The 113838-nt window shown below is 64.6% G+C and carries 96 protein-coding genes and 4 pseudogenes (1 of these 100 only partly in view); 39 read left to right on the top strand and 61 right to left on the bottom strand.

Annotation, left to right across the window (positions count from 1 at the left end):
* From ACIPZB_RS14505 to ACIPZB_RS14540, 8 genes and pseudogenes are all read right to left on the bottom strand, one after another.
* Positions 1–272, bottom strand: a pseudogene (locus ACIPZB_RS14505) (type VI secretion system tip protein VgrG); the annotation flags it as partial.
* A 212-nt stretch (positions 273–484) separates the two neighbouring features.
* Positions 485–1291 (bottom strand): CpsD/CapB family tyrosine-protein kinase, encoded by an 807-nt coding sequence (locus ACIPZB_RS14510; RefSeq protein WP_400640953.1) that lies wholly within the window; start codon positions 1289–1291, stop codon positions 485–487.
* 11 nt (positions 1292–1302) lie between these two features.
* A complete protein-coding gene (locus tag ACIPZB_RS14515) occupies positions 1303–2871 on the bottom strand; it encodes a GumC family protein (protein ID WP_400640955.1) in 1569 nt (522 codons plus the stop codon).
* Between the two features lie 21 nt (positions 2872–2892).
* Positions 2893–3963: a hypothetical protein gene (locus ACIPZB_RS14520; RefSeq protein ID WP_400641523.1), complete on the bottom strand. Its 1071-nt coding sequence runs from the start codon at positions 3961–3963 to the stop codon at positions 2893–2895.
* 70 nt (positions 3964–4033) lie between these two features.
* The gene (locus tag ACIPZB_RS14525; protein ID WP_400640956.1) at positions 4034–4591 is read right to left on the bottom strand and encodes a polysaccharide biosynthesis/export family protein; all 558 of its coding nucleotides are present in this window, start codon (positions 4589–4591) and stop codon (positions 4034–4036) included.
* A 309-nt stretch (positions 4592–4900) separates the two neighbouring features.
* A complete protein-coding gene (gene eppA, locus ACIPZB_RS14530; RefSeq protein ID WP_400640958.1) occupies positions 4901–5077 on the bottom strand; it encodes an EPS-associated small membrane protein EppA in 177 nt (58 codons plus the stop codon).
* 335 nt (positions 5078–5412) lie between these two features.
* On the bottom strand, positions 5413–6531 hold the full coding sequence (locus ACIPZB_RS14535) for a glycosyltransferase 61 family protein (protein ID WP_400640959.1): 1119 nt from the start codon (positions 6529–6531) through the stop codon (positions 5413–5415).
* A gap of 69 nt (positions 6532–6600) precedes the next feature.
* Positions 6601–7755 carry a hypothetical protein gene (locus ACIPZB_RS14540; RefSeq protein WP_400640961.1) on the bottom strand — a complete coding sequence of 385 codons (1155 nt, stop codon included), beginning with the start codon at positions 7753–7755 and terminating at the stop codon, positions 6601–6603.
* 313 nt (positions 7756–8068) lie between these two features.
* On the opposite strand from ACIPZB_RS14540, the gene ACIPZB_RS14545 reads away from it, so the two are divergent.
* Entirely contained in the window at positions 8069–11674 is a 3606-nt protein-coding gene (locus ACIPZB_RS14545) for a dermonecrotic toxin domain-containing protein (protein WP_400640963.1), read from the top strand.
* A gap of 4 nt (positions 11675–11678) precedes the next feature.
* Here the strand turns inward: ACIPZB_RS14545 and ACIPZB_RS14550 are convergent, their stop codons facing one another.
* Positions 11679–13283: a putative bifunctional diguanylate cyclase/phosphodiesterase gene (locus ACIPZB_RS14550; protein WP_400640964.1), complete on the bottom strand. Its 1605-nt coding sequence runs from the start codon at positions 13281–13283 to the stop codon at positions 11679–11681.
* Positions 13284–13421: 138 nt separating this feature from the next.
* On the opposite strand from ACIPZB_RS14550, the gene ACIPZB_RS14555 reads away from it, so the two are divergent.
* The 3 genes from ACIPZB_RS14555 to ACIPZB_RS14565 all read left to right on the top strand — a co-directional run bounded on the left by ACIPZB_RS14555 (position 13422) and on the right by ACIPZB_RS14565 (position 16886).
* Positions 13422–15041, top strand: a complete 1620-nt coding sequence (locus ACIPZB_RS14555) for an NADP-dependent glyceraldehyde-3-phosphate dehydrogenase (protein WP_008091671.1) — start codon at positions 13422–13424, stop codon at positions 15039–15041.
* Between the two features lie 123 nt (positions 15042–15164).
* Positions 15165–15635, top strand: a complete 471-nt coding sequence (locus ACIPZB_RS14560) for a VOC family protein (protein ID WP_008091673.1) — start codon at positions 15165–15167, stop codon at positions 15633–15635.
* Positions 15636–15698: 63 nt separating this feature from the next.
* Positions 15699–16886: a hypothetical protein gene (locus ACIPZB_RS14565; protein WP_400640966.1), complete on the top strand. Its 1188-nt coding sequence runs from the start codon at positions 15699–15701 to the stop codon at positions 16884–16886.
* 130 nt (positions 16887–17016) lie between these two features.
* On the opposite strand, the gene ilvA is transcribed toward ACIPZB_RS14565, so the two are convergent.
* Positions 17017–18579, bottom strand: a complete 1563-nt coding sequence (gene ilvA / locus ACIPZB_RS14570) for a threonine ammonia-lyase, biosynthetic (protein ID WP_400640968.1) — start codon at positions 18577–18579, stop codon at positions 17017–17019.
* A 183-nt stretch (positions 18580–18762) separates the two neighbouring features.
* The gene (locus ACIPZB_RS14575) at positions 18763–19194 is read right to left on the bottom strand and encodes a PACE efflux transporter (RefSeq protein WP_400640970.1); all 432 of its coding nucleotides are present in this window, start codon (positions 19192–19194) and stop codon (positions 18763–18765) included.
* 196 nt (positions 19195–19390) lie between these two features.
* Between ACIPZB_RS14575 and wecB the strand changes: the two genes are divergently transcribed.
* The 5 genes from wecB to ACIPZB_RS14600 all read left to right on the top strand — a co-directional run bounded on the left by wecB (position 19391) and on the right by ACIPZB_RS14600 (position 27788).
* On the top strand, positions 19391–20545 hold the full coding sequence (wecB, locus tag ACIPZB_RS14580; RefSeq protein ID WP_400640972.1) for a non-hydrolyzing UDP-N-acetylglucosamine 2-epimerase: 1155 nt from the start codon (positions 19391–19393) through the stop codon (positions 20543–20545).
* Positions 20542–22716, top strand: coding sequence for a cyclic di-3',5'-guanylate-activated glycosyltransferase NrfB (gene nrfB / locus ACIPZB_RS14585; RefSeq protein ID WP_400640974.1), 2175 nt, complete (start codon positions 20542–20544; stop codon positions 22714–22716). The genes wecB and nrfB overlap by 4 nt, the downstream gene beginning before the upstream one ends.
* Positions 22713–25715: a phage receptor gene (locus tag ACIPZB_RS14590; protein WP_400640976.1), complete on the top strand. Its 3003-nt coding sequence runs from the start codon at positions 22713–22715 to the stop codon at positions 25713–25715. Before nrfB ends, ACIPZB_RS14590 begins: the two co-directional genes overlap by 4 nt.
* Positions 25715–26554, top strand: a complete 840-nt coding sequence (locus ACIPZB_RS14595) for a DUF4434 family protein (RefSeq protein WP_400640978.1) — start codon at positions 25715–25717, stop codon at positions 26552–26554. Before ACIPZB_RS14590 ends, ACIPZB_RS14595 begins: the two co-directional genes overlap by 1 nt.
* 142 nt (positions 26555–26696) lie before the next feature.
* Entirely contained in the window at positions 26697–27788 is a 1092-nt protein-coding gene (locus tag ACIPZB_RS14600; RefSeq protein ID WP_400640979.1) for a GGDEF domain-containing protein, read from the top strand.
* A 113-nt stretch (positions 27789–27901) separates the two neighbouring features.
* On the opposite strand, the gene ACIPZB_RS14605 is transcribed toward ACIPZB_RS14600, so the two are convergent.
* The gene (locus ACIPZB_RS14605) at positions 27902–29203 is read right to left on the bottom strand and encodes an ATP-binding protein (RefSeq protein WP_400640981.1); all 1302 of its coding nucleotides are present in this window, start codon (positions 29201–29203) and stop codon (positions 27902–27904) included.
* A 4-nt stretch (positions 29204–29207) separates the two neighbouring features.
* Complete coding sequence (locus tag ACIPZB_RS14610; protein ID WP_400640982.1) at positions 29208–29909, bottom strand: response regulator; 702 nt, start codon at positions 29907–29909, stop codon at positions 29208–29210.
* 215 nt (positions 29910–30124) lie between these two features.
* Here ACIPZB_RS14610 and ACIPZB_RS14615 point away from each other — a divergent pair, with 215 nt between their 5' ends.
* The 3 genes from ACIPZB_RS14615 to mobA are packed head-to-tail and all read left to right on the top strand — an operon-like array spanning position 30125 to position 35070.
* Entirely contained in the window at positions 30125–31300 is a 1176-nt protein-coding gene (locus tag ACIPZB_RS14615; RefSeq protein WP_400640984.1) for an efflux RND transporter periplasmic adaptor subunit, read from the top strand.
* Between the two features lie 11 nt (positions 31301–31311).
* Positions 31312–34434, top strand: a complete 3123-nt coding sequence (locus ACIPZB_RS14620) for a multidrug efflux RND transporter permease subunit (protein ID WP_400640986.1) — start codon at positions 31312–31314, stop codon at positions 34432–34434.
* Between the two features lie 60 nt (positions 34435–34494).
* The gene (gene mobA, locus ACIPZB_RS14625; RefSeq protein WP_400640988.1) at positions 34495–35070 is read left to right on the top strand and encodes a molybdenum cofactor guanylyltransferase MobA; all 576 of its coding nucleotides are present in this window, start codon (positions 34495–34497) and stop codon (positions 35068–35070) included.
* A 111-nt stretch (positions 35071–35181) separates the two neighbouring features.
* On the opposite strand, the gene ACIPZB_RS14630 is transcribed toward mobA, so the two are convergent.
* The 5 genes from ACIPZB_RS14630 to peaA all read right to left on the bottom strand — a co-directional run bounded on the left by ACIPZB_RS14630 (position 35182) and on the right by peaA (position 41521).
* Positions 35182–36855 carry a fatty acid CoA ligase family protein gene (locus tag ACIPZB_RS14630; protein ID WP_400640989.1) on the bottom strand — a complete coding sequence of 558 codons (1674 nt, stop codon included), beginning with the start codon at positions 36853–36855 and terminating at the stop codon, positions 35182–35184.
* A 140-nt stretch (positions 36856–36995) separates the two neighbouring features.
* Complete coding sequence (gene peaD, locus ACIPZB_RS14635; RefSeq protein WP_400640991.1) at positions 36996–38117, bottom strand: quinohemoprotein amine dehydrogenase subunit beta; 1122 nt, start codon at positions 38115–38117, stop codon at positions 36996–36998.
* 32 nt (positions 38118–38149) lie between these two features.
* Positions 38150–38473 (bottom strand): quinohemoprotein amine dehydrogenase subunit gamma, encoded by a 324-nt coding sequence (gene qhpC / locus ACIPZB_RS14640; RefSeq protein ID WP_176517541.1) that lies wholly within the window; start codon positions 38471–38473, stop codon positions 38150–38152.
* A 1-nt stretch (position 38474) separates the two neighbouring features.
* Positions 38475–39905, bottom strand: coding sequence for a quinohemoprotein amine dehydrogenase maturation protein (peaB, locus tag ACIPZB_RS14645; RefSeq protein ID WP_008091710.1), 1431 nt, complete (start codon positions 39903–39905; stop codon positions 38475–38477).
* Positions 39906–39955: 50 nt separating this feature from the next.
* Complete coding sequence (peaA, locus tag ACIPZB_RS14650) at positions 39956–41521, bottom strand: quinohemoprotein amine dehydrogenase subunit alpha (RefSeq protein ID WP_400640993.1); 1566 nt, start codon at positions 41519–41521, stop codon at positions 39956–39958.
* Positions 41522–42013: 492 nt separating this feature from the next.
* Here peaA and ACIPZB_RS14655 point away from each other — a divergent pair, with 492 nt between their 5' ends.
* Positions 42014–43507 (top strand): aldehyde dehydrogenase family protein, encoded by a 1494-nt coding sequence (locus ACIPZB_RS14655; protein WP_400640995.1) that lies wholly within the window; start codon positions 42014–42016, stop codon positions 43505–43507.
* Between the two features lie 129 nt (positions 43508–43636).
* Here ACIPZB_RS14655 and ACIPZB_RS14660 read toward each other — a convergent pair whose 3' ends face one another.
* Genes ACIPZB_RS14660 through ACIPZB_RS14675 form a run of 4 tightly spaced genes read right to left on the bottom strand, consistent with a single transcriptional unit; the run spans position 43637 to position 49237 of the window.
* Positions 43637–44929 (bottom strand): NAD(P)/FAD-dependent oxidoreductase, encoded by a 1293-nt coding sequence (locus ACIPZB_RS14660; protein ID WP_400640997.1) that lies wholly within the window; start codon positions 44927–44929, stop codon positions 43637–43639.
* On the bottom strand, positions 44922–45599 hold the full coding sequence (locus ACIPZB_RS14665; protein ID WP_400640999.1) for a peptidase S8 and S53 subtilisin kexin sedolisin: 678 nt from the start codon (positions 45597–45599) through the stop codon (positions 44922–44924). The genes ACIPZB_RS14660 and ACIPZB_RS14665 overlap by 8 nt, the downstream gene beginning before the upstream one ends.
* Positions 45589–47322, bottom strand: coding sequence for an ABC transporter ATP-binding protein (locus ACIPZB_RS14670; RefSeq protein WP_400641001.1), 1734 nt, complete (start codon positions 47320–47322; stop codon positions 45589–45591). The genes ACIPZB_RS14665 and ACIPZB_RS14670 overlap by 11 nt, the downstream gene beginning before the upstream one ends.
* 1 nt (position 47323) lies before the next feature.
* Positions 47324–49237, bottom strand: a complete 1914-nt coding sequence (locus ACIPZB_RS14675) for a sigma-54-dependent Fis family transcriptional regulator (RefSeq protein ID WP_400641003.1) — start codon at positions 49235–49237, stop codon at positions 47324–47326.
* Positions 49238–49681: 444 nt separating this feature from the next.
* On the opposite strand from ACIPZB_RS14675, the gene ACIPZB_RS14680 reads away from it, so the two are divergent.
* From ACIPZB_RS14680 to ACIPZB_RS14705, 6 genes are all read left to right on the top strand, one after another.
* Positions 49682–51010: a hypothetical protein gene (locus ACIPZB_RS14680; protein WP_008097354.1), complete on the top strand. Its 1329-nt coding sequence runs from the start codon at positions 49682–49684 to the stop codon at positions 51008–51010.
* A 32-nt stretch (positions 51011–51042) separates the two neighbouring features.
* Positions 51043–53271 carry an Ig-like domain-containing protein gene (locus ACIPZB_RS14685; RefSeq protein WP_400641006.1) on the top strand — a complete coding sequence of 743 codons (2229 nt, stop codon included), beginning with the start codon at positions 51043–51045 and terminating at the stop codon, positions 53269–53271.
* A gap of 16 nt (positions 53272–53287) precedes the next feature.
* Positions 53288–53758 (top strand): curlin, encoded by a 471-nt coding sequence (locus ACIPZB_RS14690; RefSeq protein ID WP_400641008.1) that lies wholly within the window; start codon positions 53288–53290, stop codon positions 53756–53758.
* A 16-nt stretch (positions 53759–53774) separates the two neighbouring features.
* On the top strand, positions 53775–55220 hold the full coding sequence (locus ACIPZB_RS14695) for a curlin (RefSeq protein WP_400641009.1): 1446 nt from the start codon (positions 53775–53777) through the stop codon (positions 55218–55220).
* Between the two features lie 207 nt (positions 55221–55427).
* Positions 55428–56072, top strand: coding sequence for a DNA oxidative demethylase AlkB (alkB, locus tag ACIPZB_RS14700; protein WP_400641011.1), 645 nt, complete (start codon positions 55428–55430; stop codon positions 56070–56072).
* A 225-nt stretch (positions 56073–56297) separates the two neighbouring features.
* The gene (locus ACIPZB_RS14705) at positions 56298–57497 is read left to right on the top strand and encodes an alpha/beta fold hydrolase (RefSeq protein ID WP_400641013.1); all 1200 of its coding nucleotides are present in this window, start codon (positions 56298–56300) and stop codon (positions 57495–57497) included.
* Positions 57498–57602: 105 nt separating this feature from the next.
* On the opposite strand, the gene ACIPZB_RS14710 is transcribed toward ACIPZB_RS14705, so the two are convergent.
* The 19 genes from ACIPZB_RS14710 to mnxG form a co-directional block, all read right to left on the bottom strand.
* Positions 57603–58451, bottom strand: coding sequence for a CsgG/HfaB family protein (locus ACIPZB_RS14710; RefSeq protein ID WP_400641015.1), 849 nt, complete (start codon positions 58449–58451; stop codon positions 57603–57605).
* 34 nt (positions 58452–58485) lie between these two features.
* Positions 58486–58899 carry a curli assembly protein CsgF gene (locus ACIPZB_RS14715; RefSeq protein ID WP_008101122.1) on the bottom strand — a complete coding sequence of 138 codons (414 nt, stop codon included), beginning with the start codon at positions 58897–58899 and terminating at the stop codon, positions 58486–58488.
* On the bottom strand, positions 58896–59303 hold the full coding sequence (gene csgE, locus ACIPZB_RS14720) for a curli production assembly/transport protein CsgE (RefSeq protein ID WP_400641017.1): 408 nt from the start codon (positions 59301–59303) through the stop codon (positions 58896–58898). Before csgE ends, ACIPZB_RS14715 begins: the two co-directional genes overlap by 4 nt.
* Positions 59300–59827, bottom strand: coding sequence for a type II secretion system protein (locus tag ACIPZB_RS14725; protein ID WP_400641019.1), 528 nt, complete (start codon positions 59825–59827; stop codon positions 59300–59302). Before ACIPZB_RS14725 ends, csgE begins: the two co-directional genes overlap by 4 nt.
* Entirely contained in the window at positions 59802–60176 is a 375-nt protein-coding gene (locus ACIPZB_RS14730) for a type II secretion system protein (protein ID WP_016394785.1), read from the bottom strand. Before ACIPZB_RS14730 ends, ACIPZB_RS14725 begins: the two co-directional genes overlap by 26 nt.
* 5 nt (positions 60177–60181) lie before the next feature.
* Positions 60182–60655, bottom strand: coding sequence for a type II secretion system protein (locus ACIPZB_RS14735; protein WP_400641021.1), 474 nt, complete (start codon positions 60653–60655; stop codon positions 60182–60184).
* Positions 60652–62526: a secretin N-terminal domain-containing protein gene (locus ACIPZB_RS14740; protein WP_400641023.1), complete on the bottom strand. Its 1875-nt coding sequence runs from the start codon at positions 62524–62526 to the stop codon at positions 60652–60654. The genes ACIPZB_RS14735 and ACIPZB_RS14740 overlap by 4 nt, the downstream gene beginning before the upstream one ends.
* Complete coding sequence (locus ACIPZB_RS14745) at positions 62523–63023, bottom strand: hypothetical protein (RefSeq protein ID WP_400641024.1); 501 nt, start codon at positions 63021–63023, stop codon at positions 62523–62525. The genes ACIPZB_RS14740 and ACIPZB_RS14745 overlap by 4 nt, the downstream gene beginning before the upstream one ends.
* Positions 63023–63586, bottom strand: a complete 564-nt coding sequence (gene pilO, locus ACIPZB_RS14750) for a type 4a pilus biogenesis protein PilO (protein ID WP_400641026.1) — start codon at positions 63584–63586, stop codon at positions 63023–63025. The genes ACIPZB_RS14745 and pilO overlap by 1 nt, the downstream gene beginning before the upstream one ends.
* Positions 63573–64115, bottom strand: coding sequence for a PilN domain-containing protein (locus tag ACIPZB_RS14755; protein WP_008090712.1), 543 nt, complete (start codon positions 64113–64115; stop codon positions 63573–63575). The genes pilO and ACIPZB_RS14755 overlap by 14 nt, the downstream gene beginning before the upstream one ends.
* Position 64116: 1 nt before the next feature.
* Positions 64117–64899 (bottom strand): hypothetical protein, encoded by a 783-nt coding sequence (locus tag ACIPZB_RS14760; protein ID WP_400641028.1) that lies wholly within the window; start codon positions 64897–64899, stop codon positions 64117–64119.
* Positions 64880–66556: a GspE/PulE family protein gene (locus ACIPZB_RS14765; protein ID WP_081502500.1), complete on the bottom strand. Its 1677-nt coding sequence runs from the start codon at positions 66554–66556 to the stop codon at positions 64880–64882. Before ACIPZB_RS14765 ends, ACIPZB_RS14760 begins: the two co-directional genes overlap by 20 nt.
* A gap of 170 nt (positions 66557–66726) precedes the next feature.
* Entirely contained in the window at positions 66727–67260 is a 534-nt protein-coding gene (locus tag ACIPZB_RS14770; RefSeq protein WP_400641030.1) for a response regulator, read from the bottom strand.
* Positions 67261–67497: 237 nt separating this feature from the next.
* Entirely contained in the window at positions 67498–68139 is a 642-nt protein-coding gene (locus ACIPZB_RS14775) for a SurA N-terminal domain-containing protein (protein ID WP_400641032.1), read from the bottom strand.
* A gap of 12 nt (positions 68140–68151) precedes the next feature.
* Positions 68152–69678, bottom strand: a complete 1527-nt coding sequence (locus ACIPZB_RS14780; RefSeq protein WP_400641034.1) for an ABC transporter substrate-binding protein — start codon at positions 69676–69678, stop codon at positions 68152–68154.
* A gap of 80 nt (positions 69679–69758) precedes the next feature.
* Positions 69759–70424, bottom strand: coding sequence for an SCO family protein (locus ACIPZB_RS14785; protein WP_400641035.1), 666 nt, complete (start codon positions 70422–70424; stop codon positions 69759–69761).
* Positions 70421–71080 carry an SCO family protein gene (locus ACIPZB_RS14790; protein WP_008091390.1) on the bottom strand — a complete coding sequence of 220 codons (660 nt, stop codon included), beginning with the start codon at positions 71078–71080 and terminating at the stop codon, positions 70421–70423. The genes ACIPZB_RS14785 and ACIPZB_RS14790 overlap by 4 nt, the downstream gene beginning before the upstream one ends.
* On the bottom strand, positions 71077–73065 hold the full coding sequence (locus ACIPZB_RS14795) for a cytochrome D1 domain-containing protein (RefSeq protein ID WP_400641037.1): 1989 nt from the start codon (positions 73063–73065) through the stop codon (positions 71077–71079). The genes ACIPZB_RS14790 and ACIPZB_RS14795 overlap by 4 nt, the downstream gene beginning before the upstream one ends.
* Positions 73066–73077: 12 nt before the next feature.
* Positions 73078–78948 (bottom strand): manganese-oxidizing multicopper oxidase MnxG, encoded by a 5871-nt coding sequence (mnxG, locus tag ACIPZB_RS14800; protein ID WP_400641039.1) that lies wholly within the window; start codon positions 78946–78948, stop codon positions 73078–73080.
* Between the two features lie 299 nt (positions 78949–79247).
* Between mnxG and ACIPZB_RS14805 the strand changes: the two genes are divergently transcribed.
* Together ACIPZB_RS14805 and ACIPZB_RS14810 are read left to right on the top strand one after the other, a co-directional pair.
* The gene (locus tag ACIPZB_RS14805) at positions 79248–79535 is read left to right on the top strand and encodes a hypothetical protein (protein WP_400641041.1); all 288 of its coding nucleotides are present in this window, start codon (positions 79248–79250) and stop codon (positions 79533–79535) included.
* Between the two features lie 84 nt (positions 79536–79619).
* Positions 79620–80234, top strand: a complete 615-nt coding sequence (locus ACIPZB_RS14810; protein WP_400641043.1) for a Yip1 family protein — start codon at positions 79620–79622, stop codon at positions 80232–80234.
* A gap of 19 nt (positions 80235–80253) precedes the next feature.
* On the opposite strand, the gene ACIPZB_RS14815 is transcribed toward ACIPZB_RS14810, so the two are convergent.
* On the bottom strand, positions 80254–80514 hold the full coding sequence (locus tag ACIPZB_RS14815; protein WP_043273069.1) for a DUF1652 domain-containing protein: 261 nt from the start codon (positions 80512–80514) through the stop codon (positions 80254–80256).
* A gap of 334 nt (positions 80515–80848) precedes the next feature.
* Here ACIPZB_RS14815 and ACIPZB_RS14820 point away from each other — a divergent pair, with 334 nt between their 5' ends.
* On the top strand, positions 80849–81076 hold the full coding sequence (locus ACIPZB_RS14820) for a DUF6555 family protein (RefSeq protein WP_400641525.1): 228 nt from the start codon (positions 80849–80851) through the stop codon (positions 81074–81076).
* Here ACIPZB_RS14820 and ACIPZB_RS14825 read toward each other — a convergent pair.
* The 4 genes from ACIPZB_RS14825 to ACIPZB_RS14840 all read right to left on the bottom strand — a co-directional run bounded on the left by ACIPZB_RS14825 (position 81045) and on the right by ACIPZB_RS14840 (position 84469).
* Positions 81045–81974, bottom strand: a complete 930-nt coding sequence (locus ACIPZB_RS14825) for a DNA-3-methyladenine glycosylase family protein (protein WP_400641044.1) — start codon at positions 81972–81974, stop codon at positions 81045–81047. The genes ACIPZB_RS14820 and ACIPZB_RS14825 overlap by 32 nt on opposite strands.
* Positions 81975–81981: 7 nt before the next feature.
* Positions 81982–82845 (bottom strand): pirin family protein, encoded by an 864-nt coding sequence (locus tag ACIPZB_RS14830; protein WP_400641045.1) that lies wholly within the window; start codon positions 82843–82845, stop codon positions 81982–81984.
* A 100-nt stretch (positions 82846–82945) separates the two neighbouring features.
* On the bottom strand, positions 82946–83818 hold the full coding sequence (locus tag ACIPZB_RS14835) for an alpha/beta fold hydrolase (RefSeq protein ID WP_400641047.1): 873 nt from the start codon (positions 83816–83818) through the stop codon (positions 82946–82948).
* 24 nt (positions 83819–83842) lie between these two features.
* On the bottom strand, positions 83843–84469 hold the full coding sequence (locus tag ACIPZB_RS14840; RefSeq protein ID WP_400641049.1) for a LysE family translocator: 627 nt from the start codon (positions 84467–84469) through the stop codon (positions 83843–83845).
* Positions 84470–84593: 124 nt separating this feature from the next.
* Between ACIPZB_RS14840 and ACIPZB_RS14845 the strand changes: the two genes are divergently transcribed.
* Positions 84594–85073, top strand: coding sequence for a GNAT family N-acetyltransferase (locus tag ACIPZB_RS14845; protein WP_400641050.1), 480 nt, complete (start codon positions 84594–84596; stop codon positions 85071–85073).
* Positions 85074–85138: 65 nt separating this feature from the next.
* On the opposite strand, the gene ACIPZB_RS14850 is transcribed toward ACIPZB_RS14845, so the two are convergent.
* The 4 genes from ACIPZB_RS14850 to ACIPZB_RS14865 form a co-directional block, all read right to left on the bottom strand.
* The gene (locus ACIPZB_RS14850) at positions 85139–85876 is read right to left on the bottom strand and encodes a DUF2063 domain-containing protein (RefSeq protein WP_400641052.1); all 738 of its coding nucleotides are present in this window, start codon (positions 85874–85876) and stop codon (positions 85139–85141) included.
* A complete protein-coding gene (locus tag ACIPZB_RS14855; protein ID WP_400641053.1) occupies positions 85869–86714 on the bottom strand; it encodes a DUF692 domain-containing protein in 846 nt (281 codons plus the stop codon). Before ACIPZB_RS14855 ends, ACIPZB_RS14850 begins: the two co-directional genes overlap by 8 nt.
* 63 nt (positions 86715–86777) lie before the next feature.
* Positions 86778–87242 (bottom strand): hypothetical protein, encoded by a 465-nt coding sequence (locus ACIPZB_RS14860; protein WP_400641055.1) that lies wholly within the window; start codon positions 87240–87242, stop codon positions 86778–86780.
* A gap of 181 nt (positions 87243–87423) precedes the next feature.
* Positions 87424–88200 carry an IclR family transcriptional regulator gene (locus tag ACIPZB_RS14865; RefSeq protein ID WP_400641057.1) on the bottom strand — a complete coding sequence of 259 codons (777 nt, stop codon included), beginning with the start codon at positions 88198–88200 and terminating at the stop codon, positions 87424–87426.
* 123 nt (positions 88201–88323) lie between these two features.
* On the opposite strand from ACIPZB_RS14865, the gene ACIPZB_RS14870 reads away from it, so the two are divergent.
* Entirely contained in the window at positions 88324–89748 is a 1425-nt protein-coding gene (locus tag ACIPZB_RS14870; protein WP_400641059.1) for an amidase, read from the top strand.
* A gap of 95 nt (positions 89749–89843) precedes the next feature.
* Positions 89844–91145: an MFS transporter gene (locus tag ACIPZB_RS14875; protein ID WP_400641527.1), complete on the top strand. Its 1302-nt coding sequence runs from the start codon at positions 89844–89846 to the stop codon at positions 91143–91145.
* Positions 91146–91199: 54 nt separating this feature from the next.
* On the opposite strand, the gene ACIPZB_RS14880 is transcribed toward ACIPZB_RS14875, so the two are convergent.
* Positions 91200–91964 (bottom strand): hypothetical protein, encoded by a 765-nt coding sequence (locus tag ACIPZB_RS14880; RefSeq protein WP_400641061.1) that lies wholly within the window; start codon positions 91962–91964, stop codon positions 91200–91202.
* A 156-nt stretch (positions 91965–92120) separates the two neighbouring features.
* Here ACIPZB_RS14880 and ACIPZB_RS14885 point away from each other — a divergent pair, with 156 nt between their 5' ends.
* The 3 genes from ACIPZB_RS14885 (at position 92121) to ACIPZB_RS14895 (ending at position 95351) form a co-directional block, all read left to right on the top strand.
* Positions 92121–92972 (top strand): diguanylate cyclase domain-containing protein, encoded by an 852-nt coding sequence (locus ACIPZB_RS14885; protein ID WP_400641063.1) that lies wholly within the window; start codon positions 92121–92123, stop codon positions 92970–92972.
* Between the two features lie 344 nt (positions 92973–93316).
* Complete coding sequence (locus ACIPZB_RS14890; protein WP_400641065.1) at positions 93317–93700, top strand: tautomerase family protein; 384 nt, start codon at positions 93317–93319, stop codon at positions 93698–93700.
* Between the two features lie 85 nt (positions 93701–93785).
* Positions 93786–95351 carry a diguanylate cyclase gene (locus ACIPZB_RS14895; RefSeq protein ID WP_400641066.1) on the top strand — a complete coding sequence of 522 codons (1566 nt, stop codon included), beginning with the start codon at positions 93786–93788 and terminating at the stop codon, positions 95349–95351.
* Positions 95352–95354: 3 nt separating this feature from the next.
* Here the strand turns inward: ACIPZB_RS14895 and ACIPZB_RS14900 are convergent, their stop codons facing one another.
* Both ACIPZB_RS14900 and ACIPZB_RS14905 read right to left on the bottom strand, forming a co-directional pair.
* Positions 95355–95765 carry a tetratricopeptide repeat protein gene (locus tag ACIPZB_RS14900; RefSeq protein ID WP_400641068.1) on the bottom strand — a complete coding sequence of 137 codons (411 nt, stop codon included), beginning with the start codon at positions 95763–95765 and terminating at the stop codon, positions 95355–95357.
* A 90-nt stretch (positions 95766–95855) separates the two neighbouring features.
* A complete protein-coding gene (locus tag ACIPZB_RS14905) occupies positions 95856–96017 on the bottom strand; it encodes a DUF2986 domain-containing protein (RefSeq protein ID WP_008091426.1) in 162 nt (53 codons plus the stop codon).
* Between the two features lie 70 nt (positions 96018–96087).
* Here ACIPZB_RS14905 and ACIPZB_RS14910 point away from each other — a divergent pair, with 70 nt between their 5' ends.
* The 3 genes and pseudogenes from ACIPZB_RS14910 to ACIPZB_RS14920 form a co-directional block, all read left to right on the top strand.
* Positions 96088–96702: a DNA-3-methyladenine glycosylase family protein gene (locus ACIPZB_RS14910; protein ID WP_400641070.1), complete on the top strand. Its 615-nt coding sequence runs from the start codon at positions 96088–96090 to the stop codon at positions 96700–96702.
* Positions 96703–96782: 80 nt separating this feature from the next.
* Positions 96783–97859, top strand: coding sequence for a bifunctional DNA-binding transcriptional regulator/O6-methylguanine-DNA methyltransferase Ada (ada, locus tag ACIPZB_RS14915; RefSeq protein ID WP_400641072.1), 1077 nt, complete (start codon positions 96783–96785; stop codon positions 97857–97859).
* Positions 97860–97870: 11 nt separating this feature from the next.
* A pseudogene (locus ACIPZB_RS14920) lies at positions 97871–98128 on the top strand (metal-binding protein); the annotation flags it as partial.
* A 174-nt stretch (positions 98129–98302) separates the two neighbouring features.
* On the opposite strand, the gene ACIPZB_RS14925 reads toward ACIPZB_RS14920, so the two are convergent.
* Complete coding sequence (locus ACIPZB_RS14925; RefSeq protein WP_400641074.1) at positions 98303–99457, bottom strand: MFS transporter; 1155 nt, start codon at positions 99455–99457, stop codon at positions 98303–98305.
* A 352-nt stretch (positions 99458–99809) separates the two neighbouring features.
* Here ACIPZB_RS14925 and ACIPZB_RS14930 point away from each other — a divergent pair, with 352 nt between their 5' ends.
* Complete coding sequence (locus ACIPZB_RS14930; RefSeq protein ID WP_400641076.1) at positions 99810–101027, top strand: amidohydrolase family protein; 1218 nt, start codon at positions 99810–99812, stop codon at positions 101025–101027.
* A 31-nt stretch (positions 101028–101058) separates the two neighbouring features.
* Here ACIPZB_RS14930 and ACIPZB_RS14935 read toward each other — a convergent pair whose 3' ends face one another.
* From ACIPZB_RS14935 to ACIPZB_RS14950, 4 genes are all read right to left on the bottom strand, one after another.
* Positions 101059–101937 carry a LysR substrate-binding domain-containing protein gene (locus ACIPZB_RS14935; RefSeq protein WP_400641078.1) on the bottom strand — a complete coding sequence of 293 codons (879 nt, stop codon included), beginning with the start codon at positions 101935–101937 and terminating at the stop codon, positions 101059–101061.
* Positions 101938–101940: 3 nt separating this feature from the next.
* Positions 101941–102579, bottom strand: coding sequence for a LysE family translocator (locus ACIPZB_RS14940; protein WP_400641529.1), 639 nt, complete (start codon positions 102577–102579; stop codon positions 101941–101943).
* Positions 102580–102657: 78 nt separating this feature from the next.
* The gene (locus ACIPZB_RS14945) at positions 102658–103296 is read right to left on the bottom strand and encodes a dihydrofolate reductase family protein (RefSeq protein ID WP_400641079.1); all 639 of its coding nucleotides are present in this window, start codon (positions 103294–103296) and stop codon (positions 102658–102660) included.
* Between the two features lie 112 nt (positions 103297–103408).
* A complete protein-coding gene (locus ACIPZB_RS14950; protein WP_400641081.1) occupies positions 103409–104140 on the bottom strand; it encodes an SDR family oxidoreductase in 732 nt (243 codons plus the stop codon).
* 122 nt (positions 104141–104262) lie between these two features.
* On the opposite strand from ACIPZB_RS14950, the gene ACIPZB_RS14955 reads away from it, so the two are divergent.
* The 6 genes and pseudogenes from ACIPZB_RS14955 (at position 104263) to ACIPZB_RS14980 (ending at position 108409) form a co-directional block, all read left to right on the top strand.
* Positions 104263–105060, top strand: a complete 798-nt coding sequence (locus ACIPZB_RS14955; protein ID WP_400641083.1) for a LysR family transcriptional regulator — start codon at positions 104263–104265, stop codon at positions 105058–105060.
* Positions 105061–105121: 61 nt separating this feature from the next.
* Positions 105122–105544, top strand: coding sequence for a nuclear transport factor 2 family protein (locus ACIPZB_RS14960; RefSeq protein ID WP_400641085.1), 423 nt, complete (start codon positions 105122–105124; stop codon positions 105542–105544).
* A pseudogene (locus tag ACIPZB_RS14965) lies at positions 105541–106125 on the top strand (SDR family NAD(P)-dependent oxidoreductase); the annotation flags it as partial. The gene ACIPZB_RS14960 and the pseudogene ACIPZB_RS14965, both read left to right, overlap by 4 nt.
* A pseudogene (locus tag ACIPZB_RS14970) lies at positions 106125–106526 on the top strand (class I SAM-dependent methyltransferase); the annotation flags it as partial. The pseudogenes ACIPZB_RS14965 and ACIPZB_RS14970, both read left to right, overlap by 1 nt.
* A gap of 2 nt (positions 106527–106528) precedes the next feature.
* On the top strand, positions 106529–107017 hold the full coding sequence (locus tag ACIPZB_RS14975; protein WP_400641087.1) for a DUF2878 domain-containing protein: 489 nt from the start codon (positions 106529–106531) through the stop codon (positions 107015–107017).
* A gap of 243 nt (positions 107018–107260) precedes the next feature.
* Complete coding sequence (locus ACIPZB_RS14980; RefSeq protein WP_400641089.1) at positions 107261–108409, top strand: aminotransferase class V-fold PLP-dependent enzyme; 1149 nt, start codon at positions 107261–107263, stop codon at positions 108407–108409.
* 168 nt (positions 108410–108577) lie between these two features.
* On the opposite strand, the gene ACIPZB_RS14985 is transcribed toward ACIPZB_RS14980, so the two are convergent.
* Positions 108578–110959 (bottom strand): TonB-dependent siderophore receptor, encoded by a 2382-nt coding sequence (locus ACIPZB_RS14985; RefSeq protein WP_400641091.1) that lies wholly within the window; start codon positions 110957–110959, stop codon positions 108578–108580.
* Positions 110960–111323: 364 nt separating this feature from the next.
* Positions 111324–112292: a FecR family protein gene (locus ACIPZB_RS14990; protein ID WP_400641093.1), complete on the bottom strand. Its 969-nt coding sequence runs from the start codon at positions 112290–112292 to the stop codon at positions 111324–111326.
* A 362-nt stretch (positions 112293–112654) separates the two neighbouring features.
* Here ACIPZB_RS14990 and ACIPZB_RS14995 point away from each other — a divergent pair, with 362 nt between their 5' ends.
* Positions 112655–113173, top strand: coding sequence for an RNA polymerase factor sigma-70 (locus tag ACIPZB_RS14995; protein WP_400641095.1), 519 nt, complete (start codon positions 112655–112657; stop codon positions 113171–113173).
* Positions 113174–113443: 270 nt separating this feature from the next.
* Here ACIPZB_RS14995 and ACIPZB_RS15000 read toward each other — a convergent pair whose 3' ends face one another.
* Positions 113444–113838, bottom strand: partial view of a PepSY-associated TM helix domain-containing protein gene (locus tag ACIPZB_RS15000; protein ID WP_400641097.1) — the final stretch only. Its footprint extends 739 nt past the window's final position; the window shows 395 of its 1134 coding nt (coding positions 740–1134); its start codon lies beyond the right edge, outside the window — the gene reads right to left on this strand; it ends in the stop codon at positions 113444–113446.

Below are 113838 nucleotides of genomic sequence, written 5' to 3' on the forward strand. Positions count from 1 at the left end.
GTGATCACGCCATGCAGCGTGCGCAGGGGTTTGGCCGGAGGAATGTTGAAGCCAGGCAGAGACGGCTGGGCGGGGCCGTGCAGGCTGAAGGTGGCACCCTTGCCGAGCAGGCGCTCGGCGGCGATGTCCTGTACGGCGCAGGTAAACGTCACCGTGTAGCAGAACGGGTGACTAAGCCCCTCTTCGCCTTTGAAGATCAGGACGTCGAGTTTGGCTTCAAGGCCGGTGACGTCCAGTTTGTGCCGGCTGTGATCAAAGAAGGGCTGCGCCATTTTTCGGAACTCCACTGCTGTGAAGTTCCGAACCTTGGAGCACAATTCTCAGGGAGGATACCCTTCCCGACGAATATAGACGCTTCCTACATACGGCTGGAATTTGTCCTACAGAAAACTTACCTAGAATGAAATATCGAGTACCGCAAAGCCGGTCGTATTCAACACCCGGTATCACTTTGAGCGGTTAGGGTTGACGCACCGCATCTGCATCAATAGTAAGTCCGCAACGGCTCATCCGCCTTGTTCAACACCGCCCCAACCAGGTTCGCGTTCGCCAGGTGATACAGGCAATCTTCGATATCCTTCTTGCTGTTCATGCCGTTGGCCACCACCAGCAACACGCAATCGAACTTCGGCAGCACGGTGATCGCATCATCTGAGCTCAGCAGCGGCGGCAGGTCGAAAATGCAGATGCGCGAATCGTAACGGTCGCGCAGCTCGGTGATCAGGCTGTCCACCTTGGGCGAGGACAGCATCTCGGTCGACATCGGGATCGGCTCGCGGGTCGGCAGCACCACGAAGCGTGGCAGCGTCGGGTTGACCAGCACTTCTTCGAGCCAGGCCTTGCCGCTGAGCACCTCGTTGAGCGCCTTGTCCATCGGCAGGCCCAGGCTGCTGCCCACCCGCGGCCGGCGCAGGTCGAAGTCCACCAGCAAGGCGGTCTTGGTGGTGTGGTGGGCAATGCTCATGGCCAGGTTCACCGCCAGTACGGTCTTGCCGGCCTCGGGCGTCGGCGAGGTGATCGCCAGGGTCCGCCAACCGTTCTCGTCCATGGCTTTGAGCACTTGCGTGCGCAACAGGTCGATGGCCCCGCTCATGTTCGAATTCTTGTTGTACGACACGATCCGATTGCGCTCCAGGTGCTCCGCACGCAGCGGTACCACTTTGGTCTGCACGTAGTCGAACTGGCCCAGGGGTTCGGGCTTGTCCGCCAGCAGCGGCGCTTTCGGTGTTTCTATGGGTGTAGGGGAAATCTGGTGAAGGTTCTTTCCAATAGCCGGCGTAATTCTGTCCATTGCTGAGTTCCCTATTCAAACCGCGCCATAGCTTTAAACAGCAGGACGTCCAACGGCATGTAGAACACATGGACGACCACCAGAAGCATAGCCACCAGAACCAAGCCGGCGACGATCATCACCATCAGCCATTTTCGCCGCTTGGCCTTGTCGGCCTGGGTAGCGATGTACGGCACAGCCACCAGCACCCGCTTGCCCAGCACGCTTTCCAGTGCACCGACGCCGCGCACCCGCTGGTTGAGCATCTCCAGCAACATCACCAGCCCACCGCCCACCGCCGGTGCCAGCACCAGGCCCAGGGCAACGATTTTCTTGCGGTTGGGTTTGATCGGTTTTTCCGGCATCAACGGCGGCTCCAGCAGCACGAAACGCTCGGCCTTGTTTTCCTGCTCCAGGCTTTCGGTGATCTTCGCGCCCATTTCCTTGTTGCGAATTTCTTCATACTTCTTGCGTGCGTTGTCGTGGTCGCGCATCAGGGTAATCAGACCGCGCTCCACTTGCGGCGCCTCAAGAATGTCTGCCTCGTAGCCTTCCATCTTGGTGATCAGCTGGCGCTTCTGTTCAGCCAACGAGGCGATGCGCGATTGCGCCGCTGCCATCTTGGTCCGCACCCGGGCCGCATCGAGGTTCATCGACGCTGCGGCAGCGATGCCCTTTTCACCCGAGGCTTTGAGCAGATCGATCTTGCGCTTGACCGCTTGCACGTCCGGGTGCGCTTCCTTGTACTTGGTCAGCAGCCGGGCGTACTCGGCCTTGAGGCTGGGCAGGTCCTGCGCCTGGTCGACCGTTGCCGACCTGCCATTGGCAGCCGGGGTGCTCGCCCCGGCATTGGCGGCGGACAGTTCCAGCTCCAGGTAACGCAGTTCTTCCTGGGCCGATTTGTAATCGCGGTCGACTTCGCGAAACTCCAGCTCCGAACGCGACAGCATGCTCATGCGCAGTTGCTGGTTTTCCGGCAAGGCATTGGCGTGGGCTTGCTTGAAGTCAGCCAGTTGGTTTTCCAGGTCGGCCAGCTCGGCGCCCAGCTTGTTCGCTTCCTGGGACAGGAACTCGGTGGTCTCGGTGGCCCGTTCGGTGCGTTGCTTGATGTTTTCGTTGAGGAACAGGGTCACCAACTCGTCGGCCACTTCCTTGGCGACTTCCGGGCGCTTGTCCTCGTACGACACGGTGAAGGCCACGGTAGCCTCGCCTCGCCCCTTGATGAAGGTGCTGAGCGTGGCCACCACGATCGCATTGCGCATCTGTTCGATCTTGTCGGTTTCGCTGAACTGGCGCCCCTTGTCGGCGAACAGGTTGTACTTGTCGATGATCCGCAGCAGGTTCTCGCGGGTCATGACGCGTTGGCGAATGACCTCGATACGCTCATCGGCAAAGCTGTTGTTGCCCGCCGACACCAGGTCTGGCGAGATCTGCTGCGACTCCACCAGGACAGTGCCGGTCGACTGGTAGATGGGCGGCACACTGAGCGCGACGCCCACGGTCGCTGCCAGCACGACTACGATGCTCACCCCCAGCAACAAGGCACGGTCCTTGATGATGGCGATGTAATCTTTGAGGGAAAGCTCGTACTCGGATTTCATAAGTGGCCGCCCTTGCAAAAGTCAGATGTCGGGATATCGGTAAGTCAGCGTCATTCCAACGATCGTTGCTTCAGCATTTGGCAAGCCATCTTGCTGACGCTCTTTGTACATCAACGAAAACCGCATGTCCCAGGCCCGCGAGAGTTCCCGGCTGGCCCAGACGCTGTAAGTCTGCAAGGTATTGGGCGTTTCCCCCTTGGCGTCCTGCCAGGAGGCATCGACGCCCAACCGGCTGGTTTCGGTGACCAGGTAGCTCCAGCCACCGCGCACCATGTCCAGCTCGGCGAAACCGCCCTCGGCACTGGCGACGGTGCTGCGCTCGGCGCTCAGGCTGGCCTCGGCACGCGAGCCACGGTAGAACAGCGACATCCCACCCTCACCGCGGCGCCCGCCGCCGGAGCCGCTGGTTTTATTGACGCCGGCGTGCATCGCGCCTTCGAAGCGCTCGGAAAACTGGTGCTTGATGCCAATACTCGGCACATAACTATTGCTGGCGAGGGCCGTAGTGGTGTCCTGCGGCTCATAACGCCGGGCTTCGAAACCGCTGATGATGTCGGTGCGCTCGCTCCAGGCATAGGTCCAGCTCGAGTAGTTGGAGTATTCGTCGTAGCCGGTCAGGGTATCGATGTCGTAGCGGGCGTGGTTGTACCGGGCTTCGTTGGCCAGGGTGCTGCGCTCGGTGACCGTGCTGCTCCAGTTGGCTGTCAGCGAGGACATCTTCTGGGTGCCGTCGGTGGTCACCACGCCGGTATCGAGTACCGTACCGGACAGCGTCGAGCTCTCGTTGTACTGCGCCAGCAGACCGAAACCGCCGGTTTCGGTCTGGCGTTGCCAGCCCAGGCTCAGGTTGGGGTCTTCGCGGTCGTCGACGATCGAACGGTCGGATGAGCGCAGCAGATGCATCCCCATGCCCAGACGCAGCTGGTCGCGGTCAAACTGACCGGTCAGGTTGTAGTCAGGTGCAATGATGGTACGCGTCACACCTTTCTCCTCGGACGTCAGGAGCAACGGGTTACTGTCGTACTCGACAGTCGTGGGAACCACAACTGAGGACTGCCAAATGGCGGCATTAACCACCCCCGCGAACGGCATCATCATGATTGCCGCCGCCATACGCTTCGGTCGAAAAATAGGCACTAGAAATTCTTAATTATTAGAAGAGTCAAGGTACGACCAGCGTATCGCCAGCCTGGAGTTGGAAGTTGGTGGACATGTCACGCCCGGAAACCAGATCCTTGTAGCGCACTGGCAGTACCTTTTGTGAAGGGCCGCTGCCGCGGATCACCTTGATGGCACTTTCGTCGGCGAATTTGTCCATTCCACCCGACATGCTCAAGGCCTGCAGCACCGCGGTAGGGCCTGCCATCGGCACCGGGCCGGGCTTGATCACTTTGCCTTGTACGTAAACCAGGTTGCCGGCAGTGCCGGTGACGACAACGCTGACGTTCGGGTCGGCGAGATAGGGTTTCAAGCCGTCGGTGACCTTCTTGGCCACCGCGGTCACATCGAGGCCGGCCACATCGATCCGACCCGCCAGGGGGAAGGTGATACTGCCATCGGGGAGGACAACAGTTTCCTGGCGCAAGGTGTCTTCCTGCCAGACCGAGACCAACACTTTGTCGCCGGGGCTGAGCAGGTACGACGCACCTTGGTCATTGGCAACACTCGCGCCAGACCAAGCGCACAGAACGCAGAGCATGGAAATCAGCAAACGCGCCATGAGGGATCCCTCCGGCCAAACGGCCCAGGTTAAGAGCACTGAATGAGAACAACCGCAAACCTCTCGCTCCACTGCGCAGCGTGAAACCCGCTGCGCTGGCCTGCCAATCCTGGAGGCCCTTTACCGCGATGCCGCTTTGCCTGCCTCTGCCACCACTCGCCTCAGGCGCTGGCTAGTGGAATATAGCAATGGTTGGAAAATTGACAAGTGGACGCCAGCTCTACCCCCCTAAGAACGGTACTTCAGCGTCAACTTGCTGGCATCACGGTAAAATCAAGCAAACTTAGTTGAATGAACAGGGGTACAACTTTAAATCTTCTTTCTATTGGCTACTGCCACGAAACCAATGACGGCAAAGGCAAAAAGCCAACCCGCCGTCGTTAAAGGAACAACGTTCGACTGGTTCATGTAGGAATCAGCTGCTCGTGCCGCACCACTCAATAACACCAACAAAAAGATCGATTTGATGAACAAAGTCGAGCGCATGTTCCCCTCCTGAAAGAGGACAATTATCGTTGATTGGTTTGAAGATTTGACTGCTGGTGATTGGAGCTTATGGGCACAATGACACTACGTCAATGATCCGACACCATAATAAAAATCAATGGACCAGCCTGTGCCTCGTCAATTTACCGCCATGCAGAAAATGCAGTGCAGATCGAGCTGTAAAGAGCGACAGCAAGTCTTTGATATCCAGAACTATTGCTTGTTTCATGGTTCCGTTTCAGAGGCTTGTCAAATACGCCTTGAGCAGCCCTTGAGCAGCGATCAAGTGTTTCATCAGCGAGAACAGGTGCGAATCGTTGCGTTTACCACCCTGCTTATGACGGAAAAAGGTCGAGGGTCCGTTCGACTTCGTCGATGTCGACGGTAAAACCATCCCCTTGGGGCTGACCGACGACAAAGCCAAAGTGCTGGCCATCACGGTCCGTCAGGTATTTGTAATAGCTGACGAAGCGGTTCGGTGGCTGCAGCACCAGGAGATTGCCGCCGGTTTGCAGCACATTGACGCCATGGACCAATTGGCTGCCCTCCACCCCGATCACCGTCCTCGCCCCCGCGCAGGCAGCCACGATGGTCGGCACATCCGATTTCATCGGGTCGATCACGCGAAAACCGCGATGCTTGCGCAGGTGTTCGGCAAGTTCCAGCTCATTGCGCAGCAAGCGCAGGTCACCGTCGCTGCCCCGCAGGATGAACACCCCTGGGTGCGGCGCTGCATCCACGTGCGACAACAGTTTGTCGCCCATGGCACGGTAGCGTTGATGCCTGCTGCGGTTGTTGCTCACATCATCGAACAGCACCAGTTCATGGAAGAAGGCACTGCGCAAACGCAACGGTTGCATGCCTAGCCACTGCTCGTAAGCCGGACCCTGGGTGAACAGGGGGTAGCGTGCCGAAGGCGCGGTGGTCACAGGTACCCCCTCGTTGCAGGCCAAGGCATAGGTTGGACAGTCTTCCATCAGCCAAGTGCCAAACCAGGTATTGCCATTTTGCGTGCAATAGGCGGCGCCTCGGTCTATTTCATGCTCCACGACGATGCGCGGAAAGGTGCTGGGCTTGAGCGACAGCCAATGGCTGGCATTGCCTTTGTACAGGGCGCCATCGATCAGCCAGACGTCCTTGAGCAAGTAGCCGCGGGTCGGCCCCTGCTCCGCGCGAATACCGCCTTCCATGGTGCGTATCGGGTGCACGTAGGGATAGAAACGCTTGGCCTCCCAACCGGTGACCCGCTCCAGCTGGTTGGGCAGGTAGAGGGCCGGCGGCGAACACGTCATTTCACCGGGTGCGACATCCCAGGTTCTTTCAGCGAGGCTTTTAAGATCGATATCCGCTTGGCGTGCCAGGCGCTTGCGCGCCATGTGCCGGTAGGCCGCCAATGTCCAGGCATGGCCACTGGCAACCGGATAATCACTGAGTTTCGAGATATCGCTTTGCATGACGCGGCCTCCACGGGTGACGGGTCAAGGATCTGGCGCAAAGGGTCTGTTACCGGCCCTGCAGGGTGCTCAGCTGGAAGACACCCGCTCCATCAGGGGCGGTGAGTGGAAGGTGGCATAGCGTGCGCGCAAGGTTTCCAGGAACGACTCTCCTGCACTTTTGGCGCCATAGAGATAGATCTTGTGGAGCCCGCCAAAGACCATTTCGTGATAACGGCTGGCCACTTCTTCATCCGTGGTGCCTTCGGGCAAGCCCAGATGCAATGTCAGCTTGTTGCCCTCCATGGCGAACAAGGGCGTGTCCCACAGAAATTGCGCGGTGCCGTTTCGGGGCAAGCGCACGAACAGGTAGGCGTGATTGCCCAGGGAATCGACATCGCCCCCACGGCGGCGCTTCCATTTGAGCAAGCCATCATCGGGCCGTGCCAGGCAAAGGCCTATGTCGTAGTAGTCATAACCGTGTTCCAGGGCCCATTCCAGGGCCATGAACGTGGTGATGGAGTTGACCTCGCGCAAGCGCTTGGCATCGGAAAACACCGCTTCGCAGTAACCGAAACGCAAGGTGCTCCAGTAGCGCTTGCCGCCGCGGGTGATCTCGCAGCCCAGGTGACAGGCCACCACTTCGCCGTTCAGGGTGATCAGGTCGAGCCGGCCCACGCCCTTGGCCAACCTGAACACCTCCTCGGTGGCGAATTGCGCGGCATGGATGCCCTGCCGTGCAGTGGCGTAGGGCCGCAACAGGTCGCGGTCGGCCATGGCGATTTCAGCATCGTCAACGGTCTGGCGCATCTGGTACAGCGGCCGGTTCTTGCGAATGCTGCGGCGCAGCTCGCTGTCGTAGCGCCCGGTGATGTCGTCCAGCGAGCGCCCCAGCGGTACCACTGCGCTCAGGTAATGGGGCACCGACAGCGCACCGGCGGTGGGCACTTCGCTCACCACCACCACATGGTTTTGCGCCGCGGGCGCCTCGGGGTCCGTCACCTCCCCGGCATCTCGCGGTGCCTTGCCGCCGATCAGCAGCTTGGCCATTTCACGCTGCTGCTTCCTGCCGATGTAGAGGATTTCATAAGGGCTGGTCTGCTGCAGCCTGAAGCGGGCGATCTCCCACCGCCAGAAACAGGCACGACCGAGCATGTCCCGTAACATGCTTGAAACGGTTCTAATCTCGTAACGCAGGGAGGGCGAGATGAGTTTGCGGGCTACTGCCACCAAATGCGCTTTCATTCTTTTTTGACGTCCTTTGTATATTTCAACTGGTGGTATCGCAAAAGACTATGATGGATTTTAGAAACGGCCACATAACTTACTGATTAATCAATAACATTTAACCGTTGTCGCCCTAACATTCAGTAACAATTTAAGATGCAAGCGCGCGGGTTGGCAAGCGGCATTTTGCTAGCACCCGGCCTTGTTTTATGACGTCAAACATACCGACGCGTGCGCTTTGTCCATTCATTTATTCAATTGATAACTATCTACTGCGCCTGAGGCACGACTTCAGGGCTTCCTGCCCGTCCATATCAGCAGGAGCCATGCCATGTCCTCGCTCAATCCGCATCATCACTTGATCGCCGAACAACTGCCTTCCTGGTCTACCCATGCCAACGTCGAACAATGGCGCGCACTGCGCGAAAGTCTGCTGCCCGAACAAGGCCACGCCGATACGCAAGCGCCCTGGTTCGCCAATGCCCTCCCCGACTTGCGCGAGGCCGTGCTTGCCAGCCAGCTGCGGCTGCATCGCGCTCAGCAGGCCTTGGCCGTTACGCTCAAGGATCTGCGCAACCTCGCAGAGTTCGCCGAAAGCCTGCTCATGCATACCTTGCAGACTCGACACGGGCTATCCGCACCCCCGCGTACCACCGAACTGGTGCGGGTCCGGCACTTCTTCACGTACGGTACTTATGTCACCGAACACACGACGGTGAGCCTGCTCGAAGCAGCCCTGCACAATTTCGAGTACGGAGCCGAGTTCGGTCGCGACAGCGCGTTGGCGCTGGCGGGGAATGCGCAATTTACCCCCACCACCGTGGTCGGCCAGACCACCCTGGGTGACAGTGACACATGGGTCGATATCGACTTGCCTTCAGAAACGGTCACTATCGAACCGCTTGACCTGCCCCCCGAGGTGTTCGCCAGCACCTGCCGGCAGCTGGATATTGGCCAGCGCTATCAGGAACACCTGCAGGCATGCTTCGACACCCATTCGGACACCGTGAGCACCGCGTTTATCGACGTTCAGCGCGAGCAGCTGCAACTGGCAGCAGACCTGGCCTTCATGCGTCACGATATCGACGGCATGGCACGGGATGTCATCGCCACGTTGGCAGCTGAAGGCCCAGTGCGTTGCTGGCAGCCCATATTGTTCGATATTGCGCTGCATGAAGTGCTGGTCGTCGACGACGGGCGCGGTGGACTGCTGTTCTACTGCCCGGGCAGCGAGCGAAGCCTGTTGCACTTCAGCGGCGTTACGCCCCTTCGCCAGCATCTGGCCGAATGGCTGTTGCAACCCGCCACTCGAAGCGCATTCCTGCGCTATGTCGCCAGGGCACAGCACTATCGTTTACTCGACCTGCTGCAGCAGAACACGGATGGCGACACCCTCGACCTGCACCTGAGCCTGACGACGCTCGATTCACCGCTGTTCCCCTGGCGCTATGCCGAGCATGTCCGACGCCTGAAGGCTGAAGCCGCACTGCTGGCAGTCCCCACCGCTCAGGTGGACGAGCAGGCCCGCCAGCGTCGCGTTGCCCAGTGGCTGAGCCTGGGCATGGACACCCTGATGCTCGCCGGCTTCTTTATCCCTGGCCTGGGTACCTGCATGACAGCGGTCATGGTGTGCCAACTGCTGGGTGAGGTCTTCGAAGGATACGAGGCATGGAGCATCGGCGATCGCCATCTGGCCTTGCAGCACCTGGAATCCGTAGGCCTCAACCTCGCGCTGGTTGGCGGCTTGCACGCGGCCGGCCAGGTACTGCCCAAATTGTTCAGCAGCCCATTGATGGAAAAACTGAACCCGGTGGAGCTGGCAGATGGCAGCAAGCGCCTCTGGGAGGCGGACCTCTCGCGTTATGCAAGCGCCGTCCAGCTCCCCGCGGAGCTTGCAGCCGACAGCACGGGCCAGTTTCTGCAGGGCGGCTCACGGTTCATCCGCATGGAGAATGAGCTGTACCAGGTGCGTCTGGACGAAAAGACGCTGCGCTGGCGCATCGTCCACCCAGACAACCCGAAGGCCTACCAGCCGCTGCTCGAACACAATGGCCAAGGTGCCTGGCGCGAAGAACACGAAGTGCCACAGGCCTGGTCTGACAGCCAGGCCGTGCGGCGCCTGGGGTTGGATACGGGCGCACTGGATGACACCGGGCTAGGACATGCGTTGATCATCAGCGGCGTTGATCGCGGAAAGTTGCAGGCCGTCCACCTGGCGGGGGCCGCCACGCCCCCCTTGCTGACCGAAACCTTGCAGCGCCTGGCGTTGGCCAAGCGCCTGCCGGAGCTCTCGGCTGCACAACGAGAGAGCCTGCAATCGCCGTTGACGGCGCTGGCTGAAACCGGGCATGAGCGTGCGCTGGCCAGAGCCCTGGAGGGCCTGTATGAGCCCGGCCTGGGAAGTGTCGACAGCGATCGCTTGCTGCTTGCCTGTATCCAACGGCTGGGCGAATGGCCCAGTGAGTTTCACCTGGAGATTCGCGCCGCCAGCCCTGGCGGCGAGTTGCTCGTCAGTTTCGGCCCCCCCCAGGCCAGCCAGCGTGCCGTGCTGCTCAAATCGAATCAGGGGTATGAAGTATATGGGGGCGAACGCCCCGCAGCCGGCCCCTTGTTCACTGACCGCTACCGGGCGCTGTACGCCGCTGTACCGCCTGCGCTCAGGCAACAATGGGGCGAAGTCGACGCGCTGCGCGAACGTGTACAGCAATTGGCTGGTGCCGAGCGTTCGAGCTGGCCCTCTCGCCTGTGGGGGCCGACGGCCAACCGTACGACGCCGCGCCTCAGGCTGCTCGGCGGCGCTCCGCTGGATCCGATACCGCCACCTTCACCGTTTTTCAATGATTCGGTGCCAGCACGCCTGCGCAGGCTTTACCCGGCCATCACACCGGAACAAGTCGATCAGCTGCGCAGTGACTGGCAACGCGCCATGCGCTCGCCGGAGCTTGAACTGGGGATACGCGAAACCGCTTTGCAGCAATTGCGTACTTACCTGGAGCAGTGGGCGGCCGGCGTGGCGCGTCGACAACGTGCCAGTACCGCCCTGCTCAACAGTTGGCGGTACAACTCGATTCTGCGCCTGCCCAATGGCGATCTGATCCCTAACCTGGACCTGGCGGGCCTCGAACTGGAAAACCTCGATCTGGCCACACTGCCCATGCCCAACGGCCTGGAACATGTGGTCGAGCTGGACCTTGGCGGCAACTCGCCCTTGAGCGAGTTGCCAGCGCATTGGTTCGAGCGCTTGCCCAACCTGCGTCGGCTGATCCTGGGTCGTTGCGGCTTCGAGCGGCTGCCACAGGTTCCCGGTGCCTACCAATTGACCTGGCTGGACATGGAGGGCAACCGCCTCACATGGGATGCCCAGGCGCAGGCGACACTGGAACAGATGAGCTCACTGCAGGTGCTGGACTTGTCACTGAACCGGCTGAGCAATGCACCCGACATGACACGGATGACCACGATCAGGTCGTTGTTCATGGTTGAGTGCGGCCTTATGGACCTGCCAAGGGGGTTGGAGCATTTCACCTCCCCCAGGGTCATCGATCTGTCGGACAACCATTTCGTGCGACTGCCCGCAGGGTTCGTGTTGCCCCCCGCGACCGCCAATGCCCTGAGCTTGGAGAGCGATACGCTGGGCCTGCCAATCCGCGAACAGATCGAAGACTACTATCAGCTCCACGGCACCGATCTACTGGTTTCGGATTTCGAATACGAGCCATTGCTACTGGAAGCGAGCACCGACCAGCTGCAGCTGTGGTCGCGCGTACCGCTGCACTACCGCCGTGAATTGCGCCTGCTGATCGATGACGTTGCCGAGGATGACGATGTCGCTGCCAGCCATCAGGCGATCTGGTCAGCGCTCCAGCGCATGGATGAAGACGCCGAATTCAGGGATCGCGCGCTGGCCACGTCGGCCTCGCTGTTGCTGGATCTCTGAAGGCTCATGCGCCGGCCTGGCGGCCCTGCTCGCGGCGGGCTGCCAGCCAGCGCGCCAGGTCCGCCGCCGGCATCGGCCGGGCCAGCAGGTATCCCTGCCCCTGGTCGCAGCCAGCGTTGCGCAGGAAGTCGTACTGTTCCTGCGTTTCGATACCTTCAGCGGTAATGCGAAAGCCCAGCGCATGGCCCAGGTCGATGATCGCCCTGGCGACTGCCACGGCATCGTCGTCGTGGGGCAGGTCCTTGATGAAGGCGCGGTCGATCTTCAGGTGGTCGATCGGCAGCGCCCGTAGATAGGCCAGGGAAGAATACCCTGTGCCGAAGTCGTCCACCGCCGTGGTCACGCCCATGGCCTGCAACTGGGCCAGCACCGCACAGGCCTGTTGCTGGCTCTCCATCAGCAGGCTTTCGGTAATTTCCACCTCCAGCAGGTTCGGCGGCAGGTCATGGCGCTCCAGGGCCTGGGCCAGGCTTGAGACATAGTCGCTGCGCTCGATCTGCAGCGCCGCCACGTTGATCGCCATCGGCCCCGGCACCCGGTCCTGGCTGCGCCAGGCGGCCATCTGCGCGCAGGCCAGTTCCAGCACCCGCTCGCCCAAGGGAATGATCAGGCCGGTGCGCTCGGCCAGCGGGATGAAATCGGCAGGCGACACCAGGCCATGGGTCGGGTCGCGCCAACGTAGCAGCGCTTCCACGCCCTCCAGGCAGCCACTGAACAGGTCGACCTTGGGTTGGTACCACAACTCGAACTCGTTCGCCTGCAAGGCCCGGCGCAAGTTGCGCTCCAGGTCCAGGCGCTGCTGCAGGCGCGCAGTCATGTCGGCATGGTACGGGCGCCAGGCGTTGCGCCCGCTTTCCTTGGCGGCATACATGGCGGTGTCGGCGTGACGCAGCAGGCTGCCGACGTCGGCCCCGTGTTGCGGGCACCAGGCCAGGCCGATGCTGCCGGTGACCAGCGCGGCGTTGCCGTTGAGGTCGAACGGCCGCTGCAGGCAGCGCAGCAGGTGGGCCAGCTGGTGGCTGATCTGGCCTTGGGTGCCGCGCAGCATGAACACGAACTCGTCGCCGCCCAGGCGGCATACCCGGTCGGAGGTATCGAGCTCTTGCAGGAAGCGCGCGGTGGCTTGCTGTAACAGCAGGTCGCCCATGGCGTGGCCGAGGCTGTCGTTGACCTGCTTGAAACCATCGATGTCCAGCAGCAACACGGCCAGGCCATCGCCCTTGAGGACCGCCTCGGCCAGCTGCTGCTGGAACAGCACCCGGTTCGGCAGGCCGGTGATGGTGTCGTAATGGGCCAACCGCTCCAGCTGCGCCTGGGAGCGGCGCAGTTCGCGGTTGCGCTGCTGCAGCTGGCGTTGCTTGCGGTGGGTCTGGTTGATGAACAGACAGGTCAGGCCCGTGCAGGCCAGGGCGAACCAGAACACGGGCGAGACGAACAGACCGGCCTGCAATCCGTCCTCGTGTCGCTGTACGGCCTGCTGCCCCAGCCATGCCGATGCACCGACGCCGGCCACGGCGAAACCCGCCGGCAACCAGCGGCAAAAGGCTTGGCGCAGCGTGCCGGCGGTCGGCTTCTGCTCTTCTGGAGAGGGGGAGTTGGACGGGATCATAAGCCTGCGAACGCGGTCGATTGCTTCTGTATCGGCGCACGTCCGGCAATGTTGAGCCAGACTGGTATTTTTCTTTGGCCAGGTGCATGCTCGAAGCTGAAGCGATTCACCTACCTAGACTTGCGAGGTGCGGCACCCATGGATCCCCTGCTCGATTCGCTGTTTCCCAGCCCAGACGACATCCCCGAGGCGTGGCACCTGGGCGAACCCCTGGAGCAACGCGATTACCTGGTCAACGGTGAACTCAGGCGCTGGGACGGCCCGCTGGCCACGGTGCGCAGCCCGGTGTGGCTCAAGCAGGCCGACGGCGAACGCCAGGTCATCCTCGGCAGCGCCCCGCTGCTCGACGCCGACACAGCCCTGACCGCCCTCGACGCCGCCGTGCAGGCCTACGACAAGGGCCGCGGCAGCTGGCCGAACATGCGCGTGGCCGAACGCATCCAGCATGTGGAAAACTTCCTTGCGCGGATGCGCGAACAACGCACGGCGGTGGTCAAGCTGCTGATGTGGGAGATCGGCAAGAACCTCAAGGACTCGGAAAAGGAATTCGACCGCACCTGCGACTACATTGTCGACACCATCAACGCGCTCAAGGACCTCGACCGCCGCTCCAGCCGTTTCGAGCTCGAACAAGGCACCCTCGGCCAGATCCGCCGGGCGCCGCTGGGCGTGGCGCTGTGCATGGGGCCCTACAACTATCCCTTGAACGAAACCTTCACCACGTTGATCCCGGCGCTGATCATGGGCAACACGGTGGTGTTCAAGCCGGCCAAGTTCGGCGTGCTGCTGATCCGCCCGCTGCTCGAAGCCTTCCGCGACAGCTTCCCGCCGGGGGTGATCAATGTCATTTATGGCCGAGGCCGGGAAACGGTCAGCGCCTTGATGGCCAGCGGCAAGGTCGACGTCTTCGCCTTCATCGGCACGCACAAGGCCGCCAGCGACCTGAAAAAGCTCCACCCTCGCCCGCACCGCCTGCGTGCGGCCCTGGGCCTGGATGCCAAGAACCCCGGCATCGTGTTGCCCCAGGTCGACCTGGACAACGCGGTCGAAGAAGCCGTGACCGGCGCGCTGTCGTTCAATGGCCAGCGCTGCACGGCGTTGAAGATCCTGTTCGTCCACGAGGACGTGGTCGAGGCCTTCCTCGACAAGTTCCAGCGCAAGCTCGCCGCGCTCAAGCCGGGCATGCCCTGGGAGCCGGGCGTGGCCCTGACCCCGCTGCCGGAGCCTGGCAAGGTCGATTACCTCGACGGCCTGGTGGCCGATGCCACGGCCAAGGGTGCGCGGGTGCTCAATGAAGGCGGCGGGCAAAGCCGTGGTTCGTTCTTCTACCCGGCGCTGCTGTACCCGGTGAATCGCGACATGCGCGTGTACCACGAAGAGCAGTTCGGCCCGGTGGTGCCGGTGGTGCCCTACCGCGACCTGCAGAGCGTGATCGACTACGTGCTCGATTCCGACTACGGCCAGCAGCTGAGCCTGTTCGGCAACGACCCGCAGACCATCGGCAGCCTGGTCGACATCTTCGCCAACCAGGTTGGCCGCATCAACCTCAATGCCCAGTGCCAACGTGGCCCGGACACCTACCCATTCAACGGCCGCAAGAACAGCGCCGAAGGCACGTTGTCGGTGCACGACGCCTTGCGCGTGTTCTCGATCCGCACCTTGGTGGCGACCCGCTTCCAGGAAGCCAACAAGACGCTCATCAGCGAGATCATCCGCAACCGGCAGTCGAGCTTCCTCACCACCGATTACATCTTCTGAACCTGCGCGGTTTATAGACAATCGGTCTAGCAGCGCTGTCGATCTTTCACCCGTGCAAACGACTCTATGCAACAGGGGCGCCTAACGCGCCCCCTTGCAACCCGGTCAAAAGGAGCACTGAACATGGCAGCCAAACCCATTCCCGAAGGTCAGCACAGCATCACCCCTTACCTGGCCATCAAGGACGCCGCCAAGGCCATCGAGTTCTACAAGAAAGCCTTTGGCGCAGTGGAGATGTTCCGCCTCGAAGGCCCGGACGGTCGAGTCGGCCATGCCGAACTCAAGATCGGCGATTCGTCGCTGATGCTGGCCGACCCCTGCGACAACATGGAAGGCGGCCTCACCGCCAGCCAGAAGCTCGACGGCGCTGCCGTTGGCCTGCACCTGTACGTCGAGGACTGCGACAAGGTCTATGCCCAGGCCCTTGCCGCCGGTGCCACCCAACTGCACGAAGTGAAGGACCAGTTCTACGGTGACCGCAGCGGCACGCTCAAGGACCCGTTCGGCAACCTGTGGTTCGTCTCCACCCACAAAGAAGACCTCAGCCCCGAAGAAATCCGCGCCCGCGCCGCCAAGATGTTCGGCGGCAGTTGAGCGTCAGGTTGAAAGCGGCGCGACTTTGCCTGAAGCTTGGGGCTCGTAGCTGGGAGCTGCCTCATGCGAATCATCGACAAAACCGCCGCGCAGGTGCGCAGCCTGACACCGGCCGAAGAGGAACTGCTGGCGGGTTTCGCCAGCGGCCACCTCGCCGGCCCCCGCCTGTTGCAGGCCAACCAGTTGCTGATGAAGGTGCGTAGCGCCAACCATTGGCTGGCCTGCGATTGTCGCAAGGATGCCCTGCCGGTGCTCAATGTCACCCTCAACGGCAACACCGGCACACTGTTTCTCAAGAACAACCCAGGCACCGCCGAGCATGCGCCCGGTTGCCCGTTCACCAAGGACGAACGCGAGGAGGCGGAGCGCGAGGCGCAGCCCACGGCGCCCGCCGCCTGGCTGGCACCCGATACGCCCTTGCGGCTGATCGGCGACTTTGCCAAAGCCTGCGACAACCCTGCTGGCAGCGGCGAAGGCAGCGAGCGCCGCGATCAGCAACGCTTGCTGTCGCTGTTGCTGACCTGGCTGGAAACCAGTGGCCTGAACCTGTACGCCACGCACCTGAAGAAAGACCTTACCGCCCAGTTCGCCGAACTGCGCAGCGTCGCCAGCCGCTACCCCCTGCTCGAACGGGTGCCTGCCAGCAACTACCTGGAAACCCGGCTGGACATGAAGCACATGATGATGCTCAAGGCGCGCCTGCGCGAAGCCACGGTGTTCGGCAACCACCGCCGTCATGGGCTGATGCTCGACTGCGTCGAGCAGATCCGCGGGCGCAAGCTGTTCAACAATCGCAGCGAGGACGGCTTCGACTTCCAGGGGCACCATCTGTACTGGGGTGGCAGCCGGACGTCCGGGCCGCTGCTGGCCCTGGCGTTGTACTCCCCTGCCACGGCCGGTAGCCACTTCTATGAACTGATCCATGTGGCCAGCGTACCGGTACTGTCACGCGCGCACCTGTTCCCGGTGTACCGCGATGAAGAACGAGAGCCGCTCAAGGCGTTGGTCTCGTTGATCGACTGGATGGCCAGCAAGGGTGTGAAGGTGCAGATGCGCCGGCCGGTGATCGGTGGCCAGGTGATGGATGAACTGGTGCTGACGTCTGACCAGGACCGGGTGTTGTCGGTGTCGTTGCTGGAACGACCCCTCGGGCCGGAGCCGGATGCCGAGAATTTCAAGCGCTTTGCCGACTTCAAGAGCCTGGAGACCTTCCGCAAGTATGTGGCGGGGTTCTTCATGCGCGAGCGCTAGAAACCGCGTCGCGCCTATCGCCGGCAAGCCGGCTCCCACAGGATCCCCGCAGCGTTCAATGTCTGCGGGGTATCTGTGGGAGCCGGCTTGCCGGCGATAGGGCCCTCACTGACACCCAATAATAGCCAGATCACCCAAGAAACAACCGATAAGCCGGGTTCTCGGTCTCATCCCAATACCGATACCCCATTTCATCCAGCGCCTGCGCCAACCCCGCCTGTTCCTCCACCGGCACCTCCAGCGCCGCGAACACCTGCGCCTGCGCCGCACCGTGGTTGCGGTAATGGAACAGGCTGATGTTCCAGCGCTTGCCCAACCGCTCAAGGAACCCCAGCAACGCCCCCGGTCGCTCCGCAAACTCGAATCGCAGCACCCGCTCTTGCGCCCCCGGCGCCGCATGCCCGCCCACGGTGTGACGCACATGCAACTTGGCCAATTCGTTATCGGTCAGGTCGAGCACGCTGTAGCCCTGCTCGCCCAGGCTGGCCAGCAGTTGCTCGCGAGGGTCATGCAGCGGGTGGGTCTGCACGCCGACGAACAGGCGCGCCTCCTTGCCCGGGTAATAGCGGTAGTTGAACTCGGTGATCTGCCGCCTGCCCAGCGCCTGGCAGAATGCGCGGAAACTGCCCGGCTGCTCGGGGATGGTCACCGCGATGATCGCTTCGCGCTGCTCGCCCAGCTCGGCACGTTCGGCCACATGGCGCAGACGGTCGAAATTGACGTTGGCGCCGGAGTCGATGGCCACCAGGGTCTGGCCCTGCACGCCTTCGCGGGCCACGTACTTCTTGATCCCGGCCACGGCCAGGGCACCGGACGGCTCGGTGATCGAGCGGGTGTCGTCGTAGATGTCCTTGATCGCCGCGCACAGCTCGTCACTGCTGACCGTGATCACTTCATCGACAAAATGCCGGCACAGCTCGAAGCAGTGAGCACCGACCTGGGCCACCGCCACGCCGTCGGCGAAGGTGCCGACCTGCGGCAGTATCACTCGCTCGCCAGCAGCCAGTGCGGCCTGCAGGCAATTGGAGTCTTGCGGCTCGACGCCGATCACCTTGACCTGCGGGCGCAGGTACTTCACATACGCGGCGATACCGGCCACCAGCCCGCCGCCGCCCACCGGCACGAAGATCGCATCCAGCGCACCCGGTTGCTGGCGCAGGATCTCCATGCCCACGGTGCCCTGCCCGGAGATGACATCCGGGTCATCGTAGGGCGGCACGAAGGTCGCACCCTCGCTGTCGGCCAGGGTCAAGGCATGGGCCAGGGCATGGGGGAAGCTTTCACCGTGCAACACCACCCGGCCACCCCGCGAACGCACGCCCTCGACCTTGAGCGAAGGGGTGGTGGTCGGCATCACGATGGTGGCCTTGATGCCCAGCCGCGCGGCCGCCATGGCCACGCCCTGGGCATGGTTGCCCGCCGAAGCGGTGATCCCGCCGCGCTCGCGCTGGGCCGTGCTCAGCCGCGACAGGCGGGTATAGGCACCGCGGATCTTGAACGAGAAGGTCGGTTGCAGGTCTTCGCGCTTGAGCAGCACCTGGTTGCCCAGGCTGGCGGACAACGCCGGCGCCGGTTGCAGCGGCGTCTCGATGGCCAGGTCGTACACCGGCGCGGACAAAATTCGCCGTACCTGCTCCGACAGCATCTGCTGCGGGGTGAGCGGTGTACGTGGGCTGACGTTGAGATTGGACATCGAGGCAACTCCTTGGCTGTATTCACGTTGCCCAGGAGTCAGAGAGAACAAACCCGCCTCCAGGGCGGGTTCGGTGCACGTGCGCGCTAGCCCGCCAAACTGATAATGGCGGTAATAATAATGGCGTTCACGTGTGGGAAAGTATTCATGGGCTGGGAACTTATCCTGCCGGATGCCAGCAAGTCAACACTTGGCTTGCTGGGCCGAAAGCGGCACGTCGAACACCTTGTCGAAGCCCCACTGGAAGACGAAGGCATAGACGAAGAAGAACACGAACAGCGCCAGGTTGGTGAGGAACGCCGCCCACAGGCTGACATCCAGCCAGTACGCCACCAGCGGCAGCAGGATCACCACCAGACCGCCTTCGAAGCCCAGGGCATGCAACAGTCGGCGCATGAAGGTGCGCTCGCGTTTTTGCTGGCGGGCTTCCCAGCGCTCGAACGCCCAGTTGAAGCCCATGTTCCAGCTCATCGCGATGCCCGACATCAGAATCGACAGCAGGGTCGACTGGGCCATGCCGGCCCCGAACGCCAGCTCCAGCGCCGGCGCCACGCAGGCCACGGCAATGACCTCGTAGAGAATGGCCTGGACGATCTTGCGTGCCTTGCCTTGCATGTGCAGCTCCGTATCGAAAAGGCTTACCAAATTACTAGATGCGTCCTGCAAGGAAAAGCTTGAGGTACATATTTAGCTGACCATTCAGTCAAGGGTGCGCATTGGACAACCCTGCCCCTGACTGCTTGTATCTATCCATTGCATGCGGCGATAAGTCGTACAGCTTCGTCCGGGGAATCTCACGAGGAACACGACGATGGCTAACACAGTCATGATGGTATTCGGGACCCGCCCAGAGGCGATCAAGATGGCGCCTCTGGCCAGGGTCCTGCGCGAATGGCCGGACATCGACCTGCATATCTGCTCCACGGGCCAGCACCGCGAAATGCTTGGGCAGGTGCTCACGGCCTTCGGCCTGAGCGTCGACCAGGACCTCAAGGTGATGACCCAGAACCAGACCCTCAACGGCCTGGCGCGCGACCTGCTGGACAAGATCGACAAGGCCTACGAACAGGTAAAACCGGATATCGTGCTGGTCCACGGCGACACCACCACCAGCTTCATCGCAGCCCTCGCCGCCTTCCACCGGCATATCCCCATCGGCCATGTCGAAGCCGGCCTGCGCACCGGCAACCTGCAACAACCCTGGCCCGAGGAAGCCAACCGGCGCCTGACGGGGGTGATTGCCGACCTGCACTTCTCCCCCACCACCAAGAGCCGCGACAACCTGCTGCGCGAAGGCGTGCCGGTGGAGCACATCGAAGTCACCGGCAATACCGTGATCGACGCCCTGCTGTGGATGCGCGAATACCTCACCGCCAGCAGCTGGCACCCGGCCGCCGACTCGCCGCTGCACGCCCTGCGCGACGACCAGCGCATGGTGCTGATCACCGGCCATCGTCGGGAAAACTTCGGCGCAGGCTTCGAGCGCATCTGCCTGGCCCTGGCCGAACTGGCCCTGCGCCACCCCGACGTGCAGTTCGTCTACCCCGTGCACCTCAACCCTCATGTGCAGAAAGCGGTCTACGGGCTGCTTTCCGGGCGCGACAACATCCTCCTGGTGGCGCCACAGGACTACCAGCATTTCGTCTGGCTGATGAACCGCGCGCACATCATCCTCACCGACTCCGGCGGCATCCAGGAAGAGGCCCCGGCCTTGGGCAAGCCGGTACTGGTGCTGCGCAAGGTCACCGAGCGGCCCTCGGTGCTGGAAGGTGGCACGGTGAAACTGGTCGGCACCCTGACCGAGCGCATCGTCAAGGAAACCAGCCACTTGCTCGACGACGACGCGGCCTACCGACAGATGGCACGGGTGTTCACGCCGTTCGGTGACGGCCACGCCAGCGAAATCATTGCCGAGCGCCTGTGTCGTTGGTTCGAGGAATCTGCCCATCAACGGGACGACGCATGAGCCTGGCGTTTATCGACTTCCTGACCTATGTGCTGTTCGGCCTCAAGGTCCTGGCGATCATCCTCGCCACGCTGATGTTCCTGCTGGGCCTCGATGACCTGTTCATCGACCTGTGCTACTGGGGTCGCAAGCTGATCCGGCGCTTTCGCATCTACGACAAGTACGAGAAGGCTGACGAGAAACGCCTGTACGAGGTACCCGAAAAGCCCCTGGCGATCATGGTGCCGGCCTGGAACGAGGTGGGCGTGGTCGGCGAGATGGCGCGCCTGGCGGCGTCGACCCTGGACTACGAGAACTACCAGATCTTCGTCGGCACCTACCCCAACGACCCCCAGACCCAGGCCGATGTCGACGCCGTGTGCCTGCACTACCCCAACGTGCACAAGGTGGTCTGCGCCCGCCCCGGCCCGACCAGCAAGGCCGACTGCCTGAACAACATCATCGACGCCATCCTGCGCTTTCAGGACGATGCGCGCATCGAGTTCGCCGGTTTCATCCTGCATGACGCCGAAGACGTGATCTCGCCCATGGAATTGCGGCTTTTCAATTACCTGCTGCCCAACAAGGACATGATCCAGATCCCGGTGTACCCCTATGCACCGGAATGGAAAGGCTTCACCGCCGGGCACTACGTGGACGAGTTCGCGGAAAACCACGGCAAGGACGTCATCGTGCGCGAAGCGCTGACCGGCCAGGTGCCCAGCGCCGGGGTCGGCACCTGTTTCAGCCGTCGTGCCATCAGCGCGCTGCTCGAAGACGGCGACGGTATCGCCTTCGACGTGCAAAGCCTTACCGAAGACTACGACATCGGCTTTCGCCTGAAGCACAAAGGCATGAAGTGCATCTTCGCCCGCTACTCCATCACCGACCCGGCGCTGACCCTCAAGCAGGAGTGGCGCCCAGGCATGAGCCGCGAATTTTCCCAGGTGATCTGCGTGCGCGAGCACTTCCCGCGGGACTGGCAGCATGCCATCCGGCAGAAGTCGCGGTGGATCGTCGGCATCGTCTTCCAGGGCACCAGCAACCTCGGCTGGAGCCGTACCGGCGCACTCAACTACTTCCTCTGGCGCGACCGCCGCGGGTTGTTCGCCTACCTGCTGAGTTTCCTGGTCAACCTGTTGCTGCTGGTGCTGCTGGCCATGTGGCTGGTGACCGTGATCGCGCCGCAGTCGTGGCAGTTCATGTCGATTCTCGGCGACAGCTGGCTGCTCACTACCCTGCTCTGGCTCAACGGCCTGATGCTGATCAACCGCCTGTTCCAGCGCGGCTGGTTCGTCACCCGCTACTACGGCATTGGCGAGGGCCTGCTGTCGGCGCCGCGGATGATGTGGAGCAACTTCGTCAACTTCTTCGCCAACCTGCGCGCGTTGCGCCAGGTCATGGAGATGGGCGATTCGCGCCGGGTGGCCTGGGACAAGACCACCCACGAGTTCCCCGCCCTCGCCACGCCCGCGCGCACCCCACTGGGCCACCGCCTGGTGGAGAAGGGTTACATCAGCGAACAACAACTGGAACAGGCCATCACCAGCCCGGTGCGCCGACGCCTGGGTCGCGAACTGTTGCTGCGCGGCTGGCTGACCAGCGAACAGTTGGTGCAGACGCTCGCCGAGCAACTCGACCTGCCCTGGGCCCCGCTCAACCCGTTCAAGCTCGATGCCCGGCTGATCGCCGCCCTGCCACGCCGGCTGGCCACCCACTATGGCGTGCTGCCGGTGGACGAAGACGGCGACACCCTGGTGCTGGCCAGCGAGAGCCCGGTCAGCCAGGTATCGCTGGGCGTGATCAGCCGCCAGCTCAAGCGCCCGGTCAGCTGCCGCCTGGCGCCCCAGGGCCGGGTGACCCTGGGCCTGCGCTACCACTACCCCAGCCCGTGGCAGAAAGAAGAAACCCGGCACATGCTCAAGGTGCTGGAGCAGCACCAGGACAACGCCGAACTGATCGAGCAGGTCAGCAGCCACCAGACCATGCTCGGCACCTTGCTGCAGGTACGCGGCATGGTCCCGGTGACCCTCTTCAACCAGGCGCTGATCGATTTCGACCCCGAGCGGCAGAGCCTCGGCGAGCACCTGATCGCCCGCGGCATCATCACCGAGCACGTGCTGCAGCAGGCCCTCGACGAACAGGCCAGCGAACAGCGGGCCGCCTATGACCTGATCCGGGAGGTGGCATGAAGCCGCGCTTTACCCTGATGTTCACTGGCCTGTTGCTGTGTTCCACCGCGCTGCCCGCCCTGGCCGCGCCCATGACCGAGTTCCAACGCTTCACCAGCTACCCGTTCATGGAGCGCAGCTACCGCGAAGCGAAGAAGGACAACTGGGCCGAGGTCGAACGCCTGACCCGCCATGTGCTCGGCCGCGTACCGAACAACGACGAGGCCCGCGCCCTGCTGGTCGAGGCCCTGGCCCACCAGCGCCGCTACAAGGAAGCCGAAGCGGCGGCCGAGCAGATGGACGCCAGCGCCGAGCATGCCGACGCCCTGCTGGAGCTGCGCCTGACCTGGATCGAACAGGACCCGCCAGCGGCCAGCCAGGTGGAAAGCTGGTTGGCCACCGCCGAAGGCAAGCAGCGCGTGCGCCTGTGGCAGGCCTACAGCCTGAGCCTGGCCAAGTTCGGCGGCGCCGGCAAAGCCCTGGAGTGGCTCAACCAGCTGCCCCCGCGCAACGATGGCCAGGTACTGCGCCTGGCACGGGCCAATTTCGCCGAGCAACTGCGCGACTGGAATGAAACCGTCGAACAGCTGCAACCGCTGGCCGACAAGGGCCAGTTGCCCGCACAGGACTGGCAGCGCCTGGCCAATGCCTATATCCAGCAGGTCGACGAGCGGGGGCTGAGCAAACTGCTGGAAAGCGCGCCCTCCGCCGAGGCAGCCAACCAGGCACGCCTGGCCATGGCCAACCGCGCCATCGCCGTGGGCCACAACCAACAGGCGCAACGCTGGCTGCAAGCCCTGCCGAGCGAGCAACTGCAACGACCGCAGCAGCGCCAGCAATTGTGGGAGCTGGCCCGTGAAGGCGACGACGCACCGCTGGTCATGCGCCTGAGCAACGAGCTGCAGCGCCCCTGCCTGGAGACCGTGGACTGGCTGTCCCGGCATGACCCGGACCTTGCCCGCGAACAGTTCAAAGGCTGCTCCGCCACAGCGGACGCGCGCGCCTACGCCGTGCTCAAGCAGCGCCTGTACGGCGACCCGGTGCAACCGCCGCAACCGCGCACCGCAGCCGAATGGGAGCAGCGTTATCGCCACAGCGGCGACCTCGCGGCGTTGGAGCAAGCCACCTTCCTGTTGCTGCAGCAGGGCCACAGCGAGCGCGCCAGGTCACTGCTGGAACAAGCCTACGACCGTCGCCATGGCCGGCTGACACCGTCGCTGCTGCAACGCCTGGGCAATCTCTATGCGCGCAACGACGGCCCGCTGGACAGCCGGCGCATGCTCAGCCTGGTGCCCAGGGTCGATGCCGCTACCCGCGCCCAGCTGCTCGGCCGTCTGGCCGAAAACGGACAGTGCGACGCGGTGCGCCAGGCCATCCCGGCCACCCCAACCGAGGCCGGCCAGTTGCGTGCCCTGGGCCGCTGCGCCATGCCCGGCCAGCCCGGTGAAGCGGTGGTCTACTACCAGGCCGCCGAACGCCTTGGTGGCCCTGGCGACCGCCTGCCGCTGGCCTATGCCCTGGAAGCCGCCGGCGACTCGCAGTCGGCGGCGCCGATCTGGCGCAGCCTGCCGGACAGTGCCTGGACCGACAATGCCCGGCTGACCGCCGCCAGCGGCGCCCTGAACAACGGTGATGCCCAGGCCGCCCGCCGCTACTGGGATGCCGTGCAGCACCACAGTGCCGATGACTGGGCCTTGGGCGCCGCCATCGCCCAGCGCCAGGACGACCCCCAGGCGGCCCTGGAATTCCAGCGCCAGGCCCTGGCGCACAACCCGCGCGCCGATCACTACTATGCCGCGGCCAGCACCGCGCAATGGGCTGGCGACAGTGCGCAGAGCACGGCCTGGCTCGCCGAAGCCGTGCGCCTGGCCCCCGACCAGCCCCGCTACCGCGCCGATTATGGGATGCGTCTGGCCGGCTCGGCCGACAAAGCCCAACGCCGCCAGTCGATCCCTTACCTGGAACGGGCCACCCGCGACTTCCCCGAAGACTACCGCCTGGGCGAAACCCTGGCGCTGCGCTACGACGAAGCCGAAGACAGCGCCTCGGCGCGCCGGGAACTGCGCCGGATCATCGACGTGGAAGAAAACCTGGTCGACGGCGACGACGAGTACGGCAGCCTGGAAGCACGCAAATACCGTCAGCGCCGCGCCCACGAGAGCCTGTCGCGGCGCGACACCATCACCCTGGCCAGCACCTGGTCGCCCGCCGGCACCTCGACCAACGACAATTTCCTCGACAACGGCCAGCGCAGCGGCAGTTCACGGCGGGCCCAGTCGCAGAACGTGCAACTGGCCATGTGGGACCACGCACTGGGCGAGGAACCCAGCCGCAACGGCAGCACATTGTCGGTCTACGGCCGGGTGCTGTTCGGCGGCCAGAGTCGCACCGACTATGCCCAGAGCATGGGCACCGGTGTCGGCCTGCGGTACAAGCCGCTCGGCCAGGCCAACCTCAACCTGTATGCCGAGCTCTACCATCAACGGCAGATCGATGATGAGCACTACAGCGGCCTGAGCCTGGGCGAGCTGCTCAGCCCGGCCAAGGTCGGCGGCAACTGGGGCGACCTGCGTCACAACGCCGAATCGAGCAACGACCTGCTACTGCGCGCCACCGCCTCGTTCCTCGACCAGGGCGACTGGCGCAACGACTGGCGGGTCGACGAAGACGACTGGAACGAGCGCTTCCTGTACCTCGACGCCGCCTGGTGGACCCGCGCCGGCGACCACGCCTGGCTGTCGCGCTACCAGCAGGGCCACGCCTGGAAGCTGCCCGGCACCTCGCCACAAACCCTCATGCCCTACGGCTTCCTTGAATTCTCCAGCCAGGACCCGAGCAACGATTGGCGCCAGGATGCCCGCGCCGGGGTCGGCGTGCGCTGGCAATGGTGGTTCGACGATGACCGCTACAACGCCTATCGCGGCTCGCTGAAAGTGCGCGCCGAGTACCAGCAGTCGCTGGGAGGCAACCTCTACGAGCGCGCCAATGGCGTGCTGGTTGGCGCGGAGATGAGCTTCTGATGCGTACCTTCCTGGCAGTCTGCCTGCTTGCCCTGTGCCTGCCGGCCATGGCCGACCAGCGCCTGTTCTATCAACCGCTGAACCGCGATGCCGGCGTGACCGCTGCCCAGTGGCAGCAGCTGTGGCGGGCAACGGTCGCCCAAGGCGGCAAGACCCTGATCGTGCAATGGAGCGCCTACGGCGACAGCGATTTCGGGGGTACCCAGGGCTGGCTGGCGAACAGCTTGCGCGAGGCTCGCGCCCAGGGCTTGGAGCTGGTGCTGGGGCTGTACATGGACCCGGCCTACTACCCGCGTATCGATGAACTCGACGGTGACGGGCTGAGCAACTACTGGAAGGCGCAATTGGGGCGCTCGCTCGGCCAGTACCGGCAGGTGCGCGAGCAGTGGCAGTTGCCGGTGGCGGGCTGGTACCTGCCGCTGGAACTGGATGACCTGCATTTCCGTGACGTCAGCCGCCGCGAGGCGTTGCACACCCAGCTGCAGGCCTTCAACCGGCAGCTGGACAAACCGCTGCATATCAGCGCCTTCAGCGCCGGCAAGCTGGCGCCGCGGCTGAATGCCGCATGGCTGGATGAGCTCGCCGGGTTAGGCTTGACTGTGTGGTGGCAGGACGGTGTCGGGACAGGGCGGTTGCCGCCATTAGTGCGCCAAGGCTACGAGCAGGCGTTGCCATGTCGGGTGGGCGTGGTGCGCGAGGCGTTTCGCCAGGTGAGTGCGCAAGGGCAGGCGTTTCGCGCGCAGCCTGCCGAGCCGCAGCTCGCTGGCGGGTGCCATGCAGAGGCGGTATTTTCTTTGCGCTACCGGCCTTGGGCTCGGGGTATCCTGCCATTGAATTGAGTGTCTGTATGGGCCCTATCGCCGGCAAGCCGGCTCCCACAGGTTCTCCACAGTCAGTGAGTCCTGTGCTGTACCTGTGGGAGCCGGCTTGCCGGCGATAGGGCCACGGCAGGCAAAAGCAGTTTTCACAAGGAACCCACCGATGCTCAGGACCATCGAGCAACATGTGCGCGAACAGGTAGCCCCTGCCGCGCTGCGTTCAGAATTCCGCCAACACGAGTTCGAAAACTCACGGCGCTTCTGCCAACTGATCTTCTGCGTCAGCATTACCATCTGGCTGGTGTTCGACCTTATCGTCAGCTACCTCGGCGGCCAGGGTTTCACCTGGCTGTCAGGCGCGTTCATGGCACTGATGTGCAGCCTCACGGTGGTCCTGGGCTTCACCCGCAAGTCCCATCACTTCGACGTCCTCAACCTGCTGTTCGTCGCCGTCATCACCTTGGGCATGCGCCTGCTCATCGAAGGTATCCCGATTGCCCAGCGCCCGCTCTGGCTGGTGCTGGGGACGTCAACCGTGCTGTACAGCGTGTCGGTACTGCCGGTGCGGCGCTGGTCGTTCTTCTGCGCCATAGCCATCACCTGGGCCATGCTCAACCCGTTCTTCAGCACCAACATCGACCTGGACGACCTCGAAGCCGCCATGCTGCTCAGCTATGCGGTGTTCCTCAGCGGCCTGGTGATCTACAGCTACCTGCGCATCCGCCAGGCCAAGCTGTACAACTTCTACATGTCCAAGGTGCTGCTGGACCAGGCGTATGTCGACGTGCTGACCGAGATCCCCAATCGCCGCTCGTTCATGGCCAAGGCCGAGCGCCAGCTGCAGGACGCCCCGGCCGGGCAGTACCTGGCGATGATCGACATCGACAACTTCAAGAAGGTCAACGACCGCTTTGGCCATGACATTGGCGATGAAGTGCTCAAGCGCGTGGCCGTGCATATCAAGGCCTCCATGGGCGCGTACGAGTTCGCCCGGCTCGGCGGCGAGGAGTTCGTGATCTTCTTCAAGGGCCTGGACCAGGCACGGGCCGAGCGAGAGGTGGCGGGTTTGTGCACGCGGGTACGGGAGGACGTTGGGGATCATCCGGTGACCATCAGTATCGGGCTTGCCCGGGTCGAAAGCGCAGATACCCTGACCATGGCGCTGGTCAAGGCCGACCAGGCGTTATACGAGGCCAAGCACAGTGGCAAGGACCGCTTTGTGTTGTGGACCCGCCGTTTGGCCGACGGCGCCTAGCAGGCCAGGCCCTATCGCCGGCAAGCCGGCTCCCACAGGTATTGCACACGTCTCAAGAGCGGTGGGGAACCTGTGGGAGCCGGCTTGCCGGCGATAGGGCCGGTACAGCCACCTCACCCACCCGCAGGCAAACGAATCCTGAACTGCGCCCCACCCAACGCCGACTGCGCCACGGTCAGTGTCCCGCCCTGCCCCTCGATCGCCCGCCGGCTGATCGCCAGCCCCAGACCGAACCCACCGGTGTTGCGATCTCGGCTACGGTCCAGACGGTAGAACGGTTGGAAGATCCGCTCCCGCTCCTCCACTGGAATCCCGATGCCGTCATCCTCGACCGTCAACAGGCAGGCGCCGTCCTCTTCCAGGCGCAGGCGCAACAGCAAGTTCTCATCGCAATAGCGCATGGCATTACGCACCAGGTTCTGCACCGCTCGGGCTGTCAGGCGCGGGTCGAGCACGAAGCGTGGCAGTGTGTCGTCGGCTTGAACCTCCCAGCGAATACCCCGCGCATCGAGCTCTTCGGCGAAACCACCGAGCACACTGTCGACCAGCTCCAGCAACGACACCTCGACCCGCTCACGGGCCTGGTCGGCGTTGTACAGCCGGCTGTAGGACAGCAGTTCGAGCACCAATTCGTCCAGCTCGCGCACATGCCCCACCAGCTCCAGCAGGCGCTTGCGGCTGGCCGGTGGCACTTCGTCGAACAGCAGCACCAGGCCGAAATCCAGGCGGGTGAGCGGTGTGCGCAACTCGTGGGACACCGCGTTGAGCAACTCGCGCTGCTGGTTGACGTGGCGTTCCAGGTCGCTGGCCATGGTGTCGAACACCCCTGCCAGCTCGCCGATGTTCGAGTGCGGCGAAATGTGCGTGCGCTCGGCCATCTGCCCCTGGCCCAGGCGCCGGGCGGTTTCCTTGAGGCGCTCCAGGTCCCGCCAGTGCGGCCATACCCACAGCAACAGGCAGCCGAGCATGGCGGCGACGATCAGCACGGTGACACCCCAGGACAGGACATTGATGTCCAGCGGGTCGGGCGGTGAATGCAGGCTCACCAGCCAGTCCTGGTCCAGCGGTGCCAGCACCGTCCGGTAGTAACCCCAATCGCCAATGCGCACCACGTACAGGCCATGTTCCACACGCGCTTGCTCAGGCGCAGTCAAATCGGCCTGGTCGCTGCGCAACAGACTGACCTGCAGCGGCGCGAACGCCTGCGCCAGCTCCTTTTCCACCGCTGGCCATTGCTCGCGACGCGCCTGGCGGAACTGGCGCACGATCAGCGACTGCACGCCCTTGGCCTGGTCCAGGTTGTAGGCCATGAAGCGCTCGTGAAACAGGCCGACGATGGCGTCGGGGATCAACAGCAGCGCACCGGCATAGGCGACGATGATCACCAGGTACAGGCGCACCAGGATCTTCAGCACGCCTTCAGCACTCCCACTCGACGCGGCTGAACAAGTAGCCCTTGCCCCACACGGTCTTGATCTTGCGGGCTTCGCCGGCGCTGTCGTCGAACTTGCGGCGCAGCTTGGAAATGGCCACGTCGACCGAACGGTCGGTGCCATTGAACTCGATACCGCGCAGTTGCTGGAGGATGCGGTCGCGGCTGAGCACTTCGCCGGCATTGCGCGCCAGCACCACCAACAGGTTGTATTCACCGCTGGACAACTCCACCTCTTCGCCGCGCCAGCTGACCAGGCGCTCGGCCAGGTCGATGTGCAGGCCGCCCACCTGGATGCGTTCGTTGTCCAGGCGCGGCTCGTTGACGCTGCTGCGGCGCAGCAGGGTGCGCACACGCGCCAGCAGCACCCGCGGCTCGCACGGTTTGGTGACGTAGTCGTCGGCCCCCATTTCCAGCCCCAGGACCTGGTCGTGGCTGTCGTCGCGGGCGGTCAGCATCAGGATCGGCACGCTTTGCGAGGCCTGGCGCAGCAGGCGGCACACCTGCAGGCCGTCGAGGCCCGGGAGCATCAGGTCAAGGATCACCAGGTCCGGTTTGTCGCGGTGGAAGCTGTCCAGCACATGGTCGCCGCGGGCGATCACCTGCACATGGAAACCGTTGCGTTGCAGGTAGCTGGCGATCAGTTCGGACAGGGCGCTGTCGTCTTCGACCAGGAGAATGTTTGGCATAGGCGCTTGACAGAATTTAGAGAGGACCGCACTGGCCCCTGTGGGAACGGGCTTGTCCCGCGAAAGGACCAGCACCGGTATCAGCCAGCAGAATATAGAATCCTACAAGCCGGCAGGATTATTCGTCACACTTTTTCACACACGTCCTACAGCTGTTAACAGGCACCCAGGGAACGACTGCCGTAGCATACAGCCATCATCATCGGAAGATCCGTATGCCTACCATCCTCCCCCCTCACCTGCGCCCCGTGGCACTCGTGGCGCTGCTGGCCGTGTCCCTGGCCGGCTGCAACGACAGCGCCGAACAGGCCGAGCAAGCCCCCATGCCCCAGGTTCGGGTAGAAACCCTGCAACTGCAACCCCTGGCCATCACCACCGAGCTGAGCGGGCGTATTCTCGCCCCTCGCACCGCCGAAGTCCGCGCCCGCGTCGCCGGCGTCGTGCTCAAGCGGGTCTACCGTGAGGGCAGCGACGTCAAGCAGGGCGATGTGCTGTTCCTCATCGACCCGGCGCCCTTCAAGGCTGACCACGACAGTGCCCGCGCCACCCTGGCCAAGGCCCAGGCCAACCTGTACCAGGCGCGCCTGCAAGAGCAGCGTTACCGCGAGTTGGTGGACGACAAGGCGGTCAGCCGCCAGGAGTACGACAACGCCCGCGCCGCCTTCCTGCAGGCCGATGCCGTGGTCGCCGAAGCCAAGGCAGCCCTGGAACGGGCACGCCTGAACCTCGGCTATGCCACGGTCACCGCGCCGATTTCCGGGCGCATCGGCCGCGCCCTGGTCACCGAAGGCGCGCTGGTGGGTCAGAACGAGACCACGCCGCTGGCCACCATCCAGCAGCTGGACCCGATCCACGCCGACGTCACCCAGTCGACCCGCGAGCTCAATGCCCTGCGCCGCGCCTTGCGCGCCGGTGAACTGCAGCAGGTGGGTGCCCGCGAGGCACGCGCCACGCTGATCCAGGATGACGGCAGCGCCTACCCGCTACCCGGCAAGCTGCTGTTCTCCGACATCAGCGTCGACCCGAGCACCAACCAGATCACCCTGCGCAGCGAGTTCCCCAACCCCGACCTCGACCTGCTGCCTGGCAGCTACGTACGCGTACGTCTGCAGCAGGCGTTGCAGCCCAAGGGCATCAGCGTGCCGCAGCGGGCCATCCTGCGCGACAGCGCCGGGGTACCGAAAGTGCTGGTGGTCGACGCCCAGGCGCGCATCGGCGAACGCCAGGTACAGCTGGGCAGCGCCCAGGGCGACCGCTGGGTGGTCAGCGAAGGCCTGGCCGCCGGCGAGCGCGTGGTGGTCGAAGGCTTGCAGCACGTGAAGGCCGGCGACCAGGTCCAGGTCGATGCCACCCCGGGCAGCCAGCCCATCGCCCAGCACAACGGCCAGTGAGGGCCTGACCCATGCCGCAATTCTTCATCGACCGCCCGGTGTTCGCCTGGGTGGTCGCACTGTTCATCCTGCTGGCCGGGGCGCTGGCCATCCCGCAGTTGCCGGTGGCCCAGTACCCCAACGTGGCGCCGCCGCAGGTGGAAATCTATGCCGTGTACCCTGGCGCCTCGGCGGCGACCATGGACGAGAGTGTGGTCAGCCTGATCGAGCAGGAGCTCAACGGCGCCGACAACCTGCTGTACTTCGAGTCGCAGAGCAGCCTGGGCAGTGCCACCATCACCGCCACCTTCGAGCCCGGCACCCACCCGGACCTGGCCCAGGTCGACGTGCAGAACCGCCTCAAGGTGGTCGAGTCACGCTTGCCGCGCCCAGTCACCCAACAAGGCCTGCAGGTGGAAAAAGTGTCCACCGGCTTCCTGCTGCTGGGTACCCTCACCTCGGTGGATGGCAGCCTCGATGAAACCGCGCTGTCCGACATCCTCGCGCGCAACGTGATGAACGAAATCCGCCGCCTCAAGGGTGTCGGCAAGGCCCAGCTGTACGGTGCCGAGCGCGCCATGCGGATCTGGATCGACCCGGCCAAGCTGGTCGGCTTCAACCTCACACCCAACGACGTGGCGCTCGCCATCGCCGCGCAGAATGCCCAGGTCGCCCCTGGCAGCATCGGCGACCTGCCTGCCCGCGGCACCCAGGAAATCACCGCCAACGTGGTGGTCAAGGGCCAGCTGAGCACGCCCGAGGAGTTTGCCGCGATCGTCCTGCGCGCCAACCCCGACGGTTCCACGGTGACCATTGGCGATGTCGCCCGGGTCGAAATCGGCGCCCAGGAATACCAGTACGGCACGCGCCTGAACGGCAAGCCGGCCAGCGCCTTCAGCGTGCAGCTGGCGCCGGGCGCCAACGCCATGGAAACCGCCACGTTGGTACGGGCGAAGATGAAGGAGCTGGCGCGCTACTTCCCCGACGGGGTCAAGTACGACATCCCCTATGACACCTCGCCGTTCGTCAAAGTGTCGATCCAGCAGGTCATCAACACCCTGTTCGAGGCCATGCTGCTGGTGTTCGCGGTGATGTTCCTGTTCCTGCAGAACCTGCGCTACACCCTGATCCCGACCCTGGTGGTGCCGGTGGCGCTGATGGGCACCTTCGCGGTGATGCTGGCGCTGGGCTTCTCGGTCAACGTGCTGACCCTGTTCGGCATGGTGCTGGCCATCGGCATCCTGGTCGACGACGCCATCGTGGTGGTGGAGAACGTCGAGCGGATCATGGCCGAGGAAGGCCTGCCGCCCAAGGAAGCCACGCGCAAGGCCATGGGCCAGATCAGCGGCGCCATCGTCGGCATTACCCTGGTGCTGGTGGCCGTGTTCCTGCCGATGACCTTCATGAAGGGGTCGGTGGGCGTCATCTACCAGCAGTTCTCGCTGTCGATGGCGGTGTCGATCCTGTTCTCGGCGTTCCTCGCCCTGAGCCTCACCCCTGCCCTGTGCGCCACGCTGCTCAAGCCCCTGGCCAAGGGCGAGCACCACGAACGCAAAGGCTTCTTCGGCTGGTTCAACCGCCGCTTCGAAGCCATGAGCAACGGTTACCAGCGCTGGGTCGTACAGGCACTGAAACGCAGCGGGCGCTACCTGCTGGTGTATGGCGTGCTGCTGGCGGTGCTCGGCTATGGCTTCAGCCAGTTGCCGACGGCGTTCCTGCCGACCGAGGACCAAGGCTACACCATCACCGACATCCAGCTGCCGCCGGGTGCCAGCCGTATGCGGACCGAGCAGGTGGCCGCGCAGATCGAAGCGCACAACGCCGAAGAGCCCGGCGTTGGCAACACCACGGTGATTCTCGGCTTCAGTTTCTCCGGCAGCGGGCAGAACGCGGCACTGACCTTCACCACCCTCAAGGACTGGTCCGAACGCGGCGCCGACGACAGCGCCCAGTCGATTGCCGACCGGGCCAGCGCGGCATTCTCCCAGATCCGCGACGCCGTCGCGTTCTCGGTGCTGCCACCGTCGATCGACGGCCTGGGCGAGTCCACCGGTTTCGAGTTCCGCCTGCAGGACCGTGGCGGTATGGGCCATGCCGAGCTCATGGCCGCGCGAGATGAACTGCTGGAAGGCGCGCGCAAGAGCAAGGTACTGGTCAACGTGCGCGAAGCCTCGCTGGCCGAAAGCCCGCAGGTGCAACTGGAGATCGACCGCCGCCAGGCCAACGCCCTGGGCGTGTCGTTCGCCGACATCGGCGCGGTGCTGGACACCGCCGTGGGTTCCAACTACGTCAACGACTTCCCCAATCAGGGCCGCATGCAGCGGGTGGTGGTGCAGGCCGAAGGCGACCAGCGCAGCCAGGTCGAGGACCTGTTGAAGATCCACGTGCGCAACAGCAGCGGCAAGATGGTGCCGCTGGGGGCCTTCGTCCAGGCCCGCTGGGTCAGCGGCCCGGTGCAGCTGACCCGCTACAACGGCTACCCGGCGGTGTCGATTTCCGGCGAGCCGGCGGCCGGCTTCAGCTCTGGCGAAGCCATGGCCGAAGTCGAACGCCTGGTCGCGCAGTTGCCAGCCGGAGCGGGCCTTGAGTGGACCGGCCTGTCGCTGCAGGAGCGCCTGTCCGGTAGCCAGGCACCGCTGCTGCTGGCCCTGTCGCTGCTGGTGGTATTCCTGTGTCTGGCGGCGTTGTACGAAAGCTGGTCGATCCCCACCGCCGTGCTGCTGGTGGTCCCGCTCGGCGTGCTCGGCGCGGTGCTGACGGTGACCCTGCGCGGCATGCCCAACGACGTGTTCTTCAAAGTGGGCCTGATCACCCTGATCGGCCTCTCGGCAAAGAACGCCATCCTCATCATCGAGTTCGCCAAGAGCCTGGTGGACCAGGGCGTGGACGCCGTGGACGCCGCCGTACAGGCCGCCCGCCTGCGGCTGCGGCCGATCGTCATGACCTCGCTGGCATTCATCCTCGGCGTGGTGCCCCTGGCCATCGCCACCGGTGCCAGCTCGGCGAGCCAGCAGGCGATCGGCACTGGGGTGATCGGCGGGATGCTCAGCGCCACTCTGGCGGTGGTGTTCGTGCCGGTGTTCTTCGTCGTGGTGATGCGACTGGCCGGGCGAAAAGCGGCCCCTGCCGATGAGGCAGAAACCCGCGAAGCCTGACTGGACAAGCGTCGCGTTGAATGAGAGGGTTCCGGGCATTGGCGTCCGGAACCCTTTTTCATGACTGACACACTCACCCCCTGCTCCATCCTCATTCTTGCCGGTGGCCGTGGCCAGCGCATGGGCGGCCGTGACAAAGGCCTGGTGCAATGGCGCGGCGAGCCGCTGGTGGCGCATGTGCAGCGGATCGTGCGGCCACTCAGCGACGATGTGGTGATCTCGTGCAACCGTAACCAGGACCTCTATCGCCCATTTGCCGATCAACTGGTGGGCGATGCAGAGGCGGATTTTCCTGGGCCATTGGCCGGGGTGATCGCTGGGTTGGCGGCGGCGCGGCATGCATGGGTGGTGGTGCTGGCCTGCGATGCGCCGTTGATTGACCGGGGCTTGATTGAGGATTTGCTGAAGTTGGCGGTTGCCAATGACAGTGCGGCCATGGTGCGTCAGGGGGGGTATTGGCAGCCGATGTTCAGTGTTTTGCCGCGCAGGCTGCTGCCGGGGCTGGAGCAGGCCTGGGCGGCGGGTGAGCGGAGTTTGCAGAAGGCCCTGCTGGTGGAGGCGGTGCAGGGGCTGGAGTGTGCCGACGGGGATGCTCGGTTGAGCAACTTCAATAGCCCGGACTTGTTGCAGGGCTGATGGCCCTATCGCCGGCAAGCCGGCTCCCACAGGTACAGCACCCGCCTCAAGGCTGTGATGAAACCTGTGGGAGCCGGCTTGCCGGCGATTGGGGCCAGCAAATCCAACCCGTCAGCTGCCAGACAACTCCCCGACACTGATCTCGCGCATCCTGAACTTCTGCACCTTCCCCGTCACCGTCATCGGGAATTCATCGACAAAACGGAAATACCTGGGCACCTTGAAGTGCGCGATCCGCACCCTCGCCCACTCGCGCAGCTCGTCTTCGCTGACCACATGCCCCGGGTGCAGGCGCACCCAGGCCACGATCTCCTCACCGTACTTGCTGCACGGCACTCCGATCACCTGCACGTCAGCCACCGCCGGGTGGGTGAAGAAAAACTCTTCCAACTCACGCGGGTAAATGTTCTCGCCACCGCGAATGATCATGTCCTTGCTGCGCCCGACAATGCGCACAAAACCCTGCTCATCCATCACCGCCAGGTCACCGGTGTGCATCCAGCCTTCTGCATCGATACTTTCCGCCGTCGCCTTGGGGTTGTTCCAGTATCCCAGCATCACGCTGTAACCACGCGTGCAAAGCTCGCCTATCTCGCCGCACGGCACGGTATTGCCATCGCCATCGACCACCTTGCTCTCCAGCCGTGGCTGGGTACGGCCGACGCTGGTCACGCGGCGCTCCAGGTCGTCGTTGGCCCCGGTCTGCAGCGACACCGGGCTGGTTTCGGTCATGCCGTAGGCAATCTGCACCTCGGCCATGTGCATCTCGTCGATCACCCGACGCATCACTTCGATCGGGCAGGTAGCACCGGCCATGATCCCGGTGCGCAGGCTCGACAGGTCGAAGTCGCGGCGTTGCGGGTGGTCCAGTTCGGCGATGAACATGGTCGGCACGCCGTACAGCGCCGTGGCTTTTTCTTCGGCCACCGCACGCAGGGTGGCCAGCGCGTCGAAGGCATCGTTGGGGTAGATCAGGGTGCTGCCGTGGGTCATGCAGCCCAGGTTGGCCATGACCATGCCGAAACAGTGGTACAGCGGCACCGGCACGACCAGGCGGTCGTGCTCGGTCAGGCCGAGGCTTTCACCGACCATGTAGCCGTTGTTGAGGATATTGCTGTGGCTAAGCGTGGCGCCCTTGGGGAAACCCGTGGTGCCGGAGGTGTACTGAATATTGATCGGGTCACCGCAACGCAGTTGTCCCTGGCGTTCGGCCAGGGCCTGGCGGTTGACCGATTCAGCGCGCGCCTGCAGGTCATGCCAGGCGAGAAAGCCCGACGGCGGCGCAATGGCCAGGCTGACCACCCCGCGCAGCTCGGGGAAGCGCGCGCAGATCAACGCGCCGGGCTGCCCTTGCGCCAGGCCTGGGATCAGGCTCAGTAGCATGGCGTGGTAGTCGGAGGTCTTGAAGGCATCGGCGCAGATCACCCAGCGGCAACCGGACTGGCCGAGGGCGTAGTCCAGTTCGCTGGCGCGGTAGGCCGGATTGATGTTGACCAGGATCGCGCCGACCTTGGCACTGGCGAACTGGGTGATGCACCACTCGGCACAGTTGGGCGCCCAGATGCCTAAGCGGTCGCCAGGTTGCACGCCCAGGGCCATGAGGGCGCGGGCGTGCTGGTCGACGGCTTCGGCCAGTTGCCGCCAGGTGTAGCGCAGGGCCTGGTGGCGCACCACCAGGGCTTCGCGGTCGGGGAAGCGGGCGACGGTGGCGTCGAAGGCGTCGCCGATGCATTGGTCGAGCAGGGCTTTGTCCTGGTTGCCCTGGGTGTAGCTGGGCTGGGTCATGGGCGCTCCCCTTTGTTGTTCTTGTATGGGTTTACCGGCCCTATCGCCGGCAAGCCGGCTCCCACAGGGATCACCACAGCCTTGAGGAAGGTGGAGTACCTGTGGGAGCCGGCTTGCCGGCGATAGGGACCAGCACCGGATTAGCGGATAAACACCTGCGGCGTAGTGGTCGACATGTCACCACCCGGCAGCTTGATGTTCTTCACCTTCTCCAGGGTTTGCGGGTCGAACACCGCCAGGTCATTGAAGGTGCCGCCCAGGTACAACTTGTCGCCCTTGGTGTCGAAGGCCACACAGTAGTAAGTGTGCTCCAGATTGGCGGCCTTGATCAGCTTGCGCTGCTTGATGTCATACCGCGCCAGACGGTTGAGCACCCCGTAGATCTGGTTCGGGTCCTTCGGCGAGCGCAGGCCGGTGAAGTACAGCTCGGTCAGGTCGGCGAACTCCTGGGTGTGGGGCTTGCCGGTCTTGAGGTCGACGCTCAGGTAGCCATACAGCAGCTCGGCAGTGTTCGGGTCCTGTTTTTCGTCCTTGAACTTGGCGATGGTGTAAAGCATCGAGAACTCGTGGCGCGGGCTCTGGTGCGGCCAGAAGTACAGCACGTCCGGTGCGCTGTAGCCCTTGCGGTTCCAGTTGCGCAGCGGCAAGGCCACTTCGTACTTGCCGGTCTTGACGTCCATCTTGTACAGGTCGGGCCCGGCGACGAACAGGCTGCCATCGTCGGCGGCGCGCATCAGGTACACCTGGCGCGGCATCGGGAAGGTGCGCACCGGCTTGGCGTTGACACCGTCGGCAGTGCTGAACACCTCCAGGCGTGGCGGCTTGACCACGTAGTGATCGTTCAGGCGCTGGGTCGGGTTGACCGTGGCGTAGATCTCCTTGCCGTCCGGGCTGATGGCGAACGAGTACATCGACTTGCCGACTTCACCGGGCACGCTCGACAGGTCGGCGTGGAAGGTGGTCTTGCAGGTGTCCAGGTCGACGCCGTAGATGTCGGCATAGTGGTTGTTGAGCACGTAGGCCGTGTGCTTGTCCGGGGCGATCATCGCGGTGCCCGGGCCGAAGCTGCCGGGCAGCTTGCAGCTCTTGTAGAGCGTGTCGCTGGCAACGTCGATCAGGTGCAGGTTGTTCGGGTAGTTGGTGGTGACCAGGTATTCCTGGCCGGCCTTCAGGGCCTTGCCTGTGTCATCGGCCTGCACCGCCCAGGCGCAGGCCGTGGCGGCGATGGTGAGCGCGAGTTGCGCGCAGCGTCCAGCATTCATGCGGTTTCCCCTTGTTTTTCTTGTCGGGCCGGTCACTTGTCTTTCGGGAACACGGTGCCGAGGTTGCGCCAGTCTTCCTGCGAGTTGGTCGCCTGGGCGTTCCAGTCCTGGTAGGTGCTCATCATGTCCGGCACCTGGGCCGGCCACCAGCAAGGGTCGGAGCAGCCATACAGGTCGGCTTCCATCGGCTGGCACAGCGAGCTCACGCCGCCAAACGCGTCCACTTCCCAACCCGGGTCGGTAGTGGCGGTGCAGCCGGCGACGGCGCTCATGGCCATGACTTCTTCGACGCGGTCTTCGGCGGCGGCCTGCTCAAGGATGCGCGCCTTGTTGTTGAGGGGCTTCAAGTGCTTCATGTCAGTGCGCCTTCCGCGGAGTGATGTAGCGATCGATGAAGGCCGGGTTGGCGGCCATGATGCGGCTGTAGACCTCGATGCCGAAGTCGACCCAGTCGCGCATCAGCTCGCAGTAGTGGTAGGTCGGGTGCTGCGGGTCGCCGTAGCGCGCGTAGCTTTCGTGGTAGCAGCCACCGGAGCACAGGTTGCGGATGCGGCAGCTCTCGCAGCCGGTATTGCTGCGGTCCAGGCGCTGGGACAGGAAGTCGTTGAGCTGCGCCTGCTTGACGCCCTGGTGCACGTTGCCGAAGGTCGGCAGGCTGGAGCCGGTAAAGCGGTGGCACAGGTTCAGCTCGCCCTCGTGGTCCACGGCCAGCATTTTCAGCCCGGCGCCGCACGGCAGGGCCTTCTTGTGGCCCTCGTGGATGTCGGTGATCAGCTGGTGCAGGTTGGAGAAACCGATGTTGCGGTGCTCCAGCGCAGCTTCCAGGTAGCGCCGGCCCAGCGCCTTCATGTTGGCGAACACCTCGACCAGTTCTTCGCCGGTGAGGTTGAAGTCGGACATGTCGCCGGAGGTGACCGGGGCGAAGCCGACTTCGGCGAAGCCCATCTCGTTGAACAGGTGGTTCCAGATGGTCTCGACATCGGTGATGCCGCGGGTCAGGGTCACCCGCGCGCCGACCGGGCGGCTGGTGTAGCGCGACAGCAGCATGTCGGCCTTGCGCCGTACCACGTCATAAGTGCCCTGCCCACCCACGGTGATGCGGTTGCGGTCGTGCACGGTCTTGGGCCCGTCGATGCTCACCGACAGGCCGAAGCGGTGGGCGTTCAGCCAGTCGACGATCTCTTCGGTGAGCAGCGTGGCATTGGTGGTCATGATGAACTCCACCTGCTTGCCCGCCTCGGCGAAACGCCGCTCGCAGTAGGCCACCATGTGTTCGATCAGCGGCCGGTTGGACAGCGGCTCGCCGCCGAAGAACACCACGCTGTAGCGCTGCTCGTCGGGCGACTCCTTGAGCAGCATCTCCACCGAGGCTTCGGCGGTGGCGGTGCTCATCTTCTTGCCCGCCGATGGCTTGTCCAGGTCTTCCTTGTAGCAATAGGTGCAGCTCAGGTTGCAGCCGGTGTTGACGTTGAGCACCACAGTGTTCAGTGCGGTGCGCTCGACCTGCTTGAGGGCGATTTCCGGGGTCAGCGGCGAGCCGTCGCTGACCAGCTCCAGGGCGATCAGCTCGCGCAGGGTTTCCTGGATGTCCTGCCCGGCGAACTGCTGGCCGAGGCGCTGGGTCAGCTCCTCGGCGCTGCAGCCTTGCTGGCGCAGGGTGTCGATGATGCTGCCGGTCACCGCATCGGTGGCGAACAGCGAACTGCTGGGGATATGGAACAGCATGCGGTCAGCGTCGACCTGCACTTCGTGCAGGTTGCGCTCGACCAGGTTCAGTAGTGCGCCCATGGCGACCTCCGAGTAATCGATCCGTTAGATGTGCGCTGGGTAACCGGCCCTTATGGCAAGGGCGGGTTGTTCCAGCGCTGAACGGTGACGATCATGTGCCCCTCGCCCGTCTGGCCGCCGTCAGCCAGGGTGGCGATAACCTTCAGGTTGCCGGCGTTGTTGGTCATCATCTTGCGCGCCGGGTTCGGGCCTGCGCCGCCTGGCACGAACACGCCGTCGGCCTGCATCTGGCCTGCGAACTTGACGTCTTCGTCCTCGACCGCACGCTCGTTGAACGGCTCGACCTTCCAGGTCGCCGGCAGGTAGCCGATGCGCAGCGGCTGGCCACTGGCGTCCTTGCCCCAGGCTTCGGCCTCGAAACGGCCCTGGACTTTTGGCACCGAAGCGCCGTTCTCGCCGATACGGGCAATGGAGAAGGCCGGCACCACTTTGACTTCCTCGACCTTGTCGTAGACCGCCAGGTTGACGCCCTTCAACGCCCCGACCGCGATTTCACGCTGGCCTGGCTTGGCATCGGCGGCGGCACGCGCCTTGACCCGCACCAGGGTCGGGGTCTGCTCCAGCACCTCGGTCACTTCGACACCTGCGCCCAGGTCCGGTTTGCCGTCAAGGCCAGTACCCACCAGGGTGATCTCGCTTTCGCCGCCCGCCTTGATGAACGCCGGTTGCACCGCCAGCAGGCGGGCCTTGCCTTCCTTCACAGCGGTGAAGTCCAGCCCGCGCTCATCGTGATCGGCCTCGTACATGCGGCCTTTCATCTCGCCATCGAGCGCCGCGAAGACCTGGCGCAGGTTGGCCTCGCCGACCTTGACGTTGCCGCGCCATTCATAGCCGTTGTAGAGAATCGCCGTGCCGCTGCCGTTGAACGGCGTGCCGTCGGCGTAGGTGCCTTTGACGTCGACCTTGAAGGTGTCGCCCTGGTCGGGGCTGACCGTCATCACGCCGCGCACGTCGCCTTTGGCGAGCATGTGGCCGCTGAAGGCCCACTGCCCCGGCAAGGCATCGGCCTTGGGCTTGGCCTTCTGCCACTCGGCCCAGGCCGGGCTTTCCAGCGGGAAGCGCTTGGCCAGCTCCGGCACCACCTGGGTCAGGGCGATGTTCAGCCAATCGCGGTCGCGGGCCTGGGCCTGGTATTCGAGGGACGGCCACTGGCCGAGGTGGAAGTTGACCAGGTGCTCCCATTCCTGCGCCGGGCGGCGCTGCAGGGCGACGCGGGCCCCGGAGTGGCAGCGGCCGCAGGTTTCGCTGAGCATGCTGTCGAAGTGCTCGACGGTGTTGAGCCGGCGCTCCATGGCGTAGCGCACGCCGTCGGTCTCGCTCGGCGCCAGGCCTTGCTTGTCAGCCAGGTACTTGACCAGGGTGCGGCGGTCGTCGTCGCTGATCTGCAGGCCGTGCATCACCTGCATGCGGGCGATGCTCATCAGCCAGCCCTCGGGCGTCTTGCGCTGATGGCTGATACGGCTGTAGGTATCGTTGCCCTCGGGGGTATGGCACCCCATGCACTTGTTCTGCAACAGGCTCGGGCCCTGTTCGGCCGCCATGGCCTGGGTGCCCAGCAGTGCGGCGGCGACAAGCGCCAGTTTGCCCGCATGCTGCCGGAGTCGAGTCGTCTTCAAGGTCAGACCTCCACGGTGTTGTTCTTATCGTTTTCGCACGCTTTGGTACAGCAGGTGTGCATGTGACAGTTGTGATACAGAAACTGTGCCACATGCTGTGAAATCGTTGTATTTCAGGCGTTTAAGGGGTTTTGAAGGCCGTTGTGCGCTGACTGGGGCCGAGTAGGACCGTGCCATTTCGCGACAGGGTGTATCAGGTTGAGACAGGGCCTGCTGCGCAGGCCATCGCCGGCAAGCCGGCTCCCACAAAGTACCCCACAGCCCTCAAGCCCTGTGGCGTTCCTGTGGGAGCCGGCTTGCCGGCGATTGGCCCTCACAGTCACTGTTTCACCACCGTCTCACACCGTCTCAAAGTGCAACAGCGCAACCACGCAATCGCACCCTTGCACTCGGGCAAACCCAAGGCAGCACAGGCCTTTGCGCCCATTGCACCACCTTGGCACGGCCATTGCGCCAGCCCCCGCCACATCCAATGACAAGAGGCACCGCCCCATGCTTTCCGAACTGCCCATCCTGCCCGCCACCCGCGCCTTCCTCGAGCGCAAGCTGAAGATGCGCATCGGCGCCGACTGGCAGGACGCCGCCAGCGGTCGCACCCTGTCGTTCCGCAACCCGGCCACCGGCGAGGTGCTCGGCGAAGTGCCGGCCGCCGAAGCCGAAGACGTCGACCGCGCCGTGCGCGCTGCGCGCCAGGCGTTCGACGACTCGGCCTGGAGCCGGATGCGCCCGCGCGAGCGGCAGAACCTGCTATGGCGCCTGGCCGACCTGATGGAGCGCGATGCGCAGCAACTGGCCGAGCTGGAATGCCTCAACAATGGCAAGAGTGCCGCCGTGGCCAAAGTCATGGACGTGCAGCTGGCCGTCGACTTCCTGCGCTACATGGCCGGTTGGGCCACCAAGATCGAGGGTAGCACCGTCGAGGCGTCGATGCCGTTGATGCCCAACGATCAGTTCCATGGGTTCGTGCGCCGCGAAGCGGTGGGCGTGGTGGGCGCCATCGTCGCCTGGAACTTCCCGCTGCTGCTGGCCTGCTGGAAGCTCGGCCCGGCGCTGGCCACCGGCTGCACTGTGGTGCTCAAGCCGGCTGACGAAACCCCGCTGTCCGTGCTCAAACTCGCCGAACTGGTGGATGAAGCCGGCTACCCGGCCGGCGTGCTCAACGTCATCACGGGCACCGGCCTGAACGCCGGCGCCGCACTGAGCCGCCACCCCGGGGTGGACAAGCTGACCTTCACCGGTTCCACCGAAGTGGGCAAGCTGATCGGCAAGGCGGCGATGGACAACATGACCCGCGTCACCCTTGAGCTGGGCGGCAAGTCACCGACCATCGTCATGCCCGACGCCGACCTGCAGCAGGCCGCCGCCGGCGCCGCCACGGCGATCTTCTTCAACCAGGGCCAGGTGTGCTGCGCAGGCTCGCGCCTGTACGTGCACCGCAAGCACTTCGACAACGTGGTGGCGGACATCGCTGGCATCGCCAACGGTATGAAGCTGGGCAACGGCCTGGACCCGTCGGTGCAGATGGGCCCGTTGATCTCGGCCAAGCAGCAGGACCGGGTCACCGGTTACATCGAGCTGGGCCGCGAGCTGGGCGCGACCATTGCCTGCGGTGGCGAAGGGTTTGGCCCGGGGTACTTCGTCAAGCCGACGGTGATCGTCGATGTCGACCAGCGTCATCGCCTGGTGCAGGAAGAAATCTTCGGCCCGGTGCTGGTGGCGATGCCGTTCGATGACCTTGATGAAGTGATCGGCATGGCCAACGACAACCCGTATGGGTTGGGGGCGAGCATCTGGTCCAATGATTTGGCGGCGGTGCATCGGATGATTCCGCGGATCAAGTCGGGGTCGGTGTGGGTCAACTGCCACAGCGCGCTGGACCCGGCGCTGCCGTTTGGGGGGTACAAGATGTCTGGGGTGGGGCGTGAGATGGGGGCGGCGGCGATCGAGCACTACACCGAGCTGAAGTCGGTGCTTATCAAGCTCTGATGGGTTGACTGTACCGGCCCTATCGCCGGCAAGCCGGCTCCCACAGGTACAGCGCAAGTCTCACTGGCTGTGGAGTACCTGTGGGAGCCGGCTTGCCGGCGATAGGGCCGGCACAGCCAGACCAAACGCTCAGCCATACCCCTGCTCCACCAGCCACCGCCGCACCATCCCCTGCTGCTGCAAAGGCAGATCCTTCAACACTTCTTCAATGCCCTGCCCACTGCAAAGCCCCCGCACCACCGGCGCCAGCGCCACGCCCTGCAAATGCCAGATCCCCAACGGCTGATCCGCCGTCACCACCACCTCGGCCTCGTCCACCAGACCATCCCGCAACACAGGCCGTTTCTCCACCCGCACCGCCGCCCAATCCGCATCCAGGTGCAGCGGCTGCGCATCCGGCCAACCCCGACGTCGGCCCCAGAACGCCAGCCCCGCACGCGTCTGCTCCTGGCCATAGAAATCTCGCCCAATCCGCGCAAAACGCAGGAACAGCTGCTCGACCCGCTGCTGGTGAAAGCGCTGTGCCAGCGCCGCCCGCTCAGGCTTGCGCAACAGCGTATTGACCACCACAGGCGCCTGCAACGCCGAAGACAACGACTGGAAAATCCCATTCCCCGACAATGGGTCAACCGCCATGGCGGCATCCCCCACCCGTATCCAGTCATCCCCCACGCACTCGCCGGCGAGGATCGCCGTGCTGCTGCGGGCATGCACTTGCGCAGGTTCCCGCGCACGGGCGCCGAACAGTTCGGCCACCAACGCCGAACCACGACGACGCTCGGCGCAGTATTCAGGCAGCCCGGCCTTGCCCGGCAACCCGGCGGCATCCAGGGTGATCTGCCAGTAGCAGCGGCCATCGGCACGCCTGGCCATCCACGCCCAGCCCTCGTCCAGGCTTTCCACGGCCGATGCCGGTGCACCAGGCTCGCCCTGCCAGAGGTTCAGCAGGCTGACGGTCTCTGGGCCGCGCAGGCGGTCCGCCGCCAGCGGTGCCTGGCGGCCACGCGCTTCGACCAGGAACTCGGCCTGCAGCACCTGCCCGTCGTCCAGGCTGATGCAGTACACCCCCTTGCGGGTGACTTCGCGAACGCGTCCCCCGACCACGGACACCCCTGCCCGTTCCAGGTCATGACGCAGGGCACGGTCGAAGCACTGCCGGTCGAGCAGAAATTCCTGATTCAGCTTGAGCTGCTGGCCGTTCCAGCGCACCTCGCGGGTCGCCGGCATCGCGGCCTCTGCCAAGGCGGCGCCCAGGCCTGCGTTACGCAGGCCCTCCAGGACCCGTTGGGAAACCCCTTCGAGCGCAGCAAAACGCCTCCAGTCGGAAACCACGGTAACCGGGTAGCCCAGGCGGCGCAGGCCAAGCGCAGTGGCCGCGCCGGCGGGGCCGGCGCCCAGCACCAGAATGCGGGGCTCAGGCATCCCCTGCCCCCCGCCGCTCCGGGCCGATGAAGCTGGCGTGGGCCTGCATCCAGGCCAGCACCTGCTGACGCTCCAGGCCGGGCTGTCGCTGCAGCAGCGCGGCGATGCGCCCGGCCACGGCCGCACAGCCGAGGCTGGCGCCGGCCATGCTGCGTTCGCCGGCATGGCCGCCGAAGTCGGCCTGGGCACTGCCCAACCACGACCACTGGCCCGGCGCGCAGCGAGCATCGCCGGTGATGCGGATCACCCCGGGGTAGCTGGCTGGGTAGACCGCCGCGCCTTGGGCTGGGCTCGACGCGCACAGCAGCACGCCCGCGGCCTGAACCTCGGCGCAGGCCTGGCGCAGCACCGGGCGGTCCTGCTGCAGCCCGAGGCTGAGGTTGATCAGCGTGGCGCCCTGCTCGGCCAGCCACAGCAAGGCCGCGGCCACCTGCAAGGCGCTGGTGCTGCCCTGTTCGCCGAACACCTGGGCCAGCAGCAGCGGCACCCTGCCCGCCTCGGCATGCAGACGTTCCAGCACGGCACTGCCATGGCCCAGGCGATCCGGCTGCAGTTCGCCTTCACGCAGCACACCTTCTTCCAGCCAAAACCGGCGAGCCGCCTGCATACCTTCGGCCTGCGCCTGCGTGCAGCCGCTGTCGACCAGACCGACCCGTACTTCATCGACCATGCTTGATGGCCTCCTGAGGCAGCACCCGCAACTGCCCGTCCTGCAGGTGCAGGCGCAGGTCGGCATCGGCCAGGGTCGAGGCGCGGTGGCTGATGAGAATGCGCGTGCGCCCGGCGAACAATTCGTCGATGGCTGCAATCACTTCGCGCTCGGTGGCTTCGTCCACCGCCGAGGTGGCTTCGTCCAGCACCAGAATCGACGGCGCCTGAAGCACCGCGCGGGCGATGGCGATGCGTTGCTTCTGGCCACCGGACAACTGCTGGCCGCGCTCACCGAGCAGCCCGTCCAGGCCCAGCGGCAGGCTCTCTAGCAAGGCATCCAGATGGGCCAGCCGCACCACCTGCTCGAGCGCCTCGCGGCTGGCCTCGGGCGCACCGTAGGCGAGGTTCTGCGCCAGGGTGCCACGGAACAGCACGATGTCCTGGCTGACCACCGCGATGCGTTGGCGTACGGCGGCCAGGTCGAGCTCGCGCAAGTCGGCGCCGTCCAGCAAAATGCGCCCGGCATCCGGGTCGTAGAAACGCTGCAACAGGTCGATCAGGGTCGATTTGCCCACGCCCGAGGCACCACTGATGGCCACCTTCAGGCCGCCCGGCAGGCAGGCATCCACACCGTCCAGCACCGCGCCCTGGCGGCCGTCATGGGCAAAGCGCACACCTTCCAGGCGCAGCTCGCCTGGCCCCTTCGGCATCGGCCGAGGCGCAGGCGCTTCGTGCACCGCCACGGTTTCCTGCTTCAACTCCATCACCCGGCCCAGGCTCACCGCCATGCGCTGCACCGCCACATACAGCCCCAACAGGCTCTGCACCGGGCCGACGGCCATGCCCATGTAGGTGGAAAACGCGATCAGGGCGCCCAGTTGCCAGGTGCCCTGGATCACCCACCAGCCGCCCACCAGGAACGCGCAGGCACGGCACCACGACGTCAGCGTGCCGGGGATCGCCTGGGTGAAGAACTCGGTGACCTGCACCTTGAGCAGCTGGCGCATGTAGCCTTGGCCCAGCTGATCCAGGCGTCCGGCTTCGCGGTCTTGTTGGCCGGCGGCCTGGATGAACTTCATCGCCGGCAGCGTCTCGACCAGGAACGACGAGACATCCGCCGAACGCTCGCGCAGGCTGCGCACCTCGCGCTCGACCTTGCGCCGCATCCAGCGCAGCCACAGCACCTCGATCGGGATCAGCAGCGCCAGCAGCAGCGACAGTTGCCAGGACAGCATCAGCATCAGGCTCACCGCACCGACCAGGCCGATCACCGCGGACACCGCCGAGAACAGCGAATCCACGGCGAAGCGCTGGATCTCGGCAACGTCGCCATCCAGCCGGGACAGGATGTCACCCGTGCGCCGGCGCCCGTAGAAGGTCGGCGACAGCCGTTGCAGGTGGCGATACAGGTCGTCGCGCAGGGCGAACAGGATGCGCCCGGACAACCGCGTGTGCAGGTAGCGGTTGACGCCCGCCAGCACAGTGCCCAGCAGGCCGGCGACGATCATGATCGCCGCCATGTGCCAGAGGGTCTGGTAATCCTTGGCCAGCAGGCCCTCGTCGATGAGTGTCTTGACCAGCCAGGGTTGTGCCAGGGCGAGCAGCGATGCGCCCAGGGACAGCCCCAGCAACACGCCGATGGCACGCCGCTGCGGGCGCACGAAACCATACAGCCAGGCCAGGGCCTGGCGCATGAGCACAGGGTCGCTGGACTCCACCAGCCTTGAGAACAAGCCGCCCATGTCAGCCGCGCAACTGTTTGAGTTTGCGGTACAAGGTCGCCCGGCTGATGCCCAGCGCCTCGGCGGCCGCCGAGACATTGCCCTGGTGGCGCGCCAGGGCGTTGCGGATCAGCTCGAGCTCGGTGTCCTTCAAACTCCCGGAAGGCGCGGTACCGCTGGCCAGCTCATCGAGCAGGCAGTCGGTGAGGTGGTCGAGGGTCAGCACTTGTTCGTCGTCTTCGCGCATGGCCAGGGCGGTACGCACCACCATTTCCAGCTGGCGGATGTTGCCCGGCCAGTCGAACCCTTCGAGCAGCGCGGTCAGGGCCGGGTCGAGGCTGACACCCTTGGCCCCCGCCTTGTCCAGCAGACCTTCGATGATTGATGCCAGGTCATCGCGCTCGCGCAGCGCCGGCAGGCGCAGCGACACACCGTTGACCCGGTAGTACAGGTCTTCACGGAAGTGCTGGTCCTGCACCAGGCGCTTGAGGTCGCGGTGGGTGGCGCAGATCAGCGCCACGTCGATGTCCTGCTCGTCGCCCGCGCCCAGCGGCGCGACCCGGCGCTCCTGCAGCACCCGCAGCAGGCGCGCCTGCAGGGCCAGCGGCATGTCGCCGATCTCGTCGAGGAACAGCGTGCCACCGTGGGCCTGCATCAGCCGCCCGACCATGCCACCACGGCGAGAGCCGGTGAAGGCGCCGTCGCGGTAGCCGAACAGTTCCGATTCGATCAAGCCCTCCGGGATGGCCGCGCAGTTGACCGCCACAAAGGCTTTGTCGGCCCGCGGGCCGGCCTGGTGCAGGGCTCGCGCCACCACCTCCTTGCCGGTGCCGGTCTCGCCCAGCAGCAGCACAGGCAGGCCACTGCTCAGGCCCTGGCGAGCCATGCGCAGGTTGCGCGTCAGGCGGGCATCGCCACCGGCCAATGCCTCCAGCGCCGGCGACTTGTTGGCCAGGGTCGGCTTGGCGGGCGCGCTGGCGCCATTGATCTGACTGTGGCGCGGCAGCTGCAAGGCACGGAAGAAGAACTCGCCCTTGGCGGTCTGCACGCTGCTCACCCCGCCCTGCCACAGGCGTGCGATGAAGGCCGGCGAACGCTCGCCCAGCAGGTCGCTGCTGCGCCGGCCGAGCAGGCCCTGGCGTGACACCTGCAGCAACTGGCAGGCATTGTCGTTGGCGGCCAGCACTTCGCCATCCAGGCTCAGCGCCAGCAGGCCGTGCCAGGCGCTGTTGAGGTATTGCGGGCGGCTGTGGAAGGCCAGCACCAGGTGTTGCGGGTGGCACAGGCTGAACATCCGGCTCTCGATATTGCTGGCGGCCAGCATCAGCATCGACAGGCTGTCCTGGGGCTGCGCCATCACCCCTTCACGGGTGATGTCGAGCACGCCGATCACCTCGCCATGCGGGTCGCGCAGCGGCACCGAGGTGCAGGAGAACGGGCTGAGCCGGTCCAGGTAATGTTCGCCGCAGTTGATCAGGGTCGGGCGCCCCTCGACCACGGCAGTGCCGATGGCGTTGGTGCCGCGCAGCGATTCGCTCCAGCAGCTGCCGGGGTGCAGGTCGCGCAGGCCTTCGCGTTCGAGCACGTGCTTTTGCCCTTCGATGGCCAGCACGTTGGCCTGGGCATCGCCGAGGATGATGATGCCGGCCTTGCCCTGGCGTGCGACCAGGTAGTCGAGCTCGGGGGTGACGGCGTCCATCAGCAGGCGGTTGCGTTCAAGCAGGGTGCGCAGGTCGTGGCCTTGCTGCAGGCCCAGGCCGACCTGTTCGCCCTGCAGGCAATCCAGGCCATGGCCAAGGCTGCGGCGCCAGGAGGCGTCGATTTCGTCGCGCAGCATGCCCAACGGCAGCTCGCCTTCGCTGGCCAGTCGCAGGCGGGCCTGGCGGGATTCGTGCAGCGGGTCTTGGGCGTTTGTTATGGGTAATTGTCGCGCCATTTTCTACTCCAGCTGTGCCGCCTCACGGTAAGGGGCAACGGGCTTGGGATTTTTTCCCGCAGTGTGCGGGAGTTTTCTCTGGGCGTCACCCGTGAAGATCGCCTTGCTCACAAGCTTTAAAAGCTGCGCCGTACCTGTGGGAGCCGGCTTGCCGGCGATAGGGCCCGAACAGACAGTTCATCCGCTGGTGCCCGCCCCGGCCTCATCGCCGGCAAGCCGGCTCCCACAAGGATCGGGCGAGCAAGGCATGCCCCACCGTCAACCCAAACCCCCAATCCTGGGGGACTGCCCCCATACGCCGAAGGCCCGCAGCCACCCTGCAGCCAACCTCAAACCCATACCGTACAAGGCCTGCAGCTTCATTTTAAAAACTTGGCACGGCTGTTGCCGATCTTCTGCCAAACGCCCCAAGTCCATGGGCCCGTTTGCAGGAGGAATAGACTCATGCACCGACCGCTACCCAAACCGCTTGCTGTAGCGATCTTCGCCAGCATGCTCCAGCTCCCGGCCCAGGCTGCGTTGTACGCCGTCGACCCCGGACCCTACATCCAAGCCAATGGCAAGTTCGCCGCCTGGTACCAGGACTCCCATGGCCGCACCCTCGACCTGTGCCTGACCAAGGCCGTCAGCTCACGTGTCGCCGGCGCCCCTGGTGCCCCCGCGTACATGTGCACATTGCTGCCCACCCCCGGCGTGTTCGACGACACCCAGCCCATCGTCTTCCCCACCAACTTCCCGGATGAAGCCTTCTGGTTCACCGCCGACGCCGCCATCGTCGACGCTGCCCGCGGCATCGACCTGAGCTTCGGCACCGCGATCGAAGCAGCCTTCGCCGCCGAAGAGCCGGCCGAGGGCGATCAGGTCAGTTTCGCCCGAGTCCGCATCCGCGTCGACGTGCCGGTCGCCGGTACCTACGTGATCACCCACCCCTATGGTGTCGACGTGTTCGATGTGCCGGCCGGCGGGCGCCGGGCGATCAACATGACCCGGGACATCGGCATCGCCGGAGCAGGCGATTTCAGTGGCGCACTCAAAGGCGATGTCGGCCCGTTCCTGCGCAGCGTCAACGGCCCCTACATTGAAAACGGCGAGCGTTTCATCGGCGACCCCAACCTGGACGAGCGCGTCACCGGCAGCCCGTTCAACACCAACTTCGTGCGCATCGAAGGCCCCAACGGCATCGACCTGCGCACCGAGCTGTTCTCCATCTCCGGCAAGCTCTCGGATATCGCCCGCCCCACCCCGCTGATGCCTCAGCGCAGCACCTACTCGCGGCACATGGAGAACGGCGACCTGCGCGCCCAGCAAGACATGTTCGTGCTGGCGCCGCCTCCACCTGCCACCGTCACCCTCACCAGCCAGACCCCCAACCTGTCCCTGACCGAAGCCAACGGCACCGGCACCTGGTATGCCCAATCGGCAATCAACCCGGACCCCGGCACCGTACTGCAGATCAATGCCGACAACAGCGTGGCGATCCCCAGCAGCAGTGCAACCAACGCCGCCCTGCCGCTGACCGACCTGGTCACCATCACCCGCGCCGAATACAGCCTGGCCAGGGGCGAACTGACCCTGGTCGCCAGCAGCAGTGACGAAACGTCACCACCCGCACTCACCGCGCGCACCGGCAACGGGACAGTCCTCGGCAACCTCAGTGGTGACGGTGCGGTGAAGTCGTTGACCGCCAACCCCAGGCCCCTCCCTCCGGCCAAGGTGCAGGTCGACAGCGCCTACGGCGGAAGCGACAGCGAAGACGTGGTGCTGGTGCCATGAACAGACAAAGGCTCAGCCTTCAAGGAGGCAGCATGAACACTTGGCCACGCCGTGCGTTGTTAGCCGCCGGTTTCTCCCTCACTGTCACCAGCGCGGCCTGGGCCAAGCTCACCGAGGTCGACCCAGGCCCCTACACCTTCGCCACCGGTGGCTACCCGCTGTGGTACAAGGACGCCAACAACCAGTCGCTGGAACTGTGCCAGTCGCGCGCCACCAGTTCACGGGTCGCAGGTGCACCGGGCGCACCTTCCTACATGTGCACCCTGCTGCCGGAACCGGGCGTCTACGACGATGCCCTGCCGCTGGTGTTCCCCAACAACTGGCCACCGGAAATGTTCTGGTTCCTGGCCGAGGCCACCATCCCGGCAATCGGCAACAGTGGCTACGAACTGGACGCCTACGTCGCAGGCCTGGAGGCGGCCTTCGCGGCCGAGAACCCGGTCGATGGCGACCAGCAGAGCTTCGCCCGGATCCGCATCCGCGTATCGGTGCCCATCGCCGGCATCTATACCATCACCCACCCCTACGGTGTCGAGACGGTCAACGTCACTGCGCCTGGACGGCGGGCGATCAACATCACCCGCGATATCGGCATCGGCGCGCCGGGCAACTTCAGCGGTGCGCTCAACGGCGCCCTCGGGCCCTTCCTGCACCGGGACGGCCCGGCCTATACCGAGGTCAACCCGGATACTGGCGCCGTCGAAACCTTCATCGGCGACCCGAACATCACCGAGCCTGTGACCGGCAGCCCGAACGGCACCAACTTCGTGCGCATCCAGGGCCCTGCAGGCACCATCGAGACCAACCTGTTCACGCTTTCCGGCAAGGTCCTCGACAGACGCGCGCAAACCCCGGTGACGCTGGAGCGGGCCACCTACTCGCGCAACGGCACCGGCACCCGAGTGGAGGTATTCGCCAAGGCGCCGACCAGCGCCAGCCTGTGCCTGCGCAACGGTCTGGCGCTGGTCGGCTCACCGCCTTCACCGTGCCAGTTCAACATGCTCACCGACGACCGCGGGCTGTTCTTCAGCCAACAGTTGAGCCAGGCCGCACCGCCCTCGGTGGTGGTGGTCACCGCCAGCAACGGCACCACCACCCAGCCGACCGCGCTGTCGAGCAAACCGATCGACGTGGTCAAGATCAGCACCGCGCGCTACGAGTGGGCCAGCAAGAAGTTGGTCATCGAAGCACGCTCCAGCGACGAAGTCGTGCTGCCTGACATGCTCGCCCAGGGCTATGGCCGCCTGTCCAAGGGCGGCGGTTTGCAGACCCTGACGGTCAACGACGTGAACCAGCCGCCTGCCACCGTGACAGTCAAATCCGCCCATGGCGGCAGTGACGTGGAACCCGTGGTGGTGGTCGGCAATGCGCCGGTCGAGGCCGAGAACAAACCACCGCTGGCCCAGGCCGATGTCGGCAGCACCAGTGTCGGCGTGCCGCTGACCCTGAACCTGCTGCAGAACGACAGCGACCCGGACGGCAACGTGCCGCTGAGCATCAGCGACCTGACCCAGCCGGGTACCGGCCTGGGTGGCGTGGTACTCAACGGCAGCACCCAGGTGACCTATACCCCACCGGCCGGTGCCACCCAGCCACTGGTGGCCACCTTCAGCTACCGCGCCATGGACGCCAAGGGCCTCAAATCGCCAGTCACCAACGTCACCATCAATGTCGCGCCCAACCAGGCGCCGACCGCCAACCCGGAAACCGTCACCACTCTGGCGGCGCCGCTGACCATCAACGTGCTGGCCAACGACACCGATCCAGAAGGCAACCTGCCGCTGGCGGTGGCCAACTTCTCGCAACCGGCTCCGGGTCGCGGCACGGTGACCAGCGATGGCACCACCATCACTTACACACCACCGGCCAGCGTTCCGACGGCCTTCACCACCACGTTTACCTACCAGGCGCGTGATTCGCTCGGTGCGGTGTCCCCCAGCGGAACCGTCACGGTCAACGTGCAGCCACGCCCAGCGGCAGAAACCTTCGCGGTCACTGCAGCCACCGTACTGGCTCGCTCGAACAACCGTTACAACTGGGATATCAGCGGCACCTCCTCGGTGACCACCGGCAACACCATCACCGTGCGTGTCACCACCACCACCGGGGTGCAGACCCTCGGCACCACCACAGTACCGGTCACCGGCCGTTGGCGCCTGACGGTCAGCAACAGCACCACGCTGATCCCCACCGCCAGCCCGACGGCAACCGTCACCAGCAGTCAAGGTACCAGCCGCACCGTCGCCGTGACCGTGCAGTAAGGCCAAGGAGAACGCCATGAAACGCCTGTACCCGCTGCTGCTGTGCCTGGCCCTGGTTGGCCAGGCCCAGGCCGACGACCTGATGGACAACGCCGACCTCGCTGCCGGCAGCGACCTCGGGGAACCGGTGATCATCCGCCTGCTGCCCGCTGGAGCGGGCCAGGTGGCAGTGATCGAGCAGCAAGGTTCGGGCAACCGCGCCGCCCTCGACCAGAACGGTCAGGCCCTGCTGGGCCGCATCGTCCAGGCCGGGGGCGCGCAGGAGGCGTACATCCTGCAAGAAGGTAGTGACCTGATGGCCAGCATCAGCCAACAGGGAAATGGCAACAGCGCGTCGATCCGCCAGAGCGGCACCAGCAACAGCGCCAGCATCGACCAGATCGGCAACGACAACAGCGCCAGCATCGTGCAGGCCGGCTCGGGTCTCAGCAGTTCCGTGACCCAGGCTGGCAATGGCCAGCATGTTCAGATCACTCAATACCGATAGACCTGGAGGCACCACCATGTTCAAGCTCGCTCCCTTAAGTGCCGCTATTGTCTTGGCCTTGGCTGGCCAGGTCATGGCTGATGACAGCACCTCGAATCAGTCGCAAAGCGGTAACCAGAACATCGCCGAAGTGAAGCAGACCGTCGCGCCCTTCGCCGCGGCCACCCAGACCCAGACCGGCAAGGGCCACAACCACCTGGCGGTGCAGGAAAACAGCACCAGCTACATCGACCAGACGGCCAACGGCTCCTACAACGCAGGCTATGGCGAGCAGCTGTTCGAGAACGGCAGCCATATCGACCAACAGGCCACGGGCAACCTCAACGATGCGTTTGCCAGCCAGTCACTGGGTGAGAACAACCAGTCGCTGCAGGTCCAGCAAGGGGGCGAGAACCGCTCGACCGTATGGCAGGACAGCCAGCTCGGCAGCCAGGCCACCACCCAGCAGAATGGCCAGCGCAACGAAGCGTTCGTCGAGCAGTTGTTCAGTGGCAGCAACAACAAGAGCCAGATCACCCAGGGCGGTCAGGACAACTACGCCGCCGCCGAGCACATGACGCACAACGACGGTCACATCGAGATCTACCAGCAGGGCAAGCAAAACTGGGCCTATGGTGACCAGCGCGACGGGATCGGTGGACTGCTCACCATCGACCAGCAGGGTACCGGCAACTCGGCGGAAGTCTGGCAGGACAACCAGACGGGTAGCCACGCCAGCGTCAGCCAGACCGGCCAGCTCAACGAAGCCTACATCGACCAAAGCTTCGGCCAGGGCAACACCGCGACGCTTTACCAGCAAGGCAACACCAACGCCAGCTGGTCGGATCAGTTCGAGACCAACAACTCGAAAACCAGCATTTCCCAAAGTGGCACCGGCAACCTGCACTACACCTACCAGACCGGCGACAACCAGAGCCTGACCGTGACCACCCAGGGCACTGGCAACAAGGTGATGGCCAGCAACTGGAAGGGTGACAAGCTCGGTGGCCAGTTCGGCAACAACCAGACCGCCGCGATCAACCAGAAAGGCACTGGCAACGGCGTCAACCTGACCCAGAACGGCGCCTACCAGCAGGCCACCCTGACCCAGACCGGCAAGAACAACTCGATGGAGACCAAGCAGGCCGACAACAACAACGAGCTGTACTTCGAGCAGAACGGCAGCGACAACATCCTCGTCGCCGACCAGCGCGGCACGGACAACTATGCCTTCGGCTCCACGACCGGCAGCGGCAACACCATCACCCTGGATCAGTCCGGCTACGCCAACCAGAGCTTCACCACCCAGCTGTATGGCAGTGGCAACACCGCGACCATCAAGCAGGCCGACACCGCCAACGTCGCCTACGTGACCCAGGGCGGTGCTGGCAACAAGGCGATCGTCGACCAGGCTGGCGCCAACCAGAGCGCCACCATCAGCCAGATGGGCAACGGCAACACGGCTACCGCTACCCAGCGTTAATGGTTCCCCCCTTGAACCGCGGTTTCCCTCTCCCTGGTGCCGCGGTTCTTTTTTGCCTGTTCTGGCCCTATCGCCGGCAAGCCGGCTCCCACAGGTACAGCGCAGGTTTCAAAAGGTGTGGTGAGCCTGTGGGAGCCGGCTTGCCGGCGATAGGCCAGACAGGCCCACAGCGCTAGAATGGCCTGACACCAAGCCAGCGCCACCACCATGATCCAGTCCGACCTCGACCTCTTCGGCCCCCAGCCACAACACCTGGCCAGCCACACCGTGCTGCTGCCCGGCTTCGCCCTGGCCGAGATCGAGCCACTGCTCGATGCCCTGCGTCCGGTGCTGCGCGCCGCCCCGTTCCGGCACATGCAGACGCCAGGTGGCCTGAACATGGCCGTGGCGCTGACCAACTGCGGTTCACTGGGCTGGGTCAGTGACGCCAAGGGCTATCGCTACAGCCCTACCGATCCTGTCAGCGGCCAGCCCTGGCCCGCCCTGCCCCAGGTCCTGCTCGACCTGGCGGGACGCGCGGCAGCGGCAGCAGGTTTCGAAGCCTTCGTGCCCGATGCCTGCCTGGTCAACCACTACCTGCCCGGCACCCGCCTGAGCCTCCACCAGGACCGCGACGAAGCGGATTTCGGGCAGCCGATCGTGTCGGTGTCATTGGGCTTGCCGGCGGTGTTTCTGCTTGGCGGGCTACAGCGTGCGGACCGGACCCAGCGGGTGCCGCTAAGCCATGGCGATGTGCTGGTGTGGGGGGGTGAGGATCGGTTGCGCTTTCATGGGGTGTTGCCGGTCAAGCCCGGGGTACATCCGAGGATGGGCGAGCGGAGGATCAATCTGACGTTGCGCAAGGCTGGGTGATTGCTTTGTCTGTAGCGGCCCTATCGCCGGCAAGCCGGCTCCTACAGGAATCTGCGCAGCGTTCGGCCAGACAGACGATCCGCACAAGGGTGGCAGCGATTGTTCGTACACACCTGTAGGTGGCTGCCGACATTTGAAAGCCGAGGGCATCTCTAAGGTGTGCACTCCCGCTGGCAGGCCGCTTCATCCGGCTCAATCAGCAAAAATCCTAGCTGGAGTGAACCTATGACATTTCAACTGAACGTTGCGAGGTGGGCGGCCTGTGCGCTCCTGCTGGCTGGCGCGTCTACAGCCACCGCGCAAATGAACGTTGCACAGGCCATCGCGGTCGAGCGTATGTTGACGATGCCGGACAGCGCATTCTGGTCAACCCCGACAGGCGTGCCTGGCGCACCCGGATCGCTAATCCGCACGGAGCAGCATTCAGCCTATCGGTTGCCCCCCGGAAGCACGGCGAGTCGAATCCTTTACTGGTCGAACGACCTTTACTTCAATCCCACCGTGGCGTCGGCCGTTCTGGTCAAGCCTGCGGGCGCCCCGCCGGAAGCCGGTTGGCCACTGGTGGTGTGGGCGCGTGGGGCGACCGGCTTGGGCCGACAGTGTGGCGCTTCGAATACCTACACCCTGGGGTACAACATGATGCCACTGGTCGAGCAAGGCTTCGCCGTGCTGGCGGTGGACTATGCAGGCTATGCCACGGACGGTGGGCACAAGTTCGGCAACAAGCTGGTCAATGCCAGCGACGTGCTCAATGCAGTGCCCGCTGCACAGGTGGCCGTTGACGGGATTACCCAGCAGTGGGCCGTGGTCGGCCATTCCCAGGGAGGCCTGGTGGCATGGGGCGTTGGCGAGCTTCAAGCGTTGCGTGCCGACCCTGACTACCTCGGCGCGGTAGCCCTGGCGCCTGCGGTGGGCGGCGCCCGTTTGCTAGCCCACCTTGCAGATACCCCGGGCTCGCTGTTCCTGCCGGTCTATTTCGCCCGAGGCATCAAGGCGCAGTATCCCCAGTTTGACGAACAATCGATCTTGACGCCTGAAGCGGCGGCTCATTTCGATGACCTGCTGGACAAGGGTTGCTACCACTACGCGAAAGCTCGATTCGCCGATTTCATGCCAGGGGCCGTGCTGAAGCCCGATTGGCAGCAGCAGCCCTATATCACTGATTTCTTTGCTATCAACGCGGTGGGGAACAAGGCAATGGCAGGCCCTCTGTTGGTTGCTGCCGGCCAAGATGACACGGTTACGCCTGCAGGTATCATCGAGGCCGAGGTCCGGCGTGGGTGTGATAACGGAAACATGATCGTCTACCGAAGCTACTCGGGGGACCACTCACAGATACTTCAGACTTCGCTCGGCGAGGTAAGTGAATGGGTCAAAGATCGCTTTGCAGGGAAAGCAGTGAGCGATGCCTGTTCCGCTGGGTGATTGTTTTGGCTGAACCGGCCCTATCGCCGGCAAGCCGGCTCCCACAGATACCGCGCGGGCCTTTGTGGGAGCCGGCTTGCCGGCGATAAGGCCGGGACTGACAGCTCACTCCTGCTGATACTGACTCAGGTACTTGTCCACCCCCGCCTTGCCATCCCCCGCATCCCCCGCCACCTGCCACAACCGCCGCTCGATCCCCTGGGCCAGCAAGTGCCCCACCGCCGCCTCGATCGCCGACAGCACGCACAGCTGGGCCGGCTCGTTGGTGGTGTAGCCCACCTCCGCCTCAAGCAGCTTCTTGAACTCGATGAACTTGAACACCCCCGCGCTACGCCCGATCGAATAGATGGTCTTGCTGGTCATCACGTTGGCCAGCACCTGCCCGGTACGCACATCCACCGCCCGCAGGTTCACCGTCACCTGGTCGACCCGGTACTCGCGGGAGATGTCGATACCCAGGTAGCGCGCCCCTTCCCCACCACTGCGCACGTTGGTGTCGTAGGCGATGATGCCGCCCTCCAGCATCAGGTTGGCAGCCTGCAGCGGTGGCAGCTCGCCCATGATGTTCTCGGCAACGTCAGGCTTCTTCTGCGAGGCGCGGATGATCTTGCGCTCGGTCAGCAGGTTCTGCAGGCCTTCACGCTCCAGCACCACGAACCAGCCACTGGCACTCAGGGCATCCATCAGCATGCTCGCCGCCCCCTGGGTGACGCTGGTGGAAAACGAACTGGCCGGGGTCGGCTTGTATTGCCCGGTCTGGTCGCGGAAGCCATACACCACCGCCATCAGCCGCCCCTTGGGCCGCGGCATGTTGATCAGGTCGTAGTAGGTCGATGCCCGCGGCGTCAGGGTCGGCGTGCCGGTATCCTGCTCGGCCGGCATCGGCTCGCGCAGAATACTGGAACAACCTTGCAGGGTGGCCAGTATCAGTAAAGTGCTCAGCAGTCGTTTCATGGTGCGTTCTCCCCAAATGACGATCCTGTCCCTCTCAGGGGTTCAGGCCGCTGACCTCGATGACTGAAACTTCGCCAGTGGCGCGGTCGGTGACCTGAATGCTCAAGGCCCCGGAGTCGTCGATCACATCGATCAGGAACGAGTCGGTGGCCATGCTCCCGGTCTGGCCATTGCTGATGTTGTCCAACAGCTGCGACAACATCCGCGACTCCAACTGGTTGCTGAAGCGCTCCAGGGCCGTGGTGCCGGCCAGCGACGAGGTGCGGTCTTTGAGGTCCGGGTCGTCATAGTCGTTCTGCGCCTGGGCGTTGTTCAGCAGCCAAGTGCCGTTCAGCGGGTTGCCACCGAACGCCGGGTTGACCGGGGTGTACACAAGCTCGGTGGCCTGGGCGGCGAAGGCGCTGGCCAGCAGGCAAGCCGCGATACTTTGCGCAATGCGAGTGTTCATAGCTCATCCCTCTCCAGATCAGTGGTGTCCTGAAGCAGGCGCTGCAGCTTGCGCTGCACGACTTCTTGCCTGACCAGGTCGGCGGCCGCGATGGCCTCTTCTTTTAATTGGGTGACATTGGGCGGCAGAAAGCGGCGGTACAGCACGTCGCGTTCGAACTCCACGGTCACCAGGCTTCCCCAGCGTGCATCCGGACGTTCGCGCACCACCAGGTTGAAATCCAGGCGGCTGGTGGCACGCAGACGGTCGGCGAAGTAGTAGTAAAAATCGTGGCCGATGTGCGAGATGGTGTTGTCGACGATAAAACCCTTCATCTCGTCTTCAGCGTCGGCGTGCGCCACGCCGGGTACGCCGGCGGCCAGCAGCAAGCCCATGCTCAGGCAAAAAACGTTGAGTCCTTTCATGGCGTGTCTCCTGCGCCGGTATGGGGTTGCGCGCCACTGGCGCTTTCGTTGAAGGCTTGCTCGGCGACGAACTGCCAGTCGCTGTAGTGCTCCAGCCCTTCGAACCCGGACCACTGGGTGTCGAAGCCACTGCGTTTGAACGGGGTCGCGTCGGAGCGGCTGTGCACGCCGGTGATACGGCCGTCGATCGAACGCAGCAGGCCCCAGTCGTCGCTGCCGGTGATCGGGTCCGGGTACAGCCTGCGGATGTGCCGCTGGGCCTGGGGGAAACGGTTGTCTTCAAGCAGGTCGGCCAGCGCTTGCGGGTACTGGGCCAGGCCGGGCGATGCGCGGTAGTAGCTGCGCAGCGCCTGGGCATACTGGCCGCCCACCCACAGCAGCTGGCGCTCCTGCTCGCGCTGGGCGACGGTTGACCAGAGGGTGCCGCTGGCGGCCAGGGCCACCGAGCTGACCGCGATCAGCAACAGCACGCCCAGGTAGGTGAAGCCGGCGCAGGCCTTACCACTCAGCGAAGAGGCTGCCATCACGCGCCCTCCCTGTAGCACCGCTCTTGATATCGGCCACGCCACCGGCCACGCCTTCGGGCGGTGGCACCAGCTGCCAGGCATCGCTGCGCTCGGTGATCGGGTCGACCGGGGTGTTGCGCAGGTAGCGCTGCTCCACCAGTTGCTCCAGCGAGTCGGGGTAGTGACCGGTGTCGCCGTAGTAGTGGTCCAGGGACTCACGCAGCACCGCCAGGCTCTGGCGCAGGGTGGCTTCGCGGGAGCTCTCCAGGCTGTTGAAGTAGCGCGGCATGGCGATGGTCATCAGCGTGGCGATGATCGCCATGACCACCAGCAGTTCGATCAGGGTGAAGCCTCGGCTGCGTTTCATGGCCGTCACCATTGCCCGTAGGGGATGTTGTTGAGCCCTTTGCCACGGGCCTTGGAATACACATCGAACACGTCCTCGCCTTCGCGCGGGTTGTCCGGGCTGCTGGCGTAGGCACGCAGGCCCCAGCCACCCTCGTCGTCGCCCTTGGCCGCCACCAGCGGATCGCGGGGGATGCGCCGCAGGAAGTAGAACTTGGCCCCTTTGGCGCTGCGCACATCGCGCACACCGTCCACCAGTACCTGCAGGTTCGGCGGGTAGCCGCTGGCATCCAGGCGTTTCTCGATGAACCCGGCGTCGAAGGCGCGCTTGTAGGCATCGATGCCGTCGCGGATCTGGTACAGCGCTTCGCGCAACTGCTGCTCCTTGCCACGGCGCACCACGGTTTCGGTCAGTGGCGCGGCCATGCTGGCGAGCAGCCCGAGCAGTGCCAGGGTCAGCACCACTTCGATCAGGCTGAAGCCCTGGGCGCGGCGTTTCATGGCCGTGGGCTCGGGGTTGCTGGCACTACGGCCATCTGCGCGTCGGCCGCCGGGGCGCTTTGTTCGTCTTCAGGCGAGTCGGCGGGCACCGCGCCGGCAGGCAACGGCCGGGCCATCTGGCGTACTTGCATTGCCGATTCGGTGCCGGTGCCGAACTCCATGTCCGACGGGCTTTGGTACGGCAGGTTGCGCACGATGCGTGGGGTGATCGCCAGCACCAGCTCGGACTTGCTCATGTCGTCGCGGTTGCTGCCGAACAACCGGCCCAGGCCCGGAATATCGCCAAGGCCCGGGATCTTGTTGCCGCTGGAGGTCTTGTCGTTGCGCACCAGCCCCGCCAGCACCTGGGTTTCGCCGTCATGCAGGCGCAGGCTGGTCTGGGCGTTGCGGGTGTCGACCTGAACCGGAATGGTGCCCTGGCGAGTCGGCTCCAGGGGGGTGGCGTTGCTGACTTCCAGCGCCACCTTGATCGCCACCTCGTTGTTCAGGTGCACGGTGGGCTGCACTTCGAGCTTCAGACCCACGTCCAGGTAAGTGACGCTCTCGGTAATCACCGGGCCCTGGGTCGAGGGCACCGAGGTGGCGCTGATGATCGGCACGCGCTGGCCAATGTGGATGCGCGCCTGCTCACGGTTGCTGACGCGGATCACCGGACTTGCCAAGGTGTTGATGTCCTTGTCCGAGGCGTTGATCTTGGCCTGCGGCGCCGGCGAGATGCTGATGCGGCTGGAGTTGATGCCACGCAGCTGGTCGAGCACGCTGACCGGGTTGCCGTCATCGGTCAGCACGCCGAAGGTATTGGGCCATTGCAGGCCGAGGTCGAGGATGCGCGAGCGGGCCACCTCCATCACTTCCACCTCCAGCACTACCTCGGGGTTGGACTGGTCCTGTGACTGCAGCAGCTTCTCGGCCATGCGCACCGCGTCAGGGGTGTCGCGCATGGTCATGGTGTTCAGGCGTTCGTCGACGAACACATCGCGGGTCTTGAGCATGGTCTTGACCATGTTCAAGGCAGTGTTGGCATCGATGCTGGTCAGGTAGAAGGTGCGCATGACCAGTTCCTGGTAGTCCTTGGTCTTCTGCGGCGAATCGGGGTAGATCAGCAGGGTGTTGTCGTTGACGATCTTCTGGTGCAGCTGGTTCTGCTCCAGCAGCAGCGCCACGGCATCCTCGATGCGCACGTCGCGCACGAAGATGGTCGCCTTCATGTCCGGGCGCAGGTCCTTGTCGAAGATGAAGTTGATGCCGGCCACCTGGGACAGCACCTCGAAGATGGTCTTCAGCGCGGCGTCGCGAAACTCCAGGGTCACCGGGCGTTCCAGCTTGCTGCGCAGTTGCGGGAACGGCTGCGCGGTGCGGGCCTGGACGTTCTCGATGTCGCTGCGCAGCATGATGCCTTTCTGGTTCTGCGGGTCCAGGCGCAGCACTTCGCGCATGTAGCGCTCGGCACCGAACAGATCGCCCTGGCGCAAGGCGGCCTGACCAAGGGCCACGCGGTCGTCGAGGGTGCGCATCAGCTCCAGCTGGCGGATGCCTTCCATGGCCCGGCGGTTGTTGGATTCGATGGTCAGCACCCGGCCATAGCCCATGCGCGCGCCAGCGTAGTCGTGGCGGATGCGGTCGCTGTCGGCCTGGGTGATCAGCGCCTCGACCGCTTCCTGGCGGCTGTGGGCCAGGGCGATGTTCAGTTCGGTATCACGCGGGTCGTCACGCAGGGCCTCCTCCAGGCGGGCGATGCCGGCCTCGTACTGGCCCTGCTTCATCAGCTCCTGGCTGTCATTGCGCACCGCGCTCGATCCGCAGCCGGCAATGGCCACGCACAGCGCCAGGAGCATGAACGGAGCAGGCTTGCACAACTTCGATACCTTCATGGTGCGCTCCCGACAGACAGAGTCTGCGACTGGTGCAAGGGCAGGTAGACAAGGTCCAGCTCGTTGGCCGAGACCCGATCGAGGCGGTAGGTTTCGTCGATCACGTCGCCTTGGCGCACGACGTAGAGCTTTTCGCCGCTCTGCAGGAAGATCTGCAGGTCCTCGCGGTCGCCGATGCGGCCGACGAACTGGAATGGCAGTGCTGGCGCGGTGGCGGCCGCGACCACGACGGGGGCGGCGATCACGGGTTGTTCGGTGACGGTGGCCAAGGCCTGGGGCTTGGTCCATTGCTGGCGGGGGAACAGGTCTCTTGAGGCCTGTTCTGGCCCTTTCGCCGGCAAGCCGGCTCCCACAGGGGAAGGGGTTGTTGTGGGAGCCGGCTTGCCGGCGATCGAGGCCACCTCGCCCTCCTCGCCAAACCAGTGCCCAGGCGCCCACGCCAGGACCGCCGAGACCCCCAGAAACCCCGCCCACATCACCGCACGCTGAGTGTTCATCACGACCTCGACAGGTAAAGGGTCATTCGCAGGCGACCATTGAGTTCGCTGTCGCCAATGCGTTTACGCTGCAGCTCCAGGTCTTCCAGCACCAGGGTCGGCAACTGGCCGATCAGCCCTTTGAGGAAGCCGCGAAGCTGCGGGTAGCTGCCACGCACTGGCAGCACGATCTGGTAACGTGCCAATTGGGTCTTGGGATCGACACCGAGGGCGTATTCCCCCCGCGCCAGGCTGATGTGCTCGGCGCTGGCCAGGTGATACAGGCGCTCGATCAACTCGCTCGCCTCGGGCTGGCCCGGCAGCTGTTGGCGCAGGCTGTCCAGCGCTTGCTGTTCGGGTTTGACGGCAATCTTCAACTCGCCACGCTTGACCCGTTCAACCTGGGCGCTGGCATCCGCTTCGCTGGCTTGCAGTTCACGCAGCGCCTGCCACTGCGGCAGCACGCCGGCCAGCGCCACGCCCAGCGCCAGCACCGTGACGGCAACTGCCGCCAGGGCCACTGGACCTGCGCGGCGCAGGTGCTCTTCGAGGATCAGGCGGTTTATCGACTCAGGGACGCGCATGACCGGTCTCCCAGGTGGCGGTGAGGTTGAAGCGCACCGGCTGCTCGGGCTGGCCCATCACCACCTCGTGGTTGAGCAGCGACACATCGCTGAGCTCGGCGCTGCGCTCAAGGCGCTGGTGGTACTGCAGCATCGCCTCCAGGTTGCGCGCCTCGGCGGTGATGCGGACCTGGCCCTTGCGGGCGTCCGGGGTCAGGGTGAGCAATGCCACGTCTTCCTGCGGTTGCGCTTCGAGCATGGCGAACAGTTGCTGCCAAGGCCGTTGCAGCTGCTGCGAGACACTGCGCATCTGCGCCAGGCGTTCGGCCTGCTCGCGGCTGGCGGCAGTGTTCTGCGGCGCGGCGGTGGCTGGGCGGCGGCCCAGTTGCAGCTCCAGGCCGTGCACACGGGCCTCCAGCTCGACCTGTTCGGCCTGCAGGTGCTGCTGCAGCAGGACCAGCGCGGCGACCACGGCAGCGCCCAGGGCCAGCAGCGACCAGGCCAGCGGGCTGCTGCGCCGGGGTTGGAATTCCAGATCGAGGCGGCGCATCTCAGGCCACCGCTCGCCACATGGCGCACAGCGGGTCGCTGTCGCCGGCCGGTTGGCACAGCTGCACCGCCGCCAGTTGCGACACATCGCCCCGGCCCGGGGCATGCAGGTAGACCCGTGGCAGCTGCTCGCCGTACAGCTCGCAGGTGCGGTCGATCAGGGCCTGCAGCGCCTGGTCGCTGTCGGCACAACCTTGCGCCAGCACTTGCTGCCAGGCCCCTCCGGCCGCCATCAGCAGCACGCTGCGGCGCGGTTCGGCCAGGACGAAGAGGAAGTCGCCCTGGCCCAGCTGCGCCGAGCAGCGGTTGTAGGCGGCCATCAGGTAGGGCTGCACCGAGCGCAGCTTCAGGCGGCTTTCATCGACCAGCGCCTGCAGCCCTTGCAGCAGCGCCCTGGGCAGCGCCGTGGCGATGCGCGCGGCACCGGCAGGCTCTGGCGACAGGACGATGCGCCAGTCGTCCAGCGACTGCCCGTAGAGGTTCTCGAAGCAGGCCCTGGCGTAGGCATCCAGCTCAGCCGACGTGCCGATGGCGTCGCTCCACGGCACCAGGCAGAAGCGGCTGAAGCGGGCCGACAGCAGCACCCTCAATTGTGCGCCCCGTACGGCGTGTTCGGCCAGCAGCGCGGCAAGCGCTTGCAGGGCAGGTTCCCAGGCCGGTTGCGCGGCATCGCAGGTGAAGGCGCGGCTACCCAGCCATTGGTGTTGATTGGCGTGCCAGCGACCCAGGCCGACACCCTCGGCGCCGAGCACGGCGCAAAAGCGATCAGGCGATAAATGTGACACGGTTGATCTCCTCAAGGGTGGTACGGCCCTCGCGGACCAGGTCCAGGGCAGAGGCACGCAGCAGGCGCAGGCCGCGCTGGCAAGCCAGCGTCTTGATCTGCGCCAGGGGGCGGCGTTCGACGATCATCTGCCGCAGGTCGTCATCCAGGTGCAGCAGTTCGGCAATGGCGCTGCGCCCGCGGTATCCGCTGCCGCGGCACTGGCCGCAGCCCTGGGCGCGCACGAACTGCCAGCCGGTCACCGCTTCGCGGGTCAGGCCCGAGGCGGCCAGGGTCTCGTCGTCCACTTCGCAAGGCGTGCAGCAGTGCGAGCAGGCCAGGCGAATCAGGCGCTGGGCCAGCACGGCGTTGAGCGCGGAAACGAAGCTGTAGGGGTCGACCTGCATCTGGCTGAAGCGCCCGATCACGTCGAACACGTTGTTGGCGTGGATGGTGGTGAACACCAGGTGGCCGGTGAGCGCCGACTGCACGGCGATCTGCGCGGTGTCCGGGTCGCGGATCTCACCGACCAGGATCTTGTCCGGGTCATGGCGCAGGATCGAGCGCAGGCCACGGGCGAAGGTCAGGCCTTTCTTCTCGTTGACCGGGATCTGCAGCACACCGGGCAACTGGTACTCGACCGGGTCTTCGATGGTGATGATCTTGTCCACGCCGTGGTTGATCTCGCTGATCATGGCGTACAGGGTGGTGGTCTTGCCGCTGCCGGTGGGGCCGGTGACCAGGATCATGCCGTAGGGCTCGGCCGCCAGGCGGCGCAGGGCGCGCAGGGTTTCATCGGCGAACCCCAGAGCCTGCAGTTGGACACCGCTGACACGGTCGGACAGGTCTTGTTTGTCGAGCACCCGCAGCACCGCATCCTCGCCGAAGATGCTCGGCATGATCGACACGCGAAAGTCGATCTGGCGCTCGCCGATGGCGATCTTGAAGCGGCCGTCCTGGGGTACGCGCTTCTCGCCGATGTCCAGTTCGGCCATGACCTTGATGCGCGAGATCACCTGGTCGGCGAAGGCACTGCCGCTGGCCTTGCCGGCACCGTTGAGCACGCCGTCGATGCGGTACTTGATGGTCAGGCCCTGGCCGGTCATGCCCAGGTGGATATCGCTGGCATGTTGCTTGAGGGCGTCGTAGAGGGTCGAGTTGACCAGCTTGACCACCTTGCTCTGGTCTTCGCTGATGCTGGTCAGCGACAGCCGTTGCAGGGCATCGGTATCGCTGCTGGCCTCGGTATCGTGGTCCAGGGCATCGACAGCGTGGAAACTTTCTTCGTGGCGGGCCAGCAAGGTCGCCAGGTCAGCGGCGTGGGCCAGGTACAGCGGCGCGCCTTGCAGGGTGTCATCGATCCAGGCCAGGCGGGCGGGGTCGAAGGGGTCGGCGAACACACCCAGCACTTCACCGCCCTGCTCGATCAGCACGAATTCGCGTTTCAGGCACAGGGCCAGGCTGACCTTGTCGAAACGCGGGGTGCTGGCCAGCAAAGTCTGGCTGTCGAGTACCGGGTAATGCAGGGTCAGGCCGAGGCGGCGCAGGAAGGTGTCGGGGGTGTCGGCGGACAGGCGCTCAAGGCAATTGAGCAGACGCTCGTCGCTGGCTTGCAGGCGGGCCTGGGCGAGCAGGTCGCGGGGGTAGGCTGAGTGAGGCGCTGGCTGTACCGGCCTCATCGCCGGCAAGCCGGCTCCCACAAGATCGGTGCAATGCTCAGGGGTGTGCTGTACCTGTGGGAGCCGGCTTGCCGGCGATGAGGCCCAAACGCTGTGATCGATTACATCTGACATGGCCTACGACTCCGCTCAGGGGGCGCGTCGCAGGCTGGCTCAGTCTGCGGGCGCCTTTATTCCCCAGTGAGCAGTTGATCGTCGTCAGGTCCGGGGGGCATGGCGCCATTACGGCGACGGTCGGCCAACACCCAGCTGCCATCGTACAACTGCAAGGGGAACGATTCGTTCCTGTTCTGGCGTCGTTCGACATACCCCTCGGCTGGATCGTCAGTGGCCCTGCGCCGGCGCTTGATGCCCACCAGGTCGAGGATTGCACGCGCCAGTTCCGCCAACGGGAACGGCTTGAACAGGACGTGAGTCACTCCCAGTTCGGCGGCCCGCTCACGGACCTCGACGGTCGGGTGGGCGGTGATCAGCACGAAATGGCACTGCCTGTTCTTGCGTACGGTCTCCAGGACCTGAAAACCCTCCATGTCGGGCAAGCGGTAATCCAGCACTATCACTTGCGGTGCCAGGCGTTCAGCCAGGTCAATTCCAGTGGCACCGTCGTGGGCAACCTGTACATCCAGGCCTTGCGCCTGCAGATACGCCTGCAGGTTTTGCGCAAGGGTCTGTTCGTCATCGACTACCAATACTCTGTTCACCAAGGTCGACTCCCAAGTACTGCCCGGTTACCCGGTCTGCGAAGTGCGCCCTTGTACAGGCTTGAGCAGGCTTCGTGCCAGGCGTGAATAGTCATGTTGCACCACTGTAAGCCATTGATTTTACTGGTATGCCCCAGTCTCCCCGCAACAGGCGAATGCCCACTTCCCCACATCCGGGGAAGATGATGGCACTTTGCCAAGCCATTATTCCCCAGCTTTGGGGAAAGGCCGTGGGCGATCTCAGTTGGCGATCTGCACTGTAGCGGATTCGCGCAAACGTTGGCGAACGGCCTGGCGGGACTGGGCCTGCAATTGCCCGACGAGTGCGTCCCTGGCCAGTGCCAGGCCCTGTTCTCGTATGACTGAAGGCGTATCACTTTGGTTCTGCGTTCCTTGCAGTGTTTGTCGATTGGCCTGGTAGAACGCTTCTACCTCGGCCGAGCTGGGTGCATCGATCGCGCTGAGCTGGGCATAGGCTTGCTGCGCGGCCATCTCGTGGCGCATGTACTCAGCGTACCCTGCCCGATCGAAACCCGCATCCGCCAGCCGCTGCTCGAACAGTGCCGGGCTGCCGAAAGCCGCCTCCAATGCGCCCACCTGCGCTGATACCTGTTCATCACTGACGATGATGCCGCGGCGCTGCGCCTCCTGCCACAGCAGTTCCTTGTCGATCAGCTCGTCCAAGGCCTGCTCGCGCAGGCGCTTGTACAGCGTCGGGTTGCGGATGCTGCTCAACGCACGGCCCTGGGCTTCGAGGTACTCGCTGAAATAACGCTCCAGGCGCATGACCCCGATGTCCACGCCATTGACCCGCGCCGCAGGCATATCGGCCCAGCTCGCCTTGGCGACCATCAGCAACAGGCACAGCAACAGGATACGCATGGGGACCTCCGCTCAAAGGCTGTCCGGCACAGGCCGGTAGGGGGCGACGGATGTAAAGCGTGGCCCGGGCAGGCCCACCGCGATCACGTGGGCACCCGCCATGCCCTGGCGCCGGCCGGGGCCGAAACCGAGCGCCGGGGTCAGGCCGGTGTCGATGTCGTGCAGGCCCTCCAGGGCGGCGACCAGGCGTTCGCGGCTGGCATCACGACCGATCTGCTTCAGGCCTTCGGTCAGCAGGCGCAGGGCACATAGCGTGTTGACCTGCAGCGAAGCCTGGCGCGGGTCGAGGCCCAGGCGCTGCTCCAGGCTGGACAGGGTCGCCAGGCCCTGCACGGTCCAGTCGCTCGGCACGTAGGGATAGGCCAGGAATACCCGCTGCGACCACTGCGCCGGTAGCCCTGCCACGGCACTGGCGACCTGGCTGGAAGCCGCCAGCAGGTAGGGCTCGCGCCCCACCGCCTGCAACGCGGCGGCCAGCTCGGCGAAGGCCTGGGGGCGGCCCAGGAAGACAATGCCCTCGCCTTCCACTGCCTGGCCGTCGAACGCCTCGATCGGTGCGGGCGACCAGCCTTGCGCCTGCAGACGTTCGCGCACCTGTTTGGCCAACGCTGCCTGGTCGGCACCGGCGTAGACGACGCGCAGGCCATCGGGTGCCAGGCCCAGGCTGGCGCGGGCGTGGCTGGCGAGGCTGAGCAGTTGGCTGGCCACACTTGGCATTGGATCGAAGATCTGCGTACTGCCACCGCTGCGCGGGGTACTGCCAATCAACGGCACACGCTGCTGTTCGAGTCGCGCAGACAGGCTTTCATCGAGCATCGGTGCCAACGGGGCGACCAGGGCAAACACCCGCTCCTGGTCGAGCAAACGCTGCAAGGCGAGCTCGGCACTGGCCTGGTCGGGGCCCGGGTCGAGCACCACCAGCTGCAGGCGCCGGCCATGAATGCCGCCTTGCTGGTTAAGTCGCGCCACGCCGTCCTCGAGCACGGCACGAATCACGTGGCCGGCCTCGGCCAACGGCCCGCTGTCGGGGAGCAAGGTGCCCAGGCGCAGCTCGCCCTCCTCCACGCCCGGGTCGCGTTCTTCACCCAGGCGCTTGAGGTAGGCGGTCAGGTTGCGCTGGTCGGCCAGGGTCAGGTCGAAACGCGGCATGGCCGGGTCCAGGCGGTTGCCGGCAGGGTCGACGCCCTGCTGGATCGCGCGGGCCAGGGTGGCGTCGGCGTAGGCCGGGTAGCTGCGGCTATTGGCTTGCCTGGCGCCTTCGCCGAGGGCCAGGCGCTGCCAGTCGAGGCTGGGGGGGCGCACGCCGCCCTCGGCGCGGCCACGACCGTCGGTGCCGTGGCAGCTGGCGCAGGGCAGCACGCTGGCGGGGACGCTCATGTCGCTAGCACCGACCCGGGCCGTCAGCTGTGCGTCACTGCTCGACACGCCTTCGCGATAGAGGCGCTTGCCGGCTTGTTCCTGGGGGGTGAGGTCCAGGGCCAGGGCTTGGCCGGTGAGGCTGATGGCGATGAGCAGGGCAAGGGCTTTTGTAGTGTTCATGCTGGCCTCTTCGCGGGGCAAGCCCGCTCCCACAGGCGATCCGGCTCGTCCCGCGAACAGGCCGGTGGCCCTCATGATCCTCACCGCCCAGCCAAAGGTTGGGCCAGCAGCTGCATGCGCTGGGCAATGGCCACGGGCGGTGCATCCGGACGAATCTTGCTCCAGCGCTTGCCTGCCACGTCGCCGGCAATCAGCTGGGTCGAGTGCTGCTCGGGGCTGGGCAGGAACTGGCCGATGCGCCCCAGCACCATGTCGACGTTGGCTTTGTCGCCGGTCAGGAACACCCAGTTGGCACTGTCCACGCCCTGCTTCTCGGCGAAGGCCTTGAGCGCCGCCGGGGTGTCGTTGAGCGGGTCGCTGCTGATCGAAACGAACGTCACCTGGCTGGCAAGCGCCGGCCCCATGGCGTCGCGCACTTCACGCAGCTTGCGGGTGATCAGCGGGCAGGCGTCGGTACAATGGGTGAAGATCACGTTGATCATCACCACCTTGTCCTTGAGCACATCGCTGTAGAAGCGCACCTCGCGGCCGTTCTGGTCCTTGAGCACGGTGTCGGTGAACCAGGTCTGTGCATCGCGGGTGCCGCCGCCGCTGGTCATGGCCTGTGGCGCCGGCTGTGGGTCCGGCGCACTGGGTGCGTGGCCTTCGTGGGCCATGGCGACGGACGCCATGATCCACAGGCAACCGGTCAGCACCAGCCAGTCGAAGCTGCGCATGCCAGCGGCGCGTGAGGTATGGCTGCTCATGGTTGCACCTCTTGTTGGTGTTCGGCGATCGCGGTGCTCTTGGCGTGCACCCGGCGGGCGCTGAGGCGGTTGACTTCCTCGACCAGCACGGCCGGGTCGGTGAAGCCGTAGTAGCGTGTCCAGTGGCCGCTGCGTCCGTCACCGACGAGGATCAGCGGCGGGTGCTGGCTGAGATCGGCGCTGAAGCTGCCCAGGCCCTTCAGGGTTTCGGTAATGGCATAGGGCGTACCGGTCAGCCAGCTCCAGCCCGGCCCATGCTGGAAGGACTTGGCGTACTGCTGCAGGCGTTTGGCGTCGTCGCGCTGCGGGTCGACGCTGATCGACACCAGCTGGATCTCCTCGCCCACCCGGCCACCCAGCTGCTGCTGGACCTTGCCCATGATCGACGACACCACCGGGCACACCGTGGTGCAGCTGGTGTAGATGAAGCCCATGACCACCAGGTGTTCACCTACCAGGTCCTTTTCCAGGCGTACCGGCATGCCGTCCTGGTTCAGCAGCGAGACATCGGCAAAGCGCACGCTGGCCTTTTCCTGATGGGCCGGCGCTGGCGGTTCGGCAGGCCCGCCATGGTCGTGGCCGGCATGGGCCAGGGCGAAGTTGCTGGCCAGGGCCAGGCTCAGCACCAGCAGCTTGCAAGAATGCTTGGCGTTCATCGCACATTCCTCACGTCGGTCTGGGAAGCGGTAGTCGCTGCGGCCGGGAGGATCCGCAGGCTGGTGTAGTTCTCTTCGGCGAACTTGCGCCCGAGCGAGGGCGACTGCACATGCAGGTACCAGGCGCCGGCTTCGGGCAGCGTCAGCGCCGCCTGGTACACCCCCTCGCCGACCTCTTCGAGCTGCTGGTTGTGCGGCATCGACGACGGTGCCAGGAAGTAGCGCAGGGTCAGATCGTTCAGGCCCTGGCGTGGTCGACCATCGTCACCGACGATGCGCACCTTGGCCGTGAACGCGCTGTGCTGGGGCAACGGCTGGTCCAGGCCGATGAACTCGGCGTGCGCGCCTTTGCGTTTGCTGGCGTCGGGTGCCGCCGCCACCTCGGTGCTGAAGCAGTGGATGATCTGTGGCTGGTTGAGCAGGAACGCCACGTCGAACTTGCCGGCCGCCGGCATTTTCACCGTCGATCCGTACACCCCCGGCGCCACCTCGCGCAGGCTGCGGTCGATGACCAGCGCCGCGCGGGCCTGGTGCCCCCGGTTGTTGTAGCCGGACATCGGCGCGTTCATGCCTTCGGCATAGAAGTAGGTGGTGTTGTCCACCGGGTTGACCACGAACACCGAGTTGTCGTCGCGAGACACCGACAAGCCCTGGGCCAGCGGCAGGTCACCGGCCTGGCGCGGCGCAGCGGGACCCGCCTCGAAGCTCTGGATGATGGGCTGGCGCCCTTCGCCCAGGCTGCTCAGGTTGATCATGCTGACCTTCGAGGAGGCCAGGCCGCGCACGTAGGCATAGCCTTTGGTGAAGGTCAGCTGGTACGGCTCGGCAGCCACCGGAATACGGTGGATCAGCTGGTCGGTACTGGCATCGATCACCAACGCCTGGTTTTCCAGGGTATTGAGCACGATGCCGTAGCGGCCATCGCTGCTGAAACGCATCGGGCCCAGGCCCTGCTCGGCCTTGACGATGTGGCGCAGCTGGTGGCTGCGGGCATCGTACACCCGCACCGTGCCCTCCTGGCCATCGGTGACGTACACCGCCTGGGACAGTGCCGAATACGCCACCGCCAGTGGATGAGGCCCCACCTCCAGGGTCTTGGCCAGACGCATCTCGGGGATGTCGATGATGCTCAGGGTGCCGCCGTCGCGGTTGCTCACGTAGGCCCAGCGCGAATCGCTGCTGAAGGCGATCTCATGATGCCCGGAGCCGGTGGCGAAGCTTTTCAGCATGCTGCGGCTGGGCACATCGATCACCGTCACCCCGCCCCTGGCCGGGTCGTCGCTGTTGTTGCCGACCCATAGCCGGCGCTGATCCGGTTGCAAGGCCACGCGCAGCGGTTGCTCGCCGGCATCCACGCTGGCCACGCGGGTGAAGGTTTCCGTGTCGATGAGCGCCACCTTGCCGCGCTCGGGGATCGACACGAACACCTGTTTGTCGTCGCTGGTGGCCGTCCAGTCCATGGGGCGCCCAGGCAGGTCGATGCGCGCCATGGTGCTGGTCACCCCGCCGACGGACACGGTCGGGTCGATCACCGTCAGGCTGGCATCCTTGTTCAGCACCAGCAGGAAATAGCTGTTGAGGTCCAGCAACGGCCGGGCCCCGATGCTGCTTTTGAGGAACAACGCGACGCGGGCCTTGCAGCTGTGCTCGCGGGTCGCCTCCTGGGGCGCCGTCAGCGCCGGGTCGATCCATGCCCCCGGTGCCATGCCCGACAGTGGCTGGCCGCTGCTCTGGTCGGTGACCTTGAAGCGGATGTTGGCGAAGCTGCCTTCACGCAGTTCTTCACCTGCCAGCGGCCGCGCCTCGAACTCCACGATCACACCGTCCCGGCTGAGCCGGTGCAGGGCCTGCGGGTCGGCAGGTTCCTGCAGCAGCTCGCGGGGGTCGCACCAGAGCTGTTCGTAAGCCACGCCCAAGGTGATCAAGCCCACTCCCATTACCAAGCCAAGATACGCCGAGCGAAGTTTCTTATTGTTGGTACGCATGCGCTCTCTCCCTTACTGCGCTGGCGCCGTCGCCGGCGGCACGTCGTTGGTGACCCGCAAGATCCCCCACAGCCCCGAAAGGTTGCCGTAGGCAGCATAGTCCCGGAACAAGTAGTCTCCCGGCACGGCGTTGGCGCCCCCGGCACTGGGCAGCATGAAGCTGAAGTGCGCCGCCGGCAGCACGCTCTCCTGGGCGCCGATGTACATGGCCATCGGGTTGTTGCCAAAGCGAACCGAGCCGATACCCGGCAGGTTCATCGGGTAGCCGTCGAGGTCATTCTTCTCGGCCAGGAAGTTGTGCAGCGGCCACAGGTGACCATCGAGCTGATAGGTCATGCCACGGCTGCCGCCGCTGGGCATGACAATGTGGTTGCGCACCGGCTGGCCCGGTTTGGCGTACAGCACCGGGGTCACCGGGTCGCCACCGACCAGGGCGTTGGCGTAGGCCATGTGGGCGTTGGGCACATCACCGAAGCCCAGGCCATCGGCGCGGCCGAACGGCGAGTCCGGCGCCATGCCGAAGCGCAGCCACAGCGGCTCGGTCTTGTAGTTGACGGCCATGTTGCCGTTGTCCTGCGGGTCGCCCGCTGCACCGTTGCCCTCGGTGTTGATGCCTTCCACCGGACGGCCATCGGCCCAGCGCATGTTCAGCGCCCGCTGCCAGACCGTGACGAAGTCGCGGTAGTCCGGCTGGCCAGTGACCTTCACCGTGGCCTGGGCGCGGCTGGCCGCGTCCTCGGTCCAGGTGGCGGTTTGCGGCAGGATGCTCATGGCGCCGACCAGGCCTTTCTGCGGTTGCTTGATGAAGTCCGACGGGGTCAGGTTGAGGCCCCCGAACTCGATCGGCGTGGTGTTGATGTTGTCCACCGTGCGGCCCAGCTGCAGCGTCGGCTTGCCTTCACGTTCCAGGTGGCCGGCGTAGTACTGGTACACCTTGCTCGGGTAGGCGCCGCTGTTGCCGGCCCGGGGCGGTACGGTCTGCACCGGGTTGAGGCCGATGTTGGCACCGTCGGACTTGGTGATGTCATAGGCCAGCAGTTGCGCGTGCAGGCCAACGTGGCTGGAGGGGCGCATGAGGTTGTTGGCAAAGGCGGTGGCACCCTCGCTGTCGAACCGGTCACGCTTGACCACGTTGTGCATCACCGCCGTGGTCGGCAGGTCAGGCATGACCATCGGCAGGCGGTTTTCCAGGGTGATGCTGATGCAGTCGCCAGCGTTGGCACGCAGGATCAGCGGCTCCACAGGCACGCCGGGCTTGAGCTTGCCGGTGGTTGCATCGAGGTCGGCCTTGCGCACGTACAGCACGGCAGTCGGGTCGTGCAGCGGTGCGCTGTGGCCACCGATGGTGAAGGTTTCGCCATCCTCGGGGTCGACACCGCTGACCTGCGGGATGCTGGTCTTGCGGTTGTTGAACACCAGGGTGCCGCCGTTGGCCTTGAGCGGGCCACCGACGTGCTGGCCGATGCCGGCCGAGTCGGTGATGCTGACCCCGTTGCGGTTTTCGAGGATGTCGTTGGCCAGCGCGGCGACGATTTCGTAACTGCGTTTGACCGTGGTGCGAGACCCGATGCCATTGGGGTTAGCCGTGGTTTTCGGGCAGATGCCATCGAAGTTCACGGTGTTGCGCATGGCCACCGGCTGCGGGTTGTTGGGCAGCGGGTAGAGGTCTGCGCGCTGCGCGGTGTAGTTGCGCATGACGCCCCAGATGCCGTTCCAGTAACCTTCCAGGGCCGCATCCAACGAGTACAGGTAGTCGCCGTTGGTGGCCGCAGAGCTGGAGATCATCGACACCGGCGCCATGAAGCCCAGCTGCTCGGAGATGCCGATCATCTGCGACGACTTCCAGCCCGAGTTGGAGCTGTTGCCGAAGCCGGTGCCGTTCTGCAGCCACTTGACGCCGTGCAGGGTGACGTTGTGCTCCTCTTCATGGCCACCGGCATGCATGCGCAGGCGCACGTTGTCGCCGGAGTAGGTGCGCAGCATCGGGGTGAACGGGTCACCCGGTTCGGCGCCGGCCTTGTTGATGTGTGGTGGGAACAGCGTGGTCCCACCGGTAGGGCCGACCGCCGAGGTGATCGCCGCCGGCGACAGGTTCATCGCCGGGATGGCACGGTCGGTGCGGGTCTGCAGGGCATAGCTGAGGTCGCCGCCGAGGCCGTCGGCCTGCATGCCGCGCTTGCCATCCGGGCCGACCTTGTTCGGGTCGAACACGCGCAGGGCCAGGGGCTCGTTGCGGTAGTTGACGACGAACATGCCAGGGTCATCCACCGAGATCGCCTGCGGGCACGGCCGGCTCGGGCAGCCTGGGTTGATGCCGCCGCGTTCCTCGACGATGGCTTCCAGCAGGTTCGAGGCCTTGCCCCGTACCGGCGGGTTGATGGCGTAGCGGAAACTGTCGGCGGTGGCGGGGTACGACTGGCCGTCGGGCACGCCGTTGGGGCCGGCACCGACATACACACCGGCTTCATAGGCATGCTGGAAGTCGCTGTACTCCAGGAAGAACTCGCGGTAGCTGTCGTTCTTGCCGTCACCGTCGTGGTCGCCGGTCTGGATCACCGCCTGCCACGAGGTCGGGCCGCCATCCTGGCGGATGGCCGGGTTGTACAGCTGCTCGCCGGTTTCCGCGTGGTACCAGGTGGAACCGGCAGGCTCGGCCAGCACGGTGGCGTACAGGCCCAACTGCTGGTGGGTCGATGGGCCGAGGTGGTCGTGGGTGAAGATGGTGCCCAGGCCACGGTCGACGTTGAACACGTTGACCAGCGGGTCGGCGAACCAACGCTGCATGGCGGTGCGCGCGCCGAGCCAGTCGGCCCGGCCGAAGCGGCCGAAGTACGGGTGCTGCTTGGCTTTCGGGCAAGCGGCGGTGCCATCGCGGCTATCGCCTTCGCTGCAGCCGTTGAAGGCACGGATGGCCTGTATACGCTCGACCACGCTGCCGGGCGAGAGGATGCCGTCTTCGTAGTTCCAGCCGTTGGCCGAACCGTCGGCAGCGGTCAGGTCCCACTTGGGCAGGTGGATGTGCTGGCCGATCACGTCGGTCGGGGTACGCACCTGGTAGTCGTCCATTTCGTAGTACGACGGGATCAGGTTGGTGTGCTGGTACATGGTGCAATCGAAGGTGTTCATGCGCATCACCAGCGGCTCTGGTGGGCGCTGTTTGGTGATGACCGGCCAGGCGTCTTCCCACAGGGCGATGATGCGCGCTTGCGGGAAGTGGTAGCCGACCTTGTTGTACACCGCGTCGAACTGGATGTTGGCGCCCTTGTAGATACGTGGGCGGTCGGCGGTGAAGGTTGAAGCACCGCGGAAGTTGATGCCCGTCAGGCTTTCGCCACTGAAGAACTCGCCCACCCCCGAATTCTGGGTCAGGCGCTTGCCGCGGTCATCCATGCAGGGCTCGTAGAACGGGGCGCCGGCTGTCGGCAGCGCGCCGTTGGTACGGAACGCCTTGGCGACCGGTTGGCCGTCTGGCACCAGCGCGTAGCTGGGGTGCTCGGCCTTGGCGTGGAACTGCATGGCGGCCTGCTCGACATCGGTGCCTTCTTCCGGCAGGTAGATCGGCTTGGCCTTGTGCACCACTTTGGAGAAGTCCAGCTTGGTGGTGGTGGTTTCGGCTTCACCGCCTGCGGACACACCGTCCAGGGCGTGGCGGCCGAGGCCACCGTCCCAACCATCGACCTGGTTGGCGTCGAGGTTGGCCCACAGTGCCTTGCCGCTGTCTTTGAGCTGCCGGGCCAATGCCGGGTCGAGCATGTCCAGTGGCGGGGTTGGCGGGCGGTTGCCGACGCTGCTTTCCATGCCACCGATCCAGAAGGGGTAGCCAGGGTTCTTCAGGGTGCCGTCGGCGTTGCGGTTGGTCTCGCTGCGGTCGACCAGCGCCAGGGAACCAACGGCCTTGGGCGCGGCGGGTTGAGGGGCGTGGTTGTCGTCCCCCTCCTCTTCGTCGTCATCGTCCTGTTCATGGCTTGCGACCAAGGTTTCCGACAGCTTCGGTACCACCACCACCTTGCCTGGCATCGGCGCCATGGCCTTGCCAGGCAATGGCACGATGGCCGGGATCGGCGTACCGGCCACGATCTCGCCGTCCGGCAGCGCGCGTGCACCTACCGCCGGCTTGCCGCTGCGCAGGGCGAACGGTGTGCTGTGGAAGCCGTTGCTGGCCTGCCCGCTGACCTCCAGGCGAGTGCCCTCCTCGAACACGTCGTGCACCCGCCACATGGCCCACATGCCCTGGGCGAAGTGCGGGTAGAAATGGCAGTGGTAGATGGCGTCGCCGGCCACGCGGTTGCGGTTGCCGGAACCGCCGTTGGCGATTTCGTAGGTGTAGCCGACGCCCGCGCCGATGCCCTGGGCATCGATGTAGTCGGAGTTGTCGTCATTGGGGTTGAACAGCCACTGGTGCCCGTGCAGGTGGAAGATGTGCTGCTCGTGGCCGTTGTGGGTATTGCGGAACTTGGTGAAGTCGCCAATGTAGCTGTGGTGCACGTTGGCAGGTTCGGCCGGGAACAGGGCCATGCTGGCCTTGACCCCGGTGGCGCTGGCCGGCGGCACTTCGCCCGGGCGGATATGCTCGAGGCCAACGTTGGCCGGCACATCGACCAGGGTGCCGACATCGCCAACGGTATGGGCGCTGAGGAAGAATTCTTCGTAGGCGCACGACAGGCAGTCGTGCATCGGCCCTACTCCCAGCCGGTTGGCCACCACCTCGGCGCCCATGCCGCCGGAGCCGTAGTTGATCATGAACGAGTCGCGGGTCGGTTCCAGCACATGCCCCATTACCGGGTCTGCCCAGTAGCCAGGGAAGGCCTGGGTGCCGGCGACTTCATCGGCGAACTGCGAGGCGAAGTCACGGAACGCTTCCAGCCGATTGGGCATCGCCGGGTTGCGCTTGCCGATGCTTTCCAGCGGGTAGGTGGACTTGGGGAAGCTGCCATCGGGGTTGGGGCCCATGACGATGGCATCGGTTTCGCTGTTGAGGATCTGGTTGCCATCGACCATGGCGATGATCGGCTTGCCGGCCTTGCCCTCGCTGATCCAGGGTTCGGTCTGCGGGTAGCGCGCCTCGTAGTCGATCACCGGTTGGCCGGTGGGGGTACGGCCAGTGGTGGCCAGGCGCATCTCTTCTTCGGTCAGGGTATTGCGGTAGGTACGCCCACCTTTAGGGACCACCACCACCTGGCCGAACAGGCCGTTGGACACGTTGCCGGCAGTGCCTTCACCGCCGAAGGTGGCGGCCTTGCTGGTGGCGGCGAATGCCCCTTCGCGTTCGGCATAGAGGGTATAGCTGCGGGTGCTGCCGGGGCTTACCAGGAAGTTGCCGTTGCGCCCGGTGTTGGCAGAGATGTCGGCGATGCTGTTGACCGCCTGCATGCCATTGACCTGGAAACCCACCAGGCGCTCGGCCACCTGCTCGTCGGCGACGAGGCCTTCACCGGCTTCGTTCTCGACCTCGGTTTCCGGTCCTTCTTCGCCCTCTTCGCCCTCTTCACCTTCGGGCGCTTCGGCGTCGATGCCATGCTTGTTGGGGTTGGCCTTGTAGTCGAGCAGGTTGGTCAGGTTGACCGTCAGGCAGTCCCCGGCGGCCACGCGCAGCACGATCGGGCGCGGGCGCTTGTCGGGGCGCAGGGTGACCTTGCCGGGCACCGCGGCACCGCCCTTGCTGAGCGGTACCTGGTTCTCGTCCACCACGTCCTCGCGCAGGGCGAACATCATACCGTTGGCGTTCTGTGCGCCCAGGCGGTTGAACATCAGTGGCTGGTCCAGGGCCACCACGTTGGCCACCAGGGTGCGCTGGCATTGCACAGCCGCCTCGCTGGTCGCTTGCCAGCCGAGTAAGGCCAGCACGAGTGATGTCAGGACGGGGCCTTTGTTCGGGGTCGACATTACTGCACCTCCGGGACACAGACAGGGACTGTGAAGAGAGGTCAGCAAGGTGTATGCCAAAGGGTAATGACGTTAATTTTCAGTCGGTTGCACGATGAAGCAGAGGAAACTGGGGAGGATTCCCCAGGAGAATTCCCCAAATGAGGGGACGATTTTCATTGGCATTTGGGATCCCAAAAAATTCTGGTTGAATCGGCTTGAACATCCACAGCTTTAAGCCCTCAAACAGGAGATACCGCCTCTCTTGCCAGGAGCCTGCCGATGCCCATTCAGCTTCCAGCCTCAAGAGCCCCGCAGCCATGAAAATGCCCGGCCGCGCCCCCAACACCCCTGTGCAGCTCGATTATGTGCGCGACACGCTGTTCGGCCCGGTGGCCCAGAGCGTGGAATGCCAATGCCAGCTCGCCGCCCTCAGCCTGCAGGGGCGCCCCGCCCTGCGCCTGCACATCTGCCCACCGCTGCCGGACAAGGTCGAACGCGCCCACAGCGTGGCCTTCGTCTGGGATGGCCGCAGCTACCACGGCGTGGTGCGTGACCAAGGCAAATGCGGCGATGGCGGCCTCAACCTGCTGGTCGAGTTGCAATAGCCGATCAACGGCGGCGAACCGGGCTGAACCTGGCGCAAGCGGCGTACCTCCATAACTAAAGGCCTCTGCCTTCAGGAGAACGCCATGAACAGTCCGTTGCTCAAGCTCTTCACCCACCCTTCCGACGCCTGGATAGAGATTCGCCGCGCCGAAGAGGATCACCCGCAACAATACCTGCCGCGCTTGCTGGTGCTGGCGTTGATCCCGGCGCTGTGCCTGTTCGTGGGTACCACGACCTTTGGCTGGAGCCTGGCCGCCGAGGAGCGTGTGCGCCTGAGCATGGGCAGCGCGGCACAACTGGCCGGGCTGCTGTACGCGACCACAGTGGTGGGCGTGATGCTGATGGGGGTGATGATTCGCTGGATGTCACGCGGCTTCGATACGCAGCCCAGTCTCAACCAGTGCATCGGCTTCGCCGCCTATTGCGCCACGCCGTGGTTCTTCGCGGGGGTGATCGGCCTGGTGCCGATTCGCTGGTTGGCCTTGATCGTACTGGTGGCAGCGTCGGCCTATGCCACCGTGCTGCTCTATGGCGGGCTGCAGACCTTCCTGCGCCTGCGCAAGGAACAGGCGATGCTGTTCGCAACCTGCGTGTGGGGTGTGGGGCTGTTGCTGCTGGTGACCATCCTGGTGTCGATGATCCTGTTCTGGACCAACGGGCTGATGCCCGAATACGTGCGCCCGGCCAGCCTCGGCTGACCGGCGCGCACCGCGTCGCTCAGGCCATGGCCCTGAGCGACGTCGGGTGACTGGAACGCAGTGCGTGCAGTTGCCCGACCAGGTTCACGACATCGCGGCAACTGTTGAGGTTCTGCAACGACACCCCGGTGAGGACAACGCCCTCCTCCAGGTTTTGCCCTTGGCCCAGCCGGATGGTCAGGCTGACGCCATCTGTGCAGCTCACTTCACAGCGATCAGGCAGGCAGGCTTGCTCGATCAATTGCCGCATTTCGAGCATCGAAACTCCTATCAACGACATGGTACGACCCTCTCTGTACTGGATGGCCTGTTGTATGTGGTTACGCCCTTGGCAGGCAGGGTGCCAATTGATAATGCGCATGCCCAAGCGGCCGTCCATGCGCCGGGGCAATCGTAGTGCGGGAGATCATCTAGCACCTTAGTGGAAGAACTCTTGCTGGCCATGACCGTTCGCTCGAATGATGGCACTTGCAGACAGACGGTCGGCAATGCGCCATCTGTCGTGCGTTGGGCTGTCCGAATCAAACTTTTACAGCGTTTCGAGGCTCCCACTTTTCAAGCCAGAGCACTTCTTGCACTCACCCTTCTCCGCTGCGCAGGACTCCGAATACCCGATGATCGACGCCAAACTCTACGTGATCGACTATCAGCTGCATGGCAAGCCCAAGTCATTCATCATTCGCGCTGAACGCATGGACAACGCCGAAGCGTGGCACTGGGCGAGCTGTGATGCCGGCCTGGGCCGCATCGGTCGCTACAGCCACGAGAAAATCCGCAAGGTGAGCAAGCCGTTGGCCGAGCGCTTCGGCATCAGCGAGGTGAGTTGGCGGCAGTCGGGCTGAGGTCGGTCAGTGAAGCCCACAAGTGCTGTGCGGCATAGGCCCGCCAAGGTCGCCAGGCCAGGGCACGTTCGCCCAGGTGCGCGTCGGGCCCTTCCTGCAGGCGCAGCGCCTTGACCAGGGCCACATCCCCCAAAGGCAATGCGTCGTGCGCGCCGATCTGGCGCAGGGCCAGGTATTGGGCACTCCAGGGGCCGATGCCTTTGAGACGGCAGAGGTTGGTCAGCACGGCTTCAAGGGGCTGACCGGGTTGCAACAGGCCAGGGTGCTCCAACAAGGCCCGGGCCAGGGTGCCCAGCGTCATGGCGCGGGAACGGGGCATGCCGAGGTTTTCCAGTGGCGCGGCGGCAATCGCTTCAAGCGTTGGAAAGACATGGGTCAGGCCGCTGGCCTGCAGCCGCAGAGGCTGGCCGTGTCGCGCCACCAGGCGCCCAGCCAGGGTCATCGCGCCCGCGACGCTAATCTGCTGGCCCAGCACGGTACGCATGGCTTGTTCGCCAGCATCCCATCCCTTCGGCACACGCAGACCGGGGCGTGCGGCAAGCAACCTGGCCATCAGCGGGTCTGCCGCCAATCCTTGGGCAATGTGCGCAGGGTTGCTGTCCAGGTCGAACACGCGGCGGATGCGCGCGATCAACGCCGGCACAGCGACACTGGATACACCGGTCAGCCGTACCCATAAACGGTGACCACAGGCGGGCCTGACCTCCAGCAAAGCGTGCCGGCCGGCGACCACCAGGGTGCGCCGGTACACGCCTTCGCTGAAGGTTTCGATACCAGGGATACAGCGGGCGGCCAGAAAGGCCAGGGTCGAAGGCCAGTGGTACGGCGCACGGTAACGCAGCCACAGGGTGTGCTGGTCATGGCTGGAGGTACGCCGTACAGCGAGCAAGGGGTTCATCGGGCAATCATGCCATCTGCCCAAATCGTCCTCTATGGAATTCATCGAACGCTTCGGCGATTTCTTCCTGACTGTTCATCACGAAAGGGCCATAGCCGACGATAGGCTCATCGATGGGCTCGCCACTGAGCAGCAGCACGCAAGCGTCCTCCAGCACCTCCAGCGCCACCCCCTCGCCCGCCCGGTCCAGCAGCACCAGGCTCGCAGGGCCTGCGTCGCGTTCGCCGTTGACCCGCAGCTTGCCGCGCAGCACCACCAGCGCGGCATTGCGGCCGGCGGCAACTGGCAACCGCACGCTGGAACCGGCCGTCAGGCGCATGTCCCAGACATCCATGGTGGTGAAGGTGCGCGCCGGCCCTGGCTGCCCGCCATAGCTACCCGCGATGACCCGCAGGGTGCCTGCGTCGCTTTCCAGCGAGACGACCGGAATGTCCTCGGCCAGCAGCGTCTGGTAGCCCGCCGCCGCTCGCTTGTCGCGTGCCGGCAGGTTGACCCACAACTGCACCATTTCCAGCGTGCCGCCGCTGCGGGCGAACGCCGGCGCATGGAACTCTTCATGGAGGATGCCGTTGGCGGCGGTCATCCATTGCACATCGCCGGGGCCGATTAGCCCGCCCGCGCCGGTCGAGTCACGGTGCTCCAGTTCGCCCTGGTAGACGATGGTCACGGTCTCGAAACCGCGGTGCGGGTGCTGGCCGACGCCGCGGCGGGCATGGGTGGGCGTGAAATCGTGCGGGCCGGCGTAGTCCAGCAGCAGGAACGGGCTGATCTGGCTGGCCAGGTTGTCGTAGGTGAACAGGCTGCGCACCGGGAAGCCGTCGCCTACCCAGTGGGCATTCGGGCTGTGGTGGATACCCAGGATCTTTTTCATGAGAAGTCTCCTCTCTTGGCTGGGTTCACCTTACCAGTGCGCACAATCAGTCAGTAGCTGGCCAAAATGGCACTGATCGTTCCACCAGCGGAACAGTTGCTCAGCTTTGCAGGAAATCGACCACCTGTTCTGCTGCCATGGCCGGGTCTTCCTGCATGAAACAGTGCCCACCGGCCACCTCGCGGGCCGTCACCCGTGGGTTCAGGCGCGCGAGCCGTTGCACCGAGTGTGGCACGAAGGGGTAGGTCTGCTGGCCATAGAGCACCAGAGTCGGCGCCTGGATGGTCGCCAACTGCGACCACATACGCGTCGGGAACGAACTGAAGATATCCACCTCGCGGCTGGGCCGGCACTTGAGCACCACGCCTTCGCCACAATCGCCCAGGGCGTGTTCGACATAAGCGCGCAACGCCGCGTCGTTCCAGCCCTTGAAGATCCCTCGCCCTTGCAGCGAAGCCAGCGCCGCTTCGCGGTCCGGCCAATGACTGCGACGGCTGGCGGCCTTGCGCGCCAACGCATGGCGACGGTGCAGGCCCAGCCGTGCAGCAATCCCCATGGCACCGATCATGCGCCGGCTGAACAATACCGGGTCGAGCAGCACGGCACGTTCGAACACGCCCGGCGCGCTGCCCAGGATCAGCCCAGTGAGCACGCCACCAAAGCTGTGCCCCGCCGCGTAACGCGGCACTTCACCGTACTCGCCCTGCCCGCTTTCGAACGCTTCCAGCGCCAATGCAGCGGTGCGGTTCCAGCCACGAAACGCATCCCCGTGGTCGCTGTCGCCATGGCCCTGGACATCGCACAGCCACAGGTCGAAATGCTCGGCGAGGTTCATCAGCAGGGGCTGGTAGGCCAGGCAGCAGAAGCCGTTGCCGTGCAGAAAATGCAGCAACGGCTTGCCGCTGGCCGGCGAGCGCCAGCCACGCAGGGTGAAGCCTTCGGAGCATTCGTGGGACCAGGGAATCAATTGCATCGGATTACTGTACTCGGCAGTCTGTCAAGACGCCGATTCTACAAACAGCAGCGGATAAAGCGAAATCACCAGCAGCAGGGCCATCAGGACATTGAACAGCATCAGCCAACGCGGGTTCTGCAGCAGCCTGCGCAGGGCACTGCCGAACATGACCCAGACGCCGACGCTGGGCAGGTTGACCAGGGCGAACAGCGCGGCGATGACGACCACGTTCATCACGTATCCCTGGGCCGGGGTGTAGGTGGTGATGGCGCCCACGGCCATGACCCAGGCTTTCGGGTTGACCCACTGGAAGGCTGCTGCACCCCAGAAGCTCAGCGGCTTGCGCGCATTAGGCGAGTCGGCGCTGAGCGGCCCGGAGGTGGCGATCTTCCAGGCCAGGTACAGCAGGTAGGCGGCGCCGACGTAGCGCAGCACGGTGTAGAGTATCGGCCAGGCCTTGAACACCTCGCCCAGGCCCAGACCGACCGACAGCACCATGACCATGAACCCGAGGCTGATACCCAGGGCATGCGGGATCGAGCGGCGCACGCCGAAATTCACGCCCGACGCCAGCAGCATGGTGTTGTTGGGCCCGGGGGTGATCGAAGACACGAAGGCAAACAGCACGAAAGCGGTGAGCAGATCGGCAGAGGCAAGCATGGCAGGCATTCCAGTATCGTTATATGTGCTGTCACACTAACGGAGTCGTCCTGCCCTGCGATCGGTACAGTTGCATTAAATTATGCAGATACACATGACTGTACCGCCACCTCTGAGCACAAGGAACATGAGCATGAGCCTGAACATTCGCCCCGCGGTACGTACCGATGCCGCTCAGATTCTGGCGTTCATCACCGAACTGGCCGACTACGAACGCGCTCGCCATGAGGTGATCGCCAGTGTTGCCGATATTGAGCGTAGCTTGTTCGATGAAGGCAGCACGGTGCAGAGCCTGATCTGCGAGCGCGAGGGTAAGGCGATTGGCTTTGCCGTGTACTTCTACAGCTATTCGACCTGGCTGGGGCGCAATGGCATTTACCTGGAAGACTTGTACATCACGCCAGAGCAACGCGGCGGCGGTGCTGGACGCGAGCTGTTGCGGCATATCGCTCGCGAGGCGGTTGAGAACAGCTGCGGCCGGCTTGAGTGGAGCGTGCTGGACTGGAACGCGCCCGCGATCGGGTTCTACGAGTCGTTAGGGGCCGAGGCGCAGGATGAATGGATTCGCTATCGCCTGGATGGTGAAAAACTGCGGCAGTTTGCTCAGGGCTGAGCAGGAGAGCCTGTTCCGGCCTCATCGCCGGCAAGCCGGCTCCCACAAAAGGCCGCACGCGGCTTTCAAGGCCTGCGGTGGGCAATCACCAGCCCTTGGGCGCTGAAGGCATTCAACAGCGCGATCCCCTGCGGCTCGATCAGGGTCTGTTCGACGCCCGCCATCTGCGCCAGCGCAGCGAGATGTTCACGGCCACTGCACCGCCGCTCTTGTAACGACACCAGCAGCGCATGAGCCAGCGGCGCCAGGCGTGAGAAACGTACTTGCAGGTCTGCGCCGCGATACGCAAGCAGCAACGTCGGCGCCTGCGGTGCCTGCTCTGGAATGCACCCAGGCCCGATCTGGCTCACCGGCCAGGCATACGCCAACGGCATGGCCAGCCTGGACAGCACCGGCACACCGTCGAGCAGGTCAGCGTCGGGATCGTGCGCCGGATCAACCTCGTCGCTGAGCAGCAACACCGTCTCGATCCATTCGTAGTGGGCCAGTTCCGCCACCCACCCCGGCAGACCCGCGCGATCGTGCAGATAGTCCACCAGCTCACCCGCCAATTGAGTGAACAGCGGCGTCTGGCAGTGATGGTTGGCGTAGAAATCTTCTATCAGCGCCCGCCATGGGTCTGGCCCGAGGCAGGCCTGCAGCACCGGAAAACTCCCTGCCAGCATCGACTGCAGGTTGCCGAAGAACAGTCGCCGGTAAACCGCCAGACGCCGTGCCTCGATCCCCGGCGGCGGTGGGTTGGCCTGCGGGTTGCGGATGTGGCGGCTCATGCGCAACTGCTGCGCTTGCAGGGTCTCATCCATGACGCAGCTCCCGTGCCGATACCGCGGTCTGCAGGCTGCGAATGTGCTGCACTTCACCCAGCAACTCGGGCATCGGCGGCAGGTTGAAGTCGCGCTCCAGCAGCGTCGGTCGCGGGCCCAGGTATGGGTAGGCACTGGCCAGTAAAGCCCAGACATCGGGCTGGACGCTGGCACCGTGGGTGTCGATCTTCAGGTCTGGCGCTTCGTCGTAGTGCCCGGCCACGTGCAGGCAGGCCACCCGCTCGGCGGGTACTCGGGCGAGAAAATCCAAGGCGTCGTAGCCGTGGTTGCAGGCATTGACCACCAGGTTGTTGACGTCCAGCAACAGGTCGCAATCGGCTTCGCTCAACACGGTCTGGAGAAATTCGATCTCGCTCATCGCCTGGTAAGGTGCGGCGTAGTAAGAAATGTTTTCCACAGCAATCCGCCGGCCCAGGGCGTCCTGCACCTCGCCGATACGCCGGGCGGTATGGCGCACGGCTTCGTCGGTGAAGGGCATGGGGATCAGGTCATAGAGATGGCCTTCATCGGCGCAGTAGCTCAGGTGCTCGCTGAACAGCGGCACCCGGTAACGGTCGAGAAACACGCGAATTTGGCGCAGGAAGGCATGGTCGAGCGGCGCGGGGCCGCCCAGCGAGAGCGACAGACCGTGGCAGGCCAGGGGAAAGCGCTCGGCCAGTTGCGCAAGGCCCCGGCCATAGGTGCCACCTACGTCGATCCAGTTGTCCGGCGCGCATTCGAGAAAATCGACGGCCCCGCTGTCCAGGGACAGCAGCTCGGGCAGCAGCGCCCGACGCAGGCCAAGGCCGGCGCCCTGCAGGGAGGGAGGTGTGTACATGGTCAGGCTCCTAGACGCGAAGTGCCCTCCCCGGCGTCTACCCGGGGAGGATGCAGGCGAGGGTCAGTTCTTGGCCTGGCTCAGTTTGCCGTACAGGTCGGCAGGGAACGGCTTGCCGCTGGCGTCGAACTGGCCCTTGCGGAACTGATACACCTCGCCCTCGGACAGGTAGCCGTCGTGGTCGGCGTCGATGGCGTCGAATTCGGCATTGGCGCCGGGGGCTTTCGCCAACAACTCGGCACGGGACACCCGGCCGTCATGGTCGCTGTCGGTACGTGCGAACGAAGCGTCACCGCACTTGCCTTCGCCACACTTGCCTTCGGCCTGGGTGGCTTTGTCCGAGGCGCCGCCGGCACCGCATTTGCCCTCGCCACATTTGCCCTCGCCGGCCTTTTGCGCAGCGGCGAGTTGGTAGCCTTGTGGCAGCGGTTCGACGGCGAAGGCCGAAGCCGTGAGGTTGATTCCGCCAACCAAGGCGATGCTCAGCAGGCCAAGGCGGGTTTTGTTTGGACGTTGGATACGGGTCATGGTGCTTCTCCTGAGTACGGTCATGCCGCTAGGGCGATAGAGCCAGGGAACGCCGCCATCGGGCTGTTCGTTCGGGCTGGCTCATTTGGCCTCAGGTGTGTATCCGGGGCGTATCAGGGTGCAGCGCGATTTGTAAGCGAACCGGTAATGCGCAGGGCGTGATACACAGTGATACACCGGCTCAGCCGATGCTCACCGCCTGGCTCACTTCCATCAGCAGCGGCACCAGTTCCTGCTCCACCTTTTCCACCGGCCAGGCACTGAGTTGCGCCGTGATGTTGATGGCCGCCACGACCTGGAAATGCACGTTGCGGATCGGCGCGGCGATGCCCACCTGCCCTACCAGCACTTGATCGCGGGTCAGTGCGTAGCCGTTGCGCCCGGCCTCCAGCACCCGCTCGAACAGGACCTCGCGGTCGATTTCGGTCTGCGCCGTGTAGGCCACCGGCACCACGTCGGCCAGGCTCGCCCGCACCCGTGCAGGCGGCAAGTCGGCCAGCAGCACGCGGCCGGCCGAGGTGCACCAGGCCGGCATGCGTCGCCCCGGCAACATCTCGGCATGGGTCTGGTTGGGGCCAGGAATGCGCATGACGTAAACGATGTCATGGCCGCTCAGGACAGACAGGTTAACCGTCAGGTTGCAACGCTCGCGGATCAATTTGAGCGCCGGCAATGCCCGGCTGACCAGCGGCGAGGCGTTCAGGTAGAGAAAGCCCAGCTCCAGCGCTTTGTGGGTCAGGCTGTAGCGCCGTGAACGTTCGTCCTTGGCCAGGTAACCCAGTTCGCACCAGGTATGGGTGAACCGCTGGGCCGCGCTCTTGGTCATGTCGCAGGCTTCGGCCAGCTCGGTCAGGCCGAGCGAGGGCTGGCCATCGCGGAAAATTTCCAGCACGCGAATGCCTTTCTCCAAGGTCTCGATGAACTGTGGGTGCTGCTGTCGCGCGTCTTTTTCGGTCACGTCGCATTGCCTCCTGCTGGGGCGCCAAGCATAGCCATCTTGACCGCTCACTGCGACCTGGCATATACATAGTACCACTACACGATAATTAGTATTGCAGAACGATACTTTAAGGAGGTTTGAATGCCTGGTCAACCGTCAACTAACTTGGCCACACGGCCCGCCTGGGAGCTGGCCGCTGAAATTCGCGCAGGACACTTGTCTGCGCGGGAGCTGACCGAGGCGTGCCTGGCGCAAGTCGAACGGCGCAACCCCGTGCTCAATGCCCTGGTCACCGTCGACGCCGAAGGTGCCCTGGCCAAGGCCGCTGCCGCCGACCGCCATCAGGCGCAAGGCAGGCCGCTTGGCCCGCTGCACGGTTTGCCGGTGGCACACAAGGACTCGTTCCTGACCGCAGGCATGCGCACCACCTGGGGTTCGCAGGTGTACGCCGAGCATGTGCCAAGCCAGGACTCGCTGATCGTCAGCCGCCAGGCCGAGGCAGGCTCGATCTTGCTGGGCAAGAGCAACCTGCCGGAATTCGGTGCCGGCTCGCAGACCTTCAACGAGGTCTTCGGCGCAACCCGCAACCCCTATGCCCCAACCTTGACCTGCGGCGGTAGCAGCGGCGGCGCGGCGGTGGCCCTGGCCACGGGCATGGTGGCCCTGGCCGACGGCAGCGACATGGGAGGCTCGCTGCGCAACCCGGCCAGCTTCTGCAACATCGTTGGCCTGCGCCCCTCCATCGGCCGCGTTCCGAACTGGCCCAACAGCAACAGTTTCGGCCAGCTGACGGTGGCAGGCCCGATGGGCCGCTGCGTGGCCGATGTGGCCTTGCTGCTGAGCGTGATCGCAGGCGAAGACCGCCGTGACCCGTTGTCGTTGCAATCGCCAGCACTGCCCCTGGACGCTCGCTTGCAAGGCGACTTCAGCGGCGCGCGCATCGCCTACAGCCCAGACCTGGGCGGCCTGCCCGTAGCGCCCGCGGTGCGTGCAGTGACCGAAGCCGGTGTGCAGCGCCTGGCCGACCTTGGTTGCGACGTCGAGCTGGCCGAACCGGACTTTCGCGGCGGCGCCCGGGCCTTCCAGGTGCTGCGCGCGCTGACCTACGCCAGCGGCTACGGCCACCTGCTCAAGACCCACCGCCCCCTGCTCAAGGACACCGTGGTGTGGAACATCGAGCAGGCCAGCCAGTTCACCGCGCAGGATGTGATCGACGCCGAAGCGGTACGGGCACGCATTTTCCGCGATACCCAGGCCCTGCTGGAACGGTACGATTTCCTCGTGGCCCCGGTCAGCCAGGTCTTGCCGTTCCCGGTGGAACAGCCCTTCGTCCGGCAGATCGGCGATCAACCAATGGACACCTACATCGACTGGATGAACAGCTGCTCGCTGATCACCCTCAGCGGTCACCCATGCCTTTCGCTGCCTTGCGGCTTCAGCGAGCAAGGCCTGCCGGTGGGGCTGCAGATCGTCGGCCGTTATCGGGATGAACAGCGGCTGCTGGCGTTTGCCCAGGCGCTGGAGACACTCAATCGCCCTTATGTGAACCGCCCGCTGGTTGGATGACCCGCAACGCTGGCAAGGCGCGACAGACGCAGACACAACGCCGGCTTGAAGCCTTTTGAACAATGCCAATAACAGTCAAAGGAAGCCCTATGTCCATCCCATCCCACGCATCGCCCCGGGCGCGGCAACCGATCCGCGCCGCCGCAGGCTCGTTTCTCGGCACCCTGATCGAATGGTTCGACTTCTACATCTACGCCACCGCATCGGCGCTGATCTTCAGCCATGTGTTCTTCCCCGGCAGCAGCCAGCTGGTGGGTACGTTGTCCTCGTTCGCCACCCTGGCGGTGGGCTTTCTCGCCCGGCCGTTGGGCGGGATCATCTTCGGTCACCTGGGGGACCGCTTCGGCCGCAAGTACTCGCTGATCCTGACCCTGTTTCTGATGGGGGCATCCACGGTCGGCATCGGCCTGCTGCCCTCCTTCGAGCAGGTCGGTCTGCTGGCACCGGTGCTGCTGGTGGCACTGCGCATCCTGCAGGGCATCGCCGTGGGTGGCGAATGGGGTGGCGCGGTGCTGCTGGCCAGTGAACATGCGCCCGAAGGCAAGAAGAGCTTCTATGCCTCGTTCGCCCAACTGGGCAGCCCGGCCGGCCTGGTGCTGTCGCTGATGGTGTTCCGCTTCATCACCGAAATGCCGGAAGCCGACATGTATGCGTGGGGCTGGCGCCTGCCGTTCCTGGGCAGCGTGCTGTTGCTGCTGCTGGCCTTCGTGATTCGCCGTGGTGTGCACGAGTCGCCTGAGTTCGAAGACATGGCCAAGGCACAAAAGCCCGTGCAATCGCCAGTCAAGGCCGTGGTCCGCGATGCCTGGCCATTGATCCTGCTGGTCATGGGCGCCTGCACCATTGGCATTTCCTCGGCCTATTTCACCAACACCTTCATGATTGCCTACGCCACCCAGTACCTGGGCATCAAGAGCTCGGTGATCCTCGAATGCCTGTCGGTGGTGGCCATCGTCCAGTTGATCAACCAGCCCATCGCGGCCTGGCTGGCGGACAAGGTCGGGGCCGGCCGATTCCTGCTGATCACGTCCGGGGCCAGTATCCTGGTGCCCTATGCGATGTTCAGCCTGGTGTCAACCGGGCAGAGCACGATGATCATCCTCGGCATCGCGCTGGCCAAGGTGTTCTCCTCGGCGTTCTATGCCGTGATCGCCGGGTACATCGTCAACGTGTTTCCGGTGTACCAGCGCTACTCGGGCATTTCCCTGGCTTACCAGGCCTGCGGCGCGCTGATCGGCGGCACCACGCCGATGGTGGGCACCTTGATCGCCGGCCAGGCGGCAGGGCAATGGTGGCCCCTGGCAGTGTTCTACTCGCTGCTCGCGTTCACCTCGTTCGCCTGCGTGATGCTGCTGGTCCGCCGGCGCAGCACGGTGCTGCAGACTAGCTTCGCCTGAGGCGCAGATCGCCAGGCGCGTGGCTCACCCTGCCAGCGCCTGGCGAGGCAACCTTCAGCGTTTGTCCAGCAACCGCGCCAACAGGAAGGTGGCCACCACGGCCAGCACCACGGCCGCGGAAATGGACGGCAGCGGGCCCCACTGTTCGATCGAGGCCTTCACGGCCAGGTAGAAGCCCAGTACCCCCACCGCGCCAATGGCATTGCCCCGCACGATCGCCCCCAGCTCCTGGTGCCCGCCCTGAACATGGGCGAACACGGCGAGCGGCCAGGCAATCACCGGGATCGGCGCCAACATGCCACTGGCCACCGGCCCCAGCCATTGGGCACTGGCCGTGATCGCCACCAGCAGCAAGGTGGCCGTGAGCATGCGCATGGGGATGACCCAGCGTGGCAACGGCACCACCTTGGCCGGGGCACTGTCCGCCTTCGGCGCAGTGACCACGATGATCAAGCTGAGCAGCACCAGGGTCACCGCGACCGACGCGGCCAGCCAACCCAGGCGGCTCATCAGCCACGCGCTCGCCGCGTACACCGCCAATGCCGCCAGGCAGCCGATGAACGCCGACACTCGCCGGGTCACCAGAAAATAGAACAAGTACGTCATCTGGACCGCAGCCAACCCCGCCAACGCACCCGGCACCGCCTGCAGGGCGAACCCTGCGCCCTGCTCCAGGCTCAGAAACAGGATGACCAGGGCCGAGGTAACCGGCAGGCCGGAGAGCAGGCCGCCAATTTTGGTGCCCCAGCGTTTGGCCGCCAGGGAAATGGCCAGCATGAGCATGGGGGTGATCAGAAACTTCAGGTAGAAGGCAGTCATGAAAGGCACGGCAGGCTCTGGAACAAGGACCGGCATGATACCTCAGCACAGCCCAGGCAAAGGCCCCTGCAAAATTTGCTGTCAGGCGCTGGTGGCCCTGGCCAGGCCCTGTGTATGCTGCCGTCGACCCAGCACTGCCGAACGGACTCCCCGCCCATGGCCGTTGACCTGCAAGCCCTCTACCCGAAGCTGATCCACCTGATGCTGGACACGGTATTCGTGGTCGACCGGGACAACACGATCGTGTTCGTCAGCAACGCCTGCGAAGCGCTGCTGGGCTACCGCGCCGACGAGCTGACCGGAACGCCGATCACCCGCTACATGCACCCAGACGACCTGGAGGCAACGCGGGCGTCGATCATCCGGGTGATGAACGGCCTGCCCCATCTCGATTTTCGCAACCGTTACCTGCGCAAGGACGGCGGCATCGTGCACATCCTGTGGTCGGCCTGCTGGTCCGACGAACTCGGTGCGCGCATCGGCGTGGCGCGCGACGTCACGGCGCAGGCACTGGCCGAGGAAGAACTGCGTTTTCTCGCCCATCACGATCCCCTGACCCGCCTGAGCAATCGCTCGCTGTTCAACCAACGGCTGGCCGCCGCACTGCAACGGCAACGCCCGCTGGCGCTGCTGTTTCTCGATATCAACGACTTCAAGGTCATCAACGATGAGCATGGCCATGCCATGGGCGACCGCGTGCTGTGCGCAGTGGCAAGGCGGCTGGAGGGTTGCATGGGTGAGCACGACACGGTGGCGCGCATGGGCGGTGACGAGTTCACCCTGCTGCTCACCGACCTGCCCACGCCTGGCGCCGTTGCCGAGAAGACCGCGCAGATTCTCGCCGCCATGGCGCAGCCACTGGAGGATGACGGTGGCGAGATGCCAATACCGTCCTGCAGCATCGGCATCGCCTGCTACCCGGCCGACGGCGAAGATGCCGATACCCTACTCAGCCATGCCGATGGCGCCATGTACCGGCAGAAAAGGCGGCGATCCGCGATCGGTTGAGGTGACCAAAATCCAAGCTGACGACTAGCGCAAACCTGTGGGAGCAACTGTGCTTGCTCAATTTCTAAAAGCTCACGCGATTCCTGTGGGAGCCGGCTTGCCGGCGATAGGGCCGGAACAGGCTGCGCAAGAGAACAATGCTGTCTCGTCCGCACCGGCCTCATCGCCGGCAAGCCGGCTCCCACAGGGATTGAGTCAACTTTTGGGAAGTGAGCAAGGCCGTTGCTCCCACAGGGATCGCGCAAGCTTTGGGACAGTAGCTCTCACATTCCCGCAAGCCAGCTATCGTTACCCACGCAACGCCAACCCCGCGTCTCGCCTGGTCCCCCTTCAAGGAGCCCGACATGCCACTGGTACGCATCGACATCAAAAGACACCCAGACCCCACTCACCTGCAAACCCTCGGCAAGGTGGTCTACGCCGCCCTGCGCCAGACCATCGATGTCCCGGAACACGACAACTTCCAGGTCCTGACCGAGCACGACGCCGACCGCCTGGTGAACGACCCCCAGTACCTGGGCATCCAGCGCACCGACGGCCAGGTGTTCATCCAGATCACCCTCAGCGAAGGACGCACCGTGGAGAAGAAGAAGGCGCTGTACCAGGCCATTGCCCAAGGGCTCTCCCGCGAGGCCGGGGTGCGCCCGGAAGATGTCTTCATCAACCTGGTCGAGGTGCGCAAGGAGAACTGGTCGTTCGGCAATGGGGTCGCTCAATACGCGACCTGAGCCTGTCGCGGGGCACGGCGGTAGCAGGCAGGATCGACTACGCTTGAGCACCAGCAAGCACGGACTCACTGCCCACCCGATGAGCATGCCAAATCGCCTATTCCTCGGCCTGCGTGGCCTGACCCTGATCTTCGTACTACTGGCCGTGCTGGCCACGCTCGCCATCTGCCTGATCGTGGCCTACAGCGTGCAACGGGATGCCCTGATCGGTTCGACCCTCGAATCGAACCGGGTCTACGCCTCCAAGGTCGCTTCGAGCATTGGCGAGTTCCTGCGCTCGGCGCAGCATCGCCTGCAGTTCAGCAGCCAGCGCGTGGCCAGCCACTTCGACGAGCCGGCTGTGCTCAAGGACGAGGTCATACGCTTGCAGGCCCAGGACGCCGAGCTCGATGTGGTGATGATCCTCGACCGCCAGGGCAAGGTCATGGCCATGTACCCCGAAGTACCCGGCATGGTCGGCAGCACGCTGACATCGAGCGAGGTCAAGCAAGCACTGACACAGCTTCAGCCCTTGGTCAGCCATGCCTACACCAGCGCAACAGGGCAACTGATCGTGTTCATCTCAAGGCCCGTACTCGGCCCGGACGGGCAGTTTCTCGGATTGATGGGCGGGTCGGTCCATCTGCAGGAACATGGCGTGATGCACGGTTTGATCAGCGACCATGCGTACAACGACGGCACTTATGCCTTCATCGCCGACAGCGACCACCGCTTGCTGTATCACCCCGACCACGCGCAAATCGGCCAGGTCGTCACCAACAGCCCAACGATGAACACGGCACTGCAAGGGCAATCGGGCATGCTCGCCGCCCCCAACTACCAGGGCATCCCCATGCTTGCCGGCTATGCCTATGTGCCCGAAGCCGGTTGGGCGGTGGTGGCCCAGCAGCCTGAGGCCCAGGCACTGGCACCGCTACGCCGGCTGATGCACGAGATGCTGCTCAAGATCGTGCCCGCGGGGGTGTTGGGCTTGCTGCTGATTCTGGCAAGCACCTTCCTGATCACCCGGCCGCTGCGTCAACTGGCCCGGATCGCCTCCGACCTCTCGGCAGCGGAAACGCCAAAACAGCTGGCAGCAGTACGCGGCTGGTACGCCGAGGCTGGGGCGATTCGTGAGGCGCTGCTCAAAGGTGTGCAACTGCTGCACAAACAGATGGGCCACCTCCATCAGGTGGCCCTGAGCGATCCGTTGACAGGCCTTGCCAATCGCCGGGCCATGGATGTGGCGCTGGCCGACTTCGAACAGAGCGGCCAGCCGTATGCGGCCCTGGCACTGGATATCGACCATTTCAAGCGGGTCAACGATGTGCACGGCCATGATGCCGGCGACCGGGCCCTGCAACAGATCGCGCAGCTTATCCAGAACGCCTCCAGGGCCATCGACCTCGCCTGCCGCGCCGGCGGTGAGGAGTTCGTCCTGCTCTTACCGGATACCGGCCTGCAAACCGCCACGCAAGTGGCCGAGCGCATACGGCAAAGCATCGCCAATACACCGGTGGAAGGTGTCGGCGCCTTGACGATATCCATCGGTGTCGCCTGCAAGGATGCCGATACGGTCACCAGCGCGGAGATTCTCAAATGTGCCGATGAGCGCCTGTACGTGGCAAAACAGACTGGCCGTAATCGAGTCGTAGCACAGAGCCCGGCATAGGGTTTACTGCAAACCCACCTTGACTGCCTTGGACAACTGACCCGACTCCTGAGCATTGCGCGCCGTCTCGATCAACTGCAGGTTGCGGTTACGCAACGCGGTGTTGCGGCCCACGCGCAGGTTGGAGCGCGTGGCCAGCACCTGCGCCTGCTCGTACTGCCCCTGTTGCAGGCGCAGCACGCCCAAATAATGCAAGGTAGCCGGATTGCTCGGCTGAATCTGCAATGCTCGTTCCAGCGTTGCGGCGGCCTGGTCCAGCTTGCCTTCTGCGTACTGCTCGGAGGCCGTTTCGATCAACTGGGTCGAGGCGTTATTGCTGTGTACCTGCACAGCCCGTTCACGGGCGAAGGTCAATGAACTTGTGGCAGCGCAGAGCAACAGGATAAGCGCCGGCAAACTACGCATGCTCGTCATCAGGTAAGCACTCGACCGATCCAGGACATTTCTGGTTTGAAGGAAGACGCTATCGACTGCAAGTGCGTGGTGAAGTTCCCCGGCTGGGCATCAGGCTTGCGGGGCAGAATCCGCTTCGAGGGCGGCTTGCTCAGCCATTTTCAAGCGGTCGGCTTTGCAGATGTACTTGGGTTTGCTGCGTGGCGCCAGCTTGGCACTGGCCTTCTTGGCATGGGCTTTGAGCAGCTGATTGATTTTCTTGCGGCGATTCATGGTGGGCTCGGTAAAAAAAGAGATACGCTTGCAGCCTACACTGTTAACGCTGGCTGTTGGAGCGCCCGCCGTGACTTATGCAAATGCCACGACGTTCTTGCAGAGCCTGGACGACGAATGGGCACGCCACATCGCCGCCATCGGCCCGTGCCGCCATCAAACGAAACCGGCCCGTGAACCTTACGAAGCGCTGATTCGCGCCATTGCCTACCAGCAACTGCACGTCAAGGCGGGCGACGCGATCGTGGCGCGTTTTCTGGCGCTGTATCCGGGTCTGGCATTCCCGCCCCCAGAGCAATTGCTGGCGACGGACGCCGATCTGCAAAAGGCCTGCGGCTTCTCGGCGAACAAACTGGCGACCATCCGTGCCATCGCCCAGGCGCGTCTGGATGATGTGGTGCCCACGCTGGCTGACGCGAAGACAATGAGTGATGCCGAACTCATCGAGCGCCTGGTCTCGTTGCGCGGGGTGGGCCGCTGGACGGTAGAGATGTTCCTGATCTACAGCCTGGAGCGCACGGATATCCTGCCGGTCGATGACCTTGGCGTGCGTGAGGGCTACCGCCGGCTGAAGGGGCTGGAAAAAGCGCCGACACCGCGACAGATGCGCGAGATCGGTGAGCGCTGGAGCCCTTATCGCACCACCGCAGCCTGGTACCTGTGGCGCGTGCCGCCATCCAGGTGAATTCAAGCGCAAGAACCGGAGTGCTTGCGCTGGCAGGGGTTTCTACACTGGCTCCACTTCGACCTTAGCGAGACCGCGCCATGAACCAGCTCAAGCCGTCGAGCGCCTCCTTCGGCACAGATGAACAACGCTGGGCTGCCGTGCAGGCCCGCGATCCCGCCGCGGACGGGCACTTCGTCTATGCCGTGCGTACTACTGGCGTGTACTGCCGGCCCAGTGCGTCCTCTCGCCGCCCCAAGCGCGAGAACGTGGTGTTCTTCGCCAATGCGCAGCAGGCGGAGGCGGCCGGTTTTCGGCCTAGCCAACGTCCGTCACGGGACCAGACACGCGCCCGTGAACAGCGTGCAGCGCTGGTGGCCAAGGCCTGTCGCCTGATGGACAGCGCGCCCACACCGCCAACCCTCGACGAACTGGCCGCTCAACTGGGCCTGAGTGCCTTCCACTTCCACCGTGTGTTCAAGGCCGAAACGGGCCTGACGCCAAAGGCCTATGCCTCGGCCACCCGTGCCCACAAGCTGCGCAAAGAACTGGGCCAGGGCGCCACCTCGGTGACGGACGCCATCTACGGCGCCGGCTTCAACTCCAACAGCCGCTTCTACGCCACTTCCGAGCAACTGCTGGGCATGCACCCCCGGGCCTATCGCGACGGTGGCGTGGGCAGCACGATACGCTTTGCCGTTGGCGAATGCTCCCTGGGGCCGATTCTGGTAGCCCAGAGCCAGCGAGGCATCTGCGCGATCCTGTTGGGGCAAGACCCCGATGCCTTGGTGACCGACTTGCAGGACCGGTTCCCCAAAGCCCAACTGATCGGCGGCGATCGCTCGTTCGAAGCCTTGGTCGCCCAGGTGGTGGGGTTCATCGAGGCGCCCTCGCTGGGCCTGAACTTGCCCCTGGACGTCAGGGGCACCGCGTTTCAACAACGTGTCTGGCAGGCGCTGCGGGAGATCCCCCCTGGCACGACGGCAAGCTACAGCGAAATCGCCGAGCGCATCGGTTCGCCAAAAGCCGTGCGGGCCGTGGCCCAGGCCTGCGCGGCCAACCACATCGCGGTGGCGATCCCCTGCCACCGGGTGGTGCGCCGCGATGGCGACATTTCGGGTTATCGCTGGGGCGTCGAGCGCAAGCGCGAGCTGCTCGAACGCGAATCCGGCAAATGACTGCCCTCCTCATGGCCGAACAGCGAATCTGGATATTGCTGGGCAGCGACGGAAAGCCCCTGGCCAGCACCCAACCGGGCACCCTGGGCGGCCACCGTCGCGGCAAGCGCTATGGCAGGCTCGATTGCCGTGCTGCCCTGCAGGCCATTGCGCGCGGCGGGTATGTGAAAGACCGGGTGTTCTTTCTCGACGAGGCTTGCGCCATTGCTGCAGGATATCGACCTTGCGCGGTCTGCATGCCTGAGGCGTATCGGCAGTGGAAAAGCGCCGCGAAGTCAAAGCGCTTTTGTCAGTGCTGGCCTCATCGCCGGCAAGCCGGCTCCCACAGGAGTAGTACCAGCCCCCAGGCTTACGTTGTACCTGTGGGAGCCGCGCTTGCCGGCGATGGGCCGCGAAGCGGCCCCAACATCCAGATGTCTACTTTGGGTCGATAGCGGGCAGCCTCAGCAAGCCGCCCTGCGGCGCACGCCCCTGACCCCTCCCCCCAGGCAGGTAACGGCAAAGGCAACCACCAGCGCCGCCGTCCCCAGCAGGAAGATCAGTTGCTGATTGGACCCCTCCACCAGCATGGCGATCAGCGCCGGCGTTACCGCTGCAGCGCCCATCAAGGTGATGCTCACCAGCGGCGTGAGCTTGCCCGTCGGGTCGTTGGTGGTGATCAGCGCCATGTAGTACGACAGCGACAGCACCCAGCCGAAGTTGATCAGCAGCAGCGCCACGAACAGCTGCATCGGCGTGCGGGTATGACCGGTGAGCATGGCGATGGAGATGAATACCGCCACCAACCCTACGGCGATCATCAGCTGGCGATTCACTCGCGCCCCCAGCAAGCTCGGCAGCCCTGCTCCCGGCAGGCCGCCGAGGGCCGACAGGCCAAATGCCCAGCCGATATCGACCCCATCGATACCCTGGTCACGCGCCAACTGGTCGATGAAGCCCCAGACGCAGTAGATGGCAATCTGCATGAACAGCATGCCCACCAGCGCGCTGCGCCCTGTACGCGCCGAGCCTCCCTGGGCGGGCGAGCCCTCGCCACTGGCCAGCAAGGCCGCCGGGCGACGTGGCAGCGCCAGGCTGGCGCCGCAGATCAACAGGTACCACAGGCCGAACGAACACAGCGCGGTCACCGCCCCGCTCTGGGCGGCAAGCACTGGCAACGCGGCGGAAAACAACGAGTACTCCGGCGTCTGCAGCAACAGCATCAGCCCAAAGGAACGGTCCTGGTTGGGCATACGGCCCAGGGTGGATACCGCGTAGGCATAGATCAGCCCGGCGCAGGTGCCGGCCGCCAGGCGCACGGCCAGCAACAGGGCGTGGGTGGTGGCGAAGGCGGTGGCGATGCTCAAGGCCACGCACAGCACGCCGACGAACAGGCACAGGCTGCGCCCGCCATGGCGCTTCATCATTACCGGGCACAACAAAGTGCCCAGGGTCATGCCGATCATCTCGACCGAGACGACCCAACCCTGCAGGTCAAGTGGCAGGCTCAGTCGCTCCGTCAACAAACCCATGAATATGGGTTGCACGCCACAGACAATGAATGACGTGCAGGCGATGAAAATGAGGGCGGCACGCAGTCGCTTGGAATCATTGATCATGAGTAGATCCCCGAACACAGCTGTTGTTTTTATTGTGGGTGGTGACCGCGCCCGAAGCGCCGTGGCAGACAGTTGCGGGCCCGGTAGCGAACACGGCCGGGCCGTGCTCGCGCTCAATCCTGAGCCCTGCTCGAAGGCTTTGAAAGTTAAAAATCGGAATCGACTTCAGTGGGCTTTTTAATGCAGCCAACGTGGCCTTCGCTGCATCCAGAAACGCACTGCGGTCGATCCTGATAATTAATTTGTGAGGCCCCTGCTTCTTCCCTACCGTGTAACGCTACTAACAACCAAAGGGGCCATCGCTCGCCTGCGCGCGTCCTGTCGATCCGGCCCTGCTCCAGAAAGGCCTCCCATGAACGACCGTGAGTTCATCAATGCCATCGACGCCGATGGCCTGCCGCTGCACATCGCCGTGAAGAACGGGCGCATCAGCCACATCGGCGCGCAACCTGCCCTTGAGGCGGCCCGCGAAACCATCGACCTCGAAGGGCTGCTGGTGCTGCCGGGGTTCGTCGACGGTCATATTCACCTGGACAAGAGTTTCGTCGGTGACCGTTGGCGCCCGCACCAGCCGGTGGCCACCTTGCGTGAACGCCTGGCCGTGGAAAAGCGTGAACTGGCCAGCGCCCCGCCCATCGTCGAGCGCGCGCAGGCACTGATTCGCCAGGCCGCCTCGTTCGGCACCGTGGCCATGCGCTGCCATGTTGACGTGGACGCCACCACGGGCCTGGACAACCTGCGCGCCATTCTCGAAGCCCGGGAAGCCTGCAAGGACCTGGTCGACATCGAGTTGGTGGCCTTCCCCCAGGCCGGTGTGGTGACCTGCCCCGGCACCGCCGAGGTGATGGAAGCGGCGGTGCGCGAAGGCGTCCAGGTCGTCGGTGGTATCGACCCGACGACCCTGGATGGCGACGCCGAGGCCCAGCTCGACATCGTCTTCGGCATCGCTGACCGGCATGGCGTGAAGGTCGATATCCACCTGCACGAACCTGGCGACATCTGCATCGCCCAACTCGAACGCATCGCTACACGTACCCAGGCGTTGGGCATGCAGGGCCTGGTGGCGGTCAGCCACGCCTATGGCCTCGGCGACGTTACCGACAGCGTGGTCGACCGCACGGCCCAGGTGCTGGCCAAGGCCGGCGTATCGATCATGACCAATGCGCCCGGCGAGCACGCCTTCCCGCCGGTGCTGCGCCTGCGTGCCGGTGGCGTGCGGGTGTTTACCGGCAACGACAATATCCAGGACGCCTGGTGGCCCTACGGCAACGGCGACATGCTGCAACGGGCCATGCTGGTCAGCTACCGCTCGGGCTTCAACACTGACGAGGAACTGCGCGTGGCGTTGCACATGGCGACCGAGGCCAGTGCCGGGGTGATGGGCCAGCAGGACTACGGCTTGAAGATCGGCAACGAAGCGAGCTTCGTCTTGTTCAAGGCGCCCAATGCCGCCGCAGCAGTGGCGGCAGCGCTCCATGAACGGGTGATCGTGCGCCGTGGCGCGTTCTGGGGTGGGCCTGCGGTGCTGCAGTTGAAGGCGGCGCAGTTCGCCCACGAGTTGCGTCGCTGACAACATGACTGGGGGGCCCGTGGCCCCCCGGTTACTCAGCCTCGGCCTTGAGGATACCGATCAGGATATCGGCCAGCTCCTTGACCACCGGGTCTGCGGTGGGCCCATGGAAGATGGCCGCCTCGAACACCTTGATCGGCTTGAACCCTTCCTTGACCCCCAGTATCCGGTGCTCCGGCGTCACCACGCGCAACGGCAGCAGGCTGACACCCAACCCATTGGCCACCGCCTCCTGGATACCCGCCAGGCTGGAACTGGTGAAGCCGATGCGCCAGCTGCGGCCCATCGCCTCGATGGCGTTGATCATGTCGTCGCGGTACAGACCGCGCGGCGGGAAGGTCACCAGCGGGATCGGGTCCTGGGCGAAACACGGATACTGGGCGCTGTCGAACCACTCGATGCGTTCGGGCTGGCAGGCATTGGCTTCGCGGCTGTGGCGCCGCTGCTTGACCAGCACCAGGTCCAGTTCGCCACGGTCGTAGGCACTCATCAGGTCGCGGCTCAGGCCGCCGGTAATCTCCAGCTTGACCTTGGGGTTCCTGCGGTTGAAAGCCGCCAGCGCCTGCACCGTCTTGCCCGCGACAAAGTCATCGGGCAGCCCGATGCGCACCGTGACCGTCACCCCGCCCGACAATGCCTCGCTCAACTGGTTGCTCACCGCCAGCAGGTGCCGCGCATAGCCCAGCAGGGTCTCGCCGGCATCGGTCGGGTGCACTTCGCGGTTGCTGCGCTCGAGCAACTGGTGCCCGACCATTTCCTCAAGGCGACGGACCTTCTGGCTGACCGTTGACTGGGTCGAATGCAAGCGGGCGGCGGCGGTGGTGAAGCTGCCGCAGTCGGCCACCATCACCACGGCCCGGAGCATGTCCAGATCGTAGATCGCGCGATTGGGTTTTGCACTGTCTGTCATGGTTCAGGCCGTCTGCCTGCGCATAGCGAGGATCCCAGCGGCAAACCCGATGAACGTTACCCCTACCCCCCGGTTCACCCAGCGCGACCACTCGGGCCGTAGCAGCATGCCCTTGGCGCGCGAGGCCAGCGCGGCATAGAGGCTCAGCGACGACACCGAGAGCGCCATGAAAATCGCGGTCAGGATCAGAAATTGAGGGAACAAGGCTGCGCCTTGATCGATGAACTGCGGGAACAGCGCTGTAAAGAACAGCGTCGCCTTAGGGTTGGAAAGCGCGGTAAAAAACGCCGACCTGTACAACTTGCGGCGTGTGGGCCTGCGGCTCTCGCCCGCCTGGATACTCTCGGCCAGCAGCGGCCGCTTGTTGAGCAACTGCTTCACGCCCAGGTAGAACAGATAACCGGCACCCGCGATCTTCACCAGGTTGAACAGCATCTCGGAGCTGGCCAGCAATGCCCCCAACCCCAGCATCGCTGCCGCCGAGAGACAGAACAGGCCACTGGCATTGCCCAGCGAGGACCAGATCGTGCTGCGTTGGCCATGGGCAAGGCTGTTGTTGATCGCCATCAATGTCGCAGGCCCGGGGCTTGCGATGGCAATCGCTGCGACCAGGGTAAAAGCCAGTAGAGTATTCGGGTCCATGGTTCCAGGCTCGTTCAGCGTTCGAAAAAGGGCTGACGCATGATGCCAGAAACGGGCTGCCATTGATGACTTGCGCTTTCATGCACGCACGTAGCGCAGGTGCGTGGCGTCTGGCGTATTGAGTACATCGTCGATGCGAAACAGCGGTGCCGGATCGTGCAGGTTTTCGAACAGGCGCCGTCCACTGCCAAAGAGTATTGGTGCCAGGGCAATTTCCAGTTCGTCAATGGCGCCCAGATTCAAATACTGCTGTATCACATCCGCACCGCCCGAGATGCGAATGTCCCGGCTACCTGCAAGCGACCGGGCTTTCTCGAGCGCCTTGGCTGGCCCATCGTTGAAGAAGTGGAACGTCGTCCCGCCGGGGCGCACCCACGGTTCGCGCTGCTGGTGGGTAAGTACCAACACCGGTGCATGAAAAGGTGCTTCCTCCGGCCAGCTTCGCTCGCCGGCGTCGAACATGCGCTTGCCCATGATGTAGGCACCGGAACGCTCCATGGTGCTGCGCAGCCTATCGTTGACCGGGCCGGTCTCCCCTCCCGTACCGGACAGCAGGTTTTCACGGAAATACTGCTGCTTGAGAATCCAGCTCATCAGCGCGCCCCACTTGGCGCCCCAATTGTTGTACTCGGGGTGGTCCCAATGCTCGATGCTCATGCCTTCCGGTGCCATGTAACCGTCAAGGCTAAGCCCGATGTTCACGAATACCTTGCTCATGATTGCCCCTCTGACACTGTGCGGTATCAAGGATAGACCGTGCCGGAAGAGCGCAGAGAAGCGCCTGTGGGAGCGGGCTTGTCCCGCGAACACCCGCTCCCACAGGCGGGCGTCACGGCTGTTGCCGGGTCGCGCACACCACAATCTCGCGCATGCACACCGACTGCGGCTGGCCATAGGCGAAGTCGATCACTTCGGCGATGTGCTCGGCACTGAGCACCCCGCCCATCTCCTGCTTCCAGTCGTCGTAGCCGGCCTTGATGGCATTATCGGTGGTGTGGCTGAGCAGCTCGGTATCCACGGCCCCCGGCTCGATGGTGATCACCCGCACATTGCTCGGCGACAGTTCTTCACGCAGGTTCTCGGACAAACCGGTGACCGCGAACTTGGTGCCGACATAGGCGACGTGGTTGGGGAACGTCTTGCGCCCGGCCACGGAACTGACGTTGATGATGGTGCCGTGCTTGCGCGCGACCATGCCGCCGGCTACCGCGTGGATGCCATTGAGCAGGCCGCGCACGTTGACGTCGAGCATGCGATCCCATTCGCCCGGGTCTTGCGTGGCGATGCTGCCCAGCAGCATGACGCCGGCATTGTTGATGATCGCGTCCACCGGGCCGAACTGCGCCTCGGCCTCGGCAACGGCGGCCAGCACGGCCGCCCGGTCGGTGATGTCGACCGCCAGTGCCAGGGTGTTGGGCAGTTGCAGCTGCTGCATCGGCGCCAGCCGACGGGCCAGCAGCAACAGCGCGTGGCCACGGCCGGACAGCCGCTTGGCGGTGGCCAGGCCGATACCCGAGCTGGCACCGGTAATGACGACCAGGGGTTTGTGGGAAGTGGTCATGGTAAGTGTCCTGATATCTGAACTGTCTATGGGTAAGCAGCGCAGCGAGTATAGAAGCCGGTTTCAGGCACGAAAAATGGGATATTCTTTTGGCAGCCATCGGCAACACTTATGAGTAACCCATGGATTATCGTCAGCTCCGCGCCTTCATCGCCGTCTTCGAAGCGCGCAACATCACCGCCGCCGCGCGCTCCATACACCTTAGCCAACCAGCCCTGTCCGGTAGCATCAAGGCACTGGAGGAAGCCCTGGGCACCACCCTGTTCGTGCGCCAGGCCAGGGGCGTCGAGGTCACCGAGGATGCCCGCGCGCTGTATCCCGAAGCCCGGCGCATGGTGGCCGATGCCGGCCGTCTGCTGACCCGCTTCAAGCGTGACCGGGAACGGACGCCGCTGCAGATCGGCGTCGAGAAGGACGTGGGCGCGGCGGCGGTGCGCCAAGTGGTGCAGGCGGCGGCGACCCTCAGCCCCACGGTGCATCTGCAACTGGTAACCGGCTGCGCGGGTGCGGCGCGCTTGGCCAGCGAAGAGCTGCGCTGCGAGGATGAATTGTTCCTGCCCCTGCACAGCGACCCCTTCGTGCTGGCGACACTGCGGGCAGAAGACCAGAGGCGCTGGATTACCTGCCCCGCGCAACCCAGCCACCAGCGCCTGCTGCCGTTCTACGACAGTAGCCCGGTAGCCGAAGCCGAGACCTTCGGCCTGGCGCTGGAGATGGTCGCTGCCGGGCTGGGCAGCGCCATCGTGCCGGCGTCGCTGGCCGCCGAACATCGCGACGTGCGCAGCGAGCCATTGCCGCAGCTGGACCTGCGCCGGCGTATCGGGCTGTGTTATTCAGCCCAGGCGCTGACGCTCGAAGGGGTGATTCAACTGCGCGATGCCCTGCAGGAGAGAATTGTACAAAACAATTTTGCTGTATAGATTTATCCAGACACCTGCACTATACCTTGTACAGTGACTAATTTTTGTACAGGTATTGTGCATGTCCGCCTTCCTGCAACGCTTCGCCGAACGCTTTGCCACGCTGGATACACACAACCTCGACCTGCTGGGCGACCTGTACAGCGAGGACGTGGCGTTCCGCGACCCTCTGCACCAGATCAGCGGCCTACCGGCGCTGCGCGCCTACTTCGCGCAGCTGTATGCCAACGTGCCCGATGTTCACTACCGCTTCGAGGGCACAGACGAGCTGGAGCCCGGCCACGGCTACATCCGCTGGACCCTGCACTACCGTCACCCGCGCCTGGCCCGAGGCAAGCTGATCAGCCTGCAGGGCTGCAGCCACCTGCGCTGGCACGAGCGGGTGCACTTTCACCAGGATTACTTCGACGCGGGCGCCCTGCTCTACGAGCATGTGCCGGTGATGGGCGGCGCGATCCGCTGGCTCAAGGGCAGGCTGGCATGAGCCGTTGCTGGCTGACCGGTGCCAGCAGCGGTATCGGCGCGGCCCTGGCGCTGCGCTTGCTGGAGCAAGGCCACCAGGTCGCCCTGGGCGCACGCAGGGCAGACAGTCTGGCGGCGCTGGCCGCGCGGTTTCCGGGCCAGGTGTTGTTGGCAGTGGGTGATCTCGACCAGCCCAGGCAGGTGGCGCAGATTGCCGAGCAGATCGAACAGACCTGGGGCGCGCTGGACCAGGTGATTCTCAACGCCGGCACCTGCGAGTACCTGGAGCCGGGGCACTTCGACCCGGCCCTGGTGGAACGGGTGATGCGCACCAACCTGAACGGCACCAGCCTTTGCCTGGCCGCCGCCCTGCCCCTGCTGCGCCGCGGCCGGCAGCCACACCTGGTGGTGATGGGCAGCTCGGTCAGCTGGCTGGCGCTGCCGCGCGCGGGGGCCTATGGCGCCTCCAAGGCGGCGCTGCGCTACCTGGTCGAATCGCTGCGCATCGACCTGATCGGCGAAGGTATCGACGTCACCCTGGTCAGCCCCGGCTTCGTCGACACACCGCTGACCCGCCGCAATGACTTCCCCATGCCTCAGCTAAGGACGACGGCCTGATGCTGCTGCAGGCCATCACCATCCGTGACCAACGTTACGCCCAGGCCCGCCGCTCAGTGGACTTCATCCAGCGCTACATCTTTCCCGGCGGCGCCCTGCCCTCGCTGAGCGTGCTGCTCGACACCGCCAGCCGCCAGACCGGGCTCAACCTGGTACACCTGGAAGATTTCGGCCAGGACTACACGCGTACCCTGCGCCATTGGCGCGACAACTTGCGCCTGGCGCGCTCGGAGCTGGCGGCGCTGGGGTATGACGACACCTTCCAGCGCTTGTGGGAGTTCTACCTGTACTATTGCCAGGGCGGTTTTGAAGAACGGACCATCGGCGTGGCGCAGATGCTCTGGGCCGCGCCACAGGCGCGTCGGGCGCCCTTGTCAGGCGCCTGAGCATGGCCCGTGGCTGGCTGATCGGCAATGCACTGTGGCTGCAGCTCGGCTGGTGGGCCTGCGTGCTGGGCGCGCGACTGCCGTGGCTGCTTTGGGTCGCGGTGGCGGGCCTGCTGGTGCACCTGTGCGTGTGCCCGGGCCTGCGCAGTGAGGGGCGGGTATTGCTGTGGGTGTCGATGGCCGGCTGCCTGCTCGACAGCGTACTGGGCATGTTGGGTGTATTGCGCTTCGAACACTGGACCCTGCCCTTTTGGCTGGCGTTGCTGTGGCTGGTGCTGGCCAGCGGGTTGCGCCACAGCCTGGCCTGGGCCGGGCGTCCGCCCTGGCGTGGCGCATTGCTGGGCCTGCTGGGCGGCCCGTTGGCCTACCTGGCCGGGGCCAGGCTGGCGGGCATCGAGTTGCCGTTGGGCCCGCTGTACACCGGGCTGATCCTCGCGCCGATCTGGGCGCTGGTACTGCCGCTGGCCTTGCGCTTCGCGGCGAGATGCTGAGGATTCAAAGCGCTTTTGTCAGTGCCGGCCTCATCGCCGGCAAGCCGGCTCCCACAGAAGTATCACCAGCCGCCAGGCTAGCGCTGTGCCTGTGGGAGCCGGGCTTGCCGGCGATGGGCCGCGAAGCGGCCCCAACATCCAGATGTCTGACAGAAGCCGCAATCAGTCTCGAGCAATCTTGTCATTTCCCAAGGCTCGGGACAGGGTCTATACCACTGACATCCCTGCCAAAGGAACCACCCCATGTCAAAGCTATATCCCAGTATTGATCCTGAGGGGCTGGTCGAGTATTCGGTGGTCTACACCGACCGCTCGCTCAACCACATGTCGCAGTCATTCCAAAGCGTGATGAACAACATTTCCGCAACACTGAAACAGGTCTACAACGCCCAGGCTGTTGCGGTAGTCCCGGGCAGCGGCACATTCGGCATGGAAGCGGTAGCGCGCCAGTTTGCCACCGACCAGCAATGCCTGGTGATACGAAACGGCTGGTTCAGTTATCGCTGGAGCCAGATCCTTGAGATGGGCAACATCCCGGCGGCCACCACGGTGCTGAAAGCCCGCCCGATCGACACAGGTCGCCAGGCTGCCTTCGCACCACCCCCTCTGGACGAAGTGCTGGCAGCCATTGAGGAGCAGAAGCCGCAGGTTGTCTTCGTCCCCCACGTTGAAACCTCATCAGGGATCATCCTGCCCGATGACTACCTGCGGGCCGTCGGCGACGCCGTGCATGCGGCGGGTGGCCTGTTCGTGCTGGACTGTATCGCTTCAGGCGCGCTTTGGGTTGATATGCACAAGTGCGCAGTCGACCTGCTGATCAGCGCGCCGCAGAAAGGCTGGAGCGCCTCCCCCTGTTGCGCCCTGGTGATGCTCAGTGCTTTGGCCCTCGAGCGCATCGAGCAGACGCAAAGCAGCAGCTTCGCTTGCGACCTGAAAAAGTGGCTTCAGATCATGCAGGCCTACGAACAGGGCGGACATGCCTACCATGCAACGATGCCCAGCGATTCCCTCGCGCGATTCAACGAAGTGATGAAAGAGATGCAAGCTTATGGTTTCGAAAAGCTCCGCGGCGAACAACAGCTCTTGGGCGATCGGGTGCGCGCAATGTTGACCGGCAAAGGCATCAAAAGCGTGGCCGCAGCCGGCTTTCAAGCTCCTGGCGTAGTGGTGAGCTACACCGATGATGCCGGCATCAGGAGCGGCAAGAAATTTGCCGACCACGGCCTGCAGATCGCCGCCGGAGTGCCGTTGCAATGCGACGAGCCGGCCGACTTCCAGACCTTCCGCATCGGTCTGTTCGGACTCGAAAAGCTGCACAATATCGAGCGCACGGTCAGCACCCTCGAGCAGGCTCTGGACGAGGTGATGGCAAACAATGTTTTGCCAACCTAGTGAAAGAGGCAGAAGGAACCCTGGACGTGGGAGCGGCCTTACGCCGCAAACGGCAAAAAGCGGCCCCGACGATAGCTGCATTCTCGCAGGCTTCGTGGAGCCGCTGCATAGCCTGTAGCGACACAAGGCCGCTCCCGCAGAAGCACACGCGCATTCGCGGCAAGTGGTTTACCAGTTGTAGGTAACGGTCCCGTACACTGTACGCTGCTGCCCATATTGGCAACCCATGTTGCTGAAGCATCCGGCCACGTAGTCCTCGTCGAACAGGTTGGTGGCGTTCAGCGAGACCTCCATGCCGTCCAGCGACCTGTCCACCTTGCCCAGACTGTATGCAACCAGTGCGTCGACGACGCTGTAGCTGTCGACCTTGAAGCTGTTGGCCGTGTCGCCGTAGGTGCTACCCACATAGCGGGCACCTGCGCCCAGGCGCAAGCCGTCCATCAGACCGCCCTGAAAGGTGTAGTCACCCCAGATCGAGGCCATGTGCTCGGGGGTGCGAAACGGCGTGTTGCCCTTGTTGCCAGCCTCCGACTTGGTCACCTCGACATCGTTCCAGGTGTAGCTGCCAATCACATTGAAACCCTTGGCAATCTCGGTCTTGCCCTCCAGCTCCACGCCCCGGGAGCGTACCTCGCCTTCCTGGCGGGAGAAACCGTTGATGTTCTCGGTGGCGTTCTGCTTGGTCAGGTCGAACACCGCCACGGTGTACAGGCTGTTGGAACCTGGGGGTTCGTACTTCACACCCACTTCGTACTGCTTGCCGATCTCGGGGTCGAGTTGCGAATTGTCGGCCGTTACGCCCATGACCGGCAGGAACGACTCGCTGTAGCTGGCATACGGGGCGATGCCGTTGTCGAACAGATAGACGATACCGGCGCGGCCGCTGAACTTCTCGTCCTTCTGGGTCTGCGGCTCACGGTCGTCCTTCTGGTTGCTGGCCCAGTCATAGCGGCCCCCAAGCAGGAATACCCACTTGTCCACCTTCAGTTGATCCTGCAGGTACAGGCCGGTCTGCGACAGCTTCTGCTCGTAGCTGGCCTGGCTGAACGGGATGAAGCTCAGCGGCTGGTTGTTGTTGGGGTTGAACACATCGAAGGTACCGTTGATCAGGCTCAGCGCCTGGTCCTGATCGAACTTGCCATTGTTGTAGTCCACGCCGGTCAGCAACGTATGCTCCACGGCGCCGGTGGCGAAGTTTGCCTGCACCTGGTTGTCCATGGTGAACAGGCGGCCGTCGCCCTTGCGCTCGTCTGCATAGCGCATGTATTCGTCGCCCACCGGCATGAGCAGGGCGATTTCTGCGCTGGACTGGCGGTAGTCGCTGTAGCGCACGTTCTGGCGCAGGGTCCAGACCTCGTCCAGATTGTGCTCGAATACATAGCCCAGCGAGGTTTTCTCGTTGGTCATGTAGTCGAAGGCAGTGTCGCCGACGTAGGTGTCACGGTCGAGGCGGCCGCGCGGGTCATGGAATACTGTGCCTTGGGCCGGCAACGGGTTGGCGAAGTTGCCGGTCTGCTTCTGGTATTCGGCCAGCACGGTCAGCTCAGTGTCGGCGCTGGGCCGGAAGCTGACGGCCGGGGCCAGGTACTCGCGGCGGTTGGTGATGTGGTCGGCCTGTGCATCGGCCTCGCGGAACAGGCCGGTCAGACGGTAGCTCCACACACCCTCCTCGTCCAGCGCGTCACCCAGGTCGAAGGCTGCCTGTTGGTAGTCGTGGTTGCCCGCCTGCAGTTGCACCTGGCGCAGTGGCTCGGTGGTCGGCCGCTTGCTCACCAGGTTGATCTGGCCACCAGGATCGGAGGCGCCGTACAGTACCGAGCTGGCCCCGCGCAGCACTTCGATGCGCTCCAGCCCATAAGGCTCGGGGGCATCCCAACCGAGGAAGTCCGGCAGAAAGGTACGCGTGCCGTCGCGCAGCATTCGTCCGGTGCCCTGCTGGAAGCCGCGGATGGTCAACTGGTCGGTAACGAACTGTGGGCCGGCCAGCTCGGCGTTGATGCCTGGGGTGTAGCGCAGGGCCTGGGCCACGGTCTTGGGCTGCTGGGCCTGGATCTGTTCACGGGTCACCACTGATACCGAATAGGGCGTCTCAAGTATCGGCGTGTCGGTCTTGGTGCCGGCCGAGGCGCGCTTGGCCACGTAGCCGTCGTCCGGAGACACCGAACTGTAGGCCTGGCCAGAGATGCTGGTGCTCGGCAGCATCATCGCCGCGTCGCCGCCGCCGCTGCCCTGCAAAGTCACGTGGTTGCCTTCGATGCGATAGGCGATCGAGGTGCCCTGCAGCAGTTGGCGCAGAGCCTCCTCCGGCTCCATCTGTCCCGACACTCCGCGGCTGCGCAGACCCGACACGGTGTCCTGACTGTAGATGATCTGCAGGTTGGCCTGGTTGCCAAGGTCGTTCAGCGCCGAGGCCAGTGGTTTGGTCGGGATGTCGATGCGCAGAGGCTCTGCCTTGGCCGGCAACGCTGCGGTAATGACCAGCCCCAAGGTGGCGGCGGCGATGGATCGGCGCAGCCGCTGTGCCGGTTGATTCAACAAGAAGGCGCTCATGATGCTCCTGATCATTATGGTTATGTTGGCAAGTTGATGGGGGGCTGACGCCTGGCCAGGACAGCCCACGCAGCGCTGCAGGAGCAACGGCAGCGCTCGCGCAGGCAACGAAGTTGGGCAGCGAAGCGACGGGTCAGGGCACACCTGACCTGGGGCAGATCATGCAGGCTGGATGTTCGGGAAGCGCTCATCGTCGCGGGTTCCAGGCGGTTGTTGCCTAGATGACGAATGAGGTTTTCTTTTGTTCAGAAGATTATCTGAGATGGCTGTTAGCGATATGGCGCTGAGCAGAAAAGGCCCAGAGGGCGACGTTTCGAAGATAGCGCCATGATTGTTTTGCAGGGGCCCGTCGCAATCTAGGGTCTCAGCGCGACGAAATCATGATCACGCCATCACCTCGGCGCAGCTTCACCGGCAATACCCGTGGTAGGGCATCAACCAGCTGGGCAAGGTCGCGGGTGTCGTAGATGCCGCCGAAGCGCAACTCGCCGGCCGCGCTGCTGGCGTCCAGCTGAAGCGGCACATCAAGGTAGCGATTGATCTGCGGCAGGGCGTCGCGCAGGCTGATGTCGTCAAGTATCAGCTTGCCGCTGCGCCAGGCCTGTGCCCGGGACGGATCGGTGCGACCCAACTGCGGCATGCCCCCATGACGCACCGATGCCTGCATGCCGGCGGTGAGCTCAGCGCCCTGATTGTGCCCCTCGCCGTCGTCAATGCGAGACACCAGCACGGTGCCCTCGGTAACGGTCACGGTAGTCTGCGCCTGCGCGGTCCACACGTTGAAATGAGTGCCAGTGACCCGCACGCGGGCATTGTCGGTGCTGATCAGGAAGGGCCTGTCGAGGTCGCGGCGCACGTCGAAGTAGGCCTCTCCATCGTGCAGCAGCACCTCGCGTTGGTCGCGGTAACCCAGGTACAACAAGCCAGTGCGGCGGTTCAGCTCCACCTCGCTATAGTCCGGCAACTGCACCTGGCGCCGGTTTTCCTCTGCCATGTAGTAACGCACGCTGCCCGGCAGCACACCCCAGGACCAGCCTGCGGACCAGGCACCTGCCACAGCCAGCAGTAACACTGCGGCCCTCGCAAGCCACGCAGTCGGCCGGCGCCGACGGCCAGACAATGCCACTGGCGTGGCGATACGCGCAGGCAACTGTTCGCTGACCTGCCACACGCGACACATCTTCCGGTACTCCTGGGCATGCACCGGGTCGGCATCATACCAGCGCAGGAACTCGGCGCGGTCGGCATCGGTGCACTCATCAAGATGCAAGCGCACGCACCAGTCGGCGGCCATTTCGGCGGGTGTGTGCGGGGCTTGGGAAGGGATTGGCATGTACGGCTGGAAGTGAAGAAAATTTCGTCAAGCTTACTCCATGTCACTGCCTTTTTGTGACCTGCTTGCCCACTTCTGCGATTTTCAAGAATCAGCCGGATGGCGTGTGTCGCTTCGCCTGCCAAGCCGCCATCGCAGGCCCAGCGCTCATCTGATGTCCTGTCCTTGGCGGTTGACAGCTTCTAGCACTGATGCCCGAGGGCAATGCTTGACGACGATGAGTGCGAAGTAACTTCCGTAGACCGGCTTCTGTCCGTTTATGGATGCAGTGCGTGATAAGCGGAGAGTTGTTGCAAACAATTCTTAGTAATACTAAATTCTCCGGCCTTGCTACCAGACCTCACGAATGGATCAGGTGCCTCATGCAGAAACACGGTGCAGCCCAAAATGGGCCCACTTTGCTAGACGTGTTCTTTGAGCAGCGTTCGCGCCTGATCGGGCTTGCCGCGAAGATCATCGGCTGCCGCAGCCATGCCGAAGACATTGTTCACGAGGCGTTCATGAAAGTGGACGATGCTGCCGAAGCGGAGCAGATCCACTCCCAGGCGTCCTACCTGACGCGGGTGGTCCGCAACCTGTCGATCGACCATTACCGCCGGCGCCAGTTCGAGGAGCGGCTGATGCGCCAAGACGTCGACAGCTGCGAGTCGCCGGTCATGCTCGGTGAAAGCCCTGAGGCGCTTGTATCGGATCAGCAAGTGCTGGAACGCGTCTCCGGAGCCCTTGCCGACCTACCCGAGCGCACCCGCGACGCTTTCGAGATGTGCCGGATCCATGGAATGACGCAGCGGGAGATCGCCAAGATCCTCGGCGTGTCACCATCGCTGGTAAATGCAATGATTCGCGATGCACTGCAGCATTGCCGGGAGAAGGCGCTGTAGTCATCACAGTATCAAGCGCGAGCAGGAGGGCCGCTCATGGAACCCTCACGGCCGGATGCTAGAAGGGAGCGCGCTGTACTTGGGGCGCTTGATGCCTGAGGCGTTTTTGACGCCACACCCGGACTGCGCCAACAATAATCAGCGGCCCTCCCAGTGCCAGCCAAGACACGACGTCGTACAGCCCATCCCCCAGCAACGCCGACAACAATCCTGACGATGCCAACAGGCCGATCAGCAGCGGCCAGCGAAATATCATCCATAGCCCGCGCCTCATGCCCTTGCCCCCTGCTCTACTGCCGGTTCCGCTCCCGGAACCTGACGGCGGCGCCCCCACCACAGGTAGACGCCGCTGCCCAGGACCACGATGGCGATCACATCGAGCACCGCCCATATGATCTTCAAGGGCAAGCGTCCGTAATCACCGAAATGCAGCGGTTGCGAGATCAGCAGCGCGCGCACATACAGCGGCATGTCACGCATGTCGGTCAGTTGCCCGGTCTGGGCGTCGATCAAAGCTGGCTTGAGCAGCTTCGAGCTCACCGGGGTCTTGCCACGCATGTACACCGCATAATGGTGCTGGCTGCTGAACAGGGTACCGGGAAAAGCGACGAACACCGGCTCCAGTTCAGGTGCCGCGGCCCGCGCCGTTTCTAGTGCCGCGTGCA

Source organism: Pseudomonas sp. NPDC089396, assembly GCF_044749545.1.
Lineage (GTDB): Bacteria > Pseudomonadota > Gammaproteobacteria > Pseudomonadales > Pseudomonadaceae > Aquipseudomonas.

Bases quoted from the DNA above. Each gene is read 5' to 3' on its own strand.
- ACIPZB_RS14510 (WP_400640953.1), bottom strand. From the start codon at position 1,291: ATGGACAGAATTACGCCGGCTATTGGAAAGAACCTTCACCAGATTTCC.
- ACIPZB_RS14515 (WP_400640955.1), bottom strand. From the start codon at position 2,871: ATGAAATCCGAGTACGAGCTTTCCCTCAAAGATTACATCGCCATCATC.
- ACIPZB_RS14520 (WP_400641523.1), bottom strand. From the start codon at position 3,963: ATGCCGTTCGCGGGGGTGGTTAATGCCGCCATTTGGCAGTCCTCAGTT.
- ACIPZB_RS14525 (WP_400640956.1), bottom strand. From the start codon at position 4,591: ATGGCGCGTTTGCTGATTTCCATGCTCTGCGTTCTGTGCGCTTGGTCT.
- eppA (WP_400640958.1), bottom strand. From the start codon at position 5,077: ATGCGCTCGACTTTGTTCATCAAATCGATCTTTTTGTTGGTGTTATTG.
- ACIPZB_RS14535 (WP_400640959.1), bottom strand. From the start codon at position 6,531: ATGCAAAGCGATATCTCGAAACTCAGTGATTATCCGGTTGCCAGTGGC.
- ACIPZB_RS14540 (WP_400640961.1), bottom strand. From the start codon at position 7,755: ATGAAAGCGCATTTGGTGGCAGTAGCCCGCAAACTCATCTCGCCCTCC.
- ACIPZB_RS14545 (WP_400640963.1), top strand. From the start codon at position 8,069: ATGTCCTCGCTCAATCCGCATCATCACTTGATCGCCGAACAACTGCCT.
- ACIPZB_RS14550 (WP_400640964.1), bottom strand. From the start codon at position 13,283: ATGATCCCGTCCAACTCCCCCTCTCCAGAAGAGCAGAAGCCGACCGCC.
- ACIPZB_RS14555 (WP_008091671.1), top strand. From the start codon at position 13,422: ATGGATCCCCTGCTCGATTCGCTGTTTCCCAGCCCAGACGACATCCCC.
- ACIPZB_RS14560 (WP_008091673.1), top strand. From the start codon at position 15,165: ATGGCAGCCAAACCCATTCCCGAAGGTCAGCACAGCATCACCCCTTAC.
- ACIPZB_RS14565 (WP_400640966.1), top strand. From the start codon at position 15,699: ATGCGAATCATCGACAAAACCGCCGCGCAGGTGCGCAGCCTGACACCG.
- ilvA (WP_400640968.1), bottom strand. From the start codon at position 18,579: ATGTCCAATCTCAACGTCAGCCCACGTACACCGCTCACCCCGCAGCAG.
- ACIPZB_RS14575 (WP_400640970.1), bottom strand. From the start codon at position 19,194: ATGCAAGGCAAGGCACGCAAGATCGTCCAGGCCATTCTCTACGAGGTC.
- wecB (WP_400640972.1), top strand. From the start codon at position 19,391: ATGGCTAACACAGTCATGATGGTATTCGGGACCCGCCCAGAGGCGATC.
- nrfB (WP_400640974.1), top strand. From the start codon at position 20,542: ATGAGCCTGGCGTTTATCGACTTCCTGACCTATGTGCTGTTCGGCCTC.
- ACIPZB_RS14590 (WP_400640976.1), top strand. From the start codon at position 22,713: ATGAAGCCGCGCTTTACCCTGATGTTCACTGGCCTGTTGCTGTGTTCC.
- ACIPZB_RS14595 (WP_400640978.1), top strand. From the start codon at position 25,715: ATGCGTACCTTCCTGGCAGTCTGCCTGCTTGCCCTGTGCCTGCCGGCC.
- ACIPZB_RS14600 (WP_400640979.1), top strand. From the start codon at position 26,697: ATGCTCAGGACCATCGAGCAACATGTGCGCGAACAGGTAGCCCCTGCC.
- ACIPZB_RS14610 (WP_400640982.1), bottom strand. From the start codon at position 29,909: ATGCCAAACATTCTCCTGGTCGAAGACGACAGCGCCCTGTCCGAACTG.
- ACIPZB_RS14615 (WP_400640984.1), top strand. From the start codon at position 30,125: ATGCCTACCATCCTCCCCCCTCACCTGCGCCCCGTGGCACTCGTGGCG.
- ACIPZB_RS14620 (WP_400640986.1), top strand. From the start codon at position 31,312: ATGCCGCAATTCTTCATCGACCGCCCGGTGTTCGCCTGGGTGGTCGCA.
- mobA (WP_400640988.1), top strand. From the start codon at position 34,495: ATGACTGACACACTCACCCCCTGCTCCATCCTCATTCTTGCCGGTGGC.
- ACIPZB_RS14630 (WP_400640989.1), bottom strand. From the start codon at position 36,855: ATGACCCAGCCCAGCTACACCCAGGGCAACCAGGACAAAGCCCTGCTC.
- peaD (WP_400640991.1), bottom strand. From the start codon at position 38,117: ATGAATGCTGGACGCTGCGCGCAACTCGCGCTCACCATCGCCGCCACG.
- qhpC (WP_176517541.1), bottom strand. From the start codon at position 38,473: ATGAAGCACTTGAAGCCCCTCAACAACAAGGCGCGCATCCTTGAGCAG.
- peaB (WP_008091710.1), bottom strand. From the start codon at position 39,905: ATGGGCGCACTACTGAACCTGGTCGAGCGCAACCTGCACGAAGTGCAG.
- ACIPZB_RS14655 (WP_400640995.1), top strand. From the start codon at position 42,014: ATGCTTTCCGAACTGCCCATCCTGCCCGCCACCCGCGCCTTCCTCGAG.
- ACIPZB_RS14660 (WP_400640997.1), bottom strand. From the start codon at position 44,929: ATGCCTGAGCCCCGCATTCTGGTGCTGGGCGCCGGCCCCGCCGGCGCG.
- ACIPZB_RS14665 (WP_400640999.1), bottom strand. From the start codon at position 45,599: ATGGTCGATGAAGTACGGGTCGGTCTGGTCGACAGCGGCTGCACGCAG.
- ACIPZB_RS14670 (WP_400641001.1), bottom strand. From the start codon at position 47,322: ATGGGCGGCTTGTTCTCAAGGCTGGTGGAGTCCAGCGACCCTGTGCTC.
- ACIPZB_RS14675 (WP_400641003.1), bottom strand. From the start codon at position 49,237: ATGGCGCGACAATTACCCATAACAAACGCCCAAGACCCGCTGCACGAA.
- ACIPZB_RS14680 (WP_008097354.1), top strand. From the start codon at position 49,682: ATGCACCGACCGCTACCCAAACCGCTTGCTGTAGCGATCTTCGCCAGC.
- ACIPZB_RS14685 (WP_400641006.1), top strand. From the start codon at position 51,043: ATGAACACTTGGCCACGCCGTGCGTTGTTAGCCGCCGGTTTCTCCCTC.
- ACIPZB_RS14690 (WP_400641008.1), top strand. From the start codon at position 53,288: ATGAAACGCCTGTACCCGCTGCTGCTGTGCCTGGCCCTGGTTGGCCAG.
- ACIPZB_RS14695 (WP_400641009.1), top strand. From the start codon at position 53,775: ATGTTCAAGCTCGCTCCCTTAAGTGCCGCTATTGTCTTGGCCTTGGCT.
- alkB (WP_400641011.1), top strand. From the start codon at position 55,428: ATGATCCAGTCCGACCTCGACCTCTTCGGCCCCCAGCCACAACACCTG.
- ACIPZB_RS14705 (WP_400641013.1), top strand. From the start codon at position 56,298: ATGACATTTCAACTGAACGTTGCGAGGTGGGCGGCCTGTGCGCTCCTG.
- ACIPZB_RS14710 (WP_400641015.1), bottom strand. From the start codon at position 58,451: ATGAAACGACTGCTGAGCACTTTACTGATACTGGCCACCCTGCAAGGT.
- ACIPZB_RS14715 (WP_008101122.1), bottom strand. From the start codon at position 58,899: ATGAACACTCGCATTGCGCAAAGTATCGCGGCTTGCCTGCTGGCCAGC.
- csgE (WP_400641017.1), bottom strand. From the start codon at position 59,303: ATGAAAGGACTCAACGTTTTTTGCCTGAGCATGGGCTTGCTGCTGGCC.
- ACIPZB_RS14725 (WP_400641019.1), bottom strand. From the start codon at position 59,827: ATGGCAGCCTCTTCGCTGAGTGGTAAGGCCTGCGCCGGCTTCACCTAC.
- ACIPZB_RS14730 (WP_016394785.1), bottom strand. From the start codon at position 60,176: ATGAAACGCAGCCGAGGCTTCACCCTGATCGAACTGCTGGTGGTCATG.
- ACIPZB_RS14735 (WP_400641021.1), bottom strand. From the start codon at position 60,655: ATGAAACGCCGCGCCCAGGGCTTCAGCCTGATCGAAGTGGTGCTGACC.
- ACIPZB_RS14740 (WP_400641023.1), bottom strand. From the start codon at position 62,526: ATGAAGGTATCGAAGTTGTGCAAGCCTGCTCCGTTCATGCTCCTGGCG.
- ACIPZB_RS14745 (WP_400641024.1), bottom strand. From the start codon at position 63,023: ATGAACACTCAGCGTGCGGTGATGTGGGCGGGGTTTCTGGGGGTCTCG.
- pilO (WP_400641026.1), bottom strand. From the start codon at position 63,586: ATGCGCGTCCCTGAGTCGATAAACCGCCTGATCCTCGAAGAGCACCTG.
- ACIPZB_RS14755 (WP_008090712.1), bottom strand. From the start codon at position 64,115: ATGCGCCGCCTCGATCTGGAATTCCAACCCCGGCGCAGCAGCCCGCTG.
- ACIPZB_RS14765 (WP_081502500.1), bottom strand. From the start codon at position 66,556: ATGAGGCCGGTACAGCCAGCGCCTCACTCAGCCTACCCCCGCGACCTG.
- ACIPZB_RS14775 (WP_400641032.1), bottom strand. From the start codon at position 68,139: ATGCGTATCCTGTTGCTGTGCCTGTTGCTGATGGTCGCCAAGGCGAGC.
- ACIPZB_RS14780 (WP_400641034.1), bottom strand. From the start codon at position 69,678: ATGAACACTACAAAAGCCCTTGCCCTGCTCATCGCCATCAGCCTCACC.
- ACIPZB_RS14785 (WP_400641035.1), bottom strand. From the start codon at position 70,424: ATGAGCAGCCATACCTCACGCGCCGCTGGCATGCGCAGCTTCGACTGG.
- ACIPZB_RS14790 (WP_008091390.1), bottom strand. From the start codon at position 71,080: ATGAACGCCAAGCATTCTTGCAAGCTGCTGGTGCTGAGCCTGGCCCTG.
- ACIPZB_RS14795 (WP_400641037.1), bottom strand. From the start codon at position 73,065: ATGCGTACCAACAATAAGAAACTTCGCTCGGCGTATCTTGGCTTGGTA.
- mnxG (WP_400641039.1), bottom strand. From the start codon at position 78,948: ATGTCGACCCCGAACAAAGGCCCCGTCCTGACATCACTCGTGCTGGCC.
- ACIPZB_RS14805 (WP_400641041.1), top strand. From the start codon at position 79,248: ATGAAAATGCCCGGCCGCGCCCCCAACACCCCTGTGCAGCTCGATTAT.
- ACIPZB_RS14810 (WP_400641043.1), top strand. From the start codon at position 79,620: ATGAACAGTCCGTTGCTCAAGCTCTTCACCCACCCTTCCGACGCCTGG.
- ACIPZB_RS14815 (WP_043273069.1), bottom strand. From the start codon at position 80,514: ATGTCGTTGATAGGAGTTTCGATGCTCGAAATGCGGCAATTGATCGAG.
- ACIPZB_RS14820 (WP_400641525.1), top strand. From the start codon at position 80,849: ATGATCGACGCCAAACTCTACGTGATCGACTATCAGCTGCATGGCAAG.
- ACIPZB_RS14825 (WP_400641044.1), bottom strand. From the start codon at position 81,974: ATGAACCCCTTGCTCGCTGTACGGCGTACCTCCAGCCATGACCAGCAC.
- ACIPZB_RS14830 (WP_400641045.1), bottom strand. From the start codon at position 82,845: ATGAAAAAGATCCTGGGTATCCACCACAGCCCGAATGCCCACTGGGTA.
- ACIPZB_RS14835 (WP_400641047.1), bottom strand. From the start codon at position 83,818: ATGCAATTGATTCCCTGGTCCCACGAATGCTCCGAAGGCTTCACCCTG.
- ACIPZB_RS14840 (WP_400641049.1), bottom strand. From the start codon at position 84,469: ATGCCTGCCATGCTTGCCTCTGCCGATCTGCTCACCGCTTTCGTGCTG.
- ACIPZB_RS14845 (WP_400641050.1), top strand. From the start codon at position 84,594: ATGAGCCTGAACATTCGCCCCGCGGTACGTACCGATGCCGCTCAGATT.
- ACIPZB_RS14850 (WP_400641052.1), bottom strand. From the start codon at position 85,876: ATGGATGAGACCCTGCAAGCGCAGCAGTTGCGCATGAGCCGCCACATC.
- ACIPZB_RS14855 (WP_400641053.1), bottom strand. From the start codon at position 86,714: ATGTACACACCTCCCTCCCTGCAGGGCGCCGGCCTTGGCCTGCGTCGG.
- ACIPZB_RS14860 (WP_400641055.1), bottom strand. From the start codon at position 87,242: ATGACCCGTATCCAACGTCCAAACAAAACCCGCCTTGGCCTGCTGAGC.
- ACIPZB_RS14870 (WP_400641059.1), top strand. From the start codon at position 88,324: ATGCCTGGTCAACCGTCAACTAACTTGGCCACACGGCCCGCCTGGGAG.
- ACIPZB_RS14880 (WP_400641061.1), bottom strand. From the start codon at position 91,964: ATGACTGCCTTCTACCTGAAGTTTCTGATCACCCCCATGCTCATGCTG.
- ACIPZB_RS14885 (WP_400641063.1), top strand. From the start codon at position 92,121: ATGGCCGTTGACCTGCAAGCCCTCTACCCGAAGCTGATCCACCTGATG.
- ACIPZB_RS14890 (WP_400641065.1), top strand. From the start codon at position 93,317: ATGCCACTGGTACGCATCGACATCAAAAGACACCCAGACCCCACTCAC.
- ACIPZB_RS14895 (WP_400641066.1), top strand. From the start codon at position 93,786: ATGCCAAATCGCCTATTCCTCGGCCTGCGTGGCCTGACCCTGATCTTC.
- ACIPZB_RS14900 (WP_400641068.1), bottom strand. From the start codon at position 95,765: ATGACGAGCATGCGTAGTTTGCCGGCGCTTATCCTGTTGCTCTGCGCT.
- ACIPZB_RS14905 (WP_008091426.1), bottom strand. From the start codon at position 96,017: ATGAATCGCCGCAAGAAAATCAATCAGCTGCTCAAAGCCCATGCCAAG.
- ada (WP_400641072.1), top strand. From the start codon at position 96,783: ATGAACCAGCTCAAGCCGTCGAGCGCCTCCTTCGGCACAGATGAACAA.
- ACIPZB_RS14925 (WP_400641074.1), bottom strand. From the start codon at position 99,457: ATGATCAATGATTCCAAGCGACTGCGTGCCGCCCTCATTTTCATCGCC.
- ACIPZB_RS14930 (WP_400641076.1), top strand. From the start codon at position 99,810: ATGAACGACCGTGAGTTCATCAATGCCATCGACGCCGATGGCCTGCCG.
- ACIPZB_RS14935 (WP_400641078.1), bottom strand. From the start codon at position 101,937: ATGACAGACAGTGCAAAACCCAATCGCGCGATCTACGATCTGGACATG.
- ACIPZB_RS14940 (WP_400641529.1), bottom strand. From the start codon at position 102,579: ATGGACCCGAATACTCTACTGGCTTTTACCCTGGTCGCAGCGATTGCC.
- ACIPZB_RS14945 (WP_400641079.1), bottom strand. From the start codon at position 103,296: ATGAGCAAGGTATTCGTGAACATCGGGCTTAGCCTTGACGGTTACATG.
- ACIPZB_RS14950 (WP_400641081.1), bottom strand. From the start codon at position 104,140: ATGACCACTTCCCACAAACCCCTGGTCGTCATTACCGGTGCCAGCTCG.
- ACIPZB_RS14955 (WP_400641083.1), top strand. From the start codon at position 104,263: ATGGATTATCGTCAGCTCCGCGCCTTCATCGCCGTCTTCGAAGCGCGC.
- ACIPZB_RS14960 (WP_400641085.1), top strand. From the start codon at position 105,122: ATGTCCGCCTTCCTGCAACGCTTCGCCGAACGCTTTGCCACGCTGGAT.
- ACIPZB_RS14975 (WP_400641087.1), top strand. From the start codon at position 106,529: ATGGCCCGTGGCTGGCTGATCGGCAATGCACTGTGGCTGCAGCTCGGC.
- ACIPZB_RS14980 (WP_400641089.1), top strand. From the start codon at position 107,261: ATGTCAAAGCTATATCCCAGTATTGATCCTGAGGGGCTGGTCGAGTAT.
- ACIPZB_RS14985 (WP_400641091.1), bottom strand. From the start codon at position 110,959: ATGAGCGCCTTCTTGTTGAATCAACCGGCACAGCGGCTGCGCCGATCC.
- ACIPZB_RS14990 (WP_400641093.1), bottom strand. From the start codon at position 112,292: ATGCCAATCCCTTCCCAAGCCCCGCACACACCCGCCGAAATGGCCGCC.
- ACIPZB_RS14995 (WP_400641095.1), top strand. From the start codon at position 112,655: ATGCAGAAACACGGTGCAGCCCAAAATGGGCCCACTTTGCTAGACGTG.